Source organism: Acinetobacter sp. Z1 (assembly GCF_024296945.1).
GTDB lineage: Bacteria > Pseudomonadota > Gammaproteobacteria > Pseudomonadales > Moraxellaceae > Acinetobacter > Acinetobacter beijerinckii.
Genome location: NZ_CP101115.1, coordinates 749,726 through 865,068, shown reverse-complemented (window position 1 = coordinate 865,068; position 115,343 = coordinate 749,726). Strand labels below are relative to the sequence as shown.

99 protein-coding genes and 1 tRNA gene (1 of these 100 cut by a window edge) are annotated in these 115,343 nt (G+C 38.3%); 38 read left to right on the top strand and 62 right to left on the bottom strand.

Annotated elements, in window-relative coordinates; translation table 11 throughout:
• The 5 genes from NGC85_RS04105 to lolA all read right to left on the bottom strand — a co-directional run.
• Positions 1–468: the 5' portion of a tRNA (cytidine(34)-2'-O)-methyltransferase gene (locus tag NGC85_RS04105; protein WP_254804932.1), read on the bottom strand. It extends 6 nt beyond the left edge of the window; the window shows 468 of its 474 coding nt (coding positions 1–468); it begins with the start codon at positions 466–468; its stop codon lies beyond the left edge, outside the window.
• A 65-nt stretch (positions 469–533) separates the two neighbouring features.
• Positions 534–1,907: a siroheme synthase CysG gene (gene cysG / locus NGC85_RS04100; protein WP_254804931.1), complete on the bottom strand. Its 1,374-nt coding sequence runs from the start codon at positions 1,905–1,907 to the stop codon at positions 534–536.
• Positions 1,908–1,974: 67 nt separating this feature from the next.
• The gene (gene serS, locus NGC85_RS04095; protein ID WP_005055695.1) at positions 1,975–3,246 is read right to left on the bottom strand and encodes a serine--tRNA ligase; all 1,272 of its coding nucleotides are present in this window, start codon (positions 3,244–3,246) and stop codon (positions 1,975–1,977) included.
• A 116-nt stretch (positions 3,247–3,362) separates the two neighbouring features.
• Positions 3,363–4,127 carry an RsiV family protein gene (locus NGC85_RS04090; RefSeq protein WP_254804930.1) on the bottom strand — a complete coding sequence of 255 codons (765 nt, stop codon included), beginning with the start codon at positions 4,125–4,127 and terminating at the stop codon, positions 3,363–3,365.
• 122 nt (positions 4,128–4,249) lie between these two features.
• Positions 4,250–4,948 (bottom strand): outer membrane lipoprotein chaperone LolA, encoded by a 699-nt coding sequence (gene lolA, locus NGC85_RS04085; RefSeq protein ID WP_254804929.1) that lies wholly within the window; start codon positions 4,946–4,948, stop codon positions 4,250–4,252.
• 297 nt (positions 4,949–5,245) lie between these two features.
• Here lolA and NGC85_RS04080 point away from each other — a divergent pair, with 297 nt between their 5' ends.
• Complete coding sequence (locus tag NGC85_RS04080) at positions 5,246–6,115, top strand: pirin family protein (RefSeq protein WP_254804928.1); 870 nt, start codon at positions 5,246–5,248, stop codon at positions 6,113–6,115.
• Positions 6,116–6,182: 67 nt separating this feature from the next.
• Here NGC85_RS04080 and rpmA read toward each other — a convergent pair whose 3' ends face one another.
• Positions 6,183–6,437 carry a 50S ribosomal protein L27 gene (gene rpmA, locus NGC85_RS04075; protein WP_004640422.1) on the bottom strand — a complete coding sequence of 85 codons (255 nt, stop codon included), beginning with the start codon at positions 6,435–6,437 and terminating at the stop codon, positions 6,183–6,185.
• Positions 6,438–6,454: 17 nt separating this feature from the next.
• Positions 6,455–6,766: a 50S ribosomal protein L21 gene (gene rplU / locus NGC85_RS04070; RefSeq protein ID WP_005055701.1), complete on the bottom strand. Its 312-nt coding sequence runs from the start codon at positions 6,764–6,766 to the stop codon at positions 6,455–6,457.
• Positions 6,767–7,213: 447 nt separating this feature from the next.
• Here rplU and sdsA point away from each other — a divergent pair, with 447 nt between their 5' ends.
• From sdsA to NGC85_RS04030, 8 genes are all read left to right on the top strand, one after another.
• On the top strand, positions 7,214–8,191 hold the full coding sequence (gene sdsA, locus NGC85_RS04065; RefSeq protein WP_254804927.1) for an All-trans-nonaprenyl-diphosphate synthase: 978 nt from the start codon (positions 7,214–7,216) through the stop codon (positions 8,189–8,191).
• A gap of 14 nt (positions 8,192–8,205) precedes the next feature.
• Entirely contained in the window at positions 8,206–10,257 is a 2,052-nt protein-coding gene (locus tag NGC85_RS04060; RefSeq protein WP_254804926.1) for a site-specific recombinase, read from the top strand.
• Positions 10,258–10,410: 153 nt separating this feature from the next.
• Positions 10,411–11,061: a phosphatase PAP2 family protein gene (locus tag NGC85_RS04055; RefSeq protein WP_254804925.1), complete on the top strand. Its 651-nt coding sequence runs from the start codon at positions 10,411–10,413 to the stop codon at positions 11,059–11,061.
• Positions 11,048–12,301: an efflux RND transporter periplasmic adaptor subunit gene (locus tag NGC85_RS04050; RefSeq protein ID WP_254804924.1), complete on the top strand. Its 1,254-nt coding sequence runs from the start codon at positions 11,048–11,050 to the stop codon at positions 12,299–12,301. The genes NGC85_RS04055 and NGC85_RS04050 overlap by 14 nt, the downstream gene beginning before the upstream one ends.
• Before the next feature lie 12 nt (positions 12,302–12,313).
• The gene (gene adeJ / locus NGC85_RS04045) at positions 12,314–15,487 is read left to right on the top strand and encodes a multidrug efflux RND transporter permease subunit AdeJ (protein ID WP_254804923.1); all 3,174 of its coding nucleotides are present in this window, start codon (positions 12,314–12,316) and stop codon (positions 15,485–15,487) included.
• Positions 15,488–15,492: 5 nt separating this feature from the next.
• The gene (adeK, locus tag NGC85_RS04040; protein WP_169110702.1) at positions 15,493–16,950 is read left to right on the top strand and encodes a multidrug efflux RND transporter AdeIJK outer membrane channel subunit AdeK; all 1,458 of its coding nucleotides are present in this window, start codon (positions 15,493–15,495) and stop codon (positions 16,948–16,950) included.
• A 110-nt stretch (positions 16,951–17,060) separates the two neighbouring features.
• Positions 17,061–17,411 (top strand): YbjQ family protein, encoded by a 351-nt coding sequence (locus tag NGC85_RS04035; RefSeq protein ID WP_254805547.1) that lies wholly within the window; start codon positions 17,061–17,063, stop codon positions 17,409–17,411.
• 8 nt (positions 17,412–17,419) lie between these two features.
• Positions 17,420–17,860: a YbjQ family protein gene (locus tag NGC85_RS04030; protein WP_254804922.1), complete on the top strand. Its 441-nt coding sequence runs from the start codon at positions 17,420–17,422 to the stop codon at positions 17,858–17,860.
• Between the two features lie 42 nt (positions 17,861–17,902).
• Here the strand turns inward: NGC85_RS04030 and NGC85_RS04025 are convergent, their stop codons facing one another.
• From NGC85_RS04025 to NGC85_RS04010, 4 genes are all read right to left on the bottom strand, one after another.
• Positions 17,903–18,610, bottom strand: a complete 708-nt coding sequence (locus tag NGC85_RS04025; protein WP_254805546.1) for an adenine nucleotide alpha hydrolase — start codon at positions 18,608–18,610, stop codon at positions 17,903–17,905.
• The gene (locus NGC85_RS04020) at positions 18,607–19,413 is read right to left on the bottom strand and encodes an SDR family NAD(P)-dependent oxidoreductase (RefSeq protein ID WP_254804921.1); all 807 of its coding nucleotides are present in this window, start codon (positions 19,411–19,413) and stop codon (positions 18,607–18,609) included. Before NGC85_RS04020 ends, NGC85_RS04025 begins: the two co-directional genes overlap by 4 nt.
• 13 nt (positions 19,414–19,426) lie before the next feature.
• The gene (locus NGC85_RS04015; protein WP_005055731.1) at positions 19,427–20,089 is read right to left on the bottom strand and encodes a hypothetical protein; all 663 of its coding nucleotides are present in this window, start codon (positions 20,087–20,089) and stop codon (positions 19,427–19,429) included.
• Between the two features lie 117 nt (positions 20,090–20,206).
• The gene (locus tag NGC85_RS04010; protein WP_254804920.1) at positions 20,207–20,887 is read right to left on the bottom strand and encodes a hypothetical protein; all 681 of its coding nucleotides are present in this window, start codon (positions 20,885–20,887) and stop codon (positions 20,207–20,209) included.
• Positions 20,888–21,264: 377 nt separating this feature from the next.
• On the opposite strand from NGC85_RS04010, the gene NGC85_RS04005 reads away from it, so the two are divergent.
• Together NGC85_RS04005 and NGC85_RS04000 are read left to right on the top strand one after the other, a co-directional pair.
• Positions 21,265–24,165: a valine--tRNA ligase gene (locus NGC85_RS04005; protein WP_254804919.1), complete on the top strand. Its 2,901-nt coding sequence runs from the start codon at positions 21,265–21,267 to the stop codon at positions 24,163–24,165.
• A gap of 124 nt (positions 24,166–24,289) precedes the next feature.
• Positions 24,290–25,036 carry an IS5 family transposase gene (locus NGC85_RS04000; RefSeq protein ID WP_254731670.1) on the top strand — a complete coding sequence of 249 codons (747 nt, stop codon included), beginning with the start codon at positions 24,290–24,292 and terminating at the stop codon, positions 25,034–25,036.
• A gap of 4 nt (positions 25,037–25,040) precedes the next feature.
• Here the strand turns inward: NGC85_RS04000 and NGC85_RS03995 are convergent, their stop codons facing one another.
• The 3 genes from NGC85_RS03995 to NGC85_RS03985 form a co-directional block, all read right to left on the bottom strand.
• Positions 25,041–25,880 (bottom strand): GTP pyrophosphokinase family protein, encoded by an 840-nt coding sequence (locus NGC85_RS03995; RefSeq protein ID WP_302885518.1) that lies wholly within the window; start codon positions 25,878–25,880, stop codon positions 25,041–25,043.
• A gap of 81 nt (positions 25,881–25,961) precedes the next feature.
• The gene (locus NGC85_RS03990) at positions 25,962–26,357 is read right to left on the bottom strand and encodes an endonuclease domain-containing protein (RefSeq protein WP_254804918.1); all 396 of its coding nucleotides are present in this window, start codon (positions 26,355–26,357) and stop codon (positions 25,962–25,964) included.
• 142 nt (positions 26,358–26,499) lie between these two features.
• On the bottom strand, positions 26,500–27,519 hold the full coding sequence (locus NGC85_RS03985; RefSeq protein WP_254804917.1) for a molecular chaperone DnaJ: 1,020 nt from the start codon (positions 27,517–27,519) through the stop codon (positions 26,500–26,502).
• 393 nt (positions 27,520–27,912) lie between these two features.
• Here NGC85_RS03985 and NGC85_RS03980 point away from each other — a divergent pair, with 393 nt between their 5' ends.
• The 3 genes from NGC85_RS03980 to NGC85_RS03970 all read left to right on the top strand — a co-directional run bounded on the left by NGC85_RS03980 (position 27,913) and on the right by NGC85_RS03970 (position 30,787).
• Positions 27,913–29,100, top strand: coding sequence for an ammonium transporter (locus tag NGC85_RS03980; protein WP_005055742.1), 1,188 nt, complete (start codon positions 27,913–27,915; stop codon positions 29,098–29,100).
• A gap of 115 nt (positions 29,101–29,215) precedes the next feature.
• Positions 29,216–29,932: a phosphatase PAP2 family protein gene (locus tag NGC85_RS03975; RefSeq protein ID WP_254804916.1), complete on the top strand. Its 717-nt coding sequence runs from the start codon at positions 29,216–29,218 to the stop codon at positions 29,930–29,932.
• A 45-nt stretch (positions 29,933–29,977) separates the two neighbouring features.
• The gene (locus NGC85_RS03970) at positions 29,978–30,787 is read left to right on the top strand and encodes a lipopolysaccharide kinase InaA family protein (RefSeq protein ID WP_254804915.1); all 810 of its coding nucleotides are present in this window, start codon (positions 29,978–29,980) and stop codon (positions 30,785–30,787) included.
• Between the two features lie 22 nt (positions 30,788–30,809).
• Here the strand turns inward: NGC85_RS03970 and NGC85_RS03965 are convergent, their stop codons facing one another.
• The 5 genes from NGC85_RS03965 to NGC85_RS03945 all read right to left on the bottom strand — a co-directional run bounded on the left by NGC85_RS03965 (position 30,810) and on the right by NGC85_RS03945 (position 37,485).
• The gene (locus tag NGC85_RS03965) at positions 30,810–32,144 is read right to left on the bottom strand and encodes an ATP-binding protein (RefSeq protein ID WP_254804914.1); all 1,335 of its coding nucleotides are present in this window, start codon (positions 32,142–32,144) and stop codon (positions 30,810–30,812) included.
• A gap of 5 nt (positions 32,145–32,149) precedes the next feature.
• Complete coding sequence (locus NGC85_RS03960; protein WP_005055752.1) at positions 32,150–32,827, bottom strand: DNA-binding response regulator PmrA; 678 nt, start codon at positions 32,825–32,827, stop codon at positions 32,150–32,152.
• Positions 32,828–32,841: 14 nt separating this feature from the next.
• A complete protein-coding gene (locus NGC85_RS03955) occupies positions 32,842–34,485 on the bottom strand; it encodes a phosphoethanolamine transferase (protein WP_254804913.1) in 1,644 nt (547 codons plus the stop codon).
• Positions 34,486–34,781: 296 nt separating this feature from the next.
• The gene (locus NGC85_RS03950) at positions 34,782–35,888 is read right to left on the bottom strand and encodes a porin (protein WP_254804912.1); all 1,107 of its coding nucleotides are present in this window, start codon (positions 35,886–35,888) and stop codon (positions 34,782–34,784) included.
• A gap of 349 nt (positions 35,889–36,237) precedes the next feature.
• Positions 36,238–37,485 (bottom strand): MFS transporter, encoded by a 1,248-nt coding sequence (locus NGC85_RS03945; protein WP_254804911.1) that lies wholly within the window; start codon positions 37,483–37,485, stop codon positions 36,238–36,240.
• A 142-nt stretch (positions 37,486–37,627) separates the two neighbouring features.
• On the opposite strand from NGC85_RS03945, the gene NGC85_RS03940 reads away from it, so the two are divergent.
• The 4 genes from NGC85_RS03940 to NGC85_RS03925 all read left to right on the top strand — a co-directional run bounded on the left by NGC85_RS03940 (position 37,628) and on the right by NGC85_RS03925 (position 40,672).
• Positions 37,628–38,254 (top strand): 1-acyl-sn-glycerol-3-phosphate acyltransferase, encoded by a 627-nt coding sequence (locus tag NGC85_RS03940; RefSeq protein ID WP_254804910.1) that lies wholly within the window; start codon positions 37,628–37,630, stop codon positions 38,252–38,254.
• Between the two features lie 63 nt (positions 38,255–38,317).
• Positions 38,318–39,235, top strand: coding sequence for a patatin-like phospholipase family protein (locus tag NGC85_RS03935; RefSeq protein WP_254804909.1), 918 nt, complete (start codon positions 38,318–38,320; stop codon positions 39,233–39,235).
• Between the two features lie 105 nt (positions 39,236–39,340).
• Positions 39,341–39,802, top strand: a complete 462-nt coding sequence (locus tag NGC85_RS03930; RefSeq protein WP_005061748.1) for an NfeD family protein — start codon at positions 39,341–39,343, stop codon at positions 39,800–39,802.
• An 18-nt stretch (positions 39,803–39,820) separates the two neighbouring features.
• Positions 39,821–40,672 carry an SPFH domain-containing protein gene (locus NGC85_RS03925; protein ID WP_005061745.1) on the top strand — a complete coding sequence of 284 codons (852 nt, stop codon included), beginning with the start codon at positions 39,821–39,823 and terminating at the stop codon, positions 40,670–40,672.
• Positions 40,673–40,719: 47 nt separating this feature from the next.
• Here NGC85_RS03925 and NGC85_RS03920 read toward each other — a convergent pair whose 3' ends face one another.
• The 3 genes from NGC85_RS03920 to prpF all read right to left on the bottom strand — a co-directional run bounded on the left by NGC85_RS03920 (position 40,720) and on the right by prpF (position 43,590).
• A complete protein-coding gene (locus NGC85_RS03920) occupies positions 40,720–41,088 on the bottom strand; it encodes an MmcQ/YjbR family DNA-binding protein (RefSeq protein WP_254804908.1) in 369 nt (122 codons plus the stop codon).
• 229 nt (positions 41,089–41,317) lie between these two features.
• Positions 41,318–42,229 (bottom strand): polyprenyl synthetase family protein, encoded by a 912-nt coding sequence (locus NGC85_RS03915; RefSeq protein ID WP_254804907.1) that lies wholly within the window; start codon positions 42,227–42,229, stop codon positions 41,318–41,320.
• A gap of 173 nt (positions 42,230–42,402) precedes the next feature.
• Positions 42,403–43,590, bottom strand: coding sequence for a 2-methylaconitate cis-trans isomerase PrpF (gene prpF, locus NGC85_RS03910; protein WP_254804906.1), 1,188 nt, complete (start codon positions 43,588–43,590; stop codon positions 42,403–42,405).
• A gap of 370 nt (positions 43,591–43,960) precedes the next feature.
• On the opposite strand from prpF, the gene NGC85_RS03905 reads away from it, so the two are divergent.
• Both NGC85_RS03905 and NGC85_RS03900 read left to right on the top strand, forming a co-directional pair.
• Entirely contained in the window at positions 43,961–45,319 is a 1,359-nt protein-coding gene (locus tag NGC85_RS03905; RefSeq protein WP_005055770.1) for an amino acid permease, read from the top strand.
• Between the two features lie 72 nt (positions 45,320–45,391).
• Positions 45,392–45,467, top strand: a tRNA-Arg gene (locus NGC85_RS03900).
• Between the two features lie 161 nt (positions 45,468–45,628).
• Here NGC85_RS03900 and NGC85_RS03895 read toward each other — a convergent pair.
• From NGC85_RS03895 to NGC85_RS03855, 9 genes are all read right to left on the bottom strand, one after another.
• Positions 45,629–46,696 carry a PoNe immunity protein domain-containing protein gene (locus NGC85_RS03895; protein WP_254804905.1) on the bottom strand — a complete coding sequence of 356 codons (1,068 nt, stop codon included), beginning with the start codon at positions 46,694–46,696 and terminating at the stop codon, positions 45,629–45,631.
• An 80-nt stretch (positions 46,697–46,776) separates the two neighbouring features.
• On the bottom strand, positions 46,777–47,844 hold the full coding sequence (locus NGC85_RS03890) for a PoNe immunity protein domain-containing protein (protein ID WP_254804904.1): 1,068 nt from the start codon (positions 47,842–47,844) through the stop codon (positions 46,777–46,779).
• A gap of 71 nt (positions 47,845–47,915) precedes the next feature.
• Positions 47,916–49,067 carry a hypothetical protein gene (locus NGC85_RS03885; RefSeq protein ID WP_254804903.1) on the bottom strand — a complete coding sequence of 384 codons (1,152 nt, stop codon included), beginning with the start codon at positions 49,065–49,067 and terminating at the stop codon, positions 47,916–47,918.
• Positions 49,068–49,239: 172 nt separating this feature from the next.
• Positions 49,240–49,392, bottom strand: coding sequence for a hypothetical protein (locus NGC85_RS17455; RefSeq protein ID WP_368407613.1), 153 nt, complete (start codon positions 49,390–49,392; stop codon positions 49,240–49,242).
• Between the two features lie 857 nt (positions 49,393–50,249).
• Positions 50,250–51,125: a type VI secretion system immunity protein, TaeI family gene (locus NGC85_RS03875; RefSeq protein ID WP_254804901.1), complete on the bottom strand. Its 876-nt coding sequence runs from the start codon at positions 51,123–51,125 to the stop codon at positions 50,250–50,252.
• Between the two features lie 129 nt (positions 51,126–51,254).
• Entirely contained in the window at positions 51,255–52,115 is an 861-nt protein-coding gene (locus NGC85_RS03870) for a type VI secretion system immunity protein, TaeI family (RefSeq protein WP_254804900.1), read from the bottom strand.
• A 218-nt stretch (positions 52,116–52,333) separates the two neighbouring features.
• Complete coding sequence (locus NGC85_RS03865) at positions 52,334–53,404, bottom strand: PoNe immunity protein domain-containing protein (protein ID WP_254804899.1); 1,071 nt, start codon at positions 53,402–53,404, stop codon at positions 52,334–52,336.
• A gap of 2 nt (positions 53,405–53,406) precedes the next feature.
• A complete protein-coding gene (locus NGC85_RS03860) occupies positions 53,407–54,864 on the bottom strand; it encodes a hypothetical protein (RefSeq protein WP_254804898.1) in 1,458 nt (485 codons plus the stop codon).
• Positions 54,861–57,920, bottom strand: coding sequence for a type VI secretion system Vgr family protein (locus NGC85_RS03855; RefSeq protein WP_254804897.1), 3,060 nt, complete (start codon positions 57,918–57,920; stop codon positions 54,861–54,863). The genes NGC85_RS03860 and NGC85_RS03855 overlap by 4 nt, the downstream gene beginning before the upstream one ends.
• Positions 57,921–58,568: 648 nt before the next feature.
• Here NGC85_RS03855 and NGC85_RS03850 point away from each other — a divergent pair.
• Together NGC85_RS03850 and NGC85_RS03845 are read left to right on the top strand one after the other, a co-directional pair.
• The gene (locus NGC85_RS03850) at positions 58,569–58,829 is read left to right on the top strand and encodes a hypothetical protein (RefSeq protein WP_039909593.1); all 261 of its coding nucleotides are present in this window, start codon (positions 58,569–58,571) and stop codon (positions 58,827–58,829) included.
• Positions 58,830–58,956: 127 nt separating this feature from the next.
• A complete protein-coding gene (locus NGC85_RS03845) occupies positions 58,957–59,445 on the top strand; it encodes a pyridoxamine 5'-phosphate oxidase family protein (RefSeq protein ID WP_005055776.1) in 489 nt (162 codons plus the stop codon).
• A gap of 37 nt (positions 59,446–59,482) precedes the next feature.
• On the opposite strand, the gene NGC85_RS03840 is transcribed toward NGC85_RS03845, so the two are convergent.
• From NGC85_RS03840 to NGC85_RS03820, 4 genes are all read right to left on the bottom strand, one after another.
• The gene (locus NGC85_RS03840; RefSeq protein ID WP_005055777.1) at positions 59,483–59,950 is read right to left on the bottom strand and encodes a BLUF domain-containing protein; all 468 of its coding nucleotides are present in this window, start codon (positions 59,948–59,950) and stop codon (positions 59,483–59,485) included.
• Between the two features lie 39 nt (positions 59,951–59,989).
• Positions 59,990–60,439 carry a BLUF domain-containing protein gene (locus tag NGC85_RS03835; RefSeq protein WP_005055778.1) on the bottom strand — a complete coding sequence of 150 codons (450 nt, stop codon included), beginning with the start codon at positions 60,437–60,439 and terminating at the stop codon, positions 59,990–59,992.
• Between the two features lie 1,004 nt (positions 60,440–61,443).
• The gene (locus NGC85_RS03825; RefSeq protein ID WP_254804896.1) at positions 61,444–62,253 is read right to left on the bottom strand and encodes a metal-dependent hydrolase; all 810 of its coding nucleotides are present in this window, start codon (positions 62,251–62,253) and stop codon (positions 61,444–61,446) included.
• 538 nt (positions 62,254–62,791) lie between these two features.
• Positions 62,792–64,204, bottom strand: coding sequence for a glutamine synthetase family protein (locus NGC85_RS03820; RefSeq protein WP_254804895.1), 1,413 nt, complete (start codon positions 64,202–64,204; stop codon positions 62,792–62,794).
• 500 nt (positions 64,205–64,704) lie between these two features.
• Between NGC85_RS03820 and NGC85_RS03815 the strand changes: the two genes are divergently transcribed.
• The gene (locus tag NGC85_RS03815; RefSeq protein ID WP_254804894.1) at positions 64,705–65,583 is read left to right on the top strand and encodes a homocysteine S-methyltransferase family protein; all 879 of its coding nucleotides are present in this window, start codon (positions 64,705–64,707) and stop codon (positions 65,581–65,583) included.
• A 9-nt stretch (positions 65,584–65,592) separates the two neighbouring features.
• Positions 65,593–66,918: a basic amino acid/polyamine antiporter gene (locus tag NGC85_RS03810; RefSeq protein WP_254804893.1), complete on the top strand. Its 1,326-nt coding sequence runs from the start codon at positions 65,593–65,595 to the stop codon at positions 66,916–66,918.
• 124 nt (positions 66,919–67,042) lie between these two features.
• On the opposite strand, the gene NGC85_RS03805 is transcribed toward NGC85_RS03810, so the two are convergent.
• The 3 genes from NGC85_RS03805 to NGC85_RS03795 all read right to left on the bottom strand — a co-directional run bounded on the left by NGC85_RS03805 (position 67,043) and on the right by NGC85_RS03795 (position 70,393).
• On the bottom strand, positions 67,043–67,603 hold the full coding sequence (locus tag NGC85_RS03805; protein ID WP_254804892.1) for a phosphatase PAP2 family protein: 561 nt from the start codon (positions 67,601–67,603) through the stop codon (positions 67,043–67,045).
• Positions 67,604–67,798: 195 nt separating this feature from the next.
• Positions 67,799–68,908, bottom strand: coding sequence for a porin (locus tag NGC85_RS03800; RefSeq protein ID WP_254804891.1), 1,110 nt, complete (start codon positions 68,906–68,908; stop codon positions 67,799–67,801).
• A gap of 147 nt (positions 68,909–69,055) precedes the next feature.
• Positions 69,056–70,393, bottom strand: a complete 1,338-nt coding sequence (locus NGC85_RS03795) for a CitMHS family transporter (protein WP_005055786.1) — start codon at positions 70,391–70,393, stop codon at positions 69,056–69,058.
• 711 nt (positions 70,394–71,104) lie between these two features.
• On the opposite strand from NGC85_RS03795, the gene NGC85_RS03790 reads away from it, so the two are divergent.
• Entirely contained in the window at positions 71,105–72,565 is a 1,461-nt protein-coding gene (locus NGC85_RS03790; RefSeq protein WP_254804890.1) for a coniferyl aldehyde dehydrogenase, read from the top strand.
• Between the two features lie 44 nt (positions 72,566–72,609).
• Here NGC85_RS03790 and NGC85_RS03785 read toward each other — a convergent pair whose 3' ends face one another.
• From NGC85_RS03785 to kdpA, 5 genes are read right to left on the bottom strand one after another with little or no spacing between them, the layout of a single operon-like run.
• Positions 72,610–73,320: a response regulator gene (locus NGC85_RS03785; RefSeq protein ID WP_254804889.1), complete on the bottom strand. Its 711-nt coding sequence runs from the start codon at positions 73,318–73,320 to the stop codon at positions 72,610–72,612.
• Positions 73,321–73,329: 9 nt separating this feature from the next.
• Positions 73,330–75,978, bottom strand: a complete 2,649-nt coding sequence (locus tag NGC85_RS03780; RefSeq protein ID WP_254804888.1) for a sensor histidine kinase KdpD — start codon at positions 75,976–75,978, stop codon at positions 73,330–73,332.
• Positions 75,979–75,991: 13 nt separating this feature from the next.
• Entirely contained in the window at positions 75,992–76,603 is a 612-nt protein-coding gene (kdpC, locus tag NGC85_RS03775) for a potassium-transporting ATPase subunit KdpC (protein WP_254804887.1), read from the bottom strand.
• Between the two features lie 9 nt (positions 76,604–76,612).
• Entirely contained in the window at positions 76,613–78,622 is a 2,010-nt protein-coding gene (kdpB, locus tag NGC85_RS03770) for a potassium-transporting ATPase subunit KdpB (protein WP_254804886.1), read from the bottom strand.
• 13 nt (positions 78,623–78,635) lie between these two features.
• Positions 78,636–80,333 (bottom strand): potassium-transporting ATPase subunit KdpA, encoded by a 1,698-nt coding sequence (kdpA, locus tag NGC85_RS03765; RefSeq protein WP_254804885.1) that lies wholly within the window; start codon positions 80,331–80,333, stop codon positions 78,636–78,638.
• Between the two features lie 461 nt (positions 80,334–80,794).
• On the opposite strand from kdpA, the gene NGC85_RS03760 reads away from it, so the two are divergent.
• Both NGC85_RS03760 and NGC85_RS03755 read left to right on the top strand, forming a co-directional pair.
• The gene (locus tag NGC85_RS03760) at positions 80,795–82,165 is read left to right on the top strand and encodes an outer membrane protein transport protein (RefSeq protein ID WP_254804884.1); all 1,371 of its coding nucleotides are present in this window, start codon (positions 80,795–80,797) and stop codon (positions 82,163–82,165) included.
• 272 nt (positions 82,166–82,437) lie between these two features.
• Positions 82,438–83,667, top strand: a complete 1,230-nt coding sequence (locus tag NGC85_RS03755) for an OmpP1/FadL family transporter (protein ID WP_254804883.1) — start codon at positions 82,438–82,440, stop codon at positions 83,665–83,667.
• Positions 83,668–83,742: 75 nt separating this feature from the next.
• Here NGC85_RS03755 and thrH read toward each other — a convergent pair whose 3' ends face one another.
• Entirely contained in the window at positions 83,743–84,360 is a 618-nt protein-coding gene (thrH, locus tag NGC85_RS03750; protein WP_254804882.1) for a bifunctional phosphoserine phosphatase/homoserine phosphotransferase ThrH, read from the bottom strand.
• Positions 84,361–84,531: 171 nt separating this feature from the next.
• On the opposite strand from thrH, the gene NGC85_RS03745 reads away from it, so the two are divergent.
• Together NGC85_RS03745 and NGC85_RS03740 are read left to right on the top strand one after the other, a co-directional pair.
• On the top strand, positions 84,532–85,260 hold the full coding sequence (locus tag NGC85_RS03745; RefSeq protein WP_169109243.1) for a phosphoadenylyl-sulfate reductase: 729 nt from the start codon (positions 84,532–84,534) through the stop codon (positions 85,258–85,260).
• A 452-nt stretch (positions 85,261–85,712) separates the two neighbouring features.
• Positions 85,713–87,098, top strand: a complete 1,386-nt coding sequence (locus NGC85_RS03740; protein WP_005055800.1) for a wax ester/triacylglycerol synthase family O-acyltransferase — start codon at positions 85,713–85,715, stop codon at positions 87,096–87,098.
• A gap of 35 nt (positions 87,099–87,133) precedes the next feature.
• On the opposite strand, the gene NGC85_RS03735 is transcribed toward NGC85_RS03740, so the two are convergent.
• The 6 genes from NGC85_RS03735 to NGC85_RS03710 all read right to left on the bottom strand — a co-directional run bounded on the left by NGC85_RS03735 (position 87,134) and on the right by NGC85_RS03710 (position 91,887).
• Positions 87,134–87,307: a PA1571 family protein gene (locus NGC85_RS03735; RefSeq protein ID WP_005055801.1), complete on the bottom strand. Its 174-nt coding sequence runs from the start codon at positions 87,305–87,307 to the stop codon at positions 87,134–87,136.
• A 134-nt stretch (positions 87,308–87,441) separates the two neighbouring features.
• Positions 87,442–88,896, bottom strand: coding sequence for a ribonuclease G (gene rng, locus NGC85_RS03730; protein ID WP_005055802.1), 1,455 nt, complete (start codon positions 88,894–88,896; stop codon positions 87,442–87,444).
• Between the two features lie 49 nt (positions 88,897–88,945).
• Positions 88,946–89,506 (bottom strand): Maf-like protein, encoded by a 561-nt coding sequence (locus tag NGC85_RS03725; RefSeq protein ID WP_254804881.1) that lies wholly within the window; start codon positions 89,504–89,506, stop codon positions 88,946–88,948.
• Positions 89,494–89,985, bottom strand: a complete 492-nt coding sequence (mreD, locus tag NGC85_RS03720; protein WP_169109241.1) for a rod shape-determining protein MreD — start codon at positions 89,983–89,985, stop codon at positions 89,494–89,496. Before mreD ends, NGC85_RS03725 begins: the two co-directional genes overlap by 13 nt.
• Entirely contained in the window at positions 89,972–90,829 is an 858-nt protein-coding gene (mreC, locus tag NGC85_RS03715) for a rod shape-determining protein MreC (protein ID WP_005055805.1), read from the bottom strand. Before mreC ends, mreD begins: the two co-directional genes overlap by 14 nt.
• A gap of 17 nt (positions 90,830–90,846) precedes the next feature.
• Positions 90,847–91,887 (bottom strand): rod shape-determining protein, encoded by a 1,041-nt coding sequence (locus NGC85_RS03710; protein WP_005055806.1) that lies wholly within the window; start codon positions 91,885–91,887, stop codon positions 90,847–90,849.
• 133 nt (positions 91,888–92,020) lie between these two features.
• On the opposite strand from NGC85_RS03710, the gene gatC reads away from it, so the two are divergent.
• The 3 genes from gatC to gatB are packed head-to-tail and all read left to right on the top strand — an operon-like array spanning position 92,021 to position 95,351.
• Positions 92,021–92,338, top strand: a complete 318-nt coding sequence (gene gatC / locus NGC85_RS03705) for an Asp-tRNA(Asn)/Glu-tRNA(Gln) amidotransferase subunit GatC (protein WP_005055807.1) — start codon at positions 92,021–92,023, stop codon at positions 92,336–92,338.
• Between the two features lie 53 nt (positions 92,339–92,391).
• Positions 92,392–93,870, top strand: coding sequence for an Asp-tRNA(Asn)/Glu-tRNA(Gln) amidotransferase subunit GatA (gene gatA / locus NGC85_RS03700; protein WP_254804880.1), 1,479 nt, complete (start codon positions 92,392–92,394; stop codon positions 93,868–93,870).
• Positions 93,870–95,351: an Asp-tRNA(Asn)/Glu-tRNA(Gln) amidotransferase subunit GatB gene (gene gatB / locus NGC85_RS03695; RefSeq protein ID WP_254804879.1), complete on the top strand. Its 1,482-nt coding sequence runs from the start codon at positions 93,870–93,872 to the stop codon at positions 95,349–95,351. The genes gatA and gatB overlap by 1 nt, the downstream gene beginning before the upstream one ends.
• Positions 95,352–95,393: 42 nt before the next feature.
• Here the strand turns inward: gatB and NGC85_RS03690 are convergent, their stop codons facing one another.
• The gene (locus NGC85_RS03690) at positions 95,394–96,014 is read right to left on the bottom strand and encodes a TetR/AcrR family transcriptional regulator (protein ID WP_254805545.1); all 621 of its coding nucleotides are present in this window, start codon (positions 96,012–96,014) and stop codon (positions 95,394–95,396) included.
• Positions 96,015–96,127: 113 nt separating this feature from the next.
• Here NGC85_RS03690 and NGC85_RS03685 point away from each other — a divergent pair, with 113 nt between their 5' ends.
• A complete protein-coding gene (locus tag NGC85_RS03685; RefSeq protein ID WP_254804878.1) occupies positions 96,128–96,994 on the top strand; it encodes a metal-dependent hydrolase in 867 nt (288 codons plus the stop codon).
• 38 nt (positions 96,995–97,032) lie between these two features.
• On the opposite strand, the gene NGC85_RS03680 is transcribed toward NGC85_RS03685, so the two are convergent.
• From NGC85_RS03680 to NGC85_RS03665, 4 genes are all read right to left on the bottom strand, one after another.
• On the bottom strand, positions 97,033–97,827 hold the full coding sequence (locus NGC85_RS03680) for a hypothetical protein (RefSeq protein ID WP_254804877.1): 795 nt from the start codon (positions 97,825–97,827) through the stop codon (positions 97,033–97,035).
• A 264-nt stretch (positions 97,828–98,091) separates the two neighbouring features.
• Positions 98,092–98,613, bottom strand: coding sequence for a hypothetical protein (locus tag NGC85_RS03675; RefSeq protein WP_254804876.1), 522 nt, complete (start codon positions 98,611–98,613; stop codon positions 98,092–98,094).
• A gap of 123 nt (positions 98,614–98,736) precedes the next feature.
• Positions 98,737–99,507: a hypothetical protein gene (locus tag NGC85_RS03670; protein WP_254804875.1), complete on the bottom strand. Its 771-nt coding sequence runs from the start codon at positions 99,505–99,507 to the stop codon at positions 98,737–98,739.
• 36 nt (positions 99,508–99,543) lie between these two features.
• A complete protein-coding gene (locus NGC85_RS03665; protein ID WP_254804874.1) occupies positions 99,544–100,623 on the bottom strand; it encodes a DUF1176 domain-containing protein in 1,080 nt (359 codons plus the stop codon).
• Positions 100,624–100,752: 129 nt separating this feature from the next.
• On the opposite strand from NGC85_RS03665, the gene NGC85_RS03660 reads away from it, so the two are divergent.
• Positions 100,753–101,502: a DUF4850 domain-containing protein gene (locus NGC85_RS03660; RefSeq protein WP_254804873.1), complete on the top strand. Its 750-nt coding sequence runs from the start codon at positions 100,753–100,755 to the stop codon at positions 101,500–101,502.
• 13 nt (positions 101,503–101,515) lie between these two features.
• On the opposite strand, the gene NGC85_RS03655 is transcribed toward NGC85_RS03660, so the two are convergent.
• Positions 101,516–102,415: a LysR family transcriptional regulator gene (locus NGC85_RS03655; protein WP_254805544.1), complete on the bottom strand. Its 900-nt coding sequence runs from the start codon at positions 102,413–102,415 to the stop codon at positions 101,516–101,518.
• 99 nt (positions 102,416–102,514) lie between these two features.
• On the opposite strand from NGC85_RS03655, the gene NGC85_RS03650 reads away from it, so the two are divergent.
• Both NGC85_RS03650 and NGC85_RS03645 read left to right on the top strand, forming a co-directional pair.
• Positions 102,515–103,087, top strand: coding sequence for a chromate transporter (locus NGC85_RS03650; RefSeq protein ID WP_254804872.1), 573 nt, complete (start codon positions 102,515–102,517; stop codon positions 103,085–103,087).
• Positions 103,084–103,599, top strand: coding sequence for a chromate transporter (locus tag NGC85_RS03645; RefSeq protein WP_254804871.1), 516 nt, complete (start codon positions 103,084–103,086; stop codon positions 103,597–103,599). The genes NGC85_RS03650 and NGC85_RS03645 overlap by 4 nt, the downstream gene beginning before the upstream one ends.
• A 45-nt stretch (positions 103,600–103,644) precedes the next feature.
• Here the strand turns inward: NGC85_RS03645 and sbmA are convergent, their stop codons facing one another.
• The 5 genes from sbmA to NGC85_RS03620 all read right to left on the bottom strand — a co-directional run bounded on the left by sbmA (position 103,645) and on the right by NGC85_RS03620 (position 110,516).
• A complete protein-coding gene (gene sbmA, locus NGC85_RS03640) occupies positions 103,645–104,844 on the bottom strand; it encodes a peptide antibiotic transporter SbmA (RefSeq protein ID WP_254804870.1) in 1,200 nt (399 codons plus the stop codon).
• A gap of 226 nt (positions 104,845–105,070) precedes the next feature.
• Complete coding sequence (locus NGC85_RS03635) at positions 105,071–106,051, bottom strand: patatin-like phospholipase family protein (protein WP_254805543.1); 981 nt, start codon at positions 106,049–106,051, stop codon at positions 105,071–105,073.
• A 127-nt stretch (positions 106,052–106,178) separates the two neighbouring features.
• Positions 106,179–107,657: a sodium:alanine symporter family protein gene (locus NGC85_RS03630; RefSeq protein WP_254804869.1), complete on the bottom strand. Its 1,479-nt coding sequence runs from the start codon at positions 107,655–107,657 to the stop codon at positions 106,179–106,181.
• A gap of 98 nt (positions 107,658–107,755) precedes the next feature.
• On the bottom strand, positions 107,756–108,991 hold the full coding sequence (gltS, locus tag NGC85_RS03625) for a sodium/glutamate symporter (RefSeq protein ID WP_005061651.1): 1,236 nt from the start codon (positions 108,989–108,991) through the stop codon (positions 107,756–107,758).
• Positions 108,992–109,175: 184 nt separating this feature from the next.
• Positions 109,176–110,516, bottom strand: a complete 1,341-nt coding sequence (locus tag NGC85_RS03620; protein WP_254804868.1) for a DcaP family trimeric outer membrane transporter — start codon at positions 110,514–110,516, stop codon at positions 109,176–109,178.
• Positions 110,517–110,934: 418 nt separating this feature from the next.
• Between NGC85_RS03620 and NGC85_RS03615 the strand changes: the two genes are divergently transcribed.
• Entirely contained in the window at positions 110,935–111,639 is a 705-nt protein-coding gene (locus NGC85_RS03615; protein ID WP_254804867.1) for a nitroreductase, read from the top strand.
• Between the two features lie 27 nt (positions 111,640–111,666).
• Here NGC85_RS03615 and NGC85_RS03610 read toward each other — a convergent pair whose 3' ends face one another.
• Complete coding sequence (locus tag NGC85_RS03610; protein WP_254804866.1) at positions 111,667–112,884, bottom strand: multidrug effflux MFS transporter; 1,218 nt, start codon at positions 112,882–112,884, stop codon at positions 111,667–111,669.
• Positions 112,885–113,027: 143 nt separating this feature from the next.
• On the opposite strand from NGC85_RS03610, the gene yccS reads away from it, so the two are divergent.
• On the top strand, positions 113,028–115,202 hold the full coding sequence (gene yccS, locus NGC85_RS03605) for a YccS family putative transporter (protein ID WP_254804865.1): 2,175 nt from the start codon (positions 113,028–113,030) through the stop codon (positions 115,200–115,202).
• Positions 115,203–115,343: the final 141 nt, after the last annotated feature.

Here is a 115,343-nt window from a genome sequence, read left to right as displayed (position 1 = left end):
TAAAGCCTTGAAACCCTGCTGTCTCCATGCTTCATATACGATTACGGCTGTCGCATTGGAAAGATTCAAACTTCTTGAATTTTCAGCCATAGGTAGACGAATCCACTGATCTTGTGGGAACATTAAACGTACCTGTTCAGGTAAACCACGCGTTTCAGGCCCCATTAACAAGGCAACTGGACGATTAAGATCGACGGTATGCGGTGTTGCTGTACCTTTGGTCGTGAGTGGAAATACATGCTCAACACCTTTAGACTTTAGATCAGCAAGACACAATTCAATATTGTCCCATATCAACATTCTTGCCCATTCGTGATAGTCCAAACCAGCGCGTTTTAACTTTTTATCATCGAGTTCAAAACCTAAAGGTTTGACTAGGTGTAATTGTGCACCTGTATTAGCACATAAACGAATGATATTACCTGTATTCGCTGGAATCTCAGGTTCGTATAGGACAACATGAATCACAAATTTTCTCTACTTTTAATAATCCCTCCTAACCTCCCTTTTTTAAAGGAAGTCTAGGGAGAATGTTATTGCCATTTTAACTGCTCACGTAGACTCACCACTTCACCAATAATAGTTAAAGTCGGTGCTACGATATGATGTTCAGACACTTTGGTGGCTATATCAGCTAAGGTTCCAACAACAACTTTTTGTTCAGGTGTTGTACCTTTAGAGATCAATGCAACAGGCATGGTTGGACGTTGGCCGTGTGCAATTAATTGTTCACAAATACGCTCCAAGCCGACCAATCCCATATAAAGGACTAAAGTTTGGTTTTCATACACCAGTTCATTCCAAGGTAACTCAGGTGAGCCTTCTTTTAGATGCCCTGTTAAGAAACGTACACTTTGCGCATAATCACGATGGGTTAATGGAATCCCTGCATAAGCCGAACAACCTGAAGCAGCAGTAATACCAGGAACAACTTGAAAAGTCACATTGGCTTCCACCAACTCTTGAATTTCCTCTCCACCACGTCCAAAGATAAATGGATCGCCGCCTTTTAAACGACAAACACGTTTACCTTGCTGTGCATATTCAACCAATAAAGCATTGATACCATCTTGTGGAACCGAGTGATTGGAACGTGCTTTACCGACGTAGATCTTTTCAGCATCACGACGACACAAATCTAAGATAGGCGCAGACACTAAGCGATCGTAAATCACTACATCCGCTTGCTGCATTAAGCGTAATGCTTTTAAGGTCAAAAGCTCAGGATCACCTGGACCCGCACCGACCAAATACACTTCACCTTTCGGTGCTGTCCATTCAGTTAATGCCTGCTCAATCAGATCATTCGCCACATCAATATTGTCATTGAAAACCTGTTCTTTCAACGGACTGGCGTACAAATTTTCCCAGAAGATACGACGCTCATCAGGATTGACAATTTTGGCTTTCACTTGCTTACGCCATTGCCCCGAAAATTCAGCCAATTTACCCATGCCGTGCGGCACAATGGTTTCGATCTGAGTGCGTAGCTGTCTAGATAAAACAGGCGATGCGCCATTGGAAGCCACTGAAATCACCAAAGGTGAACGATCAATAATCGCTGGCACCATGAATCGACAATGTGGAATATCATCAACACTGTTGACTAACAGATTGCGTGCTTCACATTGCTCAAAAACGGCTTTATTGACATCAGGCTGATCTGTTGCTGCAATCACCAAACGATAAGGCGTAGCCAAAATACTTTCAGAAAAAGGCGCTTGAATGTACTGACCCAACGATGTTTCAACTAATCGTTGTAACTCAGGCTCAATCTCTGGTGCAATCACATCAACAATTGCACCAGCTTTAACAAGCAGGTTTGCTTTGCGGTAGGCAATATGCCCACCACCAACAATCAGACAACGTTGCTGCTGCAACTTTAAAGAGATTGGGAAAATTTCCACATCACGCCTCTATATTTTCAATCTGATTGAACTAAAGCAAAAACTATGCACAAAATCGATGCAATGTTTAATCGATGTAGCTAATACCGCCCATATATGGACGTAAAACTTCTGGAATTTCGATTGAACCATCTGCACGTTGATAGTTTTCCATCACTGCAAGCAAGGTACGACCCACCGCAAGACCTGAACCATTCAATGTATGCACCAATTCGATCTTCTTCTGGTCTACACGGTAACGCGCTTTCATACGGCGTGCTTGGAAATCACCCATATTTGAGCAGCTTGAAATTTCACGATAAGTGTCTTGGCTCGGCACCCATACTTCTAAGTCATAAGTTTTAACTGCACCGAAGCCCATATCACCACCACAGAGCAAAATCTTACGATATGGCAAACCAAGTGCTTGCAAAATGCCCTCTGCATGTGCAGTTAATTCTTCAAGTGCCTGCATAGAGTGCTCTGGTTTTACGATTTGCACCATTTCGACCTTATCGAATTGATGTTGACGAATCAAACCTCGAGTATCACGCCCATAAGAACCTGCCTCACTACGGAAACATGGTGTATGTGCAGAATATTTCAACGGCAAACGATCAGCATCAATAATTTCGTCACGCACAAAGTTCGTAATCGGCACTTCGGCTGTTGGAATCAAGTAATACTCTTTTTCACCTTGTAGCTTGAATAAGTCTTCTTCAAACTTAGGTAGTTGACCAGTACCACGTAAAGTATCTGCATTGACTAAGTAAGGAACATAAGCCTCGGTATAACCATTTTTAAGCGTATGTGTATCAAGCATAAATTGGGTTAAAGCACGTTGCAAACGTGCCAAAGGCCCTTTCAACACACTGAAACGCGAACCTGTTAATTTTGTTGCCGTTTCAAACTCAAGACCGCCCATCCATTCGCCAAGATCAGTATGATCTTTAATTTCGAAATCAAATTGGCGCGGTGTGCCCCACTTTAAAATTTCTAGATTATCACTTTCATCTTTACCTTCTGGAACAGACTCATCAGGTAAGTTTGGAATAGCTAAAGACTTTTGTTCAAGCTCCGTTTGCAACTCAGCCAAAGCCACTTCTGCTGCCTTGATCTCATCACCAATGGCAGACATACGTGCCATAATTTCGGAAGCATCTCCACCCGACTTTTTGATTTGACCCACTTGTTTTGCACCAGCATTACGCTCTGCTTGTAAATTTTCAGCTTTGGATTGTAAATCTTTACGGCGAACTTCTAAATCAGCCCACTCTTGCACATTTAGCTGAATACCACGTTTTGCTAAAGCAGCATTTACCGCTTCAATATTATTTCTGAGTAATTTTGGGTCGATCATAATCAATCATGAATAGAGAAAAAACTGGCTATAGTGTAAGGCTTTAACCTAAAAAAATACAGTGATTGGCAATAAAGTCTTAGCACCCACAGCTAAGATGTAGGCGCTGAGATAAACTAATTAGGATCTTTAGGTAAGCTCGGTAAATATTCTGCTTTCACAAACTGCTTGGCGGCATAGTACGGTAATGTCAATTCGCTCATCCCTTCCGCATAAGATGCTAACTCATATAGTGGGTAAACAAATACAATCCCATTGACACCATAATAATAATTGTCACTGACCTGTAGATCTTCTTTTTTAATACTGTGCTCTTCTAACCAGTTCTGATTAGAGGCATAAAGTTCATCACGTAGTTTGGTATTCATATCAGGTTTAAGCAATTCACTAACAGTGATGTGTTTTTTATTACTTAAGTCAAAATTCACAAATTCTTGATGTGACATGCCATGTGCAGCACCCGCAGAATAGGAATAACTCTGAATCGCAAAAGTCGCTAAGTTATAGTTTTGCCCAACAAAACGAACATAAGTACTACTTTCACTTAATGATGGTTCATCTGCTGGTAATTTTACTTTTTGATCTGCAATATTGGAAAATGCATTCGGCTCTGCCTTTTTCATACGATTCACAAAATATTCATCAATCCATTTCTGATTGGTTTCAACCGTTTGTAAATCATAATTAGTACAGCCATCCTCCAAACAGACTTTTTGTTTTGGAATTTTAACTGTCACCACTTTTGCATGAATCAATGGAATATCCACTTTTTCAGTTGTCGCAGCGGTATCTTGTTTTGGTTGGCAACCCGCTAATACAACAACCGTCATAATTGGGATGAGTGGAATAATTTTTGATAGTTGTGAAGTATTCATCGTCATGCAAGTCTCTGATGTTTTTCTTCACTATACAAAGCCTTGTCCTGAGATGAAATTAAGAAATGTATCCAACTTTCACAGAAAAGCCGCAACATGTGCGGCTTTTTTTTAAAATAGGTAAAGAATTACTGATCAATAATATCGGTGCCTTTCGGCGGAGTAAAATTAAATACCGATGCTGGAATTGACTGATTCACTTTAATATTACTAAAACGTACATAAGTCGTCTGACCTAATGAGTCCGCTAAGACCATCAAGTTAGGTGCCTTATTTGCACCAAAACTAATCGTTAAACTTTGAAATGCTCCATCCTCTTGTTTTGGATACAGAGTATAATAAAGCTTGCTACGGTCAGGCTGGGTCACCCGATAAGACTGCATAATCTGATTAGTATTGCCTGATAATAATAATGCAGGTGTATTAGCAATTTGATCATCTAAGCTTTGACGTACTGCTTGTTGTAAATCAGGATCATAAATCCATACCACTTTACCTGTAGTCACAATCGTTTGTTTCGCAGGACTCGTGGTTTCCCAATAAAACTTTCCAGGTCGTTCAACTTTCATTATGCCTTTAAAAGTCTGATTCATATGTTGAGCAGTTAAGCCTTTTTTCTGAACTGCTTTATTACTCGCAGCTACTTTTGTGCTTTGTTCAAAATCTGCTGTGAATCTTTGTAAGCCTGATAATTGTTGAACCAAACTATTCGTCGCCTGCTGAGTCGATGCAGCCACGGGCGCAGCAAATACCTGACTACTCACAACAGGAGCAAGTGTAGCCACACTTAAAGTTGTTGCATAAGCGATTTTTTTTACGAAATTCATAAAATGAACCTTCTATCAGATTTCTACTGTTATGACGACATCTTACTGTTTTTGATCATTTAAAAAATGAAGAAAATCATCGGTTTTGTGTAATTCGTGTCGCAAAGTTCTGCATTATGTATGAAGTTACAGCCTTTATGTAGAGATTGTAATAATAAAAGCGCTTAGCGATAAAGATCAAAGAAGCATACAATTTTAATGATTATATCTGAAATGAGAAACTGTTTATCAACAACATGCTAGACGAAAAATTAGATTTTGTTAGTCTAGTACAAGCTCTATTTAGAAGTATAACGAATGAAAAGCCTTGCCTTTATTCACCGCAATGATACTCGATTTGCAATTGGTGACTTCTATCCTGCACTTTCTGTATTTTCTTATCAGGAACTTGGTAATACCACGTCTCCTTTTCTACTCTTGGATCATCTCGGACCAGGTCGTTTAGCACCGAAAAGCAATAAGAAAGGGGTAGATCAACATCCACATCGTGGTTTTGAAACAGTCACTTTCGTTTTTTCAGGTGAATTAGAACATCAAGATTCTATTGGCAACGGCGGTGTCATTCAAGAAGGTGATGTGCAATGGATGACCGCTGCTTCTGGCATTCAGCATACAGAACATTTTAGCCCTGCTTTTCGCGAGCGTGGTGGTTACTTTGAAATGGTGCAATTGTGGGTCAATCTGCCCGCAAAAGATAAAATGTCTGCACCACACTATCAAAGTTTATCGAATAGCAATATTCCAAAAGTCTTACTCGAAAATAATGCAGGTTATGTTCGTATTGTGGCAGGTGAGTTTCAGACAATTGAAGGTATTGCTCAGACTTTTAGCCCGATGAATGTACTTGACGTTCATTTGTCTAAAGGAAATCAACTCATTCTGCCAGCAGAACACGGAGATAGTACTCTGATTTATTTGCGCCGTGGCAAGCTTCAATTTTCTGCTGATGAAGATATCTTGGAAGAACAGGCTATGGCGGTTATGTCTAGTTTTGACAACAATGTTGCAATTACCGCATTAGAAAATTGCGATTTGTTATTTTTATCTGCAAAACCGCTGCATGAGCCGATTAATGGACATGGATTTTTTGTTATGAACAGCTATGAAGAAATTTTACAGGCATACGAAGACTTAAAAGCGGGAAGTTTTGGAAAACACTCAGATTAAAGCACACCTTAAAACTTAGATACATAAAAAAACCCGCTCAATGCGGGTTTTCTCGAACTATTAAAACTTAAGCTTCAACAGTTACATAGCGACGGCCAAATTGACCTTTCACTTCAAATTTTACTACGCCGTCAGCAGTAGCAAATAAAGTATGGTCACGGCCCATACCAACATTTGCACCAGCGTGGAATTCTGTACCACGTTGACGAACGATGATGTTACCAGCAGTTACAGTTTGACCACCGTAAACTTTAACACCTAACATCTTAGGATTCGAATCACGACCGTTCTTCGTCGATCCACCGGCTTTTTTAGTTGCCATGTCTATTTACTCCTGAGTTAGCCTGCGATACCAGTAATTTTCAACTCGGTAAACCATTGACGGTGACCTTGTTGCTTACGGTAGTGTTTACGACGACGCATTTTGATGATGCGAATTTTGTCGTGACGACCATGGCCAACTACTTCTGCAGTTACTTTTGCGCCAGCTACTACTGGAGCACCGATTTGAATGCTTTCGCCGTTAACAACCATTAATACGTCATCAAACGTAATAGTCGCGCCAGTTTCAGCTTTCAATAATTCTACTTTAAGGGTTTCACCCTCAACAACACGGTGCTGTTTACCACCGCTTTGGATTACTGCGTACATAATGTACTCCAACATGCCCGTGTCGTCGTGTCGATAAAGGGATATACCGAACTTAAGACGATCGCCACTGGGGTTATACAAGGGGACAAATTTTAAGTGAAAATTGATCAAACAACAAGTGATTTTGCATAAATGAACATATCTAAGCGCAGCATTTATATTTTTTAGTAAAATCAATTAGATTTAATCTAGCTGGTTTTGATTGATTCTTTCAGTGATTTACAATACATTTTTAAAAACAAATTGCGACAAGACCAAACTGTGTTTTTATAAAGTCATTAGTAAAGTAATGAAGTTTAGTAGAAAATTGCTTTTTTCTGTCTAAATTAAGATCAAAAAACTCATCATTATGTTCTAAATGACCTAATACGCAGCTGTATAACTGTTTAGCAACATATTAATTGATACACTTAGCGCATTGCCCACCTGTAAGAGGTTTTTCTTCATATGGTTATCGATTTTAAGCAAGACATTCTCTCCCCTGTTGCGACAGATTTTGCTGCGATGGATCATCTGATCAATGAAGGAATTAGCTCTAAAGTCGGCTTGGTTATGTCAGTGAGTAAACATGTTGTTGAAGCTGGCGGAAAGCGTATGCGTCCAATCATGTGTTTGCTTGCGGCTCGAGCGTGTGGCGTGGAAAATATGCTACAAGCCCAACATTTGGCTGCGATCATAGAAATGCTGCATACTGCAACTTTAGTACATGATGATGTTGTCGATGAATCAAACTTGAGACGTGGTCGCCCTACAGCGAATGCAACATGGAATAATCAAACTGCGGTACTGGTTGGTGACTTTCTGATTGCGCGTTCATTTGATTTATTGGTCGACTTAAATAGTATTAGTCTGTTAAAAGTGTTTTCCACTGGAACATGTGAAATTGCTGAGGGTGAAGTTTTACAACTTCAAGCACAGCATCAACCTGATACCACCGAAGAAACCTATCTTCGGATTATTCATGGTAAAACGTCTCGCCTGTTTGAACTTGCAACTGAAGGCGCAGCGATTTTAGCGGGTACAGAAGAATACCGAGAGCCTCTGCGTCGTTATGCAGGACATTTTGGAAATGCCTTTCAAATTATTGACGATATTTTAGATTACACTTCTGATGCTGAAACATTAGGTAAAAATATTGGTGATGATTTAATGGAAGGTAAACCTACTTTGCCGTTAATTTCAGCGTTGGCTCATTCTACTGGTGAGGATCATGCGATTATTCGTCGTAGTATTGCCACTGGTGGTGTTGAACATTTGGATAGAGTCATTGAAATTGTGCACAATTCGGGTGGTTTAGACTATTGTCAAAAACGTGCTCAACAGGAAACGGATGCCGCTTTAGAAGCTTTAAAAGCTTTGCCAGATAATGAATATCGTCAAGCACTAATGAATCTGACTTTAATGGCGTTACATCGACTACAATAACTTTCTGAGTGCCCATGCATTTAAATTTATCTGATTTATTTTTAAAAATGCAGGAACAGCTTGATCAGACTCAAACTGTTCTTGATGAAAATCTAATTATTGAGTTGGTCAATCGTTTACGACCTAAAAATCCGAATGATGCTGAGGAAGTCAAACAGCGTATTCATACATTTATTCGTACGCTATTACTTACCCCCACCTCCGCCATTTTATTGCAAAACTTTTTACTCAAACTCATTAGTCAATATAAACAACTCAGTTTATATGCAGACAGTGGAATCTTATCTTTAGATGGCTTTTGGAACCAGTTAAGTCAACGTTTAGGTGCTCATTTCCTTCCTTTGGTTGAAGATGGACAACAGCTTCGTACTTTAGTCGGAAAAATTTTTCATCAAGAAAATGATCATGAATGGCTTGATCTCATTGAAAAACAAGATTGGATTTCATTATTTAGTTTAATTAGTGAAAGTCAAAGTAATACCATCGAAAAGCAAATTTCTAAAAATGAGCTCATCAAAGCGATCACGGTTTTATCTTATCGCATCAGTGGAATTGGCTTATATCCAGAATTTATTAATGCACAACCAGAGATCACCGAATACGAATCTCCGTTCTTGGTACAAAACCGAGAAATTGTCGAATTTATTGAAAAATATAAAAAACAAATAGATGACCAAGATGCCGTGGTTGTCATGCCGCCACCTGATGCTTCACAAGCTTTTGTAATGCTTGATCAATGCCGAGAAGTGGTATTGAAAATTCGTAGAGCAACGCGAAGAATTGGGGTGAGCATTAGCTTAACTTATCTATTGTCACTGCTTGAACAAGCGATTGATCGTATTGAACTTCTGTTGAGTTTACTCGCAAGTAAAGATGAAGTGAGATATGTTGCATTGGGTGAACTACTGATTGATGTGACCAAAGCACATTATGACGAAAAGAGTGTTCGTCATTTACTGAGTTCAACCAGTGAGTTAATTGCGCTGCAAGTGACTGAAAATGCCAGTAAAACGGGTGAACATTATGTAAGTACCGATAAAGCTGGCTTTTTTGGTATGTACAAAGCTGCGGCTGGTGCGGGCGCTATTATTGCCACCATGGCAACGCTGAAAATATTAACGGCTCGATTAGTTTTAGCACCTTTCGGACATGCATTTCTATATAGCATGAACTATGCATTGGGTTTTATGCTCATTCATGTCCTCCACTTTACTGTCGCAACAAAACAGCCAGCAATGACAGCGGCAGCACTTGCATCTACGGTACAACAACAAAAAGGCAGTAAAACAGCTCAAATTGCTGAACTGGCTGCATTGATTATTAATATCATTCGTACTCAATTTATTGCAATCTTAGGAAATATTTCAATTGCGATACCAACAGCCGCGCTCATCACCTTTTTGTGGCAATACAATCTAGGTGAACCTTTACTGAATCATAGTAAATCGGCTGCAGTCCTCCATAGTTTAAACCCATTTACCTCATTAGCTGTGCCGCACGCTGCTATTGCGGGAGTATGCTTATTTTTATCAGGCTTACTTGCAGGATATTTTGATAACTTAGCCATTTATCGCAAAGTTGGACCACGACTGAAACAACATCGTCGCTTGAAAAGTCTAATGGGTCAGCAACGCTTAGATAAGTTTGCGACTTATATTGAAACGAATTTAGGCGCTTTGGCGGGTAATTTTCTATTTGGTATTATGTTAGGCAGCATGGGAACCATCGGATTTATTTTAGGTTTACCTTTAGATATTCGCCATATTGCATTCGCTTCTGCAAACTTCATTCAGGGTTTGATGACGATTGGCAGCCCTGATCTTGCATTAATCATTGTGTCATTTTTAGGGGTTATGCTGATTGGCCTAACCAACTTATTCGTCAGTTTCACGTTGACAATTATTGTCGCGCTTCGTGCTCGTCGGGTTCGCTTTGCTCAATGGAAACCTTTGGCTAAATTGGTGATGACCCACTTCCTTACTCGTCCAAGTGACTTCTTTTGGCCACCTAAACAACCTATTGAAGTTGAAGAGCAAAGTACAACAGGTTCAAAAGTGAGACACTAATCAAATTTTGTTATGTTTTTTTACTACATCTTATAAAAAGATGAAAATGAAATTATCATAAAATTTCAAGACTTGACCAAAAGTGTACTCGCAAGTACACTTTATACCATTCGACAACCCTAAACAATGGTTAAGCATTTAATTGAGGTTCGCATGCCGTACCTACTGCCTTGTATTGGTTGCTTTTTTTTTGGAATAGGTGTGTTCGGGTTATTTTCCCCGAATACATTAGCTTTTGATCGTTTTAGTGTTCAAGCTTTTTTTGAACACCGTTCATTCATGCCTAACCATGTGACAGTTCTACTTGCTCGACTAGGTGGAATGCCATTTTTATTATTTTTAACTACATTTTTGTGTATTTATCAAACGTGGATTAAAAACTATAAGAATGTGATTTTTATTGCTTTGAGTATAAGTGGAAGTATTGCGATTGGTTGGCTTCTGAAATGGGGCGTTGATCGACCAAGACCTTTGGAATTTTATCACTTGGTTCATAGTTATGGTGCATCCTTCCCAAGTGCCCATAGCCTTTATGCTGCAACCCTTGCGAGTTTAGCGATATTGTTGTCTCAACAACATAAATATCGCATCAGCATCATTTTAGTATCTACTTTATGGTTTTTATTCATGGGGATATCTAGAGTTTACGCAGGGGTACACTTTCCAACTGATGTTTTCGCAGGTTGGGGAATTGGGTTGATTTTGACTTCCTTGCTTTGGTTTTGGCTGTATCAAAGCAATTTCAGCAATAATTTGTTTTTAGATAAAAAATCTAAACTGAGGTGGAATAATGATGTCGGCTAAGCTTTGGGCACCTGCCCTGACTGCTTGCGCATTAGCAACAAGCATTGCGCTTGTTGGTTGTAGCAAAGACCCTAAAAATGCTGAGCAAGCTGCTGCTGCTCAAAAAATGCCACCTCCTGAAGTCGGTGTCATCGTCGCTCAACCGCAAAGTGTTGAACAGAATGTCGAACTTTCCGGTCGAACCTCTGCTTATCAAATTTCAGAAGTTCGTCCTCAAACGGGCGGTGTTATTTTAAAGCGTTTATTTGCTGAAGGCAGTTATGTTGAAGCAGGTCAAGCACTTTATCAAATTGATGCGAATACCAATCGTGCAACAGCAGATAATGCGCGTGCAGCACTATTACGTCAGCAAGCAAACTTAAACGCACTTCGTGTTAAAGAAGGTCGTTATCGTCAACTTGTGAGTACCAATGCTGTTTCTAAACAAGAGTATGATGATATCAATGCTCAAGTTCAATTGGCTGAAGCTGATGTCGCAGCATCTCAAGCGGCTTTAAAGAATGCTGAGATTAATTTAGGTTATTCAACTGTACGTGCTCCTATTTCTGGTCAGTCTAGTCGCTCATCAGTGACTTCTGGCGCATTAGTGACTGCGAATCAAGCTGATCCTTTAGTGACTATTCAACAACTTGATCCGATTTATGTAGATATTAATCAATCAAGTGCTGAGATGTTACGTCTGCGTCAACAGTTGAGCAAAGGTAACTTAAACAATAGTAATAACACGCGTGTCAAAATTACACTCGAAGATGGTTCAGACTATCCAATCGAAGGTCAATTGGCGTTCGCGGGTGCAAGTGTTAACCCTGAAACAGGTACTGTGACTTTACGTGCAGTTTTCCCAAATCCAAATCACTTATTACTGCCAGGTATGTATGCGACAGCAAAAATATCTCAAGCAGTTTTACCAAACGCTTACCTGATTCCTCAAGCTGCGATCACTCGCTTACCAACAGGACAAGCAATTGCTCTGATTGTAAATGCTAAAGGTACGGTTGAAACTCGTCCTATCACGACCGCTGGTGTTCAAGGTCAAGATTGGATCGTGACCGAAGGTTTAAAAGCAGGTGATAAAGTGGTTGTAGATGGTGTTGCTAAGGTAAAAGAGGGACAAGAAGTCTCTACCAAACCTTATCAACCTCAAGCTAAACAACAGGGTCAAAATGCTGCGCCTAAAGCAAATGAACAAAAGCAGGCTGACTCATCAAAAGCTGAACAAAAAGCTACTTCACAAGTGTAAGGGGTAGATTGCATGGCTCAATTTTTTATCCATCGCCCAATTTTTGCATGGGTGATTGCACTGGTCATTATGTTGGCGGGTATTCTTACGCTAACAAAAATGCCTGTTGCACAATACCCGACAATTGCTCCCCCCACGGTGACAATTTCTGCAACTTATCCTGGTGCTTCGGCACAGACTGTTGAAAATACGGTAACCCAAATCATTGAACAACAAATGAATGGTTTAGATGGTTTGCGTTACATTTCGTCAAACAGTGCTGGTAATGGTCAGGCATCTATTAATTTGAACTTTGAACAAGGTATTGATCCTGATATCGCTCAAGTTCAAGTTCAAAATAAACTACAATCTGCGACAGCACTTTTGCCAGAAGACGTACAACGTCAAGGGGTAAGAGTAACCAAATCAGGCGCGAGCTTTATGCAAGTTGTTGCATTTTATTCGCCTGATGGATCGCTTTCTGCATCAGATATTAAAGACTATGTAAACTCAAACATTTCTGAACCGCTTAGTCGTGTTGCAGGTGTGGGTGAAGTACAAGTTTTTGGTGGCTCATATGCAATGCGTATTTGGCTCGATCCAGCTAAACTCAGCAGTTTCAATTTAACACCTTCAGATGTTGCAGCAGCGATTCGTGCTCAAAATGCTCAAGTTGCTGTAGGACAGCTCGGTGGTGCTCCAGCAACGACAGGACAAGTGCTGAATGCAACGGTGAATGCGCAAAGCATGTTGCAAACCCCAGAGCAATTTAAAAATATTTTTTTAAAGAACTCAGCAGATGGTGCACAAGTTCGTTTAAGTGATGTTGCTCGTGTTGAATTAGGCTCTGACAACTATCAATTTGATTCTAAGTTTAACGGTAATCCTGCGGGTGGTGTGGCAATCAAGCTGGCGACTGGTGCAAATGCGCTAGATACAGCTGCCGCAGTTGAAAAGCGCTTGTCTGAATTACGTGTGAACTATCCAAACGGTTTGAAAGATAAGCTTGCTTACGATACGACGCCATTTGTGAAGCTTTCGATTGAAAGTGTAGTACATACGCTGATTGAAGCAGTTGTGCTCGTGTTCATCGTAATGTTCTTATTCTTGCAGAATTGGCGTGCGACGATTATCCCTACACTTGCTGTTCCTGTAGTGGTATTGGGTACATTTGCCGTGATTAACATCTTCGGCTTCTCAATCAATACGCTCACTATGTTTGCGATGGTTCTTGCGATTGGTCTTCTCGTCGATGATGCGATCGTTGTGGTTGAAAACGTCGAACGTGTCATGCAAGAAGAGCATCTTGAACCTGTACCTGCTACTGAAAAGTCGATGGGTCAGATTTCAGGTGCGTTAATTGGTATTACCAGTGTATTAACTGCGGTATTCGTACCGATGGCATTCTTTGGTGGTACAACGGGTGTAATTTACCGTCAGTTCTCGATCACCTTAGTAACCGCAATGATTTTGTCTTTAATCGTTGCATTGACGTTTACCCCTGCCCTTTGTGCAACCTTGCTGAAACAGCACGATCCAAACAAAGAACAAAGCAACGGCATCTTTGCACGTTTCTTCCGTGGTTTTAATAATGGCTTTGAAAAGCTTTCAGAGAAATATCAAGGTGGTGTCAATCGTATGACCCATCATAAATTCTTCTCTGGGGTGATTTATGTCGTCGTTATTGCTGCGTTGGTTGGTTTATACAAAATGTTGCCTTCTTCTTTCTTACCAGAAGAAGATCAAGGCGTGGTCATGACACTGGTTCAATTACCACCTAGCGCAAGTCTTGAACGGACTGATAAAGTCATCACCACCATGACGGACTACTTCTTAAATAAAGAAAAAGAACACGTAGAGTCGATCTTTACCGTATCTGGTTTCTCATTTACAGGGGTTGGTCAAAATGCGGGTCTTGCCTTTATTAAACTGAAAGACTGGAGCGAACGTACAACACCTGAATCACAAATTGGTGCCATTATTCAACGTGGTATGGCATTAAACATGATTGTAAAAGATGCATCTTACATCATGCCTCTACAATTGCCTGCTATGCCTGAATTAGGTGTTTCCTCTGGTTTTGACATTCAATTAAAAGATGTGAGTGGTCAAGGTCATGACAAGCTAATTGCTGCACGTAACGCAATTTTGGGTATGGCATCACAAGACAAACGTCTTGCAGGTGTACGTCCAAATGGTCAAGAAGACACACCACAATACAAAATCACAGTTGATCAAGCGCAAGCTGGTGCAATGGGTGTGAGTATTGCTGATATTAATAGCACCATGAGCATGGCTTGGGGTGGTTCTTATATCAATGACTTCGTTGACCGTGGTCGTGTGAAGAAAGTTTATGTTCAAGGTGAAGCAGATACCCGCATGATGCCTGAAGACTTAAACAAATGGTATGTACGTAACAGCAAAGGTGAAATGGTTCCATTCTCAGCATTTGCTAAAGGTGAATGGACCTATGGTTCACCACGTCTTGAGCGTTACAACGGCGTATCATCTGTAAATATTCAAGGTACTCCTGCTCCTGGTGTGAGTTCTGGTGATGCCATGTTAGCAATGGAAGAAATCATTGGTAAGTTACCATCTATGGGCTTACAAGGTTTCGACTATGAATGGACAGGTTTATCTCTTGAAGAACGTGATTCTGGCAACCAAACAGTTCCATTATTAATTCTTTCATTATTAATCGTATTCCTATGTCTTTCTGCGCTTTATGAAAGCTGGGCAATTCCAATTTCGGTATTGTTGGTTGTACCTCTAGGTATCGTTGGTGCATTCACAATGACATGGTTAGGCATGGTGATTAAAGGTGATCCAAACTTATCCTTTAACATTTATTTCCAAGTCGCAATCGTAGCTGTAATTGGTCTTTCTGCAAAAAATGCGATTTTAATTGTAGAGTTTGCTAAAGAATTGCAAGAAAAAGGCGAAGAACTATTTGAAGCAACGTTACATGCTGCAAAAATGCGTCTACGTCCGATTATCATGACCACACTTGCCTTCGGTTTTGGTGTATTACCACTCGCATTAGCAAGTGGTGCAGGTGCTGGTAGTCAACATTCTGTTGGTTATGGTGTACTCGGTGGCGTAATTTCTTCAACGCTTTTAGGTATCTTCTTTATCCCAGTATTCTTCGTGTGGATTCGTAGTATCTTTAAGTACAAACCTAAAACTTTAAATACTCAGGAGCATTGATCGTGATGCAAACTGTATGGTCTATTTCTAGTCGTGGCTTTGCAATCTCTGCACTTGCGCTTTCTTTGGCAGCTTGCCAAAGCATGCGCGGGCCAGAGCCTGTTGTGAGCACTGGCACTCCTGAAAGCTATGCCTCTTATAGCAATGCTTCTGGTACATCTATCGCAGAACAAGGTTACAAAGACTTCTTCGCTGACCAACGTCTGTTACAAGTGATTGATTTGGCTCTTGCCAATAACCGTGATTTGCGTACTGCAGCTTTGAACATTCAAAAAGCGCAACAACAGTACCGAATTTCAGAAAACAATCAATTACCTACAATTGGTGCAAGCGGTAGCGCAATACGTCAAGTTAGCTCTTCTCTTGACACGAACCCATCATCAACCTACAGAGTGGGATTGGGTCTAACCTCTTATGAATTAGACTTTTGGGGACGTGTGCGTAGTTTAAAAGATGCTGCATTAGATAATTACTTGGGTACACAAAGCTCACGTGATGCAACGCAAATTAGTTTAATCAGTGAAGTAACTCAAGCTTGGCTGACCTATTCATTTGCAAATGCACAACTCAAGCTTGCTGATCAAACGCTCAAAGCGCAACAAGATTCCTATAATCTGAATAAAAAGCGTTTTGATGTCGGCATTGACAGCGAGATTCCATTGCGTCAAGCACAAATTTCTGTTGAAACAGCTCGTAATGATGTAGCGAACTACAAAACACAAATTGCCCAAGCGCAAAACTTGTTGAATTTATTAGTGGGACAACAAGTTCCACAAAATCTATTACCACAACAACAAGTGCCTCGAATTACCCAAAAAACTGTCTTCTCAGCGGGTTTACCGAGTGATTTGTTAAATAATCGTCCAGATGTAAAAGTTGCGGAATATCAACTTAGTGCTGCTGGTGCAAATATTGGTGCGGCTAAAGCACAATTATTTCCAACCATTAGCCTTACAGGCACAGCGGGATATGCATCTACTGATTTAAGTGATTTATTTAAATCAGGTAATGGAATTTGGTCTATCGGCCCAAGTATCGATATGCCAATTTTTGACTGGGGCACTCGTAAAGCCAATGTCAAAATCTCAGAAACCGATCAGAAAATTGCATTGTCTAACTATGAAAAGTCTATACAGTCTGCTTTCCGTGAAGTGAATGATGCATTAGCAACGCGTGCAAATATTGGTGACCGTTTAACAGCTCAAACGCGTTTAGTTGAAGCGACCAATACTACTTATAAACTTTCAAATGCTCGCTTCCGTGCTGGTATTGATAGCTATTTAACCGTATTAGATGCACAACGTTCTGCATACTCTGCTGAGCAAGGTTTATTGTTATTACAACAAGCTAACTTAAACAATCAAGTTGAACTTTATAAGACGCTCGGTGGTGGCTTAAAAGCAAACAGTAGCGAAACGGTAATACAACAACCGTCAAGTGCTGAAGTCCGTGCTGCTCAATAATTGAAATAATTGATAGATAAAAAAAGCTCACTTCGGTGGGCTTTTTTATTGCAAGTATTGCGAATATTTCTTATCTTCAAGAAGATAATTTCAATGATTTAGAAAAAACTATGTTACTAAGCAGTTTAGAATCTGTACCCGGTCACACAATCTCACGTCAACTTGATGTGGTTTATGGTAGCACTGTCCGTAGTAAACACGTTGGGCGTGATCTTATGGCGGGTTTAAAAAATATCGTTGGTGGCGAATTGACGGGTTATACAGAACTCCTAGAAGAATCTCGCCAAGAAGCAACCCAACGCATGATCGACAAGGCACGTGGTTTAGGTGCGAATGCAATTGTAGGTATTCGTTTTTCGACATCGAATATTGCTCAAGGTGCATCTGAGCTTTTTGTATACGGCACAGCGGTAGTTGTTCAACCTGTTACACCTAAACTACCTGATCCATTTAGCTCGTAGGAAATACAATGGATGGATTAATTTTTCAAATTGTCATTTTTCTTATTCTATTTTCAGTCGGTTGGGGTTTTGGTCGTCATATCGAACAAAAACACTTACGTGAACTTGATGAAAAAGAAAAACAATATGCTCATATTCGTATCGATACCAATCGCTTTATCGAAACCAGTTCAAATGGACAAATGATCAGTAGTAATGTGGTGATCTCACATGATTATTTTAAATATGTATTGGCAACCATTCGAAATTTCTTTGGTGGTCGTCTAGTGAGTTACGAAAGCATTGTGGAAAGAGCACGTCGTGAAGCTATGCTTCGCCTCAAGCAAGAAGCAGATAGAATAGGCGCGAACCATATTATGGGCGTTCGACTCAGCACCACAGAACTGGGCATGCAAGGTGGGATGGTTGAAGTATTTGCTTATGGTACGGCGATCTTTCATCAATCTTAAAGATTTATGTCCTGTTGCACATACTGCATCAGGACAACTCAGCTACTCAGCAAAAATCGCTTGCCAATAGTGATAGGTTTTCTCTCCCCCATCTTCTAACTTAAACTCGTATGACATTTTTCGAGTCTCAGTAATTTCAAACTGTACTGGATTTTTAAATAAAGCACCCGCATAAGCAAAGGTATGGTACTCACCATTTTCACCACAGACATCGACTTCACTTGGTATCCTCTCAAGCAAAGCAGCATCAATATCTTGTCCGATAAAAGACTCGTCTAATTTACTGGCATCGGTCACAATGATTTTGGTTTTAATTCCCGAATCCAAAAAGTTCTGCATCACTTCATTCGAGTTCAGGTTCCATATCGGCTCTACCACTTCTATACCTAAAGGATTTAAACGGTCTTCTCGATATTTGCGTACATCGCTCAGGTAAATATCACCAAAGATAAAATGTTCAACGCCTTGCGCTCTAAAATGATGAGCAGCATCTAACATGCGTTGCTCATATGCAGGAAGATTTTTGGGTAAAAATACAGGATAAAGTGGAATCCCAATACTTTCAGCTTGTTTCATTAACAAAGAAAATGGAATCGCATGCATAGATGACAATTCCGTTTCTTCATTCACCGTGGTTAATAACGCGACCACTTCAAACTCATCTTGCTGTAACACCGTATACAGGGCTAATGCTGAATCTTTACCACCACTCCAATTGAAAACCGCTTTCTTAGGATTGTTCACGCTTATTTCACTTTCATTTTGCGAATCATTTTATACAACAAACTTGGAGATAAACGAGAGACCAAGACACCCAATTGTTCTTTTTTCCCGCCAACAACAATATATTCATCCCCTACCATCAATGCTTGAACCACGCGTTCTGCGAATTGATCAGCATCCAAACCATTTTCAATGGCTTCATCTTGATGCCCTTGTGGTTTACCTTCACCATTTAAAGCATTAAATGAAACATTAGTTTTGACAAAACCAGGGAATACGACGGAAACATTGACACCATCTTTTGAAACTTCAGCACGCAAACTATTTGCCCACATGTGAATAGCTGCTTTAGCGGCAGAATAACTGGCACGATATTGTGTCCCTAATAACCCTGCGACACTGGATACAAACACAACTCGACCGGACTTTTGCTTCAACAATGTTGGCAATACAGTTTTGGTAAAGAAGACTTGTGAAAAGTAATCGACTTCCATAATCGCTCGTTCGGTCTGCATGGTCGTATCTTGAATCAGCGCACGTTGACTCAAACCCGCATTATTCATCAACCAATCAATACGACCTTTGCAAGCCAAGACCTGTTCATAGGCATGCCGAACTTGGGCTTCATCGGTAATATCCGCAGCAATCGACAGGTGCTGCTCAGGTTTGAGTAAACCGACACGGACAGCCTCCAATTCGTCATAACGCCGTGAAGTCAAAACCACTTGCGCACCTTGCAGAGCACATTCTCGTGCTAAAGCTTTGCCTAAGCCAGAAGAAGCCCCTGTAATCCAGACGACTTTATTTTCAAGACTTTTGAGCTTCGTCATATTAATTCCCTCGCTAAGCTTGTTGGCGCATAAAATTCAAGAAATAATCAACGTAGGTTGCAGCTACTTTCTGATCAAGTTGTGTCCCTAGTTTTTCTAAACGCTTATAACCAAGATGGGTGGTCATATTAATCACACCATTTAAAGTTTTATCGACTACAAAATTGAATTTTAAACACTTTTTAGGTTCTCGAATCAGATGAGTTACACCGATATCAATTACTTCAGTCAAAAGTTTTAACGCATTCTGAATTTCACTACTATCGCCCTCTGCCAATTTTTGACTCGAAGTTTTGACTTTCTGAGCGAGGTGTTGCTCAATCGGGTAAGTCATATAAACCGTTTCATCTTCGATTTGAAAAGTTTTAGATAAATATTCAACTAAAGGCACAAGACGATCATTACCAAAAAATGAAACCGACCAAGGCATGTATTTACGAATCGCTTCCAAAATTTGATTGATGACTTTTTCAGATTCACCTGTTTGAGAATAATGCTGATTTTCTTGTAATAAAACCATAAAGACTTGTTCAATGACTTCACAAGACATTTCAGACAACACACTTCCTAATGCATTGGCTTGGCTTTCTTTACTGCCCTGTAGTAGTTGTGAGCGAATATGTGCAAATCTTGCGTAAGTATCTGGTTGAATATTTAAAAAAACGGCGGTGTTCATTCTAATAACCCTATTTTTAAGATTCCAAAAAATAAGGGCTTGTATGTAAGCCCTTATGTATCCATGAATCTATTTTTCTATCATTTTTGGCTGTGTACACGCCGAATTTATCACAATCTATTCCGTATCAACATGCATAAATGCCAAAAAGTGATTAACGCAATCTGAAGCGGCATTTGGGTCAACTTGGTTTCCCATTTTTTCCAAACGCTTATAGCTAAGCTGTGCGGTCATATTAATTACACCATTGAGGGTTTTATCCACTACTCTATTGAAATTAAGACATTTTTTTGGTTCACGGATGAGATTGGTCACGCCTAAATCAATAATTTGAATTAAAGTCTGAAACACTTCAACCATATCACTGATTTCATTATTCTTTAATTGCGTTACAAGTGCATGTGCTTGCTGAACTAAATTTCGATCGATCGGATAAGATACATAGACTTGCTCATCATGGTATTTGATCATATCGGAAAAATAATTCGCAAAAGGACATAAACGGTCATTGCCAAATAAAGCAATCGACCAAGGCATATATTTGCGAACTGCACCGATAATTTGTTGAATCACTTTTTCAGAATCATGTGTATATTTTTGAGCCAATTGATTGGGTTGGCGATTTTGGATCAGTAAAACTGAAAAAACTTGCTCAACAATTTCACAGGCTATTTCTGAAAGCACCTCTCCTAAAATCCTTGATTGGCTTTCATGTGCTCCAGCATTGAGTTGCTGGCGAATCGACTCAAATTGTTCATGTGTCACTTCATTAATTTTTAATAGAATTGAATAACTCATCAGAACCATCCTTTTTTAATTTTTTCGCATTTTTATATTGTTGTTTTATGCATTCACATTTTTATTATGTGATCCAATACACATAAATCTAACGTTTTTGTTAAAAAAAACCAACGCATTTCATCGGCTTTATCGAAGAATCAAAAACTTAATCTTCTAAATAGATGGAATAGAGCTTTTATTATTCCAAATAAAAGCTGAAACAGCCTCAATAATGTCGATATAGATGTAAACAATCTGACTAAATCGTACAGCTCAAACATTATTTTTTTAATGTTGATTAAACAGCGATATGAGTTGCCGAAATGCGCCTACAGAAGTAAGGATTTTTTGCTACAATAGATACAATTTTTTATTCTATTTTGATCTTCTGTACTATGACTGACGCTCAATCTGCTCAAAATATCGCAACAACTTACGATCCAACTGAGATCGAAAAGAAGTGGTATCAAATCTGGGAACAACAAGGTTATTTCAAACCATCAGGTCAAGGTGAATCATTCTGTATCATGATTCCGCCGCCGAACGTCACGGGTAGCTTGCACATGGGTCATGGCTTTAACAATGCCATCATGGATGCACTGACGCGTTACAACCGTATGTCTGGTAAAAACACCTTATGGCAACCAGGTACAGACCATGCGGGTATTGCAACGCAAATGGTGGTTGAACGTCAATTAGGCGCTCAAGGCGTGAGCCGTCATGATTTAGGTCGTGAAAAATTTATTGAAAAAGTTTGGGAATGGAAAGAACAATCTGGCGGTACGATTACACGTCAAATTCGTCGTTTAGGTTCATCAGTGGACTGGTCGCGTGAACGCTTCACTATGGATGAAGGTTTATCAAATGCAGTAAAAGAAGTTTTCGTTAAACTGCATGAAGATGGCTTGATCTACCGTGGCAAACGCCTAGTGAACTGGGATCCGAAGCTACAAACTGCCCTTTCTGACCTTGAAGTTGAGTCTGATAAAGAAGAAGCAGGTTCACTGTGGCACTTCAAATACTTCTTTGAAGATAAAAACCTACGTACCCATGATGGTAAAGACCACATCGTGGTGGCAACCACACGTCCTGAAACTTTGTTAGGTGATACCGCGGTTGCTGTAGCGCTGGATGATGAACGCTACACGCACCTTGTGGGTCAGAACATTATCCTGCCAATTACAGGTCGTGCTGTTCCAATCGTTAAAGATGAATATGTTGATAAAGAATTCGGTACAGGCTGTGTGAAAATCACCCCTGCGCACGACTTTAACGACTATGAAGTCGGTAAGCGTTGTGAATTGCCAATCATCAATATCTTCAACAAAAATGCAGAAGTATTGGCTGAGTTTGAATATATCGCTAAAGCAGGCGAGCAAATTTCTAAAACCATCCCTGCCCCTGCGGACTATATTGGTTTAGAGCGTTTTGCTGCACGTAAAAAACTAGTTGAACAAGCTGAAGCTGAAGGCTGGTTAGATCAAGTTCAACCTTACACACTTAAACCACCTCGCGGTGATCGTTCGGGTGTAATCGTAGAGCCATTACTGACAGACCAATGGTATGTAAAAATTGCACCGCTTGCTGAACCTGCTATTAAAGCGGTGAAAGATGGTGACATTAAATTTGTGCCTGAGCAGTACAGCAACATGTACATGGCGTGGATGAACAACATCCAAGACTGGTGTATCTCTCGTCAGCTTTGGTGGGGTCACCGTATCCCTGCTTGGTACGACGTTGAAGGCAATATCTATGTCGGTCGTGACGAAGCTGAAGTTCGTGCCAAAAACAATATCCCTGCCGATGTTGTATTAAATCAAGATGAAGATGTACTCGATACTTGGTTCTCTTCAGCACTTTGGACGTTCTCAACTTTAGGTTGGACTGGCGATGCCAAGAAAGATGCGGAAAACTATTTCCTTAATACGTTCCACCCTACTGATGTATTAGTCACTGGTTTTGACATCATCTTCTTCTGGGTTGCTCGTATGATTATGTTTACGATGCACTTCATGAAGAATGAAGATGGTACGCCACAAGTACCGTTTAAAACGGTCTATGTTCATGGCTTAGTCCGTGATGGCGAAGGTCAGAAAATGTCGAAGTCTAAGGGCAACGTGCTTGACCCATTGGATTTGATTGACGGTGTTGACCTTGAAGAGCTTGTACAAAAACGTACTACAGGTTTAATGAACCCGAAACAAGCCGCGAAGATTGAAAAATCAACGCGTAAAGAATTCCCAGAAGGCATTCAAGCTTATGGTACTGACGCAGTTCGTTTCACCTTCTGTGCACTAGCGAACACAGGTCGTGACATTAAGTTCGACATGAAACGTGTTGAAGGTTACCGTAACTTTGCTAACAAAATCTGGAACGCAACCCGTTTCGTGATGATGAACTGCGAAGAGCAAGTGATTGGTACTGAAATTCGTCAAGACCTTTGGGAATTGCCTGAACAGTGGATCGTGAGCCGTCTGCAAAAAGCCGAAGCTGCGGTACAACAAGCCTTTGCAACTTACCGTTTAGATTTGGCTGCGCAAGCGATTTACGAATTCATTTGGAATGAATACTGTGACTGGTATGTCGAACTGACTAAGCCAGTTCTGAATGATGAAAATGTATCGGTTGAACGTAAAGCAGAAGTGCGTCGTGTACTCCTTGCAGTAATGGAAGCATCTTTGCGTCTTGCACATCCTTTGATGCCGTATTTGACTGAAGAAATTTGGCAAACGCTTGCACCGAAACTTGGTATCTCAGGCGAAAGTATTATGCTTGCGCAATACCCTGTTGCGAATCCTGAGCGTGTAAACGAACAAGCTGAAGCTGATATGTTGTGGTTACAAGGCTTGATTGGTGCGGTGCGTAACATCCGTGGTGAAATGGGCTTAGGTAATGCACGTTTATTGCCAGTATTGCTTCAAAACACAACAGAAGCTGAGAAAGCACAGATCACACGTATTGAAGCTTTGTTTAAAGCTTTAGCGAAAGTAGAAAGCATTACTTTCTTGGCTGACGGCGAACAACCACCATTGTCTTCTTCGTCTGTCGTTGGTCATGTGTCTGTATTTGTTCCAATGAAAGGCTTGATTGATCCTAAAGCTGAATTGGGTCGTTTGCAGAAGGACTTAGACAAAGTGCAAAAGCAGCATGACCAAATTGCAACTAAACTTGCAAATGAAGGTTTTGTAGCGAAAGCACCAGCAGCGGTTGTTGAAGGTGAAAAAGTGAAATTGGCTGAGTTTGCTGATCAGTTAGCGAAAATTAAGCAGAGTATGGAGCAAATTGCTGCGCTTTAAGCAGTAGTTTGATTCAAAAATCCCCTCAAATGAGGGGATTTTTATTAGGGTCTGTTGACATTTGCTGTGCAAAAAAATAGCGAGAAAGTAAAATTCAATCGCCAAACCAAATTTACTCCTCGCTATGACTCGTACAATGCTGAATGATCAACACTGGTTAAAGCTGAAATCTATTGTCCACAATTTGGGGATCTACCTCAAACATAATCTTCGAAATTTTATTGAAGCCATTCTCTATAGAATTAGAACAGGTTGTCCTTGGCGAGATTTACCTGAATCTTTTGGTAAGTCCAACACCATATTTAAACGATTCACCAGGTGGTCTAAAGATAATAAGCTACTAAAAATATTTAAATTATTATCAAAACATGCTGATCTAGAATGGGTGTTTATTGATGCTAGCCATATTCGAGCACATCAACATGCTACAGGACTCAAGGATCAAGCTATTTCAAGAAGCATCGGTGGAAACAGTACTAAAATCCATTTAGCTGTGGATTCAAATGGGAACCCAATCCAATTTCTCATTCATGATGGCACCACCCATGATGTGAGTGTTGCACCTGCATTAGTCGATAGCATTGATTTAAAAGATACCGATGTGCTTTGTGCAGATAAAGGATATGACTCAGAATTATTGAGAGAGCAGATAGAAAAAACAGCGACTAAAGCAAATATTCCAAAGAAATCCAATACACGATCGAACAATGATTATATGGACTGGCACTTATATAAAATCAGGCACTTAGTGGAGAATACCTTTGCTAGACTCAAGCAATTTAGGGGAATTGCAACACGTTATGACAAGCTAAAGCGGAACTACGAAAATTCAGTTGCTTTAGTCTGTATATTTATTTGGCTACCGCTATGAAATGTCAACACACCCTAATAAGTTCATCTAATTCTTTAAGATTTTTTATTCCAAATTGATTTAACTCTTTAACAGCTAAATCAATGTGATAATTATTAGAATATTCATCTATATATTTACTATACTTATCACTTAACAACGTTTTTAAACCAATACTTGTTAATTCATAGTTTACTTGATCTTTTTTAATACTTACATCCAATTGTTTTGCATATTCCTCAATTTCAACTGTTAATCGATTAAACTCTAAATCAGCTGATTCCAATAAGCCTGAAAGAAGTTTAAAGCGTCTATTAAGATGGGATGGCAACTTTCCACCTAATTTATAACCACGATCATGTTCAATTTCAGCCCATGCATGCTCCAACGCTGTTCGAACTTGAATTTCAAAGCATAGCCCCTTATAAGCGGAAAACTCAGGTAATTTTTCCCTCTCTTCTCCTACATCACAAACAAAATGAACTGAACAATAACCAACTTTTTCTTCACCTAGTTTTTCAGATTTATTAACACTATCAGCCTGATGTACGTTAAACATTTTACTAACTAAATCACATACTTTTTGAACATCGGATTCAATTAATGTGATAATGCGGATACCAGCTAAATCCGTCATAGATTCAGGGCTATAATCTTTTTCAGTTAGCTTATCTTCAATTTTCTTCAAAAAACTTTTTTTAGTTTTTGGACGATAAGGTACATCAACGAAGCTAATTTTTTGGGAAATTAATGAATTTTTTAAGGTTACAGCAATAATTTCCGCCAACCCTTTGTAGGGATCAATATTATTGTCATACCAAAGTCCATGATCTTCTTTACTTTTAATCTCAACTTTTGCATTCATAATAACCCCATAATCTAAAGCTCAAAAACTATACCTTTAGTAACTTTAATATAAAAAATCAGGATTTTAAAATCTTATTTTTTATATATATCTTTTAGATTCACTTTCACGTAATACGTTATTTTGAAGTTCAAAACAAATCTGATACAACACCTCCAACACCATATTTGTCCGTCCCAACACATCATGATTCCAATACCGCACTACTTTTAAACCTAAAGCTTCTAAAAATTTAGTTCGTGCAGCGTCATATTCTTTTCCATCGTCAGTACCGTGCTGATTACCATCTAACTCAATGACCAAACCTAATTCATGACAGTAAAAATCCACAATATATGGCGCAATCACATGCTGACGGCGGAATTTCAGATTCATAAATCGTTTTGCTCGAAGTAGTTGCCACAAAAGGTGTTCTGCATCTGTCGCATTACTTCGCATGTTTTTGGCAAATTCTAATAATTGTGGGTCTAATTTCATTTTTTATTTTCCATTTTAAATACCCTCACCCCAGCCCTCTCCCTGAGGGAGAGGGAGTAGCATCTAACTTCATGAAAGCAAATATTTTAGTGGATGTTCCCTCTCCTTTTAGGAGAGGGCTAGGGAGAGGTGTTTTTAAAGCTTACAAAACTCCATGCTTCAACAACATCTCTACCCCACTCACCTTTTTCATATGCTTTAAACGCTCTTTTTCCCACTTCAAATGCTGCTTTAACTCAGTACAGTCGGCATCTATGGCTTTATACACATCACCAATATGCACATGCTCGGCTTTGACTTTCTTCGCCAACTGAAAAGAATCTAAAATCTCATCAATTTGACTATCAAGCTGCTGACTTTGCGTATCCAAAGCCAGTTTATAAAACTTCACTTGCTCTGCAGATAATTCTTTCGCCCCTACACCTTTATGCTGTTCTAGCTGTAACTGGAGTTTCAGTAAATAAAACAAATCCTGCTGTTCATAGGCCTGACTTGCCTGCTGGAATAACTCGGTTTTTTCCTCTTTCTTGGTTTCATCTCGCTCACGGTCAGGATGAATCATGGCAGCAATTTTTAAATACACGGTTTTCAGCGACTGCGCTGCCATCTGCTCAGCTTGGTCACGTTTCTGTTGATGGCGTAACTGCTTGGCTTTTTCTCTTGCCTGTTGTTGCTCAGCCACATACTGCTCAAAGTCATCTTGTTCTAATTCTTCACTTTGCTCAGAGCTTTCATGCAATTCAAACTTGGCTGACTGTACTTTTTTAGTCTTTTTAGTCGATTGCTGAGTATGCTGCTGATAAAAAGTATCGATCTGCTTGACCAGTTTTAACTGTTCATCATTCAGCATTTTGGAACGCTTTAACATTTGGGCAAGCTGAGCAATTTTTTCATCCAGTTGCTGCATATAAGTTTTGGAAAATTCATGGCTGTGCAACAAACTCCAGAGCTGCTGCAATTGTTCAAACAAGACTTCATGCAACTCACTATACACAGGCATCAATTTTTGTCGGGTATGTTGTTGAATCTCCGCTTGCGCATTCTGCCATGTGGCAAGGCTGATCTTTTGCTTTTCAATTTGATCAATCAGGCGATTTAGCTTTTTATGCTGTGAGGAAGATTCAGCCCTTTGCTTTAAACTGACTTTGAGATCAAAGGACATACTTCATCCACCCGAAAAAGAAAAAGTGTAGCAATAATCAAATAAGGAAGGAATTAAACTTCTATTGAGCATAAAGCAATTTGTTATTTTTGCTAAATCAATAAGATTCATAATGCTGTTTATATCTGGATGACTAAGTAAGTTGATCAATCAGTCTCAATATTTTATGCAATCTAAAGCTTAAACTGCGCTATTTTTATTCGAAATGCACCACTTTTCACCAAAATTACAATTTATTTTCTAAATTGGTGCGTTTTTTGCTTATTAATTTACATCAAAATGAGCATTTTTAAGATTGCTCTAGTTTTTAGATTTACTAAATCTATTTTGGTGCAGAAAACGAATCAAATATTTGCACTGAAATAAAATTTAGCACTTTTTTTGAGCACCACTATGCAAAATGTAGATCTATTTTTCTTACTGCTCGGTGCAGTACTCGTATTGGCAATGCACGCTGGCTTTGCGTTCTTGGAACTGGGCACAGTGCGCCATAAAAACCAAGTCAATGCACTCAGTAAAATTTTGACTGACTTTGCAATCTCAGCAATTGCCTACTTCTTTGTGGGTTATTGGATTGCCTATGGACAAAATTTTTTCCATGCAGGAGAAGCCTTAGCTGCTGATCATGGTTATAACCTGATGCGTTGCTTCTTTTTACTGACCTTTGCAGCTGCGATTCCCGCGATTGTTTCAGGTGGTATTGCTGAACGTGCCAAAATGCGTTCGCAAGCCATCGCAACATTGCTGTTAGTTGCACTGATCTATCCTTTCTTTGAAGGAATGATTTGGAATGGTAACTATGGTTTCCAAAAGTGGCTTGAAAGCTCATTTGGTGCAAGTTTCCATGACTTTGCAGGCTCAGTGGTTGTACATGCCATGGGTGGTTGGATCGCATTGGCTGCGGTGATTCTGCTTGGTGCTCGAAATGGTCGATATAAAAAAGATGGTCGTGTTAGTGCACATCCGCCGTCTTCAATTCCATTTCTCGCTTTAGGTTCATGGATCTTAATCGTAGGTTGGTTCGGCTTTAATGTCATGAGTGCGCAACGTGTTGAAGCAATTTCGGGCTTAGTTGCCATTAACTCACTTATGGCAATGGTTGGGGGAACTTTAGCTGCAAACTTTATGGGTAAAAATGACCCCGGCTTCTTACATAATGGTCCGCTTGCAGGTTTAGTTGCTATTTGTGCTGGGTCCGATATCGTGCACCCAATTGGCGCACTGGTCATCGGTAGCGCTGCTGGAGCGATGTTTGTTTATTTGTTTACTTATACGCAAAATAAACTCAAAGTTGATGATGTACTTGGTGTTTGGCCCTTACATGGTGTATGTGGTGCTTTTGGTGGTATTGCAGCAGGTATTTTTGGTCAACAAGCGCTTGGCGGTTTAGGCGGTGTATCCATTATTTCTCAAATTATTGGTACAGGCTTAGGTATTTTTGTTGCACTTGCAGGTGGATTTATTGTTTATGGCATTTTAAAGGCAACCATGGGCATTCGTCTTTCGCAAGAAGATGAATATCGTGGTGCGGATCTTTCAATTCATAAAATTTCGGCAAATTCAGAAGAGTCAATGTTCTAGTTTTTATTTATTTTTCAAGCGGCTATGATGCCGCTTTTTTTTATTTTTTAAGCGATATTTAAGAATAAAACAGTTTAATAAAAAGTATATTGTTCCGCCTTACCTCGTAGATATTATGATGTTGAAAACACCTTTTTTTGTAATCACTGCATGCATTTTACTGCTTAGTTTTTTTATCTTAGTTTGGGTGTTACCTGTTGATGGAGCGATTGACTTATATCTCATTCAGCCTTGGGTCGGAACGTTTGGTGATTTCGCATTAAAGAATAATTGGTACTTAGCTAAACTGAATCATACTTATGTCAAACAACTAATTACTGCTGTATATATCAGTTTTTTTGCACTATGGATTTTGTCTTTTAAAGTCGAAAAAATCAAAGCTAAGCGCTGGCAGTATGGCTATATGTTTTGGGTCAGTATGCTATGTACATGTGTCATTGGACTCATGAAAGCTCATTCATCCCATGCTTGTCCTTGGGATATGACACAACAAACGACGACTGGTTTTGTTTGGGATTTTAGCTCAACGGCTGGTCATTGCTTTCCAGGCGGACATGCCAGTACAGGTTTTGCACTCATCACTGGTTTCTTTGTCTACCGCTTAAACCATAAAAATCGAGCATGGTTTTATTTATGCGCAAGCTTGATTTTAGGCTTCGCAATGGGATGGGCACAAATGATGCGTGGGGCTCATTTTATCAGTCATAATCTATGGACAGGATGGATTTGTTTAGCAATCAATTTTGCTGTTTATATCCTTAGCTATCAATATCATCTACGCTTTGCCGAGCGTAATTGCTTTCCCTCAATTCCTGCGAATGTGATAAAGTGAGCCTCAATTGTAAAGCGTATAATCACTTAGGACTGATGACGACGAATGGATGATTTTCAAAAATTTTTAGAAACCACAGTTACTACACAACACGATTCTATCCAAGCATATGAATTAAGTACTGGTAAAGTATGGTTAAAGAAAGCTTCTGAACGTCATGGTCTATGGTTATATACCCCACTGAAATGGCTTGCGAAAATATTTAATTTAGGCGCGATTATGCCTGTGCCCAATCAGGGTGGTTCAAAAGCAATTCAGTGTGAATTTCGCCGTATCAATCAGCTAAAACAACTCAGGATTTCCACTCCAAATGTATTGGCTATATCTGATCAAGGAATTCTGCTTGAAGATATTGGCGTACAACGCAACAGCCACGTCAGCCAACTTGATCAACTACTAGGGAGTTATAAAGATAATCCTGAAGCAAGATTTTCTTTATTTACCCAAGCAATCCAAGCAATTTCAGATATACATCAACAACATGGATATTTAAGCGAAGCTTTTGCTCGAAATATCTTAGTTGATCAACAACATCAATTTACATTTATCGATTTTGAAACAGACCCACAAGACGTTTTAAGTTTGCATGATTGTTTCGTTCGTGATTGGCTCTTATTTATATTTTCTACAGCTTATCATTTTGAATTTGAACAACTCGAAAAAGCCAGTCATATTCTTTATCAAGCTTTACTTGCCGAACCACAAGTGTATAGCGATATCTGCAAAGTAGGTAAACGCTTAAATTGGGTGCTCAAATTGAATGTGAGCCGAGTCGGTAATGATGGTAAACGCATTCAAAAATGTGTGCTTTTTCTGCGTTACTTGAAAGAACATTCTCTACCAACAAATTCATAAGATCGCATTTTTAATACGATTTCTAATGATGTTCAAGTTTCTTCGGTAACCGTACTAAAATCGACAAACCACCTAATTCAATACTTCTTGAAAGGTTTAATGTTCCGCCAAGACGTTGAGTCGCTTTATCCACGATAGATAAGCCTAAACCACTTCCAACCTCTAAATGATGATGAACGCGGTAGAAACGTTTCAGCACCTTGTCATAATTTTCAGGATCAATCCCAGTTCCGCTATCCTCGATTTGGACACAGGCATAATTATCTGAATCACTATATACGGCGATATTAATCACCCCTTGAGGTGGCGTATATTTGATCGCATTATCAATCAGATTAAAGATAATTGAATGGACTGTTGACTCAAGGCTTTGCATTTCAATTGCATCATTTCGCTCAAAGCCTAAATCAATTTCTTTTTGCATCGCTAGATTCACCAACTGCTCAACACAGTTTAGAACAACATCATTCAGCACAAAGATCGTGTGTGGTTCTACTAAACTCAAACCAACATCTTGTTTTGCTAAAGCGAGTAACTGCGTAACTAAATGCTGAATACGTGCCAAGCCTTTGCTTAAATTCTGTAATGACTCATGTTCAGGCAATTGACTAATCAATATCTTAGTTTGAAGATTTAACGCCGTCACAGGGGTTCTTAACTCATGAGCAGCATCGGCAATAAATTGCTTTTGTTCAGTTTGGGCATGTTGGATACGCTCAAATAAACGATTCATTTCTTCAATGGTGGGGATCAACTCTAAAGGATATTCTTGACTATCTATGGGTGACAAGCCATCAGAATCGCGTTGGGTTAATTCAGTTTTAAAATCATCTAATGGTTTTAAACTTAAATTAATAATAAAAGCGAGAATTAAAATTGCGAAAGGTAACAGCAAGATATAAGGAATAAACATACTCCCTGCCAGCTCCCAAGCAAAAGCCTGACGCACTTTCTCCTGCTGACTCACTTGAATCTGATAATCTTTGAGTGGAATTACATACAGTCGCCACTTACCTTGTGCGGTTTCTTGGCTATAAAAACCCGCTTTTTTAACAGGTGGAATCAGCAAGTGAGTTTGATGCCATAAATGGCTTTGATCTTTGTATGCCCAAATATCAACGAGCAGATCTTCCTCATGATAGGTTCGATGTAACTCTACTCGACTTGCCAAGGGTGAAAGAGGCTGTGATGTAGAACGCTCTGCCATGTACTGCATTTGCGTATCTAATATTTCATCCACTTCATGTAATGCAATTTTATAGGCGGTAAAAATTAATAAACATCCAAGCAAAAGACTAAAAATAGACGTTCCCCAGATCAGTCTACTTTTAAGTGAATGTTGCTTGGATATTTTCATAATAATTAAGATTGTCCCATCCGATAACCCAGTCCACGTATGGTACGAATAAAGTCTTTACCTAACTTCGCACGTAAGTGATGCACATAAACTTCTATTGTATTACTGGTCACTTCACTATCAAAATCATACAACTTATCTTCTAAGTTTGCCTTTGAAAATATTTTGTTTGGATGACTAACCATCGGGATCAGAATCGCCCACTCTCGATTCGACAACTCTATTTGTTGACCTTTATAAGTCGCCAAATGCTGTTCAACATCTAAAACCAAATCACCATTTTTTAACAATTGCGACTGACTTTTTAATTGTGCTGTTTCAACCTGACCACGACGCAATAAAGCGTTAATTCGTGCCAACAACTCATCAAACTCATAAGGTTTGATTAAATAATCATCTGCACCTTGATTGAGTCCATCGACACGATTTTGCAGTTGATCTCGGGCGGAAATAATTAACACAGGCAATGAACTGCGTTGACGAATTTGACGCAGAATCTGCATTCCATCCATCAATGGCAAACCTAAATCCAATAGCACCAAATCAAAAGCATGCTTTGATAATAATGTAAGCCCATCGACTCCATTATTGACCCATTCCACATCAAACTGATGGTATCGCAACAGTGTCAATGTTGACTCTGCGATCATAAAATCATCTTCGATCATCAAGATTTTTGTCATGATTTCATCTCACCTTATGAGTTAGCACATGTTGCTAACATATCATTATTTGTATCAATAACTTTGCTTTTAACGTCAAGTAAACTCAGCATTGTTGGAAATAAATTGTCTTGACTCAATGTTTTATCATGCTGCTTAGCTAGGCATTTTATTTGCTGATCAGCCTGTTGTTTCCATTCTTTTGAAAACCACATCAGCATCGGGACATGGGTTTGCTGAGATGGCGCGATTGCATATGGAGCACCATGTAAATACATACCACTTTCGCCAGTCGACTCACCATGATCAGATAAATACCATAAACCTGTTTCATATTGGGTTGTGTTTTTCAATGTTTCGATAAGGGTATCCAAAACATAATCTGTATATAACAAGGTATTATCGTAGCTATTTAACAATGCTTCTCGTGAACAGCCTTGAATCGCATTGGTGTCGCAGGTCGGTTTGAAAACCTTAAACTGATCAGGTATACGTTTATAGTATGCAGGACCATGACTCCCCATCTGATGCAGTACGATGAGACGAGGCTGTGTATCATCTTTCGGAATAGTTGCTAAATACGCTTTCAAACTATCGATCAGAATATCATCTAGACACTCTTCATCTTTGCACCACTTTTGTTTGATCGGCTCAGGAATTTTAAATTCACCCACCCGATCACATGCACCTTTACAACCTGAGTTATTGTCAATCCAAGTCACTTTATAACTTGCTCGATTGGCAATATCCAATAACCCTTCGCGATGACTTGCCAATGCTTCATCATATTCTTTACGAGGCATGCCAGAGAACATGCAAGGAACTGAAACTGCCGTGGCAGTACCACAAGAACTGACTTGCGAAAAATTTAAAATATCCTGTTTCGCCAATTTTGGATTGGTATTCTTTTCATAACCATTGAGTGAAAAGTTTTCAGCACGTGCCGTTTCACCCACTACCAAAACCATCAATTTAGGTCGTTTTGCATTCTTGGCTTTTGCCATTTGTGCATCTACACCGTAATGCACGAGAGGTAAATTTTCCTTCGGTGCTTTCTTTTTATAATATGACACAAATGATGCAATCATATTTTGAGGTGAAATCATACTTTTTAAATCACGATTTTCGCGAAATATTGCAGCAAAATCGACATAGAAAACAAAAAGCAGACCACCCACCATCGCCAATGAAACTACAGAAGCAATAACTTTTTTAATCAACTGATTTAAAACTGGTTCTGCTTTGAACTTGACTAAGATGATTGCGATAATCGGCAATACCGTCATGCCAAGTGTCCACACAACCAACTGCCAAGACCATGTATCACGCGCTTCAGCTAAATCTGTTTGCATGAGATTTTGGATTTGATCAGATGTAATCAAGACACCGAGTGTACTCACGGCGTAAGAAGCAAAGCCACCAATTAATACCAAAGCAATCGCTATCGGTTTAGCAGTCCATTTCCAATTGATCAACTGAAAAATAAATGTGTATAAAGAAACAATAACAATGATTGATGCGCCTACAAAAAAGCCAGCTTTGATTCCTTGATAAGGCGTAAGCGATTGCATTTTTTGATAAAACTCAACGTTTAAAAAAACACCTAACCATATCGCCAGTAACACATTAAATGTGAGTAGCGAGATAGGCTGCAACTTAAATTTTTTTAGTAGCTTCATAATCAAAATCTGAAAAGAAAATTCTTAGCAGGGCTAAGATAAAAATTAAAACTTAAAAATGACTTAATTGGGTATTAAAATGCTGAACTCGATTTATATTTTTCAAAAAATTCCGATAAACCAAAACATCTTTTGTTTTGATAATAATCATTCGCTTTTGGCTAATCATTATCTATTTATAATATTAAAGTACTTAAAAACTGTTTCTAAAATCACATTTCATTTTGTAATAGATTTTTGTATTAAATAAAAAAACCTCTAAGAAGACTTAGAGGCTCTTTTTCAAAACAAGCAAATTAGAATTTAAATTCTAAACCTAAACCTGCAACAGGTTGTTTATCTTTTTTACTTGCTTGCTCAAGTGTTAAATAACCAGCATAACCATAGGTTTTAACTTGTTTAGTAAATGCATAGTCTGCACCAGCAATAATTTGCTTCGCTTTAAAGTCAGCCGTATTGTTTTTAAAACTGGTGTCATTTTGGCTATATTGACCTTTTACTGTCCAATTTTTCGCTTGTGGAAGATTATATTCAGCGCCTAATAACCAGCCTTGTGCATCATCAATATTTTCCGAACCAGCTGCATTACCTGTCGCTTTTTCTACCTCAGAGGTCTGATAAAGTGCTTTTAATGCTAAACCTTCAAGTGGTGTTAATTTACCAATAGCACGCACTGTATTTGCAGCAGCAAATAATTGCTCTCCTGCTATCGCTTTATCTGAAGCATTTAAAAAACCACGACCTAAGAAATTACTTGGAATGGCTTTATCATAACCAATACCAGCTACAACCAAAGGATTTTCATAAGTCACTGCTGCCGACCAAGCATCACCTAAACCACGACCAGCTGTTTTAACAACACCCTTGTCAGATTTAATGCCACTAGACTCGCCCGTAGCAAGCAAAGCATTAAATTTAAATGCACCGTCTAACAATTTAACTGATGGTGACTCATAAACCACGACATTCGAGACGCGGTTTTCACCCGAGAAAATACCTGTGATGTCGGCTTTGTTGGCAACATAGTTATTGAAGGTATCAACTACACTAGACAATTGCTTGACTGGCGTGTCATGTGCACCGATTTTAACAGTACCGAGTTGTGAATCTTTTAAACCAACAAAACGATTACGTTTGCTCCAATCATCACCGTCGCCATCTGCATTAAAAGCCCATTCAATCGCATAAATAGCACTTAAACGATCTGTTAATTTTTCATCGCCTTTCAAACCAACAAACGAACTATTTGAACTGATTTCCCAAACATCTTTATTAGATTTTGTCGCATTTTTTTCTGGTAAATAATCAACACTTGCATCAATTTCACCATAGAATGTTGGTGCTGCAAAAGTTGAAGTTGCAAGTAAACTGAGCACTGCTGCTGTTACAATTTTGATTTTCATTGTGTACATCCTAGTTAAATTTGTAACAAATCCTACACATTAACTTTATATGACAAAACGATTAAAATCTTATTAATTTATTCCATTTTCGACTAAAGTTTAATTTTTAAGCACAGAGCGAATCGGATGAAAAACAAAAAATTTAGAAAAAGATAAGCCCTAAATTATTCTAAATTTCAATAGATTATTTATCTAATTTTAGTTTAATTTTCCATTAAATAATTTAACATATCCCTTATTTCTAAGATTATCAATAAATATGAAATAGATCACAAAATCACATTTCTGTGAGTTGAAGAAGATTTTTTGGTGTGTTTTTTTAAAATAAAATTCTAATAAAAATACATTTCTAACTTGTATTTTTTTTCCAATATAAAATAGGCAATAGACACAAAATAGCAGCAGCACAAATCAAGACTAAATAGCGATAATATCCAAGTAAGTCACCGATTACACCACTCATTAAATATAGTAAGCCGCTGACTGTTGCCATGATTGAAACTTGAAAAGTAAAATCCGTACCAGCGAATTGCTTACGGCTGTATTGCATAATCAAGGTCAGCATCACCACTAAAAGCATCGCTGAACAGGCATCTTCAAACGCATTGACCATATACAAAAATATCGGTTTTACCGTTACTTGATGTTCATATACATAAGCTAAAACCACATATCCAATTAAACTGAAAATCTTTAAAATTGAAAAAAAGATCAACGCATGTACACGCAAAAAATGTTTGAGTAATATCCCTGCGAAAGCAGCACCAATAAGTGCTGCCAATGCACCAAACATAGTGATGTAAATACCGATTTGCGAGAAACTCAAGCCCATATCCACCATCAACGGTTTCAATAAAGGCCCTGCTAAACCGTCCGCCACCTTAAAACTAATCAATACCCATAACCATGCTTTTAACTCTGGCGTGGACTTAAAGTAATCTAGATATTTATGGATTGCTTGGAGCAAAGTTAGCTTTGTATTTTCTAGAGGCGTGGGAGTAACAACATGTGGAATTTCTTTATAAAACAAAATCGGAAGAGTATTTAAGAAAACAATACCTGCAAGCATCAGAAAAGTCGTCTGCCATTGCAGCCAGTCTAAACACCATAGAACCACACCACCACCAACAATGAAGCCAAGTCGCGAGCCAATCACTTGAAATGTATTACCCCAATGCTGCTGATCCCCTTTTAATAGATGAACAGCGAGCGCATCAGTACCAATATCCTGTGTTGCACCAGTTAAATTCATGAGCAATAGTAATGTGAAAAAAATCAAGAGATAGCTGGGTTGGTCTAAGGCTTGAATAGGAAAAAACGACAATACTATAAGAATCACGACGCTCAATAATTGGGTAGGCAAAATCCAACTGCGATAGTGTCCAAAAGATGAAAAGCCATGACGGTCAACAAATGGCGCCCATAATATTTTGATTGACCAAGGCAGCATCAGTAATCCAAAACCACCAATTTGTGCCAATGAAACACCTTGTGCTCTTAAAATTACAGGCAAAGCATGTGTCATAAAACCAACAGGTAATCCTTGAGCCCAATACAAGGAAAATAATAAAACATAGACCTGTTGAAAATTAGGCATTCTTCGCATTCCACTGATAAGAAAATAATTCTAACTGCCTAATCCTCTCATATTCAGTGTTACAAAATCTCATTTTTTGCCAATGCAGCAACTGTCATCCGCGTTTAACATAGTTTTTAGTCGTCATTATATTTCTGAATTTATGTCACAGTATTTTCCAGATTTACCTCCGTTAGTTCCACAACGTGGAACAACTTATAGTCGTGCCTTGTGCAAAAAGATCTTTTTGAGCCAAGGCTGGAAAGTCGTAGGTGATATCCCGAATCTACCGAAAGCAGTAGCAATAATTTCACCACACACCTCAAATATTGATGGTTGGTATGGTTTTCTAGCCATTGGTGGCTTAGGCTTAAAAGTCACAGTTCTCGGAAAAGATACGTTGTTTAAACCGCCATTCAAAGCAATTTTGGATTGGGCGGGACTGATTCCAGTAAAACGTGAAAGTGCACATGGTCTAACTGAACAAGTCGTTGCGACGATTCAACAACATGATAAAATTTGGATCGGCATGGCGCCCGAAGGTACAAGGAAACAAGCCGAAAAAATTAAAAGTGGTTTTTATCATATCGCTCATGCTGCTGGTATTCCTATTGTGATGTTTGCATTTGATTATGATCATAAAATTATATATAGCTTAGGAAGTTTTACTCCCTCTGGACATTATCAACAAGATCTTGAAAAAATTATGCAATATTATATCGGGCATTTCTCACCTAAAAATCCAGATTGGCTAGCGAAACCCTTACAAAAACTAGTGAAAAAAGACTAGAAAGTTGAGGGTAAATCTGCTCTGATGTGCCCATCTTTTCTGTACATTTTATCTGCATTTGATATGAAAATTGCTCGTCTCTCTTGCTTGGCTGTGGTTAGCTTGGCTTTATTTGGTTGTGATCAAGCAACAAAGAAAACTCCACCGACTACAACGATAAATGCACGTGAACCGGTGATTGCACTTGCTTTAGGTGGTGGCGGTGCAAAAGGGTTCGCGCACATTGGTGTGATTAAAGTCTTAGAATCGCATGGGATCAAAGCAAAAATCGTAACGGGTACGAGCGCGGGTAGCTTTGTCGGTAGTATTTATGCGAGTGGGCAAACACCGTATCAAATGCAAAGTCTTGCTCTCAAATTGCAAGAATCGGACATTCGTGATTTGACCTTAAATAGTCAAGGTTTTATTCAAGGTCAAAAACTACAAAACTATGTCAACGCTCAAGTTGCAAATAAGCCAATTGAAAAGTTTCCGATTCGTTTTGCAGCAGTGGCGACACGTCTAGACAATGGTAAAAAAGCAGAATTTATTAAAGGTAATGCTGGACAAGCCGTTCGTGCATCTTGCAGTATCCCAAATGTATTTGTCCCTGCTGTTATTGCTAATACAAAATATGTTGATGGCGGACTTGTTAGCCCAATTCCAGTGAAAACTGCAAAAGATATGGGTGCAGATATTGTCATTGCCGTGGATATTTCAGCGCGTCCAACAGGCGATAAACCACTTAGTATGTGGGGATTATTGGATCAAACCATTAATATTATGGGGCAGCAAAGTATTAATGAAGAGTTGAATCAAGCAACTGTTGTGATTCAACCTAAAGTTGGGCATCTCGGTGTGCTTGACCTTAAATCTAGTAACCAAGCTATTCTAGAAGGTGAAAAAGCAGCTCAAGCTAAAATTACCGCGATTCGTACGGCTATTACTAACTTCAAAAAATCCCCTGCCGCATTCAAACCTGCTCCACGAGCAAAATTCTAAAACACATTCATTATCTTTATATATTCATAAAGATAATCATCTGTTACAGTGCTAGAGGTGAATATTTTTTCACCTCTATTTCATTCTAACGATACGAGCAAATCTATGGAATTTGTAGTTGAACCTTGGCACTGGTTTGTATTAGGGATTTTATTGATTCTTTCGGAGTTAATTCTGCCTGCTTTCGCTGCATTATGGTTTGGTATTGCAGCTGTCATGGTGTGTATTTTACTGTGGCTTTTCCCAATGATGGGTTTCACCACTCAAGTGATTACTTGGGGTGTTTTATCTATTTTATGCACAATTCTTTGGTTTAAATTTATCAAACCACTTTCTATCGATAAAACCAAAGCGGGTTTATCGCGCGAGTCTACTATCGGTCAAGTCGGTATGGTGATTCAGACTGGACTAGAACACGGACAAATTATTGTTCGGTTTCCCATGCCTGTTTTAGGTTCAGATGAATGGAATTGCCGTTGTACGACTCCTGTACAAGTCGGTGACCGAGTAAGAGTCGTTGATATTTTGGGTAACGACTTAGTTGTCCAACCACATAATATGGCATAAATACAAAGAGGGTTTTTCATGTCTGTCGGTACTATTGTTGTTTTAGCATTTTTCGCTTTTGTAGGTATAACCATTTTTAAAGGGGTTCGTATTGTTCCTCAAGGTTATAAATGGATTGTTCAACGTTTAGGTAAATACCATACGACGTTGGCTCCGGGTCTGAATTTTGTGATTCCGTATGTAGACGAAGTTGCTTATAAAATCACGACCAAAGATATTGTTTTGGATATTCCATCACAAGAAGTGATCTCTCGTGATAATGCTGTTTTATTGATGAATGCTGTGGCATATATCAATTTAACCACACCTGAAAAGGCAGTATATGGTATTGAGAACTATATTTGGGCAATTCAAAATCTTGTTCAAACATCCCTTCGTTCAATTGTGGGTGAAATGGATTTAGATGATGCTCTTTCATCTCGTGATCATATCAAAGCGAAATTAAAAGCAGCTATTTCTGAAGATATTTCTGACTGGGGTATCACACTTAAAACCGTAGAAATTCAAGATATTAAACCATCAAATACTATGCAGACTGCGATGGAAGAACAAGCAGCAGCTGAACGTCAACGTCGTGCTGCTGTAACCAAAGCTGATGGTGAGAAGCAAGCTGCAATTCTTGAAGCAGAAGGTCGTTTGGAAGCTTCACGCCGTGATGCAGAGGCTCAGGTGGTACTTGCTGAAGCTTCGCAACGTGCCATTGAAATGGTCACAAGTGCTGTAGGTGATAAAGAAATTCCTGTGGCTTACTTGTTAGGTGAGCAGTATGTGAAAGCAATGCAGGATCTATCTAAATCAAGTAATGCAAAAACTGTGGTACTTCCAGCGGATGTACTCAATGCTATTCGTGGGATTATGGGGAAACACTAAACTCTATTTCTAATCAAAATAAAGCAGCGTTATCGCTGCTTTATTTTTTATACATTGTGAATCAGTTTTCGATCTTTAACCGACAATTTTTCTACCACCAAATCATAAGAATCTTTAATCAGGTCTTGCAGCAAATCTGCTGTAATATCATTACTACTCTTGATGGAAATCCAGTGTTTCTTATTCATATGATATCCTGCCGAAATTGATGGATACAACTCCTGATATTCTAAACTTTTCTCAGGCTTACATTTGACGGTCACTAGTAACTTGCCTGAATAGGTACCAATCAACATAAACATCTTTTCAAAAACTTTAAACACTTCACAGTCTGGTCCAAAAGGTTGAGACTGAATTGAAAAAGCAAGTTCTTGCCCATACTCAATTGCAAATTGTTCTAATTCATCCTCATTCATTCGATGGTATCCCTTTATTATTAAAATGAATTTAAATATTTAAGCCTGTTTTTAATTTTAGTTGATCATAAAATACACTTAACCCACCCTAAAAAAGCTCTATCGACGTACCTAACAATTTGAACATCTATCATGTACATCACATAACTATCCAAATAAAGTTTGAAAGTTAAGATTTAACTCATTTTTCTAAGTACTTATTAAGAACGTATATTTGATCAAATAAATATTAACTTTGGCGCGCCAATAAGAATTGAGAAATTTCAACAAGTTCTTTAGCATCATTCCCGAAAAATGCTAATGCTTCAAAAGCTTGATCATGCAAACTTTGCGCATAAGCTTGTGCCTGTTCTAAGCCCATCAATGCTGGATAAGTAGACTTTTGTACTTGTTCATCTTTGCCCGCAGTTTTACCTAAGGTTTCCGTACTGGCTGTAATATCTAAAATATCATCTTGAACTTGAAAGGCGAGACCAATATTTTGACCAAACTGGCGTAACTTAGGAATTGCTTGGTCTGTACCTGAGAAAATCGTCACAGCACCCATCATAATTGCCGCTTGAATCAAAGCGCCCGTCTTATTACGATGAATATTTTCCAATTCAGCTTGATCAATCTTTTTGGCTTCAGCTTGTAAATCTAATACTTGCCCACACACCATTTTTGAACTAGCGGTTGCTAATATCTGCATTTGCTTCAAAACAATCGAAGGCTCTGTACCTTGTCCTTGTTCGTCAAATAAACGACTTCCTAAAATCTCAAATGCCATCGACTGAAGAATATCACCTGCTAACAAAGCAGTGTCTTCACCGAAAACCACATGACATGTTGGCTGACCACGACGTAATAGATCATTATCCATACAAGGTAAATCATCATGCGCCAGTGAATAACAATGAATTAATTCAATTGCTACTGCTGCTCGCCGTGCTGCTGCAAAGTTCTGATTCGCCTGCAATGAAGCTGTTGCATAGCATAATGCCGGACGGACACGCTTACCGCCTAACATAACAACATGATGAACAGCAGATTTTAACGGTTCAGGCATAGAAAATGCAGCCAATGCTGTCAATAAATCTTGTTGAATACGTTGTTGAGCCTGTTTTAGCGCATCCGCATTAACCTTAGAAATAGACGACACAATTGCCTCGGGAAATCTTGGTGGAAGGAGAAAATGACAAGAATTGTCAGAGTGCTGACATCATATCATTATTTATAATGTGAAATTAGTTGTTTCTGTCGTTGTAATTTTCGATCAAATCAAAATAGTAAAGCCCCCGAAAAAGGAGGCTTTAGCTTAAAAATCAAATATTTTTAGAAAGTATCACCAGGAACACGCACCCAACCTTCCATCAATACACGTGCACTGCGGCTCATAATCGCTTTTTTCACCGACCATTTCCCTTCAATCAACTCAGCTTGAGCACCGACACGTAAAGTACCTGATGGATGACCAAAGCGGACTGCTTCACGTTCCCCGCCACCAGCTGCTAAATTAACTAAAGTACCTGGGATTGCTGCTGCTGTACCAATCGCAACCGCGGCGGTTCCCATCATTGCATGATGCAGCTTACCCATCGATAAGGCGCGAACTAATAAATCAACATCATTGGTCTCAACTGGTTTACCACTTGATGATGTATAGCTTTTCGGCTGAGATACAAAAGCAATTTTTGGCGTATGCTGACGTGCGGCTGCTTCAGAAATATCTTTAATCAAACCCATTTGTACAGCACCATAAGCACGGATTTTTTCAAAACGTGCCAATGCTGCGGCATCACCGTTAATATGATCTTGTAATTCAGTTCCTTGATAACCAATATCTTCAGCATTTAGAAAAATAGTCGGAATGCCTGCATTAATAAATGTCGCTTGGAACGTTCCAACATCAGGTACAACTAATTGATCGACCACATTTCCTGTAGGGAACATATCCCCGCCTTCTTCGCCATCATCAGCTGGATCTAAAAATTCAATTTGAACTTCGGCTGCTGGAAAAGTCACACCATCTAACTCAAAGTCACCTGTTTCTTGAACTTGACCATTGGTAACAGGTACATGCGCGATAATGGTTTTTTGAATATTCTTCTGCCAAATACGAACTGTACAAATCCCATTTTCAGGAATACGGGCTGCATCTACTAAACCATTTGAAATTGCAAAAGAACCTACAGCAGCAGTTAAATTTCCGCAATTGCCACTCCAATCTACAAATGGCTGGTCAATCGAAACTTGTCCAAATAGATAATCAACATCGTGTTCAGGTTCTGAGCTTTTAGCCAAAATCACAGTCTTACTGGTGCTTGAAGTTGCCCCACCCATTCCATCAATTTGTTTTCCATATGGGTCTGGACTACCAATTACACGGAGAAGTAACTGATCACGTGCTTTGCCTGCAATCTGAGCAGCTTCTGGTAAATCATTCAGTTTAAAAAAGACACCTTTACTTGTGCCACCACGCATATAGGTTGCAGGGACTTTAATTTGTGGTACTGAACTCATGTTTATTGATCCTTTTATCATGTTCTTTTGAGCAAATGTTGAGCCTAAACTAGCGTACTATGCAGGGAAATGCCATACGACTATTTGCTTTGCAATAGCAAAACATATTCATTCGCAGTTGTTATCTATATTGATCAAAAGCAAACAACTTAACAATGACACTAAAATCAAGAACTCAGGTTTTTTAAAACAAAAAAGTGCATTAAATGTTTAAAAAATGAGTTACCTTTAATTTACTAATCATTCAAATATCAGATTTTAAATAAGTTTTAAAAACAACTTTCCAGTCATACCCAGCCTGTACTTTTACTAGGCGAAAATCTTTCAATCTATTAGAATAATCCACTTATTCCTCGTCGAGCTCAATCATTTGAACAACGATTCTTCTAAACTTCAACGTGGACTAAAAAACCGCCATATCCAACTCATCGCAATGGGTGGAGCAATTGGTACGGGCTTATTTTTAGGTTCTGCGCAAGTGATCCAGTCTGCTGGACCATCAATTATTTTGGGTTATGCTATTGGCGGTTTGATTGCTTTTTTAATCATGCGTCAGTTAGGCGAAATGATCGTTGAAGAGCCTGTAGCAGGTTCATTCAGTCATTTTGCTTATCAGTATTGGGGTAAATTTCCAGGTTTTTTATCTGGTTGGAATTATTGGGTATTATATATTCTTGTGGCGATGAGTGAGCTCACGGCAGTCGCAAAATATATCAATTACTGGTGGCCTCATATTGCTGCATGGCAATCAGTGCTCTTCTTCTTCGTTATTATTACAGCGATCAACTTAACCAATGTTAAATTCTACGGCGAGTCAGAGTTTTGGTTAGCGATCATCAAAGTTACCGCTGTGGTTGCTATGATTTTGTTTGGTTTATTCTTGCTGTTTACCGCAGATGCCAACTCTACTGCTTCATTTACAAACCTTTGGAGTCACGGCGGGTTTTTCCCAAATGGTTTTGATGGTTTGTTCTACATGCTGGCATTTTTAATGTTTGCATTTGGTGGTATTGAATTGATTGGTATGGCAGCGGCTGAAGCCAATGATCCAAAGAAAACCATTCCGAAAGCAATCAACCAAGTAGTCTTCCGTATCCTGATTTTCTACATCGGTTCACTTACGATTTTATTATCGCTTGTGCCTTGGAATCAGTTGGATTTAGGTGGTTTAGATAAGAGTCCATTTGTGATGATTTTCAGTCAAATGGGAATTGGTTGGGCGGCACATTTGCTTAACTTCATCATCTTAACTGCTGCATTATCTGTATATAACAGTGGTATGTATGCAAACAGCCGTATGTTGTTTGGTTTAGCTCAACAAGGTAATGCACCTAAAGTATTTGCTAAAGTGAACAAACAAGGGGTTCCTGTTCCAGCCGTTTTACTTTCAGCATTACTGATATTCGGATGTGTACTTTTAAACTACTTTGTACCAGAAGATGCATTGGGTCATTTAATGTATGTTGTTGTTGGTGCTCTAGTTTTAAACTGGGCAATGATCAGCTTAACGCATTTGAAATTTAAAGCGATGGTTAAACAAAAAGCTTTAAAAACGAGCTTCCCTGCGCTATGGTCACCATTTAGTAACTATCTTGTGCTCGCATTTATTGCAGTTGTGCTTTACATCATGTGGCAACAAGGTTTTAAAGAATCAGTGTTAATGATCCCGATTTGGATCGTTCTGATGTTTGTGCTATATCGTGTTTTAAATCTAAAAAATAAGAGCTAAACACAGTTAGTCGGTTTCATCAAAAAGTGATTGCTAAGGCAATCACTTTTTTGTTTATAATCATTTAATTATGCGCTTATAGCTTAACTGGATAGAGCAGTTGCCTCCTAAGCGACCGACGTGGGTTCGAGTCCCGCTGAGCGCACCATTTTGTGGTGTTATGTAATATTATTCTGGAATACACAATCACATAAAAATCAATATTTAAATCAATTAGTTGACTATTAAATTCTCTTACTTCTATTACCTATCACTCAGTAAAAGTAAAAAAACCATCCAAAAGAGGATGGCTTTTCTCAAATGATTAAATTATTTTTCACCATCCCAATACCAATATACTTCTCCCCAATCTAGCTCGATAAGTGTAGAAACAATCTCACCTTGTTTAAAGTATTGTCGAGAATCTGGTTGTGCTGGTGTTCTCCAATAACCTGTTTTAATACAGGCTTCTACGTCCTTAACTTTCATTCGTTCTAGTTGTTGATCATCTAGAACTACTTTTGACTGTGTTCGAGCAAAATCAACCAAATCTTTTGGATAAAACTGATGTTCACGATATGACGTATCATCTATATCCAGCAACCACGTTACCGCTGCTGCTTCCCATGACCAATACCCATAATAGCTAACTCCAGATCTTATGTCTGGTTGAGGATGTTGATCATAATAAGGCTCTCGGCGGCTCGCCTCATACCAGTCTTCTAGGTATTGCAGCATTAAAGCTGGACGCTGTTCAGGTGAAGCATTAAACACTTTAATCAGCTTACGATAAGGCAAATGTCGTCTTGCTTCATCTGGTGGAGTTCCACGATCTGCAACAAAAGGAGCAACTAAACGTTCAATTAATCCATCTTTTTCCTGTCCTTCAGGCGTTGCTTCTACATAGTCAATGATTGGCATAATCCGATCCATCTGATCCGCATAACCAGTCAATAGTCCAAAACAAATCAGACGTAAAGCAATATACCAATAGTCTTCTGTTCCTAAACTGATATGCCAAACATACCGTCCATCTGCCTCAGGGCTTAGATGATATTTACTATGAATTTCGGTATATTCTTCTGTCCAGTTTAAAAGATATGGATAAAGTTCCTGAATAAATGCAATATCTCCACCAGCAGAGTACTGTAATGACATTAAATTTAAGACATCTTTTACTCTTTGATGTCCAGCAGCCATCATTTTACTGGATTTAGCATTTGCCTTATATTTTTGAAAACCGTCAGTTACTGAATAAACACCATTAAGAAAAGCATCAAACCGCCTTTGATACATATCTTCTTGTAAGAAACTATCTCTATATTTTCCATAATTTAGTATTTGTTGATTAAACCACTGTTCCCAATCAATATTTAAATCATTTATTTGGTTATTCAACTTTCTTACTCCGGCAACATTTCATTTGGTAAAAGTAAAAAACCATCCAAACGAGGATGGTTTTTTCTTAAATGATTAAATTATTTCTCACCATCCCAATACCAATATACTTCCCCCCAATCTAGCTCGATAAGTGCAGGAACAATTTCACATTGTTTAAAGTATTGTCGTAAATCTGGTTGTGCTGGTGTTCTCCAATAACCTGTTTTAATACAGGCTTCTCCGCCCTTAACTTTCACTCGTTCTAGTTGTTGATCATCTAGAACTACTTTTGACTGTGTTCGAGCAAAATCAACCAAATCTTTTGGATAGAACTGATGTTCACGATATGACGTATCATCTATATTCAGCAACCACGTTATTGCTGCTGCTTCCCATGACCAATAGCCATAGTAACCTCTTCCTGATCTTAAATCAGTTTGAGGATGTTGATCATAATAAGGCTCTCGGCGGCTCGCCTCATACCAATCTTCTAGGTATTGCAGCATTAAAGCTGGACGCTGTTCAGGTGAAGCATTAAACACTTTAATGAGCTTACGATAAGGCAAATGTCGTCTTGCTTCATCTGGTGGAGTTCCACGATCTGCAACAAAAGGAGCAACTAAACGTTCAATTAATCCATCTTTTTCCTGCCCTTCAGGCGTTGCTTCTACATAGTCAATGATGGGCATAATCCGATCCATCTGATCCGCATAACCAGTCAACAGCCCAAAACAAATCAGACGTAAAGCAATATACCAATAGTCTTCTGTTCCCAAACTGATATGCCAAACATATCGACCATCAGCATCAGGACTTAAATTATATAAATGGCTTGCTTCTGCGTACTCTTCTGTCCAGTGAAGTAGATATGGATATATTTCTTTTAAAAACTCAAGACTTCCACCTGCCGAATACTGTAAAGACATTAAATTTAAGACATCGTTTAAACGCTGATGACCTGCCGCAATGTAGCCACCATATTTTTTTTCATTTTTATAATTACTAAAACCATCCGTTACGGAATATATCCCATTAACAAATGTATCAAATCTTTTGCTATACATTTTTTGTTCAAGCAAATTATCTCTAAATAAAGCTGGGTCTTTTATTTCTAAACTTAACCACTTTTGCCAATCTATTGTCTGCTCATTTACTTGTATGGACATTTATTAACGCTCCAGCATGTCATTCGGTAAAAGTAAAAACCATCCAAATGAGGATGCTTTTCTCAAATGATTCAATCATTGCTCTCTTTGTCTAAATACCAAATGGTTTCACCCCAAGAGTTATTCGGAATTTCAGGCATTGTTTCGCCTTGATCAAAATGACGTTTTTCCATGTTGTTGGCTGGGCTATACCATTCACCTGATTGTGGACAAACTTCTCCAACTCTACATTTTAATTGGCTATACTGTATTTCGCCATTGTCTGGATGATTAATTCTATTCCATGTTTTTCCATCAAACCGAATCAAGTGCTTATAGCTAAGTACCCAAAGAACTCCATCCTTTTCCTCAACAGAGATGACCCCTTGTATATCACTTAACTCAGGAACGATGGAATACTCAGAATCTGCATATATATATAGTCCCTGCTCTGAAGCTATATATATAGCCTCTTGATAAAAAGCTGCATTATAAAAAGTCGAATTTATACTTATATTTTTTAAATTTTTAAATCCATCATCTATATTTCCTTTCAAAAGCGTTCCATATTGGCCAGAAATTAAGATATTTTTCCCATCAGGACATAATGTAATTCGGTGTAAAGAGGAAGGAGTAATTCTTTTTACTTCCAGCCATTTAAAACCATCAAAAAATGCGATAAAGCCATCATCACCCTGTGTGCCACACACATATAAACTACTGTTATTAAAACCATTTATATCATAAAAGCATCTTTTAAAAGATAAATCATTTTCATAATCTAAAAAAGATAAATCTTGATTTTTCAATGCAATTGGTTCTTCTTCTAATCCTACTCCATTAGATTCCCATTCATTCTGATTATTCTTATAGACTTGACTTCCGTCTCCACAAGCATAAAGATCACCATTAATTTCACGGATATGATTAAATTGCCCATAAATTTTTTCTTCTAATTTATATCTAATTTCTTGATGCTCATTATTATTTTGTTGAAATATTCCTACATCCCCCTCTTTATCAAGCGAAATAATGGAAGGTTCGCCCTCTCTACTCTGGTAAGCAACTGAAATAACTTTCCATCCTTCCAAATCCAAACATGACCAGTTTTGCTGTTCTAAATGTTTATAAATAATTGTTTTACTGAAGCAATCCCATGTATCCAATTCATCAATATTTGCTGATAAACAGAATCTATGGGCACTAATAGCGCATCCTGAAGTAAATGTAATAGGATTTTTCATATATTTGATCTAATAAATAACTATTACTCACCATCGAATTGCCAATATACTTCGCCCCAATCAGTGACTAATTGAGGGAAAGAATCACCTTGTCTAAAATAATCTCTTGAATTAGGTTTTGCAACCGTATACCAGTATCCTGACTTAGGACATTTTTCATTAGCACTAACAGTTAAAGATATTTTCTGGTATTCTTTATTATCAGGATGATCAAAAATCCTCCAAGAAATCCCATCATATCTGCCCACAAGCTTATTCGTAAAAATCCATAAAATATTTTCAGTACAATCCACTTTAAATACAAGATTACTATCAATCTCCTCATGAACATTAACTTTGGTAATTTCATTTTCATGAAATTTATATAGACCACATGCTGAACCGATATAAACTACTCCATTAAATTCCGTTAAAGAATAGAAATCATCTTTTATACTTAAGTTTGTTTTCCGAATAAAATCAGTATTATCATTAATTTCTATTAAATTCCCATATGTTCCACATACAATTAATTTACCATCTTCTTTCAAAAGAATTGAATATAGTGTAGCAGGTGTAACTTTTTTCAATATATTCCATTGATTACCATCATAATTAGCAATTAGCCCATTATCTCCAATACGACCTACACAGAAATAATTACCATCCACCTCACATATATCAATAACAGAAATATCATCTTCACAATCAAGCGAATCAAAATCTAACGCCTGATTATCATTAATATTTAAACCACTTGAGATGTCAGACCACTTAAAATCATTAACATAAACCTGACCATCATATCCACAAGCAAATAACTTGCTATTTTGAAATTTTATTTTAGAGAGATAACCACGATCGTTACTCCACTCTTGATTTAAACCAGCTCCATCTATATGTTTAAATTTACTATTTTCACCATCAAACTCCTCAATCTCACCTTCATCACTTAATGCAACTAACTTTTTATTATTTTCAACATTATAGAAACATACATCCACTACAATAAAATTAACATCATGATAATACCATCCTTGCCCATTATCTTCAGTATAATCATACATAAACAATCGACTAAATTGCTGATTATCATCAAATTTATCCAATGAGCTCGATACATATACCATATCATCCGATATGGCACATCCAGAAGTAAAGGTAATAGGATTTTTCATGTATTTTATCTATTAAATATGATCATTACTCACCATCAAACTGCCAATATACTTCGCCCCAATCTAATTCAGTAAGGGTTGGAAAAATGTCATTTTGTTTGAAGTATTGTCGTGAATCTGGTTGAGCTGGTGTTTTCCAATAGCCAGTTTGTGGACATAGTTGTCCACCTTGCACACTAATTTGAAGCTGTTTTCTTTCCTGTTGATCAACCTGTTCAATAGCTTTACTAAATGATGCATTCTCTCCATATAACATCTTCCCTAAGCCCTCTAGATCTGTTTTATAGACTTGGGTAAACTCTTTGAGTATCGACATATGAACATGAATATCAAGTTTTTTTAGATTTTTTAATGAAGCACTACCACCAAGTATTAAGGCAGGTTCAAAGCCCAATACTTCATTACTGGCGAGAGGACCATATTTTTTTACAGCACGTTCAAATAGAGGTTTGAGATTGTCATCTTTTTTGTCAAATTCATCTACATCAGAAAAAGCAAAGAAGTTTCTAACAATTTCATTGCTTGTATGCTTTTTATCATTAAAGCCAACGCTATTCTGAAATACTTGACCATTTGAAATATTTAAATCATATTTTTGCCAATTTTTTTCCCCCCATAAATAAAGCTCTCCGAATGCTGATCTAGCAATCACATGCCAAACATCCTCATCCAAAATATCAGTACTTTCTAGCCAGTGATAAATGTCCTCTGCATAATCTTCTGGATTGGTAATCCAAAACAATCCTTCTTTAAAGCTACAAAAGCCAACTTCTTTCCAATATTCTAATAATTGGTCAGGAAGTTTCCCTTTATATTTCTTTAGAATATCTTCTGTTACTGCAATCGCTTGCTGTGGTTGCCCAAATTTTTCTAAAAAATATTCAAAGTCTTCATCACTCATTTTCCCTCCGAATTAGCGCAATGTTTTAACTAAAAATCTATCAAATTTTTCCATACACGCTTATGGATCTTTGCTTTACCTAACTTTTATAAATATGAGCAAAACAAAAATGCCCTTTTGGTCATTTAATTAGTTCTCACCATTCCAATACCAATACACTTCCCCCCAATCCAGCTCGGCAAGAGTTGGAAGAGTTTCACCCTGCTCAAAATACTGACTTGAATCAGGTTGCGCTGGTGTTTTCCAATAGCCAGTTCTCGGACAAATTTCCCCAGCTTTAACTGAATGATTATATTGTGACTCGGCATCTTGCCCACTTGTTAAATCTTCCACATTATACGATGTTCCATATAGAGCCGCTGTAAGATCCTCAAAGCTTCTCATTCTGAGTGGAGTTACCTGCTTTAATAATTTCATATGGACTGGTAAATTAACTTTTGCCAAATGGCTTAAGGACTCTTCACCTCCTAAAGCAAGTGCAGGCTCAAAAGCATACATTTCATCTGCTTTTAAAACACCAAGTTTTTTCACCGCACGATCAAATAGCTTTTTACTGTTTTTATCGGTGTAATCCATATAAGTTTTTTTAGCAAGAAAGAAAAAGTCACTGCCATAAAATTCAGCGCTTTCTAACTGTTCTCCATTGTCATGTAGAATGCCTTCCATTGTTTTAATATAATATCTACCATAATTACGCTCACCCCAAATTAACAGCTCACCAAATGCGGTACGCGCTAAAACATGATAAACATCATCATCAGGCAATAGTGTCTCTTCCAGCCAATCATAAATTACTTCAGCGTAATCATCTGGATTGGTAATCCAGTACAAACCATTTAAATAGCCTGCAAAACCAAACAATCGCCATTGCTCTAAAATACTTTCAGGCAATTTACCCCGATATTTTTTTATTATGCTCTCTGTAGCTTCGACTTTATCAATTGGCTGACCATATTTTTCGTAAAAGTAATCAATATCTTCTTGGTTCATCTTACTACTCTCCATTACTTACAACGCTTCAATTCAACATCCATCGCATCTTTCCCCATCCCCTTAGCCTGAGCTGCCGCAGTATCCATACTAGCTAGACGCTCCTTTGCTGCCATTTGAGAACCAATTGAACGGTTTTGTCTTTACTTAATTATTTGAAGCTTTAATAAATGCAAAAAACCATCCAAATAAGGATGGCTTTTTCTCAAATGATTAAATTATTTTTCACCATCCCAATACCAATATACCTCCCCCCAATCTAGCTCGATAAGTGTGGGAACAATCTCACCTTGTTTAAAGTATTGTCGTGAATCTGGTTGTGCTGGTGTTCTCCAATAACCTGTTTTAATACAGGCTTCGCCACCCTTAACTTTCATTCGTTCTAGTTGTTGATCATCTAGAGCTACTTTTGACTGTGTTCGAGCAAAATCAACCAAGTCTTTTGGATAGAACTGATGTTCCCGATATGACGTATCATCTATATCCAGCAACCACGTTACCGCTGCTGCTTCCCATGACCAATAGCCATAATAGCTAACTCCAGATCTGATGTCTGGTTGAGGATGTTGATCATGGTAAGGTTCTCGACGGCTCGCCTCATACCAGTCTTCTAGGTATTGCAGCATTAAAGCTGAACGCTGTTCAGGTGAAGCATTAAACACTTTAATCAGCTTACGATAAGGCAAATGTCGTCTTGCTTCATCTGGTGGAGTTCCACGATCTGCAACAAAAGGAGCAACTAAACGTTCAATTAATCCATCCTTTTCCTGCCCCTCTGGAGAAACATCATCAACATAATCAATAATCGGCATAATCCGATCCATCTGATCCGCATAACCAGTCAACAGTCCAAAACAAATCAGACGTAACGCAATATACCAATAGTCTTCTGTTCCTAAACTGATATGCCAAACAAATCGTCCATCTGCATCAGAGCTTAAATTATATAAATGACTAGTTTCCGCATATTCTTCTACCCAATATAATAAATATGGGTATAACTCTTTTAAAAATTCGATGTCACCACCAGCGGAATACTGTAAAGACATTAAATTTAAAGCATCTCTTAAGCGTTGATGCCCTGCTGCGATATAACCGCCATATTTTTTTTCATTTTTATAATTACTAAAGCCATCTGTAACTGAATATAAGCCATTTACAAACTCATCAAAATTTTCATGATAATCCTGTTTTAATAAATAGTTATCTCTAAAACAGTCTTCATCAATAATTTCTAACGCCAACCATTTCTGCCAATCTATTTCCTGATCATTCACTATTATTGACATTTCTAACGCTCCAGCATTTCATTTGGCATAACAAATTCTAAAGTAATTGTATGGGAAGTGACGGTACGCGTACACTTTGGTTTATCCAAACCTTTACATTTACTATGGTGATCAAATTGATTGCCCGTAATCGTAATTAAGCTACGGTCATAAGGGCACCTCACTGCAACGGTTTTACCCACTCTTTTTTCAGTGCTCGCCTTAAAACCAACTCTTCTCCACGCCCTGATGTCTCTTAAAATTGAACTATGATTTGGCGTGATTTGGGCACTATCTATTTTATTCGCAATCCATAAATGAGACATTTGTACACCATCACTTTTAGTATTACCAACAGCATTTTTGGTTTTACTCTCTTGATTAGACTTCATATAAACGTCAAGTCCCATCCTTAAAGCAGCCATAGCTGCTTTAGGAGTCATGAGCTTTTTATGACTGGCTAAATTCGTTGCTTTACTATCCGTAATTCGGTACTTATGTCCAATACTATTACTGTGCCATACATGGTCAATTCCATTATGTCCCGTGTCATGATATTCATAGAGCACACCATTATTATTAATCTTGCTTCTGTTCTTCTTGCGTTTTACAAAATAATAATCCGTGATATGTTCACCACCAGAGCCTAATTCTTTATTCGATCGCTTTTTTGCCTGTCTTTTTGTTGAGGTATTTACTTTACCTGTACTTGCAGTATTTCCACCAGTATTTTTAGGTACACTACCATTTGGCAGTGTGTGAGGCGCAGGTTGTTGATTCGGTTGTCTAGGAGTCTTTGCCGCTGGTGTTGAGGGTGCTCTCGTCGTCACGACTGGAGCTCGTGCTGTTGTATTAGGATAAGGTGTTCCTAACGCTTTTTGATGTGCAGCCTGTAATTCTTTCATTACCATATCAATTTTTTGATTGGCAACTTTTTTCATTTGCTTCAACTGAGTAACCAAGGTTTTTAGTCTAGCTTGCCCTAATACAGCTCTAGTTAACCAGCTATCAAAAACATCAGTTAAACCATCAATAATCTTATTACAAGTCGTTTGCAGCTCTTTGGTATAAGTATTCCAGTTTACGTTTCTAAACCACTTATCAACATTCCCTCGCATGGTTTTACTTGGAATCGCATCTAAAATAGCCCCCATCGCTTTACCTGAACGTAATTGCTTAAAGACAATTTTTAACCCATCTCCAGCTACAGGAATAAATGCCACAAGATTAAAAACCAAATCAAACCAGTTATCTTTCTCTTCTGGTTTTTCAGCTATCTTCACTACAGAAACAATGACATTCCCAACGTCTACCCCTTGCCCTACAAAAGGGATACAACCAATCACAACAGCAACAATAATCTGTGCTGGGCTTGATCCACTCCCATCAAGTACCCCTTTAATCCATTGAGCTGCCGACTCCTCACCTTTCTGAGTGACTCTCATTGTTTGAGATGTTGTTCTTACTACAGCTGTATTCATTGTTTATCTCCTAGCCCTAACCCAGAAGTTGAATCCTCGCTGCTTAATAGAATTTCTTCTGCATCATCCTCCAGTACATCTTCTGCATTATTTTCTGATGCAATTAAATGTTCTTCATAATCGCTAATGTGATCATCATATTCGATATCATCTCCTTTGATCATATCTTCAATCTCATCAGGAAAATATTCATCTAATAAGGTTGCTAATTCTTGTTGATTATATTGTTCGATTAGATGTTCTGCTTCTGCGACACTCATAACTTTCCTATCTTTAAAAGGATTAGCTACTTTCTCTTTATCAGGCTTTGCTTCTACAAGACTAAATCCATAATAAACTTTGGATTGTGTTTTATCTCCAGGAATAGATACCTTAGCATAGCCATTTGCATCAAGAATTCCTTCCTGAGAGGTACCATCTGAAAATATTAGTTTATAAGGTGCTTGGATTACAGGCTTTAAATCATCATAGACATACTTTAACTCAAGTTCTTTAGGCAAGAGACTTAGAGCTGGCAATGCTGGCAAATTAGGTGAAACACTCGCCCCACCCATAAACAAATGCTGCCCCGCCTTCACCTCAAACTTGCCACCTGTGGTCGGAAAAATCCCAGAGCCATTCAGCTTGAGTTGCGAACCTTGCGCGGTAAATACAATTTCTTTAGGGCTGGTAATTTCAATGCGGTCTTCGGTTGAAATAATTTGAATGCCTTGCTTAGCAAGCAAGTCTATCCCATCCGATTGGGCGTGTACTTCAAATTTACCTTTGGCAGCGACCTGCTTAATCCCATTCTGCGCAGCAAACAGGCTGATCCTGTTCTGAACATGGGCAACCAGATTCTTTTGCGTACTCAGATTAATACTATCGCCCGCAATCTGATTGATCTGCCCATCTGCTGAGAGATGAATATCTTCATTAGTACTTAGACTAATTCCCGCAGGTGAATTTAACAGCAATAAAGCTTTTTCAAATTTTGCAATTTTGTCCTGAATCTGATCAGCAAAGTCTTTTAGTTGATCCAGCGATTCAATCTCATCCGTTTGCTGATTCTTGGCAACTTCACTTAAGGCTTTGGCATTGTTTTGGTTGCCTTCGAGCTGTTGCTTGGCGGGTTGGGCATCAAGATGGTCGCCTTGGGCTTGATCCTGTTTCTGCGTAGAAATGAGTAAACCTTCCCCTGCACGTACTGCACCCCATTGATCGGTACGCAGTTCAAAGCCCTCACCTCTATCTTCACTTTCTGCTTGGTCTTTTGGGTGACTCAGTTTGCCGAGATTGAGTTGGCTAACAGCATGACTACTTTGCAGTTGCGCGCTGATTTGACCCGTCGTGTCATCAAAACGCAATTGATTAAAGCCTTCGCCTTGAACTTCTTTGGATTTGATTCCTGCTAGTTTTTTGGTATCAGGTAATTTGCCTGCATTGTCAAATTTGGTTGGGCTACGATATCCCTCATGAATCCGTCCTGTGACAAATGGACGATCGATATTGCCATCAAAGAAGTCTATCACCACAAGTTCATCTATACGTGGCAAGAATCGTGCGCCATAGCCTTCTCCTGCCCACGGTGTAAGTACATCCACCCATGCTGAATCGGTGTCGTTGTTATTTGCACCTGCACCACCATCATGACTATGGTCTTCATTTCTTGTGAATAGAAATCTTACTTTTATCCTACCCCATTCATCCACATGGATTTCCTCACCGCTTGGCCCAACCACTTTGGCGCGTTGTGGTGAAGCTGCTGGACGATGTTGTAGCGGATTAAATTCAGGAACGGTTTTGATATTGCGACGTTGTAGTGTCAGTTGATTGGCTTGCCGTTCTTCATTATTGGCTTGGGTCGGCTGCCAATTGCTTTGCGCTAATAGTTGATCAATCTGTTGGCTTAAATCTTTGGGCAAGTTGTTTTGGTTATAGAAGTTTTTGCCTGTGATCAGAAATTCTTTGTCTGCACCATCGTGTTGATCTATTTCAGGGTGTTCTGCCAGTTCAAACCAATAACCGACATGACTATCTCGCACGGTAGTCTGAGCTATAAATTGTTTGGATTGTAAGTCGTAGTATTGGCTCAGAGTCTGATTAATTTTTTCAATTTGAGCATTGCCTGATTGAGTTGATCCATCTTCACCATTCAAGTCTTGCATCCATGCGGGTGAGAAGTGCCATGCTTGTTCTAGTCCTAGACTGGCATTGTTATGTTGCTCACTGTGTAGATGGGTACTTTGGACGCTGCCTGCGCCTTCTTCTTGTTCTAAGGCATCGGCTTGCCAGCGTTGTACATGTACACTACTGGGTTGTAGTGAACGCTGCCCGACCAAACTGGTCATGCTGTCGTATTGTTCTGTAGCACTGCTGCGGTGGTAGCGAATCTGTCTTCGTTCGAGTGCTTGGTATTGGCTATTGTCATCGATGAGTCGAAGTTTTTGTGCTTGGATAGCAGCGCTGCTGAGTGCAACAATTCGCTCGGCTTCATCGATTAGCCAATTGATACCTTCACTGCGCATTAATCGGGTTAGGAAGTCATAGTCACTTTCATTGGCTTGCATGATGAATGGGCGGACATCGTAGTCTTGACTCAGTCCGCTTAAATCTAAAGTTAGGCTTGATGCAAACAGTGGGCTTTTTTGTTGCCATTCTTTGAAGATGATTTCCACTACATCAGGCACACTTTTATTCATAAATACGCGGCTGTTACGGCGTTGTTTCCATAGTGTGGTGGGGTCTTCGAGGGTTAGTTTGTATAGTGTTAAGCTACCGTCCGATTGTCCTTGTAGCGCTTGGGTGATAATGCCTGTAACACGGGTCAATTGACCATGATCGGTCACTGTATCTATCGCAACCTGACTACCAATGAATTGTTTTAATGGAATCGTGGCATTGGTGGATAGACAGATCAGTTCTGCTTTAAAGCCTTCATTGAGGTGATGTTGGCCATCGATACGTTGTAAAAAGATTTGTGTATTTAATTTTTGATTAGAAAACTGGATATGAATGGCACGTTTTTGTGCGGTAAGACCTAAACTCTCTAAAGCTTGAAATATATTATTGAACATCTTTTTTGAATATTGGCTTAAATTTCGCGCATTTTATAAACAGTAGACTATGTTGTCTATATTCTTAATGTAATAGATTTATAACTAAACTTCACTTTCAAAGAAAAAACTAGTCATGGTTTAAGTTTGTGCGACATCATTTATTATCTGAAACATGAATATTGTGTAACAGACAGCAGCCAACAAAACATTGTTGAATTATTTATGAAATAAAGCTATTTGATCTATCGCTAAAGCATTAGTGATTGGCTAATTATATAAATCGTAGTTTCATTTTTTCATCGTAAATAATTCAAAAAAATACAAAAAATGATTCCAGCTGAACGCACCATTTTTCTATCTAATTTTATTGCATGATCTTTATCTCATAAAAATTAAAGACCCCACAAACCCAGTCACACTTATTTGATATAAGATCAACTTATGAAATTTTATTGCTTTGATCAAAAAAACAAATGCAATTTTTCTCAAATAAATTACATTTCTTTAAATATGATCTATATTTCCCAACGAATTTTAGACCACTCAAATATTTATCCTACTGAAATATAAATAATAATTTAAACTTACAATTTTTAATTTTAAAGCTTATCTAATCTAATAAAATAGGTGTAGATTTACCTATTCATTTTCTTAATGGTGTTTTTTTTGAAAATTGATGAAATTGTCCTTCAGGACGAAAAATTGAATTTACATAAGTTGATCAAAGTGAAAGATACGATCTTTGACTCAGCTAAAAAGATGCATGTATCAAATTGGCTGTGGATTTATGAAGAATCATCTATCTTTTTTAATTTTGAAATTTGGGAAGAGTTAGATAATGCTTATTTAAATAAATTAATAAAGTATAAAAACACTTACTTTAAAGTTATACAAATTAACGCCAATAGTCAGACTAGATACTCTTGAGTAATCTAAAATTACACTAACGTTAATCTTTTATTTTTATTAAACATTGTGAATACAAATATAAACCTCTACTTATATTATTTTCATAGATAGTATTAGTTCAAATTACTAATTGAGTATTAGAAATATGGACAATATTAATAGCACTTATGAAGAGTTGAGCGAATTACTTAAAGATTTTAGATTTTCAATGGTAACGTTTGTTACTGACGAAGGTCATTTGCACTCTGCGCCAATGACAACTCAGAATGATGCATTCAATGGAATAGTATGGTTTTTAGGTTCAAAAAAATCTGAATTAGTAAAAAGTATATCAAGCAATCCCCAGGTAAATTTAGGTTATAGTAATACCTCAAATAATGATTATGTCTCCATTAATGGTGTTGCGGAAAATGTCATTGATGAAGTCATACTTGATGAAATCTGGTCCCCTGCTTATGAAGCTTTCTTCGAGCACGGTAAATCAGACCCAGATATTCAACTGATTAGAGTTGTTTGCAATGGTGCGCAATATTGGAAAGGTTCAGGCACACTCGTTACCCTCTATAAGCTAGCTAAGGCTTCAGTGACTGGTGAAACTGAGGATTTAGGAACAAGTAAGAGTATTTCTCTTTAAGAGTTAAAAAGAAGACGAGCCATCGCTCGTCTTCTTTTTACAAATATGGATGTGTTCCACGTTTATTGAGACCAACTCTTTTCTTAATAAATGTCTGATTTTCGCTTAAAAGTGCTTCTAAGAATTTATCAATATTATTCTCATTTAATGCTGTGGGCGTGAAGACTTCACATCCTATTTCATTAAAGAAAATATCTACTTTTGAACTTTTTTGAACGTACTTCATTGACCAATTTTTAAAACTATATTTTTTAATTTCAATACTATCAAACTCAAGAATAGCTTTATGCCTTTTGTCATTTTTAATTCTTTCAAATAGCTGCTGGACAACAAACCTTTCTCCTTCTAAACACTGAAAGAAGCCATTATTTGCATAGTAGAGTACACCATAAATATCATTTTTAAAGTTAAAGTCTCTCGCGACACTTAAGATATCACTTAAATCTTCAATTAAGTCATCCATAGAGTCATGTCGAGAACTCGCATAGCATAAACGTATTTTCATTTTCTTCTCTATTGATAATGCTATGTTATGAATAAAGTTTTATTCATTTAGTTCAAATGAGTAAGGTTCTACAGCATACTCTGAAGCCAAAAGATCGATGAAAGTTGGAATTGTTTCGGTAGACAACAAAAAAGGATTGAAGTCATCTCTGTGGTTTTCTAAGAAGAAATCCCCTAGTCTTTTGTTGATCGGTGCGAACTTCATGTTCCAATGCTTAAAAAGACCAATGTCGCATTTTTCATAAAACAGAATTTCACAATTCTTATGTCTTGGATCTTTCAAAATTCGTTGATAAAAAAGATCATCTACTTTGCTTTTTCTTCCCTCTAGACATTGAACAAAATATCCATGCCCATAATAAAGAACACCAGTGATTTCATTACGGTAATTAAAGTCTACAGCCGTATTTAAAATTTCAATCAAATCTTGCTTAAGATCAGGATAAGAATTAGCAACTTTACTTGCGTATAAAACTCTAACGAATTCCATTGGGGTCACTTCCAAAATTAAAATTACATGTAGATAAAGACTAACTTATTAATTTTATTAATAAGTCTTTTGGTTACGCAATTTAAAAGGTGTATTTTTCACACAATACAGGTTTTTGTTTTTGAATGCTAATTTTATTTTTTATGTATAAAAAGTATGATTTTATAAGCACTTATGTTAATAAATTTTAATAAAAAAATAATTTTTTGGCTTTCATAAAATTAAATTATTGATAATTATTAATTAAAAATTAATTATACTTAATTAAATTGATTAAATAATAATCAAATGTAAGCTTTATCTCATAACAATGTAAGCCGAAGATTATTTGCATAGTTTTCTTAATATATATACTTCCCCTTATGTACACACATTTTAAAACTATTTTCTGGAGGAGTAGTTTTAAAAATGTGCAGCCTATAATTATTCTTACTTTATTAGAATTATATATAAAGGCTACCTTAATCTGGTTGTGCAATTTAATCTTCACCTTTAGATGACCCTAAAGGTGAATTTTTTCTTTAATCTGAATTAGAGGAAATAAGATGTTAATACTCAAAAATATTTTTGTTTTTATCATTTCAGTAATAAGTATTTCTCTTCTAATCGTTGTATTTGATAAATTTGGAATGAATAAAAATTTCAATTTATTATTTTCATCTATGCTATATGGTTTTTTATTACCTTATACTTTAAAAATACAATCTATTGCTTAATATTATTAGTTACTTTTTACTTACTACTTTTCTTACTTACAAAATCAATTGAAGTTTATATGATGCTATTAAGCTCAGTTTTGACTTTTTCAGCAATTAAGCTTGTTATGCCCAAGTTAAAAAGCACAATAGTAACGCCATTTTATAAATCTGACTGTCCTTTTTAAAATTCAATAAATAAATTTATTGAATATCAATGGATCTAAAAAATTTATTTTAAATTTAAATTCAACCTAAGCTACTGATTAAATTATCTAAAAATAATTAGCTGTAAATATTGTTAGTAACTTATCTAACTAATAATGCTCTAGCTTTAATTAATAGATCCTGTTGATCAATCTCAGATGGATGAAAACTTGCTTTATAAAATGCTAAATAGTCAGGCAACAAACGCCACATCATTTGTGTGAGACCTAAAAGTGTCTGCGTATTTTTTAAAAGTTGCTTAGGGGAATATAAGGTATTCTTTCGATCTTGCCAGACGAGATGACTAGTCATCACTATGGTACTACTAATAAATCCCACCGTAATTGTACGCATACTTCTGCGACGCTGAGGTAGATTCGCAAACACCTGCTGATAGACATCAAATGCTACATGCTTATGTTCAATTTCCTCAACAGCATGCCAAAGCCAAAGATTCTTCATGTTTTCAGATAAACCTTTAAACATGATATTGGGATACTCAAGCATATAGCCTGCCATCATCGCCGTAAAATGTTCGAGTGCAACTGTAGCAGCCAATTGGCGACGCTGACTCAACGTTCTTAAGCGAATCATCTCCTGCTCATAAGCCTTTTCAAATCTTTTAAGATGATAATCATTGTTTTGAACTAGCTGATTAAACTGTTCATGAGCACGGGCATGATGCGCCTCTTGACCTATAAAACCAGAAATATCTTTTTGTAGTTGTTCATCATAAATTTGATCACGTACATTCCTTACAGTTTCTACAAAAAAACGTTCACCCTGAGGAAAACTCATGGACAATGCGGTGAGAAAATGTGACATCAAAGTGGATTCAGTATAATGAGCTTTAATTTTCTCAGGCTTGAATTGTGTTTGACGCACAGTAATTGTATTTACATCATTTAGCATCACGGCTTTCCTCACCTATAGAAATAGCAGGTAATCAATAACAGATTCTAAAAAATTCTTATCGTTACCCAAGCCAGCCAATAAGCAATTATATGAATTGGCTTACAGCTACCAATAAGTTCCAAATTAGAACTAGTGATTAAATTATCGTCTAGCATATATGCTGTCAATATGTTTTTAAGTTGATGGGCTTATTTGTCCTATAAAGACTTTTTATGTCTTTAACGGAGTTCATACCTCAAACAAAAAACACCTAAAAGATTCATTTATATCACGTTGATGTTGAATAAAATATTGTCCCTCTCGGCATGAGATGGGCTGATTGGCATAAGTAATATTTATCTTTAAAACTTACACTTAGAAAGCTAATGTACGTTTCAAGCTATAACACTGAGTGAGAGTAATACTATTCATCTAATATATCAGAACAAATTATTTTTTAGTTCATAGTGAAACAGGACTTCAATTTATATAATTCTGTTCAAATTGAAGCCTTTTAATCACCTGCTATGCTGCAGTATAACCAAGATTTTATGGTTCAAATATCCCAACTTTTTTCAACATCGGTAATTTGACTAAAAATATGCTGATACTCAGCCTGTTTTACCGTGCACCATAACTCAACAAAATCAGAATTTAAATACTGTTTCATCCAATGATTGTTTTTAAAGCGCTTTAGGGCATCTATTTGTTCTGTGGGAAGAAAGTTATGCTCAGTTTGAAGCTTGGGTTGATTCACAGATTTTGGTATGGCTGATATATGAGTTAAGCCATGTAAACTGCCCATTAGAATCACCGCTAATGCTAAATAAGGATTACAGTCTGCCCCAGCAACACGATATTCAATTCTCTGATTTTCTGGATCAGCACACGGAATACGGACAGCAACATTTCTGTTATTCCACCCCCAATTAGCTTCCAAGGGTACATGATGCCCTAATTTAAAACGGCGATACGAATTGAGATTGGGTGCCAAAATTGCCATCGAATCTGGCATAAAATATATCAAACCACTGATAACACTTAATAAGGGTTTAGTAAAATCACCCGCAGAACAACTAAAAATATTTTGCTTATTTGCATCAAGCAGACTCATATGAAAGTGCATACCATTCCCTGCCTTGTGCAGGTCAGGTTTCGCCAAAAAATTTGCTCTAAATCCATGCTTGTTTGCAATTTTTTTAATATTGCGCTTTAACATCATGATCTGATCGCACAAGCTCAAAATATTATCACTATGCTGTATATTGATCTCATACTGTTCTGAAGATGACTCAGAAACAATGCCTGTGATTTGTATACCTTGTTGTTTTGAAATAGTTTCAATCTCATCCAGTAAAGCTTGAATAGCTTCATCTGGATTTAAGTCGAAACATTGTTTGGATAATGCAGATTTTTGAGATTCTTGAGATAAGGGTTGCAAGTAAAATTCAAGCTCCGCAGCGACACACGGAAAATAATCTAAAGCATGTAGTTGATTCAGCAGTTTCTTTAAAATATTGCGTGGTTCATATCGACAATCGTGTATATGGTCCTCTTTCATGGTCAAGAGCAGCTGTGCATTGATCTGTGGTTCAATCGGATTTGGACATAATGAACCCAATACGGGCAAACATAAATAATCTGGTTCACCTACAAACTTGCCTATCCCTGTTTCCTCAATCACCCTACCATCTAAACTCATCGCATAAATAGACAGCGGCAAATAACAGCCTTTAGCTAAATTTCTGAGACAACTGATATCAATTCTTTTACCTCGCAGATGCCCATTAAGATCATAAAGAAAAATATCAATATGTTTAGTATCGGGATAACACTCTAAATATCGTTCTACTTCTTTGAGAAACAAATGATTTTGATCCGTTTGTTCGTGCGGTGTTTGAGTAATGAATGGATGAATATTTTTATTCATTCTGATAGAAGAGTTTATCTCAGTTAGCGCAGCACTCATGGCTGTAGACCTAAGTTATTTCGATCTATTTAGCGTAGTGAATACAGTAATATTTGTAACGTAAAGACTATGTAAATTATTTTATCTATCCAGTAAAAAATTTATAAATTTGCCCCGATGAAATCTCATTCAAAATCGACATTTCTATGCATTAAAATATTTGCTTTGCCTTGATTCTTCTCCGCTCCGAACTTATGTCTTTAAGTATTTAACCCATAAAAATAATCTGTAAAAATTATATTTAAATAATTCAATCACATCAAACAGATCCTCTTTTCATTGAAACAGCGCGCATAGAAATATAAAACTATGAATAGATTGCATTTATTTTTAAAGATCGAAACATATTCATTTTCTACTACTAAAAATACAAAATATTCATAAGAAAAAATGATTTTAATTATATGAAAAACCAAGCAATAGGATCCTGTTTTTACTCACTTAATAATTGAATATTCAAGTATAATTAATACACTTGTATATTATTTCGATGTTAAATTATGAAAATATTAGATGGCGGCTTTGGACGAGAACTTGCTCGTCGTGGTGCTCCTTTTCGTCAACCTGAATGGTCGGCTTTAGCCCTAACCGAAGCGCCAGAAATTGTAAAAGAGGTACATTTAGACTTTATCCATGCTGGCGCTGATGTAATCACCACCAATAATTATGCTGTTGTACCGTTTCATATTGGCGAAGAACGTTTCGAAAATGAGGTAAAACAGCTGGTTCAAATTGCTGTAGATCAAGCCAAACAAGCTGTGATTGAAAGTGATAAAAATGTGTTAATTGCGGGGTGTCTCCCACCACTTTTTGGTTCTTATCGAGCTGATCTTTTTCAAAAAGATAAAGCAGAAAAACTAGCTCACCCCATTATAGAAACTCTTTCACCTCATGTTGATTTCTGGCTTGCTGAAACACAGTCTTGTATTGCAGAAGTTGAAGCAGTGCATGCTTTATTACCAAAAGATAATCGTGAATTTTGGGTATCTTTTACCTTACAAGATGAAATCCAAAATCAACAGCCCCTGCTACGTTCAGGTGAAACGATTGAGCAAGTGATTGATTTACTTAGCCGTATCAAAGCCGATGCTGTTCTTTTCAATTGCTGCCAACCTGAGGTTATTCTGCAAGCGATTAAAGCAATCAAAACAGCACTGCCAGAAAGCATTCAAGTGGGTGCATATGCCAACGCTTTTCCACCTCAGAACAGTGAAGCAACGGCTAATGATGGCTTAGATGAAATCAGAGCCGATCTAAATCCAGATTTATATCTCAACTTTGCCAAGCAATGGGAACAAGCGGGTGCAACGCTGATCGGCGGTTGTTGTGGCATAGGTCCAGAACATATTTCAGCCCTTTCCAACTTCTTTAAAAAGTAATCTCATCTTATGTCTACAGCAAAAATCGGCTTACTTTCCTTAACTGCGCTTGTTTTTAGTTCAATGGTTGGCTCTGGCGTGTTTAGCCTTCCACAAAATATGGCTTTTGTCGCGAATGGACAAGCCTTGTTAATAGCTTGGCTTATTACAGGCGTAGGCATTTTATTTCTTGCTTTTGCGCTTTTGTATTTAACACGTCAGCGTCCAGATTTAGACGGTGGAATTTATAATTACGCACGTGAAGGCTTTGGTGATTTAATTGGGTTTTGTTCTGCTTGGGGATACTGGCTCTGCACAACCATTGGTATTGTAGGCTATGTGGTGATTGCATTTTCTGGTGTAGGCATGTTTACCGATAGCCCAAGTCAAATCTATTTTGGCGAAGGCAATACACTCTATGCATTGATCGGTTCATCTATTTTTGTTTGGTTGATTCATTGGTTAGTAAGTCGAGGCATAAAAGAAGCTGCGCTGGTCAATTTAATTGCTACGATCGCAAAAATTGTTCCTATTGTTATCTTTATCATTTTTACTTTGATTGCTTTTAAGCTTGATCTGTTCAAGAGCAATTTTCTTGATTTTTCTTTACAAACGACAACTTGGGAACAAGTCAGAAACCTGATGTTAATTACCCTTTGGGTATTTACAGGTATTGAAGGCGCTGTCGTACTGTCATCAAGAGCCAAGAAAAGAAATGATATCGGCAAAGCAACAGTCTTAGGTGTGTTACTCGCGCTTAGCTTCTACGTTTTAGTCACTGTGCTCTCTTATGGTGTGGCAAGTCGTGCTGAAATTGCAGGTATGCATAATCCATCTATGGCAGCGATCTTAGAGCAACTGATTGGCTTCCCTGGTATGATTATTATCACTGTAGGTTTGATCATTTCTGTCAGTTCTTCTTATTTAAGTTGGACGCTGTATGCTACGGAAATCCCCTTTCTTGCTGCTAAAAATAATGCGTTCCCCAAAATATTTTTAAAGATTAATCAAAATAATGTGCCTATTTCTTCGTTATGGCTTACATCAATTGTGGTGCAAATTTCTTTAATCGCAGTCTGCTTTTTTGATAAAAACTATACACAATTACTGTTAATTTCATCGGTGATGATTTTAGTACCTTATTTTTTAGTATCAGCATTTTATTTCAAAGAATCATTGAAGAATAAGCGCACTAAGCACATCAGCATTGCAACCATTGCTGTCATTTATTCGGCTTGGCTCATTTATGCTGCAGGTATTTCGCTGCTTTTGCTTTCTGCTGTTTTATATGTCGTGGGGTTATGCATTTATTTTTATAGCCAATATAGCAATAAGAAGTTGGTACTCAAGCAATAATAATCTTATAAAAAATAGCCCGATACAAAATATAACTCTGATTTTGTTTAATCTTAGAATCCATTTCATATTCAGTCTACATGAACAAAAAACGGAGCATTGCTCCGTTTTTTTACTTCAAAATTTAATCCATCACTTGTAATGGTTTGATTCGTCTAATTCTTATCGCTAACTCTTTCAGCAGGTAACTAATAGACAGCACTAAAATAAATCCAATAAGAAAAGAACCAACCACATCAAATGGGAAATGTACACCGACATAAACTCTTGATAAACCGACTATTAAGCTTGTAGAGAGTCCAATGTAACCAATCCATTTAAAACCAGCAAAAAGATACGCAAAACCAATAACCACCATAGTTAAAGTATGCTGACTAGGAAAGGATGAACTTAAACCATGACCAATTAACTTATGCCCTAAATCTAACTGAAATGGACGCGGATGATGATAAAAAAACTCAATCAGATCACTTAAAACTAACGATACTAAGACGATGAACAATGTTTTCGTAAAGATTTGGTGATATGTTTTCCATTGCACAACCAATAGAAAAACCAGAAAACTTATAAAAAATGTATTTAAATCATCCGCTAAAAAAATGGCTATTTGATCAATAATTGGATACTTAGTAGCAAGTGAGTTAATTACATGAAATAAATGAATATTTGTATCTTCCAAGATCATATTATTTCTTTCCATATATTGAGATCGATCAGCAATAGCGTTTCCTTAATATAAAGTTAGAAAATGAAAAAATGATGAATTTTTAATTTAATTTTCACCTTTTTAAATCTATTTGACTAGAAAATGTATGGCAAACTAGATGCTACCTTGTGAATGTAAATATTCATCACACTCACAAGGCTCAAAATCGAAGGATTAAAACTTAAATTCTAAACCCGTACCGACCACAGGTTGCTTGTCTTCTGCTGTAGACTGTTCAAAAGTAGAATAGCCAGCATAACCATAGGCTTTAACTTGTTTATTGAATGCATAATCAGCACCAACTAAAAATTGCTTGGCATCAAAGTCAGCATCATTGGTTTTAAAACTGGTTGAATTTTGGCTATATTGAGCTTTAACAGTCCATTTAGATTGCTGCGGAAGTTTATATTCTGCCCCGATCAGCCAACCTTGAGCATCATCAATATTTGCTGCCGCTTGATCATTCCCTAGCTTGTTTTCTACCTCTGAGTTTTGATAAAGCGTTTTCAAAATCAAGCCTTCTAACGGATTCAAACGTCCAATCAATCTAAGTGTGTTTGCGGCAGCAAAAACTTCATCAACTTGTGTTTCGGTATCTGAACTATTCAGTAAACCGTGTCCTAAAAAGTCACTTGGAATTGCTTTATCATAGCCTACACCCACTAAAAACATAGGATGGGTATAACTCAAAGAAGCAGACCACGCATCACCCAAGCCACGACCAGCCACATTGACACCACCACGTCCATCATCTTGTATTCCGCGACTCTCACCCGTTGCAAGCAATACACTTGCTTCAAGATTACCGCCTTTTAAAGCAATTTCAGGAGAATCATAAACCACGACATTATTGACGCGATTTTCACCAGTCATGATGCCCGTAATATCGGCTTTATTACTAATATAATTATTAAAACTATCTACTGGGCTAGATAAATCTTTAAGCGGAGTATTGTGTTTGCCAACTTTAACTGTACCAAAGCGATCATCTTTTAAACCGAGGAATCTGTTTCTTTGAGACCAATCATTTTTGTCACCATCAGCATAAAATGCCCATTCTGCTAAATAGACTGCGCTCAGATTTTCAGTTAATTTTTCCTCACCTTTAATCCCAAGAAAGGAACTATTACTGTTGATTTTCCAGACATCGCGATTAGATGAATTGGCATTGTTTTCTGGTAAATAATCTAAGCTGGCATCAATTTCACCATAGAATTTTGGTGCTGCCCATGTAGAACCCGTTACGACTGTTAAAATTGTCGCTAATGCAATATTCATCTTCATATTAGTCTTCCTAACCGTCTTTAAAAAAAAGAGCAAAAAAATCCTACTTTGCTATTTTTCGAGCAAAATAATTCAATAAAAAAAGAGATGTGATGTATAGAATGCTTCTATATTTCACTCAATATAGAAGCATCATCATGATTTGATTTACATATTATAAAATGGGAACACACCAAAGATTAAAGCACTGCCCATAAGTACGCAGCAGGTAATAAACGCCCACTTCAAGGTAAATTTTTGATGGTCCCCCATTTCAACAGCGGCCAAACCACACAATAAATAGGTTGATGGAACTAATGGAGACAATAAGTGAATTGGTTGTCCAATAATCGATGCACGAGCAATTTCAACAGGTGAGATTCCATAATGAGAGGCTGCTTCGGCAAGGATCGGTAATACACCAAAATAGAAGGCATCATTCGACATGAAGAATGTCAAAGGCATACTCAGGATACCTGTGATTGGTGCCAAATAAGGACCTAAGCTTGGCGGAATCACAGCAACAAAGCCTTTAGACATGGCTTCAACCATACCTGTACCAGATAAGATCCCTGTAAAAACACCTGCTGCAAAAATAACACCGACCACTGCTAAAACACTGTCAGCATGCATCGCAATACGTTTTTTCTGCATATTTACACATGGATAGTTCACGACTAATGCGATACAGAATCCAAGCATAAATAAAATCGACATTGGTAAAAAGCCTTTTACCAAACATGCCATCAATACAATTGTTAAAATACCATTGAACCAACGTAAGTGCGGGCGTTGCGCTTCAGGATCTTTAGAAATCGAAATATCATCTGCATGACTAATATCAACCAGTTCAATCACACCTAGGCGTTTACGTTCATACATGCCATATAAATATGCCAAGAAGAATAACCAAGCTGCTGCAATTACCATAGAAGGGATCATTGGAATGAAGACTTCACTGGCATCGACTTGAAGCGCGCTGGCAGCTCGTGCAGTTGGTCCACCCCAAGGCGTGAGGTTCATAACACCACTGCACAGCAACATCAAACAGGTCATGATGAGCGGATTCATACCTACACGCTTATACAGTGGCATCATTGCAGCCACACAAATCATGTATGTTGTTGAGCCATCACCATCTAGAGATACAAGTAAGGTCAGGAATACTGTTCCCATTGTAATTTTTAATGGATCGCCTTTTACTTTCTTTAAAATCCATCTTACCGAAGGGTCAAACAATCCTGTATCGATCATGAGAGCAAAATACAAAATTGCAAAAAGCAGCATTACGCCTGTAGGAGCAAGTTTTTTAATACCATCTAGCATGGTATTGCCAAGTTCAGCTAATTGAATATGACTCAAACTTTCAAAATAAAAACCTAATCCCCAAGCAATAATTGCAAATATAAATGGGATTAAAATTAATGCAACTAATGCACTAAGACGTTTCGTCATAATCAAGTACATAAAGCACATGATCATGCTAATACCTAAAAAAGTAAGCATTTTAAGCAATCCTTAGCATATAAATATAGTGAATGGTTAATTCCTAACCCAGCGGTGATTCTATGCGATTTGAAAATAAACACTGCATTTAATTTAATTATAATAATTCACACACCCATTCACATGAAAAATACAATAAAATCAACAACACAAACAATAACAATATAAGCATTTGATAATATTTATTTTAATTTAAATATTCACTTTTTATATTGACCAAAAAACAATCAAATAAAATGTAAAAATACCATATATTTACTATATCAATGCTATATTACAGTGCAATTTCAATCAAATTAGATGGTATTTTATCCACCTAAACAGTTAAACTAATATCATTAATCTGCAAAACCACTACATTATATTTAACTAAAAATTATATTGATTCTTACTCGCAAGAAAACACTCATTAAAATATAAAAAATTAATTAACTATTAAAAGAAAAAACAAGCTTATGAATAAATATTTAAATAGAACAATAAAAGATTAAAATAAAGACTCAATTAAAACCAAATTAATGTAATTTAAAATATTATTTTCAAAATCACACAAAATTTAATGCTTTCGATCTTTTTTGTTGTTTGTCTAGTTCAGAGATTCGCGAATAGTGCATAATTGGCTTAGATGAAACCTGATTTGTAAATCGAAATTAATCTTTTCCTTAGATCAACATAAAAATCAATTTAACGAAAATCATGGAAGGAAGAACAATGAACTCCCCACATTTCAATGAAGATAACCTGCCTGAAAACAATCATATGTTTTCAGTATTTAATCAACAAAATGCTGCTTTTCAAGCCACCCCCTATCCTGATTTAGATAGTCGTAGAAGCAAATTATTTAAACTAAAAAAGCAAATTATTCGTTACCAAGACGTGATCGCAAATGCGATCAATACAGATTTTAGCTCCAGATCTCTAGATGAATCTAAACTACTCGATTTGTTAGGTTCAGTTTTGGAAGCAGAACATGCGATTCGTCATTTACGTAAATGGATGCGTCCAAGTAAAAGAAGTACCGAATTACTGTTTCTGTCAAATCGTCTCCATGTCCAATATCAGCCTAAAGGTGTGGTTGGTGTCGTTGTCCCTTGGAACTTTCCTGTCTATTTGGCTTTAGGTCCGTTGGTTGCAGCTCTCGCAGCGGGTAATCGGGTGATGATTAAACTACCTGAAATTACACCTGCAACCAATGCCGTTCTGAAACGCATGCTGGGAGAAGTTTTTACTGAAGATGAAGTTGCAGTGTTTGGAGAGGAAATTACCGATCCTTCCCTATTCACGACCCTGCCTTTCAATCATATCGTTTTCACAGGGTCACCCGCGATCGGTCGTGTGGTGATGCGCGCAGCAGCAGAAAACCTAACACCTGTAACACTCGAATTAGGTGGTAAATCCCCTGCATTGATCAGTCGCCACTATCCTTTAGCCGATGCAGCAAAACGTGTTTTGCATGGCAAAGCGACAAACTGTGGTCAGATTTGTGTCTCACCTGACTATTCACTTGTGCCACGAGATAAAGTCGATCAATTTGTAGAGGAATGCAAAGCTAATTTTTCAGCAATGTATGGAAATAGCATCCGTGATAATCCAAATTACACCTCTATTGTTAATGATCGTCATTTCAAACGTCTTTTAGAAATTCTTGATGATGCAAAAGCCAAAGGCGCTCAAATTATTGCATGCGCCGAATACGACCGCGACCAAGATGCTCGTCGTATGCCTGTGCATATTGTGCTGAATTGCACAGCAGACATGCGTATTTTAAAAGAGGAATTGTTTGGACCTGTGTTACCCGTTGTTGCTTACGATACTTTAGATGATGCGATTGCATATATTAAAGCGGGTGAAAGACCACTGGCTTTATACTGCTTTACCCATGATTCTAATGAACGTGACTATGTTCTAAAACAGACTCATTCAGGTGGTGTCACGATGAATGATTGGGGGTGGCATGTCGTGAATCATGATGCGCCTTTTGGCGGTATCGGCAATTCAGGTATGGGAACATATCATGGTGTAGAAGGGTTTCGTGAACTTTCACATGCAAAAACAGTGTTTGCTCGTCATCGCTTTTTCCCAACGCAATTATTCTATCCACCCTATGGAACTTGGGTACAAAAACTTGCTTTGCATTTCTTTTTGAAAAAAGGCGATCCAAATTTAAAATAAATATCTATTATCCCAAAGAGAGTTAAAACTCTCTTTTTTTATTTTCAGGTGTCAGATTGTCCTTGAAAACGTAATCCGACACCTGCGATTGTAAAAATATACTTGGGACTGATGGCTGAATCTCCGATTTTGGTTCGGAGTTTTTTGACTAAAATTCGGAGATAGTGTGTATCTTCTTCATGAGTAATGCCCCATAACTCCGTCATAATTTGCTTTTGAGTCACGATTTTACCTTGATGACGAATCAATAAAGCCAAAAGCTGAAATTCCTTTTTAGTCAGAATAATTTCTTCTTTACTTAACTTCACCACATGTTCAGCCACATCTATCGATAATTGACCATCATCAAAGACAATTTTCTGTTCCATCTGTTGTGGTTTATTGCGAAACATCACACGAATACGGGCACATAACTCCTGAATGCTAAACGGTTTAGTAACATAGTCATTTGCCCCCGCATCCAGTAATTTAATTTTTTGATTTTCATCAGGACGCGCAGAAAGTACAATCACAGGAATATCAGACCATTGCCTTAACTCAGTCAAAACCTCTTGACCATCCATATCAGGCAAACCCAGATCTAGAATCAATAAATCTGCCCCACGAGTCGCCAAAGTCTCAAGTCCTTTCATTCCATTTTCAGCCACCTGCACTTGATAACCTTGTGCGCGTAAAGCAATGTCCAAAAATTTTCGAATTTGTGGTTCATCATCAATAATAAGAATTGAAGCTTGGTCGTTTAATGTATGAGGCATGAAATCATTTTAATCCTGATGTAAAGGTAATCGTATTCTAATTAAAGTGCCTTGACCATGTTTGCCACTAAAAGCTTCGATACTCCCCATGTGCGCGCCAATAATCGCTTTAACAATTGAAAGACCAAGCCCTGTTCCTGTTTTACCGCGATCTCCTCTTTGCATGGTGTAAAACATATCAAAAATCTGCTCACGTTCATCTTCAGGAATACCAACACCTTGATCTTCAATCTCGATCTGTAAATAGCTTTCGATCTGCTGAATATTCACTTCTATAGGCACATTTTCTGGAGAAAATTTAGCCGCATTTTCTAAAACATTAAAAACAGCTTGTTCAATTAAAGCAGGATGTACATATAACGCAGGCAGCTCTTCAGCAAATAAGGTATTAATACTTACATGCGGTTGATATCGTTTTAAACGTTCAGTAGCAGAACCAATTAACTCATCAACACCAACCCAAGCACGACTAAGTGTTAATCCTTGATGACCCAAACGAGTCATATCCAAAAGATTTTGAATATAGCGATCTAAACGCTCACCTTCTATATGAATGGTATCTAATAATTCATGGCGATCTGTCTCAGGCATTTGCTCGCCATAATATTTAAGCGTATCTGCTGAACCAATCATTGCAGCCAACGGCGAACGCAAATCATGTGATACAGATGACAATAAAGCAGAACGAAGCTTTTCCGTTTCAGCAACAACTCTAGAATTTTCCAACTGCAACGATAGCTGCACCCGAGAAAGCGTTTGTGCAATATCATCAATCATTAACTCAGCCAAACGTTGCTGTTCAAAGTGAATACTTTGTAAATTGCGGTTAAATCGAATGGCAACCACACCAAAATCTGCCACTAAATTTACTGGATTAAACCACCATTCTGAATTGGTCAAAGTATTGGTAAAACGTCCACATGGTTTAGCGTTCTTTTGTGTCCAATCTGCTGCAATTTGATCTTTTTCATTCAAAATCGATGCATCGCCTACAGATTGTGCGCCCACTCTCAACCAAACAGCGGCATTCAGTGAACTTTCCAAATGCTGTTTGGCTATATTTAAAACTTGCTCAATATCAACACAAGTGGATAACTTTCGTTCTAATTCTTGCAATTGAAGTGACATCGAATTTGCAGCGCGCAAACTCAGCACTTGAGCACGTAGTTGATTGGCCAATCGTCCTACTAATAAAGCAGAAACGATAAAAATAATAATCGTCATCACGCCACGTTCAGCACTGACTCGGAAGGTAAATCGTGGTTCAATAAAGAAATAGTTATAAAGTAGAAAGCAAATCAAGACACTCATAATCGTAATTAACATTCTTGTCCGCATCGCAACGATCAGCACGGTCACAACAAAAATCAAGGCTAGCTCGCTGTAACCAATAAAGTGATCACTCACCACTGCGACAAAAAAACCGAGTAATACGATTAAAATACTTTCTGTGATCTCACGTGGATTGAAACTAAAGCCTTGCTCTAACCAATCGGAAGTTGAGTTTTCTATTCGCGTTTTAGATTCATTATTTTTTGCTTTTAACGGCTGAACAAAAGTAATCTCAAAAGGATGTTGTTTTTCTAAAAGCTGATCAGCAATATGATCTGAAGATAAACGTTGCCATAAAGATTTTTTAGCGCTCTTGCCCAATAAAATATTAGATGCGCCATAATCATAAGCAGCCTGTAAAATCGTTGCTGCGATTTGATTGCTATATAATAAATAAGTATCTGCACCCAACTTACGTGCCAAATTAAATGCTTTAGTGACAGCAAAGGTTTGCGTGTTTTCAATCTTGCTTTTTTGAATTGAAATCACACTCCAAGTCGCATTTCTCCTTTCGGCAATCCGATGTGCTCGTCTGACCAAATCTTCTGAAAATTCAGTTCCATCGATTGCTAACATGACATGATTTTGAATCGGAATAATTTGTCCTTGAGCTACAAATTTCTCCCTATAATCGATATCCACCTGTCCTGCAACTGTTTGAATCGCAAGGTCTCGTAAAGCTGTGAGATTGGCTGGCTTAAAAAAGCCTTGCAAGGCATGTGGAGCGACATCCGCTAAATAAATTTTGCCATGATTCATACGCTCCAATAGTTCAGGTACAGGAAGATCGACCAGCCGAATATCTTTTAATCTTTTTAATAATGCATCAGGCACGGTTTCTGTTACCCGAATGCCCGTAATTTGATAGACCACATCATTCAAACTTTCGAGATGCTGAATATTCAATGTGCTGTACACATCAATACCCGCATCTAATAACTCATTCACATCTTGCCAACGATATTCATGACGGCTATTGGGCACGTTTCGATGTGCGAGTTCATCAACCAAAACAATTTCAGGTTTTAACTTCAGAATTTGATCAAGATCCATTTCATCTAAAAATCGATCTTGATATTCAACATTCTTTTTAGGAACAACATTCAGCCCTTGAATCAAAGCTTCTGTATCAGCTCGACCATGCGTTTCGACCACGCCCACCAGCACATGATGACCTTGTCGCATCAACTCATGTGCTCTCGACAACATGGCAAAGGTTTTGCCCACGCCAGGTGCCGCCCCCAAGAAAATGGTTAAACGTCCAGATTGTTCACGTTGGCTATGTGCCAACCATGCATCTGCTTTGTTATTTCGGTCGATCTGCATAGGCTCAGCTCTATCAACGTGAGGTTGATGATAATTGATCTAAAGCGATGTTGAGCTTAAGCACATTGACTCGTGCCTGCCCATACAAGCCCAATTGAACAGGTTGAATCTGTTGTTGCACTAAATCTCTGACTTTCTGCTCGGATATAGCACGTTGTTGTGCCACACGTTTCACCTGTAATATCGCACTTTCAGGTGAAATATCTGGATCAATCCCGCTACCCGATGCAGTGATCATCTCTGGTGGTACGTGTTGCTCAACAATTTGATTGTTTTGAGCAAACTGCAAGGTTCTTTCTTTAATTTGCTTTTGCAATTCAGGATTAGAAACCGCCAAGTTACTACCCGCCACACCATCCACATTATAATTCACAGCACTTGGACGACTATGAAAATATTGTTCACTCACAAAGTTCTGTCCCACTAAGCCTGACCCGACAATTTTTCCATTTAACTCGATGACACTACCATTGGCCTGTTTTGGAAATAACAATTGAGCCAAAGATACACTCACACTGCAATACAATACACCTGCGATCAAGAATCCAACTAGCACTAAACCTAAACTAGATCGAAAAATGGATTGTGCTTCAGTCGATAGGGGAAGATTTTCTAATGTATTCATGACGTACTCCTAAATCCACAACGACACAACAAGGTCAATCAATTTGATCGCAATAAAAGGGAAAACAACGCCCCCTACGCCATAGATCAACATATTACGACGCAATAGCTGCAAGGCACTGGCAGGTTTAAATTGCACCCCTTTCAGCGCTAAAGGAATCAACATCGGAATGATCAGTGCATTAAAAATCAATGCCGAAATCACCGCACTACTTGGACTACTCAACTGCAAAATATTCAAGGCACCAAGCTGAGGAATCGCAACAGCGAACAATGCAGGTAAAATCACAAAGTATTTAGACACATCATTTGCTAAAGAAAATGTGGTTAAAGCACCTCGAGTAATCAACTGCTGCTTGCCTATTTCTACTACATCAAGCAGTTTGGTTGGATCAGAATCTAGATCGACCATATTTCCAGCTTCTTTTGCAGCTTGCGTTCCTGAGTTCATTGCCAAACCAATATCTGCTTGTGCCAAAGCGGGTGCATCATTGGTTCCATCGCCAACCATCGCGACCAATTTTCCTGCGGCTTGTTCTTTACGAATACAAGCTAATTTATCTTCAGGTCGAGCTTCAGCAATATAATCATCTACACCTGCTTCAGCGGCAATTGCGGCTGCGGTCAAAGGATTATCCCCTGTTACCATGATGGTTTTAATCCCCATCTCTCGTAACAATGCAAAGCGCTCTTTAATCCCTTGTTTAATCACATCCGACAATTCAATCACACCTAAAATTGTATGATTCGATGCAACAACCAATGGCGTTGCGCCTTTGGATGCGACTTGCTCTACACGAGTTTTCAGCTCAATATTGTCTTTAATCTCTTGCTGGGTAAATTTTAGAATCGCATCCACTGCGCCTTTGCGAATTTTTTGTCCTGTCGCTAAATCAACACCAGATAAGCGTGTTGAAGCGCTAAACTGAATAAATTCTGCGTCTTTAGGTTCATGGATACTTTCACCCATTTCTTTACCTAAACTCACCACTGATTTACCTTCAGGCGTTGGGTCAGCAAAAGACGTGAGCATTGCTGCTTGGCGTAATTCACTTGGACTCACACCAGCCAATGGATAAAAAGCAGTTGCTTGGCGATCACCATAGGTTATTGTGCCTGTTTTATCCAACAGCAATACATCAATATCACCTGCAACCTCAACCGCTTTACCTGACTTCGCCAACACATTGGCTTTTAAAGCTCTGTTCATCCCTGCAATCCCAATTGCAGGCAACAAACCACCAATTGTTGTTGGAATGAGACAGACCAATAATGCAATCAACATCACTAGACTGATTTTGATTCCCACCATAGAGCCAATAAAGGGTAATGTTGCAACCACAACAATAAAAGTAATGGTCATGATATTGAGTAAGATACTCAGCGCAATTTCATTCGGTGTTTTTTGACGGTTTGCACCCTCAACCAAAGCGATCATTCGATCTAAGAAACTATTGCCTGCCTCATTACTGACACGAACAATAATTTGATCAGATAAAACTTTGGTACCACCAATCACACCTGACCGATCCGTATTGGCTTCACGTAATACAGGTGCAGACTCACCTGTCACAGCCGACTCATTAATGGTGGCAAAACCTTGAATAATTTCACCATCCGCAGGCACAATTTCACCTGCTTTAATAATCACCAAATCATCTCTTTTTAATAAATTTGCAGAAATCACCGTTGCTGTGGCATTCAGATCAGCAATTTTATTTGCCATTAAGTTTTCACGGGCTTGGCGTAAAGAAGATGCCTGTCCACGTCCTTTGGCTTCTGCTACTGCTTCTGCATAATTGGCAAACAAAACGGTCACCAATAAAATCAAACTCAGTAAAATACCAAATCCAAAACTGGTGCTCCCCATCAATGTTGCCGCGATGGTTAACACCGTTCCAATCCAAACACATGCCATCACAGGATTTTTAAAGGCATGCTGTGGTAATAATTTATAAAAGGTTTGCTGAATAATTTCTTTATTCAAGATATCCATTTGTGTCGCATTAGAGTGATTCATGGTACTTGCTCCACTAGATCTTTACAGATAAATAATCAGCAATTGGTCCAATCACCAACACTGGCATAAATTGCAAAAGCGTTAAAATCAGTACAATTCCGATTAAAGTCAGTGCAAATGTAGGCGACTCAATCTGTAATGAACCCTTGGTCTCATCTGCTTTCGGTTTGGTTGCTAGACTGACTGCAATTAAAACTGGAATGATCAGCACGCTATAACGACCTGCCAATAACGCAACACTGGTGCTTAGATTCCACCATAAAGTGTTGTCGGCTAAACCTTCAAAACCAGAACCATTATTGGCAAACGCAGACACATATTCATAAAAGACTTGGCTAATACCATGCGATGCAGGGTTTGAATTTCCTGTTAAAGATGGGAAAGCGATGGCGATTGCAGTCAAACCAAGAATCACCACAGGTTGTAAAAGAATGACCAATGCCAATAACTTAATTTCAGTAACTTCAATTTTTCGTCCAAATAACTCAGGCGTACGGCCTGTCATTAAACCTGCGATAAATACAGCTAAGAACAGATAAATAAAGAACTGTAATAAACCACAACCGATTCCACCCCAAATGGCATTGATCAGCATATTGCATAGCTCAACCAAACCCGTTAATGGCGAAGCTGAGTCATGCATCATATTGACCGAACCATTATTCACTTGTGTGGTTAAACTTCCCCACAAAGCAGAAGCTTCAGCTCCAAAACGAACCTCTTTCCCTTCCATAAGCGCAATATTTGGAATCAATGAAGATTTTTCAGTCCACAGCGCAAATAATGTTGAAATCAACGACATCAGCAACATGGTTCCCAAAATCATCCACATCAATTTTTTGCGTTGGACAAAACGACCAAGCATAAATACAACTGACATTGGGATCAGTAAGATCGCAAGCATCTCCAGCACATTGGATAATGGCGTTGGATTTTCTAAAGGCACACTACTGTTAGGACCATACCAACCACCACCATTACTACCTAATTGCTTGATCGCCACCATCGGTGCAACAGGTCCTAGAGGAATATGCTGGGTCTGAACTTCAGTGCTTCGATCTAAAACTTGGACGGTTGGACCAGCAGAAAGTGTTGATGGCACACCTTGAAAAGTCAGTAATAGAGAAAAAACCAAACCCAAAGGTACAAAGAATCGGAATAATGGTCGGATCATATCCATCCAAAAATTACCCAGATTAATATTCTTCCATGTCTTTTTCTCAGAGTTTTCTGTTTGACTCGGCTGTAAGAATAATGCTCTTAACATGGCTGTTAACAAAGCTAAACCCATAATTGGAGATAAATATTGCAAACCAACGATCACCGTCATTTGCGACAGATAAGACAATTGAGCCTGTCCTGAATAATGCTGCTGATTGGTATTGGTCAAAAATGAAATGCTGGTGTGTAATGCCAGATCCCAATTCATGTTAGGGATATGATCTGGATTTAATGGCAACCAAGCCTGTGTCATCAAGATTGCAACACTTGTGGCTAAAAGCAAAACATTACTGATGATAAAAGCGCCAAGATATTGCCGCCAATTCATACCGACTTGCTTTACACTTAAAACTACATAAATTGGTCGTTCTATCCATTTAAAAATACAATCGCTTTTCATGGGCTGAGCTTGCATTACATCTGCAAGATAGCGTCCAAGTGGATAAGCGAAAACCATTGCAAGAATAAATACAGAAATGAATTCCCACATAGCACATGCCATTAAAAAAATAAGTCAGTATTAGTATGGAAATTTAGGACGTAAATTCTCTATATTGAAATAAGAGAGCCGCGTAAATTTTGTGTAAACTTCTTTAAAATAAAGCTCAAAACCTCAAAAAGTCAGCAAAATCCAAAAGATGAAGAAAAAAATCGTATTTTTTACAAAAAATCTTTGACCTTTTTTAAAAAAATTTTTGATAAAATGCAAAAAACATATATTAATATTTTTAAATAATAATTTATATTTTTCATGATATTATCAATAAAAACACATATGTATAAAAACTTTATTAGCATTATTTTTGTTCATTTTCATGTAATCAATCGTACTCAGTAGTTCATTTAGAACATTTACTCTTATTCTAATTATGGTATTTTTGTTACATGAAGTTATAGCCAATCAGTAGCTTCTTAATACTTAGAATCTTGAAGTTCAAGGAAAGATTTAAAATGAAATTAAAATATCTTAGCACTGCCATGATCTTAGCGACGCTTCCTGCAACTGGAGCTTTTGCAGCGGCATTAGATCGTTCAGGTCAATCAATTGCTGCTTTCTTACAACCAGGAAATTATTTTGAAGCTGGTATTTCGGTTCTAGATCCTGATGTTGCAGGAAAAGATCTTGCTGGTAATAATACTGGGGACATGGCTGGCGATTATTATTTTCCACATGCAGCATTAAAGTTACAACCTACAGAAAATTTTTCATTCGGTTTAATTTACGATCAACCATTTGGTGCTGACGCTAACTACACCGGACAAAATAATTTTGTTGCAAACAACAACGATCCAGTTTTAGGTACTTTACCAGTATTCACTGGTGAAAAACCTGCTAATTCTCCGATTGGAGTAGGCTTAAATGCTGGCATTACTGGTGGTACAAGTGTTGAAGTTGATACACAAAATCTTAATTTCTTATTCGGTTTCCAACCAAATAAAAATTTAAACTTTTACGCTGGTGGTGTATACCAAACTATTAAAGGTAACGTAAACTTACGCGGACGTGCCTACAGTGTCTTTAATGGATATGATGCTAATATTCCTGAAGATTCATCATTTGGTTGGTTAGCAGGCGCTGCTTATCAAATTCCTGAAATTGCCCTTAAGGCATCTATCACTTATCGTTCTGAAATTGACCACAAAGTTAATATTAATGAGTCGATTCCTTTAGCTGGAGCATTAGTTCAGAATGCTGGAGCATTAACTGGTTTAATTACACAACTAGTTCAGCTTCAACAAATGACTCCTCAGCAAGCTGCTGCAATTGGGGGAGCAATTGGTAAGTTAGGTGGTGGTTTTGCAAGCGGTGAAACAAAAATCACGACTCCTCAGTCTGTGAATTTGGATTTTCAAACAGGTATCATGGCAAATACAGTTGCGTTTGCAAACGTACGCTGGGTGAATTGGAAAGATTTTTCAATAAAACCATATAAATTTGGTCAATTAGCTGATGCACTTGGTGGTGCTGGTTTAGTTGCTGGTAAACCAAACGGTTTTAACCTTGTTGATTACAGTAAAGATCAATGGTCTGTAACAACTGGTGTCGGTCGTAAATTGAACGAGCAATGGGCTGGTAACGTTTCTGTAGGTTGGGATTCAGGTGCAGGCAATCCTGTAACAACACTTGGTCCAACAGAAGGTTACTGGAATGTTGGTGTAGGTGTTCAATATAGTCCAACTCCTGCGACGTTTATTGCTGGTGGTGTGAAATACTTCTGGTTAGGTGATGCCAATGCTGTAACAGGCGCTCACTCAGCTGCTGGTACATTTGAAGACAACACTGCTCTCGCATACGGTTTGAAAATTGGTTATAAGTTCTAATTAATTCTGAAAAAAAGACCATCGTTATGATGGTCTTTTTTTAAGTGAAAATTAGAGTAATTACTCTCATATTATTCTATCTGTATATAATTAGCCCTAACAATAAGATAATAAATACAATTAGAGCAAATAGTCGATAAAACAATGTTATTCAATAATTTTTCATGACTTTATCAGTTCATTTATGGACATTTGTAAAATTATTTAAGCTCACAAAAATTGTGTTACTTTTCGCGCCATTCTTGTTCCAAAGTGATTTGAGAGAAAAATCAATGAAGCTTAATGCTATTCAAACGGCTCTTTTACTTAGTTTAGTTCCAACAACCACAACATTTGCTGCAGCATTGGATCGCTCAGGTCAATCTATCGCACCATTTTTACAACCCAATAACTATTTCGAAGCGGGTATTACCGTTCTCGATCCAAACGTATCTGGCAAAGATATAGCGCAAAATAGCACTGGCAATATGGCAAATCACTACTACTCGCCAAATGCTGCATTAAAGATTCAAGCCACAGAACAATTCTCTATTGGTCTAATCTATGACCAACCCTACGGTGCTGATGCGGAATATAAAGGTCAAAGTAATTTTATAGAAAGTCGTCCATTTCCATTTAAAGGTGGTACATCGGTCACCGTTGATACTGAAAATCTAAATTTATTATTCGGTTTTCAACCAACGCAAAACTGGAATTTATATGCTGGTGCGGTATATCAAACCTTAAATAGTACCGTATTGTTACGTGGTCTAAGTTATAGTGCCTATAGTGGTTATGACTTTAAAACGGGTAAAGACGAGGCAGTAGGTTGGTTAGCAGGTGCTGCTTATCAAATCCCAGAAATTGCACTTAAAGCCTCTGTTACCTATCGCGCTAAGATTAAGCATGAAATGAATGCTTATGAAAAGCATGGTATTGCAGGAATGACTACATCAGCAGATTTAAATGCTGGTTTAATTCAAATTAATAATTCTGAAGGTACAACTGAAATCACGACCCCGCAATCAATTAATTTTGATTTTCAGACGGGCATTATGGAAAACACGGTTGCATTTGCTAATCTGCGCTGGGTGAACTGGAAAGACTTTGCGATTCGTCCTTATAAATTTGGTGAAGCTTCCACATTACCTCCAATTGTAAGTAACACAGGTAAAAAAGATGGTTTTGACTTGGTTGCTTATACCGAAGATCAATACTCGATTACTGCAGGTGTCGGTCGTAAAGTGAATGAGCAATGGGCGGGTAACTTATCTGTAGGTTGGGATTCTGGTGCAGGTAATCCAGTCACGACATTAGGTCCAACTGAAGGTTATTGGAATGTTGGTGTTGGTATCCAGTACAGTCCTGCTCCAAATTACTTTATCGCAGGCGGCGTGAAGTATTTCTGGTTGGGTGATGCAAAAGCACAATCAGGTTCTCAGTTTAATACTCCAGCGTATGTTGCTGAATTTGAAAATAATGATGCAATTGCCTATGGTTTAAAGATTGGTTATAAATTCTAAGAAATCTCCCCTTACCCCTCTTTAATAAAGAGGGAAAACTCCCTCCTTTAGAAAAGGAGGGCTAGGGAGGATTAGTTATTCAGGAATATTACGTTGTGATACAGAACGAATTGCCTGTTTTAATGCTTCATAACCATGAAGTGGTGGAAATTGAGGAAATTCCGCGATGACATTTGCTGGTGCATCAAATAAGAAGCCATGATCAGCTTCACCCAGCATGGTTGTATCATTATAAGAATCGCCCGCAGCAATGACACGATAATTCAAACCATGTAATGCTTTTACTGCTTGACGCTTTTGATCAGGCTGACGCAATTTGTATGCTGTAATCATGCCATTTTCATCAGTTTCTAGCTTATGACTGAAAATCGTTGGCCAACCTAGTTGTTTCATCAAAGGATGTGCAAACTCATAAAATGTGTCAGATAAAATAATCAATTGAAAATGAGTACGCACCCATTCAACAAATTCCTTCGCACCTTCAAACGGCCCCATATCTGCAATCACAGCTTGAATATCATTTAAGCCTAGACCATGCTCTTTTAAAATGTTTAAACGTTGAGTCATTAAAACATCATAATCTGGAATATCACGAGTCGTTGCTTCTAGCTCTTTTATTCCTGTTTTTTTTGCAAAGTTAATCCATATCTCAGGGACAAGAACCCCTTCAAGATCTAAGCATACGATTTCCATGAATGCATCCAATGTTGGTTAAAAATTGCTGTATCATACCATTAAGATTTTCATTTTTGCGCTGTTGTTGAATAAAACGATTTTATTCTGCAAGATTAAAATCGTTCACAAGCAAACTGCTTTGCTTAGAATGATTTACAATTGTGCCCAAGCCTTTCGCCAGGAACATCCATGACTGTTATTCCAACTATTGACCATGTAGATGCACTCGCTGCTGAATATGCAGATAAATCACCACGAGAAATCTTAGAACTTGCATTAAGCCAACAAGGCGAAATCGCCATTTCATTTTCTGGTGCAGAAGATGTTGTATTGATTGATATCGCATCACGAATCGGCAAACCATTTCGTGTATTCAGTTTAGATACTGGTCGCTTACACGCAGAGACCTATCAATTTATCGAAACTGTTCGTAAACACTACAATATTAATATCGAAATTTGTTTTCCTGAATCGGATGCCGTTCAACAGTTTGTAAATGAAAAAGGGTTATTTAGCTTTTTTGAAGATGGTCATCAAGAATGCTGTGGTATTCGTAAAGTACAACCTTTACGTAAAAAATTAGCAACTTTAGATGGTTGGATTACAGGTCAACGTAAGGATCAAAGTCCAACTCGTAGCGATGTGCCCGTCGTTCAAGCCGATGTTGGTTTCTCTGGTGAAGGCAAGCAATTGATTAAATATAATCCACTTGCGAACTGGTCAAGTGCTGAGGTATGGAGCTATATCCGTATGATGGAAATTCCATATAATCCTTTGCATGAGCGTGGTTTTATCTCAATCGGCTGTGAGCCATGTACGCGACCTGTGTTGCCAAATCAGCATGAACGTGAAGGTCGTTGGTGGTGGGAAGAAGCGACACACAAAGAATGTGGTTTGCATGCAGGCAATCTTAAATAATAACGCCTAGCAGATTTGGTATATAAAAACCACTGATTCGTCAGTGGTTTTATTTTTTCTGACTCCTCTGTACAAAGTCATATTTTAACCAGACTAAACCGTATATACTTCACACAACGGTTCAATAATTCTAATAAGAATTATAGGGTCTGATGACATTTCACAGATGCTTGCGACAGAGGACGTTTTTAGACAATACAAGGCATGTTTTGCGAAATTTAGCCATTCTAAATGAGCAAGACATAACGCAGTAGCGGCAAAAAATGTCCCTGTCCCGTAGGGTTATGGCTAAAACTTCCCCAAACTTCGTTATGAAATTTGACAAGGAGATCGCCCTTGCCTGCATTTCACGCCTCGTTTGTGTGGTTTTAACCTATAACGCAAGGCATGGTTGAAACGTCATCAGACCCTACAAGTATCTTATAAAAAATGCAAGAGAGGCTATGTCTGCTATGCGCCCATTACACCCGATTGATTTCATTTTTCTTTCATTAGAGAAAAGACAGCAACCTATGCATGTCGGCGGTTTGTTCTTATTTGAAATTCCAGAAAATGCCTCTCCAACATTTGTGCATGATCTGGTTCAAGATATTCGCCAATCAAAAAGTATTCCTGTTGCGCCTTTTAACAATCAATTAACTGGATTGTTTTGGGGTGAAGATCCAGAGTTCGATATCGACCATCATTTCCGTCATATTGCATTACCCAATCCGGGACGTATTCGTGAATTGCTGGTCTATATCTCGCAGCAACATAGCTCACTGATTGATCGTGCAAAACCACTTTGGACCTGCGATGTGATTGAAGGAATCGAAGGTAATCGTTTTGCAATGTATTTCAAAATTCATCATGCGATGGTCGATGGCGTTGCAGGTATGCGTCTGATTGAAAAATCGCTTTCAAAAGACCCGAATGAAAAGCACGTCGTACCATTATGGTGTGTAGAGGGTAAACGTACGAAACGTTTAAAAGCTCCAAAACCACCTACAGTCAGTAAAATCAAGGGTGTGATGAATGGAATCAAATCACAACTTGAAGTCACACCTAAAGTGATGCAGGAACTTTCTCAAACATTATTCAAAGAAATGGGTAAAAATCCTGATTATGTTTCCACTTTTCAGGCACCGCCTTCTATTCTTAATCAACGTGTGAGTTCGTCTCGTCGGTTCGCTGCACAATCATTTGAACTTGATCGTCTGCGCAATATTGCAAAATCATTGGGTGTAACGATCAATGATGTCGTTTTGACGATTTGTTCTGGTGCATTACGTGAATATCTCATTAGTCATGATAGCTTGCCTAAGAAGCCACTCATTGCAATGGTACCAGCATCGTTACGTACAGATGATTCTGATGTGAGTAATCGTATTACCATGATTTTGGCAAACTTAGCCACTCATATTGAAGATCCAATTGAGCGTTTGGAAATCATTCGCCGTAGTGTACAAAATTCAAAACAGCGTTTTAGTCGTATGACAGCAAACGAAATCTTGAATTACAGTGCTTTGGTTTATGGTCCAGCAGGTTTAAATATCGTGTCTGGTATGCTACCTAAACGCCAAGCCTTTAACCTTGTCATCTCAAACGTACCTGGTCCGCGTGAACCATTATATTGGAATGGTGCAAAACTTGATGCGCTTTATCCTGCTTCTATCGTGATGGATGGACAAGCATTGAATATCACGATGACCAGTTATTTAGATAAACTTGAAGTGGGTTTGATTGCATGTCGTAATGCTTTACCGAAGATGCAAAACTTATTGACACACTTAGAAGATGAAATTCAACGTTTTGAGCAAGTTATTAAAGACTTACCTAAACAAAAAGTTGCGAATTAATTCTATAGAAAAAATAAGAGGCTTTAACAAGCCTCTTATTTTTTGATCGCACGACAGCGCTGTAAAAGTTGATGACAAGCAGATCGAATCATTGCTGTGGTAATCGGAACTTCCTTACCTTGGCTATCGACCATATAACATGTATTTACAGGGTTACTGTCCAAAACATGTTTGAAACCGTGACTCACTAATCTTTCACTGACATTCATAATTATAGACCTCTTATATTTGCTAAGACACCTGAAAGTATCTATGGCTAATTTTATAGTTCTAGTATTTAAAATTCGTGATAGAAAGTAAAATTTCAGTTGTAACAAGGATTAAGCGAAATCTTGTTACAACTTTAGCTTAAAATGATATCGTATTGCTCTTGCGTATATAAATTTTCCACTTGGAATTTTATGACGCGGTTCACAAAATGTTCTAAATCAGCCACGGCTGGGGCTTCTGCTGTTAATAGTCGATCAATCACTGCGGGATGAGCAACGACAGTAAAGCCACCCTTGGAATCAAATGCACGAGCATATCGCATGATCTCTCGAAATATTTCGTAACACACTGTCTCTGCTGTTTTCACATATCCACGACCTTGGCAGGTTGGGCACGACTCACAAAGCAAATGTTCCAAAGATTCTCGAGTACGCTTACGCGTCATTTCCACTAAACCAAGCTCAGAAACTTGAGTAATCTTAGTTTTTGCATGATCGCGTTCGAGCATTTTTTCAAACTGACGCATCACCTCTTCACGATGCTCAGCCTCTTGCATGTCAATAAAATCAATAATGATAATACCACCCAAATTGCGTAGACGAAGTTGTCGTGCAATCACTTGAGTGGCTTCCATATTGGTTTTAAAAACAGTGTCTTCTAAACTTCGACCGCCGACATAAGACCCTGTATTCACATCAATTGTGGTCATGGCTTCTGTCTGATCAAGCATCAAATAGCCGCCAGATTTCAACGCTACACGCGTTTGCAATGCTTTTTGGATATCTTCTTCGACATTGTACAAATCAAATAATGGCTTCTCACCCGGATAATGAATTAAGCGATTTTGAATTGTTGGTACAAACTCAAGCACAAAATCATTCAATTTGGCATGAATTTCGCGCGAATCGACATAGATTTTTGCGGTTTCATCACTAGCTAAATCACGAACAATTCGTTGTGGTAAAGGTAATTCTTCAAAAATCAGCTCAGCAGTTGCCACTTCTTTCTGCTTGCGTTGAATAAACTCCCAAAGTTTACTCAAGTAACACATGTCTTGAACAATAGCAGCTTCATCCACCCCTTCTGCTGCTGTGCGTACAATCACACTACCCGGTAAGTTATGCTCAGCTTGGATATGTTCAATAATACCACGCAGCCGATCTCGCTCTTCTTCTGACTCTATGCGCTGGGATACACCAATGTGATTACCATAAGGCATCAAAACAAGATAACGCGATGGAATAGAAAGATCTGTACTTAAGCGAGCACCTTTGGTACCCAACATATCCTTCATCACTTGCACAGTGAGCATTTGTCCAGGATGGAGCAGTTCAAAAACATTTGGCGTTGGCTGTGAACGTGGCCACACCATATCATTAATATGTAAAAACGCGGTTCGAGACAAACCAATATCAACAAAAGCAGCTTGCATACCTGGCAGTACACGCACAACTTTTCCTTTATAAATATTACCCACCAAACCACGCTTTACAGTGCGTTCAACAAATAATTCATTGACCGTACCATTTTCAATCAATGCGACACGACATTCCATCGGTGTGACATTGATTAGTAATTCTTCTGCCATAATCAACTCAAAACTTTTATAAAAATTCTTATATCCGAAAGTGTTTATTTCAAACTTTAACGCTTTCTAATAACTGTGCAATCTCATGTAAAGGTAAGCCAACAACGTTGCTGTAACTTCCTTTGATTTGAGGAATATATTGAGCAGCAATTCCTTGTATTGCATATGCACCAGCTTTCCCAATTGGTTCACCTGTTGCCCAATATTTTTCCATCTCGACCTGATTGAGCTGTTGAAATTCAACTTGTGTTCGTACCACTTGACTCAATACTTGTGCCGATGTAGCAACACATACTCCTGAATAGACATCATGCCATTGCCCAGAAAGCTGCGACCAAATCTCAAAAGCATGTTGCTTTGACGCTGGTTTACCAATAATTTTGCCATTCACACTTAAGCTAGTATCCGCGGCGATCACAATCGCACTTGGAAACTGGCTTAAAACGACTTGTGCTTTATGACGAGCAAGCCGCTCAACATAATCCGTAACGCTTTCATTTTCTTGTACAGTCTCATCCACATCTGGACTAAAGATATCAAAATCCAACCCCAGTTGTGTCATTAGCTCCTGCCGACGTGGTGAGCTTGAAGCAAGAATTATATCCGCCATTTATGCAAACAATAATAAATTACTGGCCAAGCTAAAATACTTGTACCCAAAGGTTGCCAATGTCTTGCAATGGTAAAATGCGTTCCTGAAATTGTTTGGCTAATCCACAGAAAAGTAATATGTGCAATCACGGCAAGTGTTGCGATGACCCATGAATTTCCAAAAGTCAAAATACGACGTTCACGAATAAAATATCGGGTTGCAAAGGTAATTAATACAAAACTGAGTGCATTCAGACCTAAAGGTGCATCCAATAATAAATCAGTAAAAATACCCATCCCAAATGCAAACCAAACACCGCACCAAACAGGTTGATACAATATCCAAAACAACATGATCATCAACATGATTACTGGTCGCCAACCAGCAGCTTCATACGACATTGGATATATAAGCAAAACCGACCCAATGACGATTGAAATAATGATCATCCATAATGGGTCTTTGCGTTTCTCAAAATTTAACTTAGCGATCGGCATACGGTTGCTCCTGCGCTAAAGATTCTGAGAAGAGGACAACCACATGATGACCACTTGCCAATTGTGCAGCAGGTTTGACACTGATTTCGGCAAACTCACCTGAAGTATGTCGACTAACTTTAGATACAGTACCCACCAAATAACCTGCTGGAAAATGTTCACCCAAGCCAGAACTAAACACTTTATCCCCAACCTTAATATCAGCGCTAGTTGGTACATATTCCATTTTGAGCTGACCTAAATCGCCTGTTCCAGAAATGATTGCACGCATTCCTGTACGCTCCAAACGTACGGACAATGAATGTTCTTTATCGGAAAGCAACATAATACGAGCACTATGCGGGTAGACATTAATCAACTGCCCCATAATCCCTTTATCATCTAAAACAGTTTGTCCAATTTTTAAATGATCAACTGAACCACGGTTGATAATAATAATATGGCGTAAGGGATCTGCATCTGTACCAATCACCTCAGCAATTTGCATACGACCATCAATAATTAACGGCGTATCCAAAAGACCACGTAAACGGTTATTTTCCGCAGAAAGCTCTGAAAGTTTTTGTAGACGGACTTGTGCTTGGAGGAGTTCAGCTTGCATTGCGGTGTTTTCACGACGCAATTGAGCTTCAGATTTGGTTTGTTGGTTTAGCCATTCTCGCGAAAGTACAGGATAGCTCGCTAGCGCATAAATTGGATTATACGCCGCATATAAGACATCCCTTGCTGGCTGAATTACATAAGGCATGCGCCAATCAAAGAAAAGCACAACCAAACATGTAATGACCGCAATGATAAATGAGCGAAAAGATGGCGGTTGTCTTGAAAAAAGATTCGGTTGCACCGCCTAGTCCTTATGAATTAACCAACAAAAAGCATGTCATGGTTTGGATTGTCAAAGAATTCTAAAACTTTACCGCCACCACGTGTCACGCAAGTTAAAGGATCATCCGCAACAATCACAGGTAAACCTGTTTCTTGAGCAAGGAGTTTGTCTAGGTTACGCAGTAATGCACCGCCGCCTGTTAAAACAATACCACGTTCAGCAATATCAGAAGATAACTCTGGAGGTGTTTGTTCTAAAGCAGATTTCACAGCACTGACAATACTTTGTAATGGATCTGAAATCGCTTGTGAAATTTCATCAGAAGTGACTGTGATCGCACGAGGAACACCCTCAGCTAAATTACGTCCACGCACTTCTATTTGTAGCGTTTTTCCATCAGGAATAGCCATACCGACTTCTTTCTTGATCGTTTCAGCCGTTGTTTCCCCAATCACGCAACCATGTGCTTTACGAACATAATTGATAATCTGTTCATCAAAGACATCTCCACCGATACGTAATGAATCGGCGTAAACACACCCTTGTAATGAGATAATCGCAATTTCAGTGGTACCACCACCCACATCAACGACCATCGAACCACATGCTTGCTCTACTGGCATACCTGCACCAATCGCAGCAGCCATCGGCTCTTCGATGAGACGAACATCACGCGCACCAGCATTAAATACTGCTTCACGAATCGCACGACGTTCAACCAACGTTGATTTACATGGTACACACACCACAACACGAGGTGCTGGTGGGAACAAACGCTTTTCGTGTACTTTACCAATAAACTGATTCAACATGGTCTCAGTCACTTCAAAATCGGCGATCACACCGTCTTTCATTGGACGAATCGCTGAAATATTCGCTGGTGTACGACCTAACATTTGTTTAGCATCAAGACCAACAGCAGCTACAATTTTTTGTGAACCACTATGGCGAATTGCCACAACAGTTGGTTCATTTAAAATAATGCCACGGCCTGGTGCATAAATAAGTGTATTTGCAGTACCTAAATCAATGGCTAAATCCGGCGAAAACAAGCCAATTAGTCGTTTTAGAATCACGGGTGCGTTCTCAATTAAACTTTGTATGGATGCAAGTTGGCAACTTTAACGAAATGTGATGCTTTGAACAAGTCAATCGCTTATTATAACGCACGATATTTTGCAATTTTTTGATACTGAATTAGGTAATGTTATGTCTACATCATCAGATGCTCAGCAGACAACGGACTTAAATGCACAGACCGTTTCAGCGATTGCACACCTTGCTCGTTTGTCTTTGAACGATACGCAATCTACTGAATATGCTGAAAGTTTAAATAAAATCCTTGGCATGATGGAAAGCTTAAAAGGCATTAATACAGATGATGTTGAGCCTTTAAAAAGCCCATTTGATAATCCACAGCCTTTACGCGTAGATGTTGTTAGCGAAACCAATCATCGTGATGAATATCAAGCGATAGCACCTGCTACAGAAGCAGGTCTATACCTTGTACCTCGTGTAATTGAATAATTTATATTCAATTCGTCAATAATTTATATTTAGAATGTAAAGAAATTTTTCATATGACAGATTTACATCGCTTATCAATTCGTGAACTCTCTGAAGGCTTAAAACAAGCCCAATTTTCATCACGTGAATTGACTGAACATTATTTAAAACGTATTGCCCAAATTGACCCAAAAGTAAAAAGTTATGTGACGGTAACCGCAGAACAAGCACTTGCTGAAGCAGATGCTGCTGACGCAGCGCTCAAATCTGGCAATCCACATGCACTTGCAGGGATTCCACTGGCACACAAAGATATTTTTTGTACCCAAGGGATTAAAACCACTGCCGGTTCAAAAATGTTGGATAACTTCATTTCACCTTATGATGCGACTGTGGTTGCTAAAGCAAAAGCTGCGGGTCTTGTGACTTTAGGTAAGGTGAACATGGATGAATTCGCTATGGGTTCAACCTCTGAAAGCTCTTACTTTGGTGCAACAGGCAACCCATGGGCATTAGATCATGTTCCAGGTGGTTCATCAGGTGGTTCTGCTGCTGCTGTAGCAGCAGATTTGGCTCCAATTGCGACTGGTACTGATACAGGTGGTTCTATTCGCCAACCTGCTTCATTCTGTGGCTTAACAGGCTTAAAACCGACTTATGGTCGCGTATCACGCTTCGGTATGATTGCGTATGCATCATCACTGGATCAAGGTGGTCCAATGGCACGTTCTGCGGAAGACTGTGCTTACTTGATGAATGTGATTGCAGGTCATGATGCTAAAGACTCAACTTCAATCAACAAAGAAGTGGACGATTACGTTGCTAACTTGAACGACACAGCGGTGAAAGGTCTACGCATTGGTATTCCAAAGCAATACTTCAATGTGGCAGGTTTAGACGCAGATGTAAAAGCACGCGTTGAAGAGTCATTGAAAAAGTTAGAGGAAATGGGTGCGACCTTGGTTGAGATTAATCTCAAAATGACTGAAGCCTATGTACCAACTTACTACTTAATTGCACCTGCGGAAGCATCTTCAAACCTGTCACGTTTTGACGGTGTGCGCTATGGCTACCGTTGTGAAAATCCAGTGGATTTAATGGACTTGTATAAACGTTCTCGTTCAGAAGGTTTTGGTGCCGAAGTACAACGTCGTATCTTGATCGGAACTTATGCCCTGTCTGCGGGTTACTACGATGCATATTATGTGAAAGCACAAAAAGTACGTCGTTTGATTCAGCAAGATTTCCTCAAAGCATTTGAAAATGTCGATGTGATTGCAGCACCATCTGCACCAACGACTGCGTACAAAATCGGTGCAAACCTCAGTCCAACTGAAATGTACTTAGGCGATATCTATACCCTTGCTGTGAACTTGGCGGGTCTACCCGCCATCAACGCACCTGTTGGTTTCGCTAAAGATAGCTTGCCTGTGGGCTTACAGTTGATTGGTAACTATTGGTCAGAATCACAATTGCTTTCGATTGTGCATCAATATCAACAAAATACAGACTGGCATACCAAACGTGCGGCAATTGCTGAGGAGAATGCATAATGACTGAAGCTCAAAAGTTGGCTCCTTCATCAAAGCTGATTGACGGTTGGGAAGTCGTTATCGGGATTGAGATCCACACTCAGCTTGCAACTCAATCAAAAATCTTCTCTGGTTCATCAACTGAATTTGGTCAAGACCCAAATACGCAAGCCAGCCTTGTTGATTTGGCGATGCCGGGTGTATTGCCTGTATTGAATGCAGAAGTCGTTGATCTTGCGATTCGCTTCGGTTTGGGTATTAACGCGTATATCGACCAAGCCTCTGTATTTGCACGTAAGAACTACTTCTACCCAGATTCGCCAAAAGGCTACCAGATCAGCCAGATGGACAATCCGATTGTGGGCTTGGGTCATATCGATATCCAGCTTGAAGATGGTACTGTAAAGCGTATTGGCGTGACTCGTGCCCATCTTGAAGAAGATGCAGGTAAATCGATTCATGACCAATTCGAAGGTATGTCTGGTATCGACTTAAACCGTGCGGGCACACCATTGCTAGAAATCGTGTCTGAGCCTGATATGCGTTCGGTTGAAGAAGCGGTTGCATATATTAAATCAATTCACACGCTCGTGCGTTGGTTAGGGATTTCTGACGGTAACATGGCAGAAGGTTCATTCCGTGCCGACTGTAACGTGTCACTGCGTCGCCCGGGTCAACCATTCGGTACGCGTTGCGAGTTGAAAAATCTCAACTCATTCCGTTTCATCGAGCAAGCGATCAATGTTGAAATTGAACGCCAAATGGAAATTTTGGAAGATGGCGGAAAGATTGACCAAGAGACTCGTTTGTTCGATCCGAACAAGATGGAAACTCGCTCAATGCGTTCAAAAGAAGAAGCGAACGACTATCGCTACTTCCCTGACCCAGACTTATTGCCAGTGATCATTGCTGATGAGCAGATCGAAGCGGCTCGCGCTGCTCTGCCAGAATTGCCTGCAGCACGTCGTGAGCGCTTTACTGCTGATTTCGGTGTGACTGAGTACGATGCGCATGTATTGACGCTGTCACGCGAAATGGCAGACTTCTACGAGGCTGTTGTAGCTGCTGCTGGCGGTGCGAAGCAAGGTAAAGTTTCAGCAAACTGGGTGATGGGTGAATTCTCAGGCGCTTTAAACAAAGCGGGCCTAGAATTGGCGGACTCTCCAGTTTCTGCTGAGCAGTTGGGTGGCATGATCGCGCGTATTGTCGACAATACGATTAACGGCAAAATTGCGAAGCAAGTGTTTGGCTTTATGTGGGAAGCAGAAGGAAAATCTGCAGATGACATTATTGCTGAGAAAGGCTTAAAGCAAGAAACCGATACAGGTGCGATTGAAGCGATTATCAAAGACGTGCTTGCAGCCAATGAAAAAATGGTTGAAGAGTACAAGTCTGGTAAAGAAAAAGCCTTTAATGGTCTGGTTGGTCAAGTCATGAAAGTTGCAAAAGGCAAAGCAAACCCAGCTCAAGTAAATGAATTGATGAAGAAATTGATTGGTTAAACTGATCTAATTTCTAACAAAACCCGCTTTAGAGCGGGTTTTTTATATTTTTAATTTATTACGATCATCATCAATATAAGACATTGTAATATCAATCAGACAATCAATTAATTCTTCAAAAGTAAAACCCATATTTTGAGATGAAAAGAAATTCATCGTCAGTGCAACACTGGAATTAATTAAAACATATACCATCATTTTTAGATTTTTTATTCTCAATACCTCAGGATGTTTCACCGCGTATTCAATCGCTAATGTATTGATCGCCTTGACGGCTTTTACATGACTGGCTTCAGTACTGTATTTACTTGAAACGCTCAGCCAATAAAAATATTTATTCTCATCTGCTGCTAAAAACTCACCAATATGTAAAAAAATAGATCGAATCGCTTCGGGAATTTCCATTTCCTGAATCGTTGGAATGACCTCGTAAATCACCTTAGCCAGCTCAGCAATAAAGTGTTGTTGCATCTCTACAAATAAGGCTTCTTTATTTTTAAAATATTCATAAAAGCTTCCAGATCCTACGCCTGCAATCTCACAAACTTTCAACACGGTAGTGTGATCCAATCCATTGTTTTTTACTGATATAAATCCTGCATCAACTATATATCTATAGGTATTTTTAGACCTACTTTGTTTTGGTTTTCTTATAGTTACCATTATAAAAATCTCATCCTTAAATCCGTCTTTTTTCCGTATAAATTCACTGATAGATTCTATATACATACTAAATTTTGTTCAAATTATCTTCTACAGATGACAAGGAAAAAAAGATGAATATATCAGTACAGTCTCTACAACGAATCGTTCGACGTAATGTGGTTATTCCTTTAGACAAAAACAAAAAATTTACTTTTTATTATGAAGATAATTCTGTTGTGACTTCTCTTTTTGTCGTTTTATCTGCGATGTTTCCGCCGGGTGAAATGTTCTTCATCGAGAGCGTGCGTAATGTTCGTGATCAAATTACGGATGAAACATTGCTCGAAGATATTCGTAATTTTATTGCGCAAGAAGCTTTTCATAGTCGAGAACATAAATCTCTGAATGAGCATCTGATTCAATCAAATTATACAGAAGTAGTCGAAATCGAAGCCTTAACCAAAGCAAGATTGGATAAATTCCGTAAACTTCCCAAAGTTGAGCAATTAGCGGCGACCGTAGTGATGGAGCATTTCACTGCTACTCTTGCTCGCTTACTATTGACTGATTCATTAATCAAACAGAAAACCACTCAAGAAAGTCGAAATCTTTGGGAATGGCATGCGCTTGAAGAACTAGAACATAAATCTGTTGCTTTTGATGCGTTGAAAGCGATTGGTGGTAATACGGTTAGACATCGAAGAATTGCTTTGATTCGGGTAGCTCGCTTTATTGCCCCAATTACCTTTGATTATTGGATACAGATTTTAATACGTAAGGATATTAAGTTTTCAGCCAAAGAACTGAAAGATGCATTTTATTTGGCATTTGGTGGTGTAAATCGTTTGGGTATCTTTTCTCGCACGTTTATCGAAATGCTTGATGTCAGAGATCAACATTTCGATCCATTGGATATGCAAACAGATCAACTCGAAGCTGAATACCGCGAAAAACTCTTTGGTGAAAATGGTATTTTAAAAAGTGCACTTAAAAGCTGAGTGTTATCAAACAAGAAAAGCCGCTTTAAAGCGGTTTTTTATCTACAAGAATCAATAATATTCTCTAAATTTTCACGCTGAAATGAAATTTCATAAGTAAGTGTGGGCACAATGAAACTTTGAGAATTAAATCCTAATATCTGACGATCAAAATTTTTTATTTGCTTCAAAGTTTTTGATAAATGAATGTGCATTACCAAACCATCAAAGTAAAAACGAACAATATTTAAATGCCGACTTCTCGTGACTTCACAACGCTTAGGTAAATCAAATTTTCTAATAAAAGGTGTTTGATTATGAATTTTCCCTTTTGTCGATAGCTGACATAATTTAATTGGATAAAAATGAATAGCCCCAACATCCCTATTTAGCAAAAGGAGCCTAATTTTATCTAAATCCTTCTTAGGGATGCTTATTTCACTGAAGCCTTTTTGAGTAGTATTACAAGCTCTCCATAATAAACTCAAAGCAAATAATCTTAACTTTTTCCAATCTAAGTTAGAAAACTCTCTTACACCGTAATGATCATCAATTTTGTAAAAAGTTGAATGCTCTGAGTTGAACTCAAACTCCCAACTCCCCCAAATTAACTGATTGGTTCTCAAAATTTGAATTGCTGCTGTATCAAACGCAGTAAGAATATCTTCTCCCTTACGGATCACCAACTCATAATCGTACCAACTACTTGTCGCTTTTTTAGGGAAAGATCTTTCTCCAATCAGCTTCATGATTCCCCCACTCACCTCAGGTTTAGTCAAAGCTTGCGGAATTAAATGTGATTTAATAAATTTTCCATATTCTAAAGTTAATTTACATTGACCTTCTTTTCTCATAATTCCTCTATTTTCTAATAACTCAAAGTTAATTTAAATGTAAAATTCCTTTTTATTTTATAACTATCTAAAAGCATATTTTATTATAAACTCAAAAAACATAAGACCTATCAAACTGTAAAAAAAACTTCTCTATCCGTGATTTATAATTGCTCTCATATTGCCTTCTTCCATATGAAGAAAGCGCTCTTATTTATAAATTGATTAATAACTATAATTTTAAATTGGATATCCTTCTCCTATAGAAAGGTTTAGGGATAAAAATCACTCCCCTCTTAATACACCCAACTTATTCCAAATATCCGGAGTTAAAAAAGTCGTGACTAACTTATTTAAATCAATATAACGCAAGGTGCCTTGCAACTGCTGTCTGACCGCTGGGTCTTTCACAATATCCTGCCCTGCACTCTGACCTAACTGTTGGAAAGCCTCACCAACCGCTTGAATCCCCTCAGCCTGAATCACCGCTTTGGTCTGTGTCGAACACTGCTCAACAATCACACGCTGTAACACCTGTGCCAATTTCTGATCTAACTGATTCTTTTGCTCAGGCGTAACATTACTAAAAGATTTTAAATCAGGGTGCGCTGCTAAAGCCGTAAACGTCCATTGCAATACTGTAGTCTTATCTGCTGCGGTAGTGGCTTTCACCAAACAATCACTCAGTTGATCGACGGTTGGCCCTGCTATAGCTACTTGCGTTGCCCCCAACACAGCCGCAGCCATGATCACAGAACGACTTAATTGAGATAATTTACGGCGAAATGAAAAATAAACACGAGACATAAGTGCAAGTTCCGAAAAGCAATCAGTCTCTTTGTACCACGCACTATACAAATCATCTGTTATGACGCTGTAAATTGCGTAAGCCCAAAGCCTTAAAACTTAGACAAAATGTAAAACTCGAACTTAACCTTGTCCTTGATAATCCCAATGTGCAGGAATATTTGGCTGTTTTGGCACTTTGTTTAAATCAATATTGAGATTGCGACTACCCTTAAATGATTTCTCACCTGAATCCGATGCTGGTGATACCTCTAAACTATAACGATAACGGAATTGCCACAACATCGGTTTAATCGGACGAATATCTAGACTCAAACTATCCTCATCGTGGCATTTCCCTTTAGAAGTGTCATAATCCTGTTCAGAGAAACACGCCCGAATCATGCGATTAAAACTAAAAGGATAATTTTCAATAAAGCGATGTGTCTGCCCTGAATCCTTGAGTTCATAAAAACTTGCACGCTCAATCCCTGCACCACCACCTGAATACATTTCAGAAAAGGTATCAATCTGCGCAATCGCATAACGGTTTTCAGTCATGGGAAACAGTTTAGGAAAAATATATTGGCTAGTCCGTTCCATTTCTTCTGATGGTGCTAATTGTATACGCCACTGATGAGTTAATTTCAGTCCAGTTTGCGATACATGAAATTGAGCAATATCACTTCCTGACAATAGCCATAAATTTTGATCCGCAGTTTTTAAACTACGCCATTGCCTTTGCTGTTGGCAGAGATCTTTAAGTTGCTCACATATTTGCGTTTGTTCAACTTGGCTGAGTTGTCCTTTTTTAAACTCTAAAATCTGCAACGGTGCAGCAAAAATTGAAGAACTTATACAACTGAATGAAACAGTTAAAATCAGTCCACTTATATGAATTTTATTATTCAACATGATTTTTCCTTAGGCTATTTTTATTGGCGTATCGTTTTATTTTACAACGGCTTCGATTTTATCAAGTTCCCAAACCCCGCCCGCAGCAAGCCCTTTACACATACCTGTCCACATATCTTTGGTGTGTACAAATTTCTGACCATCCCATACCCATTCACCACTCGACCAACAATCTCCGATGCCACGACCTTTTTGAGCGCTCTGAATCACACCTTCATAAAAATCTGATGCATGTTCCGTTACAAAAGTTGCTTTTCCCTTGAGTGATTCATCTAATACCCACCCACCATGACCTTCATTGTAGGCTCCACGCCAACAGATGGTCATCGCCAAAACTTTGTGATTTGTGAGCTTATATAACTCAATCGGTTGTGATTCATACGTATCACCATTATAAAGCCCATTACAAAACCCCTCTTCTTTTGGAGTCGGCTGAGCAGCCATCAAAACCTGATATACAGATTGATACTGTTTTGTTTTAGGTTGTAGCGTGAGATAAGGTTTATCAGTTGTTTTCACCTTTTTCACAACCAGTTTCGGTTGAGCAGCCAAAACCTTAGATTCATCAGCTTTGCCTTTTTTAATTAATGCCCCAACTGTACCAATTCGCTTTTGAAAATCATCCATTTTCAACAATGCAGCAGTCATACCTGCATCAGAGATACGCCATTGCACATTTGCGTTTTTAAATACAATCTCTGTTTTTTGTTTGGCTTGTTGCAGTAAAGCATTGACTTGCTTAGTTGAAAGTTTTCCCATGATTGGAAAATCTGAACCATCAACAGTCACTTTCCCTAAATCTTTTCCATTCACATAAAAATGAATATTTTTAAGTTTTGCTGATGATAGAGATTCTTGTTCAAAATTACCTAACGCAAATTCAGCACTGACAGCTTGCTTTGCTCCAGCTTTGCGTATCAGTAAGAGTGATGCTGGCTGAGTTTGATCATTACTATAGTCATCCGAATAGCCTGCTGCTTGGCATGTTCCTGTATTGGTACAGTATATTTCCCACTCCTGATGTGAAAATGAAATCCCTTTGATTTCCTGTGCAAAAGCAGTCGGACTGAGCACCACAAAACAGCAAACGGAAAGTATATTTTTCATCGGATTCATTTTTTATCACTCGAATTTATTATCAAACTTGTAATGAGTTTAAATGGCTTATGTACTGTTGTCATATGCCATTTTATTGCAGAACAGAGTAAATTATGAAAGCAAAATGAATTTGGTCAAATTTTAAAAATGAAAAGAACAGTTTTATTGTCCACGATTTTAATGGGTCTATTCTCATCAAGCATTCACGCTGAAATAGCAATTTTTAAGGCAACTTTTCCTCAATTTAGCAACAGTGCAAAAGAACGTAAAACTGAAAATCAAATTTATCCTCTCGGTGAAGCTTCTTTTTCTAATGGTATTCGAGTGCCTTTTTATGGTGTAACTGTACTTCATCCTGTGGATGATGGCTTATTAAAAGATTTTAAATCATGTAGCGTAAAAAGCTGTCATTTTAATTTTAAGTTGAAAGCTGAACATGCATCACAACTCAAACTGGTTGCTTTACCTGAGCTTGGTGTCATTCTCGTTCCTAAAGATTGGCAAGATGTTCAGGCAAGTGCAGGAGCCAATGGAACTGGCTCAGGCTTACTGATGAGTCCAAACAAAAAACAAGCAATTGAACTTTATGATTCATCAGTTTGTGTGGGTTGTGGTATGCCTTATGCCACGCTTTATTTTCCGAATTTGCTCAAACAAAGTATGGAATACGAATATGGTGGCTATCAAGATCGACACAAATTAATCAATATCGTACATCCATCTAAACAAGTTGCTTTATTTAGTTATCAAGTGCCTAACTTGAGCTATAAAACGCACGGCGTAGCCAAATATATTGATGATGGTGATTTTAATTTTAGAGAAATCAAAGTCACTTTGGATAAGTCACAACAGCATTTAGTCGGAACGATTCTAAATTTTTATCATTATACGCATTAGCAAAATATCAGTTCTAAACTGTTTGGCTGGCTTTAAGTAGATGCAAAAAGTGCTCTATGCGAATATTCTTGCCTCTCACTCTATAAATCGCATAAATCGGTGCAATACACGGTTTTTTCGCTTCTAAAGGTCGATAGATGATCTGCTTATTCCAAAAGTCTTGAATCGAAGCCGGTACGATTGAAAGTCCGATCCCTGCTGCGATCAAGTTGAGACTTGAAGTTAAACGTGGGGCTTCTTGGATGATATTCGGACTGAAACCTGCTTGATAGCAATTTGCCAAAATATTATCGAATAAGTCTTGCCCTGCTAAACGACGGTACAGCACAAATTCATAAGGTTCTAAATCGAGTAAATGAATCGCACCCTCTTTTTCTACCAATGGATGATTACTCGGTAAAGCCACGATCAGCGGCTCATCCAAGACATGAAGACTTTGTACGTCTTTATGAATGGGTGCAGGCTTGCGTAAAAATACAATATCCAGTTTTTCATTGATCACGGCATCTGTTAAGGCTGTACTGCTGTCCTCTTCCAAATGAATTGCCACAGCAGGAAATTTCTCACGAAATTGGCGCAATAATGCGGGTAAAAATGGATGTAGACCTGCCGAATTGGTAAAGCCAATATTAATCTGACCTTCCAAGCCCTGTGCAATATTTCTGACGCGTTTTGGAATCGACTGCGCATGCGCCAAAATCGTAATCGCCTCTTGATATAAGGCTTTTCCTGCTTCTGTAACTTCGACACCACGAGGCAATCGTTTTAATAATACGGTATCCAGTTCTTCTTCTAAACTTTTGATTAAACGAGTTAAGGGTGGCTGTTGCATATGCAGTCGAACAGCGGCTTTTGAAATATTACTTTCCTCGACTACAGCAACAAATGCATTGAGTTTGTGAATATCCATCAAGCATACCTTAAAAGTATAGATCATGTAGAAAATAGCATTTGTAAATATATCACTATTCCACCATCCTATCATGAGTAGATGAGATGAGGACGTATTCCGATGAAAGCCGAAGCAATATCAATAGAGCGTGAACCAGTATCATCAACGCCTGATTGCAAGGCATTATTCACGGGATTTATGCAATTGGGTTTGATGGGATTTGGTGGGGTACTCCCCTTAGCTCATCGCATTATCGTTGAAGAAAAAAAATGGATAGATGAAGGAAAATTTACCGATTTACTCGGTGTATGTCAGCTACTTCCTGGCGGTAATATTATCAATATGTCAGTTGCGATTGGCATGGAGTTTCAAGGCATTAAAGGTGCAATCAGCTCTGTACTGGGTTTAATTTCAGCGCCAACTGCGATTGTTTTGATCATCTATCAAGTCTACGAGCATTTCCAATATTTAGCTGCGGTGCAACACATGATTCAAGGACTAGCGGCAGCTGCCGCAGGTTTACTGTTTGCGACAGGATTTAAAATGTTACGCCCCATTTTAAAAAGCTATCTCACAGTTTTGACGATTGCATTGACCTTTGTATTTATGTTGCTCATCAAACTTCCTTTAGCGCTGACTTTATTTATCTTAGTTGCGATTAATCTGTTGGTACTTGGAGTGAAAAAATCATGATCTTATGGACATTAGTGATCGTATTCACACAACTCTCTGTATTGGCTTTTGGTGGTGGTAACGCTATCCTGCCTGAAATGCAGCATCAAGTTGTAACCGTACATCAATGGATGACTGCTGAACAATTCAGCTCATTGTTTGCAATGGCACAGGCTGCACCCGGTCCTAATATGATGATTGTGCCACTGGTCGGTTGGCATGTCGCTGGTCCAGCAGGTCTATTGGTTACATCCTTAGCGAAATTTGGTCCATCTTCGATCATCACCATTTACGCACTTAAATTTTGGCAACGTTTTAAAGCTCATCCCTTACGGGCAAGATTCGAGAAAGCTTTAAAGCCAATCACAGTCGGTTTAGTCTTAGTCAGTGCATGGCTGATTGCGGATGCTTCAGCACAAAATGCCTTATTAGTCTTAATTGTGATCTTGACCGCAATTCTTGGGATGTTTAAAAAAGTTCATCCTTTATGGGTCATGGCATTAGGCGCTGGATTAGGGATTTGCCTACTTTAGGTAAGAAAAAAACCTGCACTAAGCAGGTTTTTTTCTTTGCAAGATTTAGTCTTTATCAAGAATCGATTCAAAAGCTTTTAGACGCTTATGAATAGATAACAGCTCAATAATAGTTTTCCATGAACTGATCAGATATTGAAATGATTCACGAACTTTATCAAAAATATTACTAATTTGGTTAATCAAACCCAACGTCATTTTACCTGCAGAAATTGCAGGGAATAATACGACGAGGCTATACAAAATATCGAGTTGCTTGTACCAAATAGCGACTAAATTAAAATAAGCATAATGAAAATAGAGTTTGAAATAGTTATAACGAACTCGGCTAAATAACTCTTTAAGTGTCAATGGGTCAGCTCGATCCTCATGATCTTCACCATAGACCAGCTCTTTACGATAAGCGGCTTCAACTTTTTGGTTATTGAATTGCAAGCCCGGAAGTTTTTGACCTACGATCATTAAAACAACTGTTCCCACAACTGCCCAAACAATTGCAGCCCAAACAAGTGAGTGTTCAATTTCACCGACGATTGGTAGTACAGGTACTTTTTCTGAAATCTTAAATAGTAACGGTAAGAATGCAATTAAAACCATCACTGATTTTATAAGCTCTACACCTAGATCTTCCATGATCGTGGCAAAGCGCATGGTATCTTCTTGTATACGCTGTGATGCACCCTCAACGTGACGCAGTTTATCCCAATTGGCAGTGTAGTATTCATTCATTGCTGTACGCCAACGAAATACATAATGGCTAGTAAAGAAAGCATTCACGACGGCAAAGGTCACTGCCACCATCGCGATATAGAGGAATGTTAATGTGCCTTTATAAAGATCATTAATATCACCGCCACCATCACTGAGCATTTTTTGGATCATGTCCCAAAATGGACCATACCACGCATTAATTGCAACGCTGACCTGAACGCCAAACCAAATATTAAATAAAATAAAGGCTGAACCCCAAATTGACCATCTCTGCCATTTGTTATCTGACAAAAACCGCCAAAAACCTGCAAATAAAGCTGTAGCAACAAAGAACCAAATATAAAACCAAATAAATGCTGGCGACCAGAAACGGCTCACTCCTATAGGTAATTCAGTTTCAGCATATCCTTTAGGAAAACCCAAATATTCACCCCAGCCATGTCCACCGGTATACCAAAGCAGCATATTGAGTGCTAACCACACGATGACTGAAATAAAAAACAAACGTGGGTTAGGAAAAAAAGATTTAAACATCGCGTTTAACAATCCTTGTAGTGTTGCTATTGACGTTAGAGCGTCATCCTATAACTTCAAACTTAAATGTGTCTGATAAAAAAGTTTAATGATTTGTAGTTATTTACCTGTTTTCTCATTTTTTTCATAGTATTTTGTACAGCTTTTACAATTTGTTTGAATAAATAAAATTTTCAGCCAAACAAATTGGATGATTTGACTGCACCACCTTTCACTTTAAGCATGATTAAGGATTGGGTGTACCCGCTTTCAAAGCCAAATTTTGTTGATCACGCTGCTTAGCATTTTTTTTGGTTTCAATTGCCAATTCAATGTCTGAAAGTTTGGCTTGTGCTGCATCAATCCCTGCTTGCATGGTCATCTCACGTCCTTTCACATCAAAGATATGTGCTTTCTCACGTAGATCAGGTTGGATCACGACATCTGCATCTTTCAACTCTTCTTCAGCCAATCGCCCTTGCATGATATTGATATTTTGATTGAACAAGCCCCATACATTCGTGGTTTCGGTATGAATCGGTTGAGCCAAAATATCCACTGCAATCACAATATCTGCGCCTAAATCACGTGCAACATCGACAGGTACAGGGCTAACCAAACCACCATCAACATATTCAACATCACGGATCTTGGTAGGTACAAACATACTTGGTATCGATGTAGATGCACGTACTGCTTGCCCAGTATTACCATAATTAAAGACAGTTTTAGAACCTGCTTTTAACTCAGTTGCAACCACGTACATTGGGATTTTAAGTTTTTGTAATGGCGTGTTATGGACTTGCTGATTGATATAGTCTTCAACTTTTTTACCATCAAAAAAGCCTTTCAGACTTACACTGACGTCACGTACGTCATTGGCTTTTAGTTTAAGTGCAATGTCTCTTAATTCTGCTGCACTTTTTCCACTGGCATAAATCGAACCGACAATACTTCCCGCACTGGTTCCGACAATAAAATCGGGGCGAATGCCTTGTTGCTCTAACACTTCAATCACACCAATATGTGCATAACCACGCGCGCCACCACTGCCTAAAACTAAAGCGACCACGGGTCTTTTTTGTTTCTGTTTGATCAAGCTAAAAGGCTTATTTAGGGCTTGCTGTACTTGAGCATCTTCAATAGCAGGTTTCAGATGTGATGTCGTTTGACATCCTGCCAACACCATAATCGATAGACTAAGCGTAAATAATTTAAGCTGTTTCATCATTCAGTTTTGCCAAATTCACCCAATTTTCTGATGTGAATATTAGCTTGAGTTGAGCAGTAATGCTGTATCAGTTTTTTTGTTTTAATGATGCAAAAATAAAAAGCCCCTCGAAAGGGGCCTGAGCTTATGACCAAATATCAGAATCAACTTTTTTCTTTAAAGTTGGATGATTATCAATTTTGAACTCAGGTTCTTTAATGCCTTTTTTAAGCTGAGCGGTATAGTCTTTCAATAAAATGAGAGCAATTGGTGTTAATAGCAATATCGCAATTAAGTTAATCGTCGCCATTAAACCCATCGACAAATCTGCCATTGACCAAACTAATGGCACGCTGGTAATCGCACCAAAATAAACCATTGCCAAAACCAATACACGGAAACCAAACATGATTTTAGGATTGTTATTAATAAACTGAACGTTACTTTCTGCGTAAGCATAGTTACCAATAATCGAGGTAAAAGCGAATAGGAATAAAATAATAGCAAGGAAGCCACCACCCCAACTACCAATCTGACTTTCTAAAGCTTTTTGCGTTAAGGTTACGCCTTCAAATCCTGCTTCATGGTACAAACCTGAAACCATAATAATGATCGCTGTACATGAACACACGACAAAAGTGTCCACAAAAACACCTAACATTTGTACCAAACCTTGGTTCACTGGATGTTTAACATCCGATGCAGCAGCGGCATTCGGCGCAGAACCCATACCTGCTTCGTTTGAGAACAAGCCGCGCTTAATCCCCATCATCATAGCCATTGAAATCATTGCACCGAAGAAACCACCTGCAGCTGCTTCAAACTCAAATGCTTTGCTAAAAATGAGTTTAAAAATCTCTGGTAACATTGGGAAATTAATGATCGCAATGTATAAAGCAACCATAATATAAAGCAATGCCATAAAAGGCACGATACGTTCAGCAACTTTAGCAATACGTTTGATACCGCCAAAAATAATCAAGCCAGTCATGATAACTAATACAATACCGACCCAAGAAACTTCTAAATCCAAACCACCGAGACCAAGAATTAGATTGGCTTTATCCCATCCCCAAGCATGTGAGGTTGCACCAATAATCGCATTTGCTTGGACTGCATTAAATACAAAACCATAAGCCAAAATAAGTGACAAAGCAAAGAAAATCCCCAACCACTTTTGCTTTAAACCTTGTGTAATGTAGTAAGCAGGACCACCTCGAAATTGTTTATTTTGGTGATCTCTCACTTTAAAAAGCTGTGCAAGTGATGATTCAACAAAAGCTGAACTCATCCCTAAAAATGCTGTGACCCACATCCAGAAAACGGCACCAGGTCCACCAATCGCAATTGCAATCGCTACACCCGCGACATTACCTACACCGACGCGACTTGCAAGTCCTGTAACAAATGCCTGAAATGGTGTAATCCCATGATCATCTTGAGCTTCTTTACGACTACCTTTCATCACCCGAATACTTTGGATAAATAGACGGAGTTGAACAGCACCCGTTGCAATGGTGTAGAACACCCCAACTGCAACCAATAAAATGACTAAGAAATTCCAAAGCGGATCATTTAAAAATTGCACCCACGACATCAGCGTGGCACTTAATTGTTCATTCATCACTTATTCGCTTTTAACAAATTGATGACCTATTTAAGGACATATACGATAACAAGGTATGAATCAAAAAAGCCCCTTGTGGGGGCTTTTGATCCGATTTAGACAAAGAATTTCAAAATCACTTGAATGACGGTTGCGTTGATTAAATCGACGAAGAATGCACCACAAAGCGGAACGATTAAGAATGCTTTATGCGAAGGTCCATACATATTAGTAATGGCTTGCATGTTTGCAACTGCGGTTGGCGTTGCCCCCATACCAAAACCACAATGACCTGCAGCTAATACCGCAGCATCGTAGTTTTTACCCATCACACGGAACGTTACAAACGCAGCATACAATGCCATGGTAATGGTTTGAGCACCTAAAATAACAACAAGCGGGCCAGCTAAATCAGCCAACTGCCATAGTTTTAGAGAAAGTAAAGCCATAGCCAAGTAAAGTGACAATGATGCATTACCAAATACGTCAATTGCACGATCAAAGATATCAACTTTTAAAACGCTTTCTAAAATATTTCTTAGAATAACACCACCACCGAGTGCCCATACGAACGTAGGCAATTCAAACCAAGTACCCTTGCTATAACCTGTCATAAATTCAGCAAATGCCAAACAAGCAGCAAACATACCTAAAGTAGTAATTGCATTGTCTGCGGTAATTAAACGGACTTGGTGTGGATTTTCAAACGGCGCAAGCTCATCTGGATGTTTATCTAAATGCGTATCACGATTTTGGATTTCAGAAGATGTTTTTGCCTGTGCCAAGCTATAACGATTGATCAGCAATTTAGCCAGTGGACCACCGATAATCCCACCGATAATCAAACCAAAGGTTGCACTTGCCATACCTAAAGCTAAAGCACCTTGAATACCATGTTGAGTTTCAAAAATTTCTCCCCATGCACCCGCAGTACCATGACCACCCGTTAAAGTAACAGAACCAGCAATCAAACCAATTAATGGATCTATACCCAATAACGTGGCAAGACTCATACCAACTGCATCTTGTACAATAATGAATGAGGCGACACAAATTAAGAAAATAACCAGCCCAATACCACCCTCTTTTAGCTTCATAAAATTGGCACTTAAACCAATCGAAGCGAAAAAGATCAGCATAAAACTTGTCTGCAATTCACTACTAAAAACAATACTATAGCCAAAGAATGAGTGAACAAATAATGACAACACAGCGGCAACTAAACCGCCTGCAACTGGCTCTGGGATGTTATAACGTCTTAAGAAGTCAATTTTATTGACAAGCATACGCCCTAATAATAAAACGATGACCGCTGAAATTAGGGTGTAAAAACCATTAAAAGTAAATTCCATATCTTCTTCCGTTTATTTTATTAGTCTTTTCGATGAATCATGATCACCACTTAACTAATAAAATAGTAACTCTCAAATTGAGTAGAAACACAACCGACTTTATAAAAATAATACAGTTCTTTGTAAGAACTCAAATCCATTTAAAGTGGTTGGTTTCCATGGATAATTACGCCTACAGGATAGGTTAGAAGTTGTAGCGAGCCATAGCCCCTACACGGTTATCCTTACCTTTTTGACCATTAAAGGTTTTACGTTCACCATAGATATACTCTAAACCAAACGTAATGGGTGTTACTGGTGAATACATAATGTTCCACCAACCTTGTTGTAAGGTTTTATTTTGCGTTGCATCTGCAAAAGCTTGTTTAGCAAAGTCATTATTATCATTTGCAAACATTGCGCCATAAGCTAAGGTACTACGCATTTTCGGGGTAATTTGGTAAGTTGTGCCTAATGTCAAGGCATCAAACTCATTCAAATTTAAACCAAAATTATTTTGATTCACATTAAAAGCATTGTTGGTATACAGTAAAAATTTACTATCACCTTTCACATGCGAATAATCAATCATCGCCTGTAAACTATCTGTGAATTTATATTTTGCACCAATCGCTACGCCCCATCCCCAATCTGCATCATTCGCACTGGTTTGCTGGTTGTTGCTATCAAACGCGACTTTGCTACGTGCTTCAGTGAGTAAAGTACGTACCGAAGTTGTAGCATTGCCATCAGCGAAGTCGTATTTCAGTTTAGACGTAAGCGCAGGAGCTCGATTGTCATCATTGCCCTTTTCTAAAGCGACCGCATAACTGGTATCAGAATTGATTTTCCCACTATAACGCACCATTGGTGTTCGGTAAGTCCCAATGCCAAGTGGTGAATTAAAATCAAGCATTTCTGGCTGTACATCTGTTGCCAAGAATGTCGATGTTGTTTGACCAAATAACCAATCATTAAACGTCATATAAGCATGACGAATGCGGATCGTATCGTTGCTCGCGCCGCCACGGAAATCAACTTCTAATTTACCACCGACATTGGCTCCCTCAATAGGTGCTTTGAAATCTAGACCTAAACGAGTGACTGTCGCTGTGCTGTAAAAGCGATCGCTGTTTTTTTCGTTAGCTTCAAGATCAACGCTATTGATACGGTTAAAGATGCCATTCCCACCTTTAGCTTGGTAAGAAGCATCACCACGTAAAAAACCATACAATTGAACTTGAGCACCAGATGCGGAGTGAAAACCCAAAGATGATTTTTGAGGACTCTCTTTTTGAACTGGTTGAGTATTTGATGTATTCGCCACAATGGTTGCTTGGGTATCCACTGTTGGTAAAACTTGATTTTTTTGTTTTGATTGCGGAACGTATTGTTCAAGTAAAGCTCTTAATTCTTTTACTTCGTCACGAAGTTGCTGAATTTGTTCTTGTTCAGTAGCAGCCTGAGCACTATTCATCATGAAGATTGCAATGCTTAATGCTAATCCTTTAACAATGAATGGCTTACGGATGAGAGTTAAACTCATGAGAAGCTCCTTGGTTTGGTGTATATTTCAACATTTTCCAAAAGCATAAAATTGGGTAAATTTAATACGCTTATGAATAGAAAATTCCCCCTCGCTGCTTCAGCAAGGAAAGTCTAATCAATTTTAAAAAGGGCGTATTATGCATAAATTTAGCAGATTGTGTGTATTTTTTATTTGAATGAGGTTTTAGGCTTTAACACTTTGGCTAAATAATAGTTTATTTTCATTACGTTACTATTAGATTTCTTTTTCCCATAATTACCATAAAATAATGAATCGGTTTAATTTGGTAATAATTCAAAAGAATATATGAAAAACATTAAATTCAGACACTAAGACTAAAAAATCATCTGCAAAAGCAATTTATTCCTTTATAGTCTCATCACATGAGAAAAATTGGAAACGGTTAGGAAGTTTTATGAATATGGATCAAGTCCGTTATGTTGATGACGCAATTACCTCTCGTCATTCTGTACGTGCATTTTTAAACACTCCTGTAGACACCCAAACCATTAAAGATATTTTGTCAGTATCCAGTCGTGCACCTTCTGGCACAAATACCCAACCATGGAAAGTCTATGTCATCACAGGGAAAAAACGCACAGAAATGATCGATCGCGTTTGCGCCGCACAATTGGAACTTTATCAAAAACCTGAGCTTTCTGAGCAATATAAAGAAACTTTTGCTTATTATCCTGAGACTTGGATCTCGCCCTTTATAGACCGTCGTCGTGAAAATGGCTGGGGACTTTATGGATTATTGCAAATTCAAAAGGGCGAAAAAGAGAAAATGGCTGCGCAACAACTGCGTAACTTTCAATTATTCGATGCACCTGTAGCACTTTACTTTACTGTAAATAAAATCATGGGAATTGGTGCAAAAATGGATATTTCCATGATGCTTCAAAACGTGATGATCGCGGCTAAAGCTCGAGGATTAGATACTTGCCCTCAAGCAGCTTGGAATCATTTTCATCCGATCGTTTTAGATGTGTTGGGTGCACCTGATGATGAAGATTTAGTTTGTACGATTGCACTTGGTTATGCCGATCCAGATCATATTGTGAACACCTTCATTACCCCACGCGAACCTGTAGAGAATTTCACTGTTTTTGTAGAGTAATAAGGATTCAAGAAGTAGACAGTATCTCTAAGCAGAGATACTGTTGTTTAGCTGACGACCAACTTTCAAAATTGCATATAGCCCTGCACTGGTAAACATTAACATCATTAAGCCCATATTAAATGATGCTTTCCAAATCAAGAAATTCAAAATTACACCACCGAGTAATCCGCAAGCGAATTGCATACTGCCCATAATGGCGCTGGCTGTACCTGCCCTTGCACCTTGTTTAGACATCGCCAATGCCATTGCATTAGGACCAGTCAAACCAATTCCCGAAACTACAAGAAATAAACCAGACATGAGAAACCATAGTGGTGCATCAGCCATTGCCCCTGCACACACCACAATCACAGCACCAAAACATTGAATTGAACCACCCAAGCGCAATCTTGGGAAAATGTCCATTCGCGTGTTTAAATGTTTATTTAAAGATGACATCAACATAATACCCGCTGCATTTAAGGCAAAGGCATACGAAAATTGTTGTTGAGAAAGTCCATATTGCCCCATAAATACAGCCGATGCAGAACTGATATAACAGAAGAGTGCAGCACCAGTTAAGCAACCAGCAAACATAGGCACTCTAAAGCTTTCATCTTTTAAAATCGCTGCATATAGCGTTGTTACTTGATAAGTCGATAACTTTAAGCGGCGCTCTACAGGTAATGATTCTTTAAAGAAAAAATGAACACATAGCCAACAAATGACACCGACTACCGCCAAACTCACAAAGATGGCTTGCCATACAAAAAAGTTTAAAATCCATGCGCCAAACATCGGAGCCAAAATCGGCGCAAGTCCCATCACAATCATCATGCTTGAAAATGCTTGTGCAGAGCCTTGCATATCTAAACGATCGCGTATTGCGGCCCGTGCAATCACAACACCAACACATCCACCCAATGCCTGAAAAATACGTGCAACAATCAACGTCCATTCATTTGTTGTAAACACACATGCCAAACTCGCAATCACATAGAGTGTTAAGCCAAAATATAACGGCGGTTTTCGACCAATTCGATCACTCACGGGACCATAAATAAGTTGACCAATTGCCAGTCCGAGAAAATATGCAGGAAGTGTATTCGAAATCATTTGTGTACTTACCCCGAACTCATCTGCCATTTGCGGCAAAGCGGGTAAATACATATCTATGGATAAAGGACCTAAAGCAGTTAAAAGCGCAAGTAACATAATCCAAGCTGTTGAATATTGACGTGAATTAGATTGCTGCACCTTCATAATACTGCACTTTTCAAGTTTATTAGTGGTGTAAGCTTAACATCTCTGCTTTATTTTGTGCATAATAATGAGAATCCGCTTACGCATGATCAGTGCGATCAGCGCGCTTAAAAATGATTGGATAAAACTAAAAAGGACACATTTTGAATCCTTGGTTCGGACGTTTAAAACAGATCACGTATAACACCACGTTTATGTATAACGTGCGGATGTTAATTGCTTTTACAGGGACAGCTTTTGTTCCTTACTTTTTGAATTATCAGCTTGCTACCATTCCACTGACCTTAGGCGTTGTTGCTGCGGCGATTAGTGATATTGATGATCGCTTTTCCGTACGCATTATGAATTTGATCTATACCTATATCGGATTCTTCATCACTGCGGCATCGGTTCATCTTTTATTCCCTTACCCGATTGCTTTTGCAATCGGCTTAATTGCCTCATGTATCGGCTGGATTTTACTAGGTTCTTTAGGTCGTCGTTATGCGACGATTGCCTATGGTTGCTTAGTCATTTCAGTTTATACCATGCTTGGTGTGCATCTATTTGAGCAATGGTATTTACAACCTGCGCTTTTAGTACTTGGGGCAGCTTGGTACGGTTTATTATCCACCATTAGTTTTTTACTTTTCCCTGTTCGAAAAGTCCAAGATCAGCTCTCAGCATCTTATTCAGCATTGGGTAGCTTTTTGTTTGCAAAATCAAATTTATTTGATGTTGATATGACACCATCAAGCTACCAGCAAAGCATGATTGATATCGCACTTGAAAACGGTAAGTTAGTTGCGATCTTTAATGAGATGCGAATGTCGCTTTTAACGCGTCTCAAAGGTGACCGAGGACAAAAAGACACGCGAAGAAGTTTGCAGTATTATTTTGTCGCTCAAGACATTCATGAGCGTGCAGACTCAGCGCATATTGATTATCAGAAACTAGCAAAAGTGTTTCAGCACAGCGATATTCTTTTTCGCTTTCAACGCATCTTATCGATTCAAGGCAAAGCGTGCCAAGACTTAGCGCAATCTATTTTAACTCGCACTCGTTATGAGCATAACAAACGCTTTAAACATAGCTTTGAAAATTTAAGACTTTCCCTAGAAAAATTAAGAAAAGATGGATTTTATGATCAAGTACGCATCAATGCCTTATTTGCACTTTATCAGAACTTAAAATCAATTGATGCACAGTTGCAGAACTTAGAAACTGAACGTAATCTTCAACAAATCAATGCACAAAGCGCAGAAAAACAACTTAAGGATGATGATCTAAAAGGGTGGAGTGACATTATCGTACGTGTTAAACAACACTTGACCCCTGAGTCGGTGTTATTTCGCCACGCTGTACGATTATCGATTGTGCTATTTATAGGCTACTTATTTATTCAACTGACCAATATTGCCTATGGTTATTGGATTTTATTAACTGCTCTCTTTGTTTGCCAACCGAACTTTAATGCGACCAAGCGACGTTTATATTTACGAATTATCGGAACCTTGGTCGGGATTATTGTTGGACTCGCCATTATTTATTTTATCCCTTCAATGGAAGGACAATTAGTCATGTTGGTACTGAGTGGCGTCTTATTCTTAGAACTTCGCAGTAAACAATATGCACAAGCAACTGCGTTCATTACCATTTTGGCACTAATCAATTTTAACTTGGATGGATCTGCTTTTGCAGCGGGCTTGCCCCGCTTCATTGACACAGTGATTGGCTGCGCTTTAGCTTGGTTTGGGGTCAGTTTTATTTGGCCAGATTGGAAATTTCGCAGGTTACCTCGCTCGATTCAACGTTCTTTGCAAGCGCAGTGTAAATACTTAGCAGAAGTTGTTGAACAATATCATCATGGTCGAAATCATGATTTAAACTATCGTGTGGTGAGACGAGCAGCACATAATACAGATGCTGAAGTCGCTTCCCTCATTTCAACCATTGCGACTGAACCGAATATTGATATTAATCAGAAAACTTTAGCTTTCGAGTTTTTATGTTTGAGTCACACTTTTTTAAGTTATATCGCGGCTTTAGGTGCTCATCGTGCACAAATTCAAGATCAAGAAATATTGGCTTTACTTGATCAAGCTTTAGATGATATTCAAGGCGCACTTTTAAGAGATGAAGTTCCTGATTTATCAGCACAAAATATGATGCAAACCATACGTGAACATTTGAATCGTGATGAAGAAACCGATGAGAAATCACTCATCATTTTACAGCAATTGTCACTTATGCTCAGTGTGTTAACACGCTTAAGTATGTTAAAACAAAGTTTAAGTCACGAGCCAAATGAAGATGGCACTGAGTTTGCATCTTTATAACGTTTTTTGAGATGTTAGAGTGCTTTGTACTGTATAGATGTTATCAGTACATCAGCATTGTGGAATCGCAATCGACCTTCATCATTCACCATTGGCATAATATCTTTGCATGCCAATAGGTGTTAAACTTAACCCAGTTCT

What these genes read in the sequence shown, in the direction of transcription:
- NGC85_RS03690 (WP_254805545.1), bottom strand. Translation starts at nt 96,014, where the DNA reads ATGGTAACTATAAGAAAACCAAAACAAAGTAGGTCTAAAAATACCTAT.
- NGC85_RS03645 (WP_254804871.1), top strand. Translation starts at nt 103,084, where the DNA reads ATGATCTTATGGACATTAGTGATCGTATTCACACAACTCTCTGTATTG.
- NGC85_RS03660 (WP_254804873.1), top strand. Translation starts at nt 100,753, where the DNA reads ATGAAAAGAACAGTTTTATTGTCCACGATTTTAATGGGTCTATTCTCA.
- thrH (WP_254804882.1), bottom strand. Translation starts at nt 84,360, where the DNA reads ATGGAAATCGTATGCTTAGATCTTGAAGGGGTTCTTGTCCCTGAGATA.
- NGC85_RS03670 (WP_254804875.1), bottom strand. Translation starts at nt 99,507, where the DNA reads ATGTTGAATAATAAAATTCATATAAGTGGACTGATTTTAACTGTTTCA.
- NGC85_RS04030 (WP_254804922.1), top strand. Translation starts at nt 17,420, where the DNA reads ATGGATGGATTAATTTTTCAAATTGTCATTTTTCTTATTCTATTTTCA.
- NGC85_RS03685 (WP_254804878.1), top strand. Translation starts at nt 96,128, where the DNA reads ATGAATATATCAGTACAGTCTCTACAACGAATCGTTCGACGTAATGTG.
- NGC85_RS03760 (WP_254804884.1), top strand. Translation starts at nt 80,795, where the DNA reads ATGAAATTAAAATATCTTAGCACTGCCATGATCTTAGCGACGCTTCCT.
- sbmA (WP_254804870.1), bottom strand. Translation starts at nt 104,844, where the DNA reads ATGTTTAAATCTTTTTTTCCTAACCCACGTTTGTTTTTTATTTCAGTC.
- NGC85_RS03675 (WP_254804876.1), bottom strand. Translation starts at nt 98,613, where the DNA reads ATGTCTCGTGTTTATTTTTCATTTCGCCGTAAATTATCTCAATTAAGT.
- NGC85_RS04050 (WP_254804924.1), top strand. Translation starts at nt 11,048, where the DNA reads ATGATGTCGGCTAAGCTTTGGGCACCTGCCCTGACTGCTTGCGCATTA.
- rng (WP_005055802.1), bottom strand. Translation starts at nt 88,896, where the DNA reads ATGGCAGAAGAATTACTAATCAATGTCACACCGATGGAATGTCGTGTC.
- kdpA (WP_254804885.1), bottom strand. Translation starts at nt 80,333, where the DNA reads ATGTGGGAATTCATTTCTGTATTTATTCTTGCAATGGTTTTCGCTTAT.
- NGC85_RS03630 (WP_254804869.1), bottom strand. Translation starts at nt 107,657, where the DNA reads ATGAATGAACAATTAAGTGCCACGCTGATGTCGTGGGTGCAATTTTTA.
- NGC85_RS03810 (WP_254804893.1), top strand. Translation starts at nt 65,593, where the DNA reads ATGTCTACAGCAAAAATCGGCTTACTTTCCTTAACTGCGCTTGTTTTT.
- NGC85_RS03920 (WP_254804908.1), bottom strand. Translation starts at nt 41,088, where the DNA reads ATGAATGAGGATGAATTAGAACAATTTGCAATTGAGTATGGGCAAGAA.
- NGC85_RS03870 (WP_254804900.1), bottom strand. Translation starts at nt 52,115, where the DNA reads ATGAACCAAGAAGATATTGATTACTTTTACGAAAAATATGGTCAGCCA.
- lolA (WP_254804929.1), bottom strand. Translation starts at nt 4,948, where the DNA reads ATGAATTTCGTAAAAAAAATCGCTTATGCAACAACTTTAAGTGTGGCT.
- NGC85_RS03805 (WP_254804892.1), bottom strand. Translation starts at nt 67,603, where the DNA reads ATGATCTTGGAAGATACAAATATTCATTTATTTCATGTAATTAACTCA.
- NGC85_RS03680 (WP_254804877.1), bottom strand. Translation starts at nt 97,827, where the DNA reads ATGAGAAAAGAAGGTCAATGTAAATTAACTTTAGAATATGGAAAATTT.
- NGC85_RS03890 (WP_254804904.1), bottom strand. Translation starts at nt 47,844, where the DNA reads ATGTCCATACAAGTAAATGAGCAGACAATAGATTGGCAAAAGTGGTTA.
- NGC85_RS04020 (WP_254804921.1), bottom strand. Translation starts at nt 19,413, where the DNA reads ATGACGAAGCTCAAAAGTCTTGAAAATAAAGTCGTCTGGATTACAGGG.
- NGC85_RS04060 (WP_254804926.1), top strand. Translation starts at nt 8,206, where the DNA reads ATGCATTTAAATTTATCTGATTTATTTTTAAAAATGCAGGAACAGCTT.
- NGC85_RS03820 (WP_254804895.1), bottom strand. Translation starts at nt 64,204, where the DNA reads ATGAGTGCTGCGCTAACTGAGATAAACTCTTCTATCAGAATGAATAAA.
- NGC85_RS03840 (WP_005055777.1), bottom strand. Translation starts at nt 59,950, where the DNA reads ATGAAAATACGTTTATGCTATGCGAGTTCTCGACATGACTCTATGGAT.
- NGC85_RS03930 (WP_005061748.1), top strand. Translation starts at nt 39,341, where the DNA reads ATGGAATTTGTAGTTGAACCTTGGCACTGGTTTGTATTAGGGATTTTA.
- sdsA (WP_254804927.1), top strand. Translation starts at nt 7,214, where the DNA reads ATGGTTATCGATTTTAAGCAAGACATTCTCTCCCCTGTTGCGACAGAT.
- NGC85_RS03855 (WP_254804897.1), bottom strand. Translation starts at nt 57,920, where the DNA reads ATGTTCAATAATATATTTCAAGCTTTAGAGAGTTTAGGTCTTACCGCA.
- NGC85_RS03950 (WP_254804912.1), bottom strand. Translation starts at nt 35,888, where the DNA reads ATGAAAATCAAAATTGTAACAGCAGCAGTGCTCAGTTTACTTGCAACT.
- NGC85_RS03610 (WP_254804866.1), bottom strand. Translation starts at nt 112,884, where the DNA reads ATGAAGGTGCAGCAATCTAATTCACGTCAATATTCAACAGCTTGGATT.
- NGC85_RS03755 (WP_254804883.1), top strand. Translation starts at nt 82,438, where the DNA reads ATGAAGCTTAATGCTATTCAAACGGCTCTTTTACTTAGTTTAGTTCCA.
- NGC85_RS04080 (WP_254804928.1), top strand. Translation starts at nt 5,246, where the DNA reads ATGAAAAGCCTTGCCTTTATTCACCGCAATGATACTCGATTTGCAATT.
- NGC85_RS03780 (WP_254804888.1), bottom strand. Translation starts at nt 75,978, where the DNA reads ATGCAGATCGACCGAAATAACAAAGCAGATGCATGGTTGGCACATAGC.
- mreD (WP_169109241.1), bottom strand. Translation starts at nt 89,985, where the DNA reads ATGCCGATCGCTAAGTTAAATTTTGAGAAACGCAAAGACCCATTATGG.
- kdpC (WP_254804887.1), bottom strand. Translation starts at nt 76,603, where the DNA reads ATGAATACATTAGAAAATCTTCCCCTATCGACTGAAGCACAATCCATT.
- NGC85_RS03800 (WP_254804891.1), bottom strand. Translation starts at nt 68,908, where the DNA reads ATGAAGATGAATATTGCATTAGCGACAATTTTAACAGTCGTAACGGGT.
- NGC85_RS03835 (WP_005055778.1), bottom strand. Translation starts at nt 60,439, where the DNA reads ATGGAATTCGTTAGAGTTTTATACGCAAGTAAAGTTGCTAATTCTTAT.
- NGC85_RS03925 (WP_005061745.1), top strand. Translation starts at nt 39,821, where the DNA reads ATGTCTGTCGGTACTATTGTTGTTTTAGCATTTTTCGCTTTTGTAGGT.
- NGC85_RS03945 (WP_254804911.1), bottom strand. Translation starts at nt 37,485, where the DNA reads ATGCCTAATTTTCAACAGGTCTATGTTTTATTATTTTCCTTGTATTGG.
- NGC85_RS04055 (WP_254804925.1), top strand. Translation starts at nt 10,411, where the DNA reads ATGCCGTACCTACTGCCTTGTATTGGTTGCTTTTTTTTTGGAATAGGT.
- NGC85_RS03825 (WP_254804896.1), bottom strand. Translation starts at nt 62,253, where the DNA reads ATGCTAAATGATGTAAATACAATTACTGTGCGTCAAACACAATTCAAG.
- NGC85_RS03615 (WP_254804867.1), top strand. Translation starts at nt 110,935, where the DNA reads ATGAATATGGATCAAGTCCGTTATGTTGATGACGCAATTACCTCTCGT.
- NGC85_RS03940 (WP_254804910.1), top strand. Translation starts at nt 37,628, where the DNA reads ATGTCACAGTATTTTCCAGATTTACCTCCGTTAGTTCCACAACGTGGA.
- NGC85_RS03975 (WP_254804916.1), top strand. Translation starts at nt 29,216, where the DNA reads ATGATGTTGAAAACACCTTTTTTTGTAATCACTGCATGCATTTTACTG.
- NGC85_RS03845 (WP_005055776.1), top strand. Translation starts at nt 58,957, where the DNA reads ATGGACAATATTAATAGCACTTATGAAGAGTTGAGCGAATTACTTAAA.
- NGC85_RS03935 (WP_254804909.1), top strand. Translation starts at nt 38,318, where the DNA reads ATGAAAATTGCTCGTCTCTCTTGCTTGGCTGTGGTTAGCTTGGCTTTA.
- gatB (WP_254804879.1), top strand. Translation starts at nt 93,870, where the DNA reads ATGACTGAAGCTCAAAAGTTGGCTCCTTCATCAAAGCTGATTGACGGT.
- NGC85_RS04005 (WP_254804919.1), top strand. Translation starts at nt 21,265, where the DNA reads ATGACTGACGCTCAATCTGCTCAAAATATCGCAACAACTTACGATCCA.
- rplU (WP_005055701.1), bottom strand. Translation starts at nt 6,766, where the DNA reads ATGTACGCAGTAATCCAAAGCGGTGGTAAACAGCACCGTGTTGTTGAG.
- gatA (WP_254804880.1), top strand. Translation starts at nt 92,392, where the DNA reads ATGACAGATTTACATCGCTTATCAATTCGTGAACTCTCTGAAGGCTTA.
- serS (WP_005055695.1), bottom strand. Translation starts at nt 3,246, where the DNA reads ATGATCGACCCAAAATTACTCAGAAATAATATTGAAGCGGTAAATGCT.
- NGC85_RS03815 (WP_254804894.1), top strand. Translation starts at nt 64,705, where the DNA reads ATGAAAATATTAGATGGCGGCTTTGGACGAGAACTTGCTCGTCGTGGT.
- NGC85_RS03785 (WP_254804889.1), bottom strand. Translation starts at nt 73,320, where the DNA reads ATGCCTCATACATTAAACGACCAAGCTTCAATTCTTATTATTGATGAT.
- NGC85_RS03960 (WP_005055752.1), bottom strand. Translation starts at nt 32,827, where the DNA reads ATGACAAAAATCTTGATGATCGAAGATGATTTTATGATCGCAGAGTCA.
- NGC85_RS17455 (WP_368407613.1), bottom strand. Translation starts at nt 49,392, where the DNA reads ATGAGGAGATTGATAGTAATCTTGTATTTAAAGTGGATTGTACTGAAA.
- adeJ (WP_254804923.1), top strand. Translation starts at nt 12,314, where the DNA reads ATGGCTCAATTTTTTATCCATCGCCCAATTTTTGCATGGGTGATTGCA.
- NGC85_RS03740 (WP_005055800.1), top strand. Translation starts at nt 85,713, where the DNA reads ATGCGCCCATTACACCCGATTGATTTCATTTTTCTTTCATTAGAGAAA.
- NGC85_RS03620 (WP_254804868.1), bottom strand. Translation starts at nt 110,516, where the DNA reads ATGAGTTTAACTCTCATCCGTAAGCCATTCATTGTTAAAGGATTAGCA.
- NGC85_RS03965 (WP_254804914.1), bottom strand. Translation starts at nt 32,144, where the DNA reads ATGAAAATATCCAAGCAACATTCACTTAAAAGTAGACTGATCTGGGGA.
- NGC85_RS03985 (WP_254804917.1), bottom strand. Translation starts at nt 27,519, where the DNA reads ATGTCCTTTGATCTCAAAGTCAGTTTAAAGCAAAGGGCTGAATCTTCC.
- NGC85_RS03745 (WP_169109243.1), top strand. Translation starts at nt 84,532, where the DNA reads ATGACTGTTATTCCAACTATTGACCATGTAGATGCACTCGCTGCTGAA.
- NGC85_RS03955 (WP_254804913.1), bottom strand. Translation starts at nt 34,485, where the DNA reads ATGAAGCTACTAAAAAAATTTAAGTTGCAGCCTATCTCGCTACTCACA.
- NGC85_RS04015 (WP_005055731.1), bottom strand. Translation starts at nt 20,089, where the DNA reads ATGAACACCGCCGTTTTTTTAAATATTCAACCAGATACTTACGCAAGA.
- NGC85_RS03860 (WP_254804898.1), bottom strand. Translation starts at nt 54,864, where the DNA reads ATGAATACAGCTGTAGTAAGAACAACATCTCAAACAATGAGAGTCACT.
- NGC85_RS03865 (WP_254804899.1), bottom strand. Translation starts at nt 53,404, where the DNA reads ATGTCAATAATAGTGAATGATCAGGAAATAGATTGGCAGAAATGGTTG.
- rpmA (WP_004640422.1), bottom strand. Translation starts at nt 6,437, where the DNA reads ATGGCAACTAAAAAAGCCGGTGGATCGACGAAGAACGGTCGTGATTCG.
- NGC85_RS03885 (WP_254804903.1), bottom strand. Translation starts at nt 49,067, where the DNA reads ATGAAAAATCCTATTACATTTACTTCAGGATGCGCTATTAGTGCCCAT.
- NGC85_RS04000 (WP_254731670.1), top strand. Translation starts at nt 24,290, where the DNA reads ATGACTCGTACAATGCTGAATGATCAACACTGGTTAAAGCTGAAATCT.
- gatC (WP_005055807.1), top strand. Translation starts at nt 92,021, where the DNA reads ATGTCTACATCATCAGATGCTCAGCAGACAACGGACTTAAATGCACAG.
- NGC85_RS03875 (WP_254804901.1), bottom strand. Translation starts at nt 51,125, where the DNA reads ATGAGTGATGAAGACTTTGAATATTTTTTAGAAAAATTTGGGCAACCA.
- NGC85_RS04090 (WP_254804930.1), bottom strand. Translation starts at nt 4,127, where the DNA reads ATGACGATGAATACTTCACAACTATCAAAAATTATTCCACTCATCCCA.
- NGC85_RS03990 (WP_254804918.1), bottom strand. Translation starts at nt 26,357, where the DNA reads ATGAAATTAGACCCACAATTATTAGAATTTGCCAAAAACATGCGAAGT.
- NGC85_RS03790 (WP_254804890.1), top strand. Translation starts at nt 71,105, where the DNA reads ATGAACTCCCCACATTTCAATGAAGATAACCTGCCTGAAAACAATCAT.
- NGC85_RS03735 (WP_005055801.1), bottom strand. Translation starts at nt 87,307, where the DNA reads ATGAATGTCAGTGAAAGATTAGTGAGTCACGGTTTCAAACATGTTTTG.
- NGC85_RS03665 (WP_254804874.1), bottom strand. Translation starts at nt 100,623, where the DNA reads ATGAATCCGATGAAAAATATACTTTCCGTTTGCTGTTTTGTGGTGCTC.
- adeK (WP_169110702.1), top strand. Translation starts at nt 15,493, where the DNA reads ATGCAAACTGTATGGTCTATTTCTAGTCGTGGCTTTGCAATCTCTGCA.
- NGC85_RS04010 (WP_254804920.1), bottom strand. Translation starts at nt 20,887, where the DNA reads ATGAGTTATTCAATTCTATTAAAAATTAATGAAGTGACACATGAACAA.
- NGC85_RS03725 (WP_254804881.1), bottom strand. Translation starts at nt 89,506, where the DNA reads ATGGCGGATATAATTCTTGCTTCAAGCTCACCACGTCGGCAGGAGCTA.
- gltS (WP_005061651.1), bottom strand. Translation starts at nt 108,991, where the DNA reads ATGGAATTTACTTTTAATGGTTTTTACACCCTAATTTCAGCGGTCATC.
- NGC85_RS03970 (WP_254804915.1), top strand. Translation starts at nt 29,978, where the DNA reads ATGGATGATTTTCAAAAATTTTTAGAAACCACAGTTACTACACAACAC.
- NGC85_RS03980 (WP_005055742.1), top strand. Translation starts at nt 27,913, where the DNA reads ATGCAAAATGTAGATCTATTTTTCTTACTGCTCGGTGCAGTACTCGTA.
- prpF (WP_254804906.1), bottom strand. Translation starts at nt 43,590, where the DNA reads ATGAGTTCAGTACCACAAATTAAAGTCCCTGCAACCTATATGCGTGGT.
- NGC85_RS04035 (WP_254805547.1), top strand. Translation starts at nt 17,061, where the DNA reads ATGTTACTAAGCAGTTTAGAATCTGTACCCGGTCACACAATCTCACGT.
- NGC85_RS03795 (WP_005055786.1), bottom strand. Translation starts at nt 70,393, where the DNA reads ATGCTTACTTTTTTAGGTATTAGCATGATCATGTGCTTTATGTACTTG.
- NGC85_RS03995 (WP_302885518.1), bottom strand. Translation starts at nt 25,880, where the DNA reads ATGAATGCAAAAGTTGAGATTAAAAGTAAAGAAGATCATGGACTTTGG.
- NGC85_RS03635 (WP_254805543.1), bottom strand. Translation starts at nt 106,051, where the DNA reads ATGAAACAGCTTAAATTATTTACGCTTAGTCTATCGATTATGGTGTTG.
- NGC85_RS03650 (WP_254804872.1), top strand. Translation starts at nt 102,515, where the DNA reads ATGAAAGCCGAAGCAATATCAATAGAGCGTGAACCAGTATCATCAACG.
- kdpB (WP_254804886.1), bottom strand. Translation starts at nt 78,622, where the DNA reads ATGAATCACTCTAATGCGACACAAATGGATATCTTGAATAAAGAAATT.